Origin of the sequence: Nocardiopsis endophytica (genome assembly GCF_027706725.1) — a bacterium.
GTDB lineage: Bacteria > Actinomycetota > Actinomycetes > Streptosporangiales > Streptosporangiaceae > Nocardiopsis_A > Nocardiopsis_A endophytica.
The window spans coordinates 1-98,778 of record NZ_JAQFWQ010000010.1; the positions used below are offsets into that span (position 1 = coordinate 1).

At 73.7% G+C, this 98,778-nt stretch carries 81 protein-coding genes and 2 CRISPR repeat arrays; of the genes, 38 read left to right on the top strand and 43 right to left on the bottom strand.

Annotation, left to right across the window (positions count from 1 at the left end):
- Positions 1 to 426 precede the first annotated feature (426 nt).
- Positions 427 to 999: an isopentenyl-diphosphate Delta-isomerase gene (idi, locus tag O4J56_RS05435; RefSeq protein WP_270684021.1), complete on the bottom strand. Its 573-nt coding sequence runs from the start codon at positions 997 to 999 to the stop codon at positions 427 to 429.
- A gap of 346 nt (positions 1,000 to 1,345) precedes the next feature.
- Between idi and O4J56_RS05440 the strand changes: the two genes are divergently transcribed.
- From O4J56_RS05440 to O4J56_RS05485, 10 genes are all read left to right on the top strand, one after another.
- Positions 1,346 to 2,944: an ABC transporter substrate-binding protein gene (locus tag O4J56_RS05440; RefSeq protein WP_270684022.1), complete on the top strand. Its 1,599-nt coding sequence runs from the start codon at positions 1,346 to 1,348 to the stop codon at positions 2,942 to 2,944.
- Complete coding sequence (locus O4J56_RS05445) at positions 2,944 to 3,903, top strand: ABC transporter permease (RefSeq protein ID WP_270684023.1); 960 nt, start codon at positions 2,944 to 2,946, stop codon at positions 3,901 to 3,903. Before O4J56_RS05440 ends, O4J56_RS05445 begins: the two co-directional genes overlap by 1 nt.
- Positions 3,900 to 4,823: an ABC transporter permease gene (locus O4J56_RS05450; RefSeq protein WP_270684025.1), complete on the top strand. Its 924-nt coding sequence runs from the start codon at positions 3,900 to 3,902 to the stop codon at positions 4,821 to 4,823. The genes O4J56_RS05445 and O4J56_RS05450 overlap by 4 nt, the downstream gene beginning before the upstream one ends.
- The gene (locus tag O4J56_RS05455) at positions 4,820 to 6,703 is read left to right on the top strand and encodes a dipeptide ABC transporter ATP-binding protein (protein WP_270684027.1); all 1,884 of its coding nucleotides are present in this window, start codon (positions 4,820 to 4,822) and stop codon (positions 6,701 to 6,703) included. Before O4J56_RS05450 ends, O4J56_RS05455 begins: the two co-directional genes overlap by 4 nt.
- A gap of 157 nt (positions 6,704 to 6,860) precedes the next feature.
- Positions 6,861 to 8,867 carry a CocE/NonD family hydrolase gene (locus tag O4J56_RS05460; protein WP_270684029.1) on the top strand — a complete coding sequence of 669 codons (2,007 nt, stop codon included), beginning with the start codon at positions 6,861 to 6,863 and terminating at the stop codon, positions 8,865 to 8,867.
- The gene (locus O4J56_RS05465; RefSeq protein ID WP_270684031.1) at positions 8,864 to 9,601 is read left to right on the top strand and encodes a TetR/AcrR family transcriptional regulator; all 738 of its coding nucleotides are present in this window, start codon (positions 8,864 to 8,866) and stop codon (positions 9,599 to 9,601) included. Before O4J56_RS05460 ends, O4J56_RS05465 begins: the two co-directional genes overlap by 4 nt.
- A 545-nt stretch (positions 9,602 to 10,146) precedes the next feature.
- Positions 10,147 to 11,820 (top strand): serine/threonine-protein kinase, encoded by a 1,674-nt coding sequence (locus O4J56_RS05470; protein ID WP_270684032.1) that lies wholly within the window; start codon positions 10,147 to 10,149, stop codon positions 11,818 to 11,820.
- 585 nt (positions 11,821 to 12,405) lie between these two features.
- Complete coding sequence (locus O4J56_RS05475; protein ID WP_270684033.1) at positions 12,406 to 13,047, top strand: LuxR C-terminal-related transcriptional regulator; 642 nt, start codon at positions 12,406 to 12,408, stop codon at positions 13,045 to 13,047.
- 600 nt (positions 13,048 to 13,647) lie between these two features.
- Positions 13,648 to 14,955, top strand: a complete 1,308-nt coding sequence (locus O4J56_RS05480) for an outer membrane protein assembly factor BamB family protein (RefSeq protein WP_270684034.1) — start codon at positions 13,648 to 13,650, stop codon at positions 14,953 to 14,955.
- A gap of 246 nt (positions 14,956 to 15,201) precedes the next feature.
- Entirely contained in the window at positions 15,202 to 16,221 is a 1,020-nt protein-coding gene (locus O4J56_RS05485) for an exonuclease domain-containing protein (protein WP_270684036.1), read from the top strand.
- 125 nt (positions 16,222 to 16,346) lie between these two features.
- Here O4J56_RS05485 and O4J56_RS05490 read toward each other — a convergent pair whose 3' ends face one another.
- The 5 genes from O4J56_RS05490 to O4J56_RS05510 all read right to left on the bottom strand — a co-directional run bounded on the left by O4J56_RS05490 (position 16,347) and on the right by O4J56_RS05510 (position 24,161).
- Positions 16,347 to 18,074 (bottom strand): ABC transporter family substrate-binding protein, encoded by a 1,728-nt coding sequence (locus O4J56_RS05490; protein WP_270684037.1) that lies wholly within the window; start codon positions 18,072 to 18,074, stop codon positions 16,347 to 16,349.
- Between the two features lie 56 nt (positions 18,075 to 18,130).
- Positions 18,131 to 20,266 (bottom strand): dipeptide ABC transporter ATP-binding protein, encoded by a 2,136-nt coding sequence (locus tag O4J56_RS05495; RefSeq protein ID WP_270684038.1) that lies wholly within the window; start codon positions 20,264 to 20,266, stop codon positions 18,131 to 18,133.
- A gap of 13 nt (positions 20,267 to 20,279) precedes the next feature.
- The gene (locus O4J56_RS05500; protein ID WP_270684040.1) at positions 20,280 to 21,197 is read right to left on the bottom strand and encodes an ABC transporter permease; all 918 of its coding nucleotides are present in this window, start codon (positions 21,195 to 21,197) and stop codon (positions 20,280 to 20,282) included.
- A 67-nt stretch (positions 21,198 to 21,264) separates the two neighbouring features.
- Positions 21,265 to 22,248 (bottom strand): ABC transporter permease, encoded by a 984-nt coding sequence (locus O4J56_RS05505; protein WP_270684041.1) that lies wholly within the window; start codon positions 22,246 to 22,248, stop codon positions 21,265 to 21,267.
- A gap of 767 nt (positions 22,249 to 23,015) precedes the next feature.
- Complete coding sequence (locus O4J56_RS05510; protein ID WP_270684042.1) at positions 23,016 to 24,161, bottom strand: NDMA-dependent alcohol dehydrogenase; 1,146 nt, start codon at positions 24,159 to 24,161, stop codon at positions 23,016 to 23,018.
- 528 nt (positions 24,162 to 24,689) lie between these two features.
- Between O4J56_RS05510 and O4J56_RS05515 the strand changes: the two genes are divergently transcribed.
- Positions 24,690 to 26,204 carry a sodium/proline symporter gene (locus tag O4J56_RS05515; RefSeq protein ID WP_270684044.1) on the top strand — a complete coding sequence of 505 codons (1,515 nt, stop codon included), beginning with the start codon at positions 24,690 to 24,692 and terminating at the stop codon, positions 26,202 to 26,204.
- Between the two features lie 175 nt (positions 26,205 to 26,379).
- On the opposite strand, the gene O4J56_RS05520 is transcribed toward O4J56_RS05515, so the two are convergent.
- From O4J56_RS05520 to O4J56_RS05530, 3 genes are all read right to left on the bottom strand, one after another.
- Positions 26,380 to 26,898, bottom strand: coding sequence for a GNAT family N-acetyltransferase (locus tag O4J56_RS05520; RefSeq protein ID WP_270684045.1), 519 nt, complete (start codon positions 26,896 to 26,898; stop codon positions 26,380 to 26,382).
- Positions 26,899 to 27,002: 104 nt separating this feature from the next.
- Entirely contained in the window at positions 27,003 to 28,085 is a 1,083-nt protein-coding gene (mgrA, locus tag O4J56_RS05525; protein WP_270684046.1) for an L-glyceraldehyde 3-phosphate reductase, read from the bottom strand.
- Positions 28,086 to 28,173: 88 nt separating this feature from the next.
- Complete coding sequence (locus O4J56_RS05530; RefSeq protein WP_270684047.1) at positions 28,174 to 30,240, bottom strand: PhoX family protein; 2,067 nt, start codon at positions 30,238 to 30,240, stop codon at positions 28,174 to 28,176.
- 581 nt (positions 30,241 to 30,821) lie between these two features.
- On the opposite strand from O4J56_RS05530, the gene O4J56_RS05535 reads away from it, so the two are divergent.
- On the top strand, positions 30,822 to 31,391 hold the full coding sequence (locus O4J56_RS05535; protein ID WP_270684048.1) for an ATP-binding protein: 570 nt from the start codon (positions 30,822 to 30,824) through the stop codon (positions 31,389 to 31,391).
- 112 nt (positions 31,392 to 31,503) lie between these two features.
- On the opposite strand, the gene O4J56_RS05540 is transcribed toward O4J56_RS05535, so the two are convergent.
- The 3 genes from O4J56_RS05540 to cmtR form a co-directional block, all read right to left on the bottom strand.
- A complete protein-coding gene (locus tag O4J56_RS05540; protein WP_270684049.1) occupies positions 31,504 to 31,698 on the bottom strand; it encodes a hypothetical protein in 195 nt (64 codons plus the stop codon).
- 221 nt (positions 31,699 to 31,919) lie between these two features.
- The gene (locus O4J56_RS05545) at positions 31,920 to 35,192 is read right to left on the bottom strand and encodes an efflux RND transporter permease subunit (protein WP_270684051.1); all 3,273 of its coding nucleotides are present in this window, start codon (positions 35,190 to 35,192) and stop codon (positions 31,920 to 31,922) included.
- 393 nt (positions 35,193 to 35,585) lie between these two features.
- A complete protein-coding gene (gene cmtR / locus O4J56_RS05550; protein ID WP_270684052.1) occupies positions 35,586 to 35,933 on the bottom strand; it encodes a Cd(II)/Pb(II)-sensing metalloregulatory transcriptional regulator CmtR in 348 nt (115 codons plus the stop codon).
- A gap of 96 nt (positions 35,934 to 36,029) precedes the next feature.
- On the opposite strand from cmtR, the gene O4J56_RS05555 reads away from it, so the two are divergent.
- The 6 genes from O4J56_RS05555 to O4J56_RS05580 all read left to right on the top strand — a co-directional run bounded on the left by O4J56_RS05555 (position 36,030) and on the right by O4J56_RS05580 (position 42,346).
- A complete protein-coding gene (locus O4J56_RS05555; RefSeq protein ID WP_270684053.1) occupies positions 36,030 to 36,947 on the top strand; it encodes a cation diffusion facilitator family transporter in 918 nt (305 codons plus the stop codon).
- Positions 36,948 to 37,233: 286 nt separating this feature from the next.
- Positions 37,234 to 38,505, top strand: a complete 1,272-nt coding sequence (nhaA, locus tag O4J56_RS05560; RefSeq protein ID WP_270684054.1) for a Na+/H+ antiporter NhaA — start codon at positions 37,234 to 37,236, stop codon at positions 38,503 to 38,505.
- 145 nt (positions 38,506 to 38,650) lie between these two features.
- Positions 38,651 to 40,051 (top strand): TrkH family potassium uptake protein, encoded by a 1,401-nt coding sequence (locus O4J56_RS05565; protein WP_270684055.1) that lies wholly within the window; start codon positions 38,651 to 38,653, stop codon positions 40,049 to 40,051.
- Positions 40,052 to 40,071: 20 nt separating this feature from the next.
- The gene (locus tag O4J56_RS05570) at positions 40,072 to 40,740 is read left to right on the top strand and encodes a potassium channel family protein (protein WP_017622458.1); all 669 of its coding nucleotides are present in this window, start codon (positions 40,072 to 40,074) and stop codon (positions 40,738 to 40,740) included.
- Between the two features lie 86 nt (positions 40,741 to 40,826).
- Positions 40,827 to 41,864, top strand: a complete 1,038-nt coding sequence (locus O4J56_RS05575; protein ID WP_270684056.1) for a metal ABC transporter solute-binding protein, Zn/Mn family — start codon at positions 40,827 to 40,829, stop codon at positions 41,862 to 41,864.
- Between the two features lie 248 nt (positions 41,865 to 42,112).
- Positions 42,113 to 42,346, top strand: a complete 234-nt coding sequence (locus O4J56_RS05580) for a DUF397 domain-containing protein (protein WP_270684057.1) — start codon at positions 42,113 to 42,115, stop codon at positions 42,344 to 42,346.
- A 514-nt stretch (positions 42,347 to 42,860) separates the two neighbouring features.
- Here the strand turns inward: O4J56_RS05580 and O4J56_RS05585 are convergent.
- The 4 genes from O4J56_RS05585 to O4J56_RS05600 form a co-directional block, all read right to left on the bottom strand.
- Positions 42,861 to 43,730: a helix-turn-helix domain-containing protein gene (locus O4J56_RS05585; RefSeq protein WP_270684058.1), complete on the bottom strand. Its 870-nt coding sequence runs from the start codon at positions 43,728 to 43,730 to the stop codon at positions 42,861 to 42,863.
- A 207-nt stretch (positions 43,731 to 43,937) separates the two neighbouring features.
- Positions 43,938 to 44,417, bottom strand: a complete 480-nt coding sequence (locus O4J56_RS05590; RefSeq protein WP_270684059.1) for an ATP-binding protein — start codon at positions 44,415 to 44,417, stop codon at positions 43,938 to 43,940.
- 342 nt (positions 44,418 to 44,759) lie between these two features.
- Entirely contained in the window at positions 44,760 to 45,521 is a 762-nt protein-coding gene (locus O4J56_RS05595; protein ID WP_270684060.1) for a glycerophosphodiester phosphodiesterase, read from the bottom strand.
- Between the two features lie 352 nt (positions 45,522 to 45,873).
- Positions 45,874 to 46,638 (bottom strand): amidohydrolase family protein, encoded by a 765-nt coding sequence (locus tag O4J56_RS05600; protein WP_270684061.1) that lies wholly within the window; start codon positions 46,636 to 46,638, stop codon positions 45,874 to 45,876.
- 327 nt (positions 46,639 to 46,965) lie between these two features.
- Here O4J56_RS05600 and fabG point away from each other — a divergent pair, with 327 nt between their 5' ends.
- From fabG to O4J56_RS05615, 3 genes are read left to right on the top strand one after another with little or no spacing between them, the layout of a single operon-like run.
- Positions 46,966 to 47,727 carry a 3-oxoacyl-ACP reductase FabG gene (gene fabG / locus O4J56_RS05605; protein WP_270684063.1) on the top strand — a complete coding sequence of 254 codons (762 nt, stop codon included), beginning with the start codon at positions 46,966 to 46,968 and terminating at the stop codon, positions 47,725 to 47,727.
- Between the two features lie 37 nt (positions 47,728 to 47,764).
- Positions 47,765 to 48,970: an acyl-CoA dehydrogenase family protein gene (locus O4J56_RS05610; RefSeq protein WP_270684064.1), complete on the top strand. Its 1,206-nt coding sequence runs from the start codon at positions 47,765 to 47,767 to the stop codon at positions 48,968 to 48,970.
- Positions 48,967 to 50,163, top strand: coding sequence for an acyl-CoA dehydrogenase family protein (locus O4J56_RS05615; RefSeq protein WP_270684065.1), 1,197 nt, complete (start codon positions 48,967 to 48,969; stop codon positions 50,161 to 50,163). Before O4J56_RS05610 ends, O4J56_RS05615 begins: the two co-directional genes overlap by 4 nt.
- Before the next feature lie 211 nt (positions 50,164 to 50,374).
- Positions 50,375 to 50,647: direct repeats of the CRISPR family, unit length 29 nt; unit sequence GTGCTCCCCGCAGACGCGGGGATGGACCG.
- A gap of 166 nt (positions 50,648 to 50,813) precedes the next feature.
- Here the strand turns inward: O4J56_RS05615 and O4J56_RS05620 are convergent.
- The 6 genes from O4J56_RS05620 to O4J56_RS05645 form a co-directional block, all read right to left on the bottom strand.
- Entirely contained in the window at positions 50,814 to 51,848 is a 1,035-nt protein-coding gene (locus tag O4J56_RS05620) for a threonine aldolase family protein (protein ID WP_270684066.1), read from the bottom strand.
- Between the two features lie 44 nt (positions 51,849 to 51,892).
- A complete protein-coding gene (locus O4J56_RS05625) occupies positions 51,893 to 52,828 on the bottom strand; it encodes a serine hydrolase (RefSeq protein ID WP_270684068.1) in 936 nt (311 codons plus the stop codon).
- 331 nt (positions 52,829 to 53,159) lie between these two features.
- Positions 53,160 to 53,771 (bottom strand): CbiQ family ECF transporter T component, encoded by a 612-nt coding sequence (locus O4J56_RS05630; RefSeq protein ID WP_270684069.1) that lies wholly within the window; start codon positions 53,769 to 53,771, stop codon positions 53,160 to 53,162.
- Complete coding sequence (locus tag O4J56_RS05635; RefSeq protein ID WP_270684070.1) at positions 53,768 to 54,499, bottom strand: energy-coupling factor ABC transporter ATP-binding protein; 732 nt, start codon at positions 54,497 to 54,499, stop codon at positions 53,768 to 53,770. The genes O4J56_RS05630 and O4J56_RS05635 overlap by 4 nt, the downstream gene beginning before the upstream one ends.
- Positions 54,496 to 55,026, bottom strand: a complete 531-nt coding sequence (locus O4J56_RS05640) for a biotin transporter BioY (RefSeq protein WP_270684128.1) — start codon at positions 55,024 to 55,026, stop codon at positions 54,496 to 54,498. The genes O4J56_RS05635 and O4J56_RS05640 overlap by 4 nt, the downstream gene beginning before the upstream one ends.
- Positions 55,027 to 55,988: 962 nt before the next feature.
- Positions 55,989 to 56,261: a CRISPR direct-repeat array (repeat unit 29 nt; unit sequence CGGTCCATCCCCGCGGGTGCGGGGCGCAC).
- Between the two features lie 154 nt (positions 56,262 to 56,415).
- Positions 56,416 to 57,477, bottom strand: a complete 1,062-nt coding sequence (locus O4J56_RS05645; RefSeq protein ID WP_270684071.1) for a lactonase family protein — start codon at positions 57,475 to 57,477, stop codon at positions 56,416 to 56,418.
- Between the two features lie 209 nt (positions 57,478 to 57,686).
- Between O4J56_RS05645 and O4J56_RS05650 the strand changes: the two genes are divergently transcribed.
- Both O4J56_RS05650 and O4J56_RS05655 read left to right on the top strand, forming a co-directional pair.
- A complete protein-coding gene (locus O4J56_RS05650) occupies positions 57,687 to 59,144 on the top strand; it encodes a sensor histidine kinase (RefSeq protein ID WP_270684073.1) in 1,458 nt (485 codons plus the stop codon).
- Positions 59,141 to 59,860: a response regulator gene (locus O4J56_RS05655; RefSeq protein WP_270684074.1), complete on the top strand. Its 720-nt coding sequence runs from the start codon at positions 59,141 to 59,143 to the stop codon at positions 59,858 to 59,860. The genes O4J56_RS05650 and O4J56_RS05655 overlap by 4 nt, the downstream gene beginning before the upstream one ends.
- Positions 59,861 to 60,025: 165 nt before the next feature.
- Here O4J56_RS05655 and O4J56_RS05660 read toward each other — a convergent pair whose 3' ends face one another.
- Together O4J56_RS05660 and O4J56_RS05665 are read right to left on the bottom strand one after the other, a co-directional pair.
- Entirely contained in the window at positions 60,026 to 60,316 is a 291-nt protein-coding gene (locus tag O4J56_RS05660) for a LapA family protein (RefSeq protein WP_270684075.1), read from the bottom strand.
- Between the two features lie 151 nt (positions 60,317 to 60,467).
- Positions 60,468 to 61,040 carry a TetR/AcrR family transcriptional regulator gene (locus tag O4J56_RS05665; RefSeq protein ID WP_270684076.1) on the bottom strand — a complete coding sequence of 191 codons (573 nt, stop codon included), beginning with the start codon at positions 61,038 to 61,040 and terminating at the stop codon, positions 60,468 to 60,470.
- 89 nt (positions 61,041 to 61,129) lie between these two features.
- Here O4J56_RS05665 and O4J56_RS05670 point away from each other — a divergent pair, with 89 nt between their 5' ends.
- Entirely contained in the window at positions 61,130 to 61,591 is a 462-nt protein-coding gene (locus tag O4J56_RS05670; RefSeq protein WP_270684077.1) for a nuclear transport factor 2 family protein, read from the top strand.
- Between the two features lie 214 nt (positions 61,592 to 61,805).
- On the opposite strand, the gene O4J56_RS05675 is transcribed toward O4J56_RS05670, so the two are convergent.
- Both O4J56_RS05675 and O4J56_RS05680 read right to left on the bottom strand, forming a co-directional pair.
- On the bottom strand, positions 61,806 to 64,313 hold the full coding sequence (locus tag O4J56_RS05675; protein ID WP_270684078.1) for an ABC transporter permease: 2,508 nt from the start codon (positions 64,311 to 64,313) through the stop codon (positions 61,806 to 61,808).
- Positions 64,313 to 65,095: an ABC transporter ATP-binding protein gene (locus O4J56_RS05680; RefSeq protein ID WP_270684079.1), complete on the bottom strand. Its 783-nt coding sequence runs from the start codon at positions 65,093 to 65,095 to the stop codon at positions 64,313 to 64,315. The genes O4J56_RS05675 and O4J56_RS05680 overlap by 1 nt, the downstream gene beginning before the upstream one ends.
- Positions 65,096 to 65,347: 252 nt before the next feature.
- Here O4J56_RS05680 and O4J56_RS05685 point away from each other — a divergent pair, with 252 nt between their 5' ends.
- Positions 65,348 to 66,319: a WD40 repeat domain-containing protein gene (locus O4J56_RS05685; protein ID WP_270684080.1), complete on the top strand. Its 972-nt coding sequence runs from the start codon at positions 65,348 to 65,350 to the stop codon at positions 66,317 to 66,319.
- 105 nt (positions 66,320 to 66,424) lie between these two features.
- On the opposite strand, the gene O4J56_RS05690 is transcribed toward O4J56_RS05685, so the two are convergent.
- Both O4J56_RS05690 and O4J56_RS05695 read right to left on the bottom strand, forming a co-directional pair.
- A complete protein-coding gene (locus tag O4J56_RS05690) occupies positions 66,425 to 67,081 on the bottom strand; it encodes a LysE family translocator (RefSeq protein ID WP_270684081.1) in 657 nt (218 codons plus the stop codon).
- A gap of 133 nt (positions 67,082 to 67,214) precedes the next feature.
- On the bottom strand, positions 67,215 to 68,414 hold the full coding sequence (locus O4J56_RS05695; protein ID WP_270684082.1) for an MFS transporter: 1,200 nt from the start codon (positions 68,412 to 68,414) through the stop codon (positions 67,215 to 67,217).
- A gap of 299 nt (positions 68,415 to 68,713) precedes the next feature.
- On the opposite strand from O4J56_RS05695, the gene O4J56_RS05700 reads away from it, so the two are divergent.
- A complete protein-coding gene (locus O4J56_RS05700; protein WP_270684083.1) occupies positions 68,714 to 69,316 on the top strand; it encodes a TetR family transcriptional regulator in 603 nt (200 codons plus the stop codon).
- 70 nt (positions 69,317 to 69,386) lie between these two features.
- Here O4J56_RS05700 and O4J56_RS05705 read toward each other — a convergent pair whose 3' ends face one another.
- Positions 69,387 to 69,917 (bottom strand): hypothetical protein, encoded by a 531-nt coding sequence (locus O4J56_RS05705; RefSeq protein WP_270684085.1) that lies wholly within the window; start codon positions 69,915 to 69,917, stop codon positions 69,387 to 69,389.
- Positions 69,918 to 70,126: 209 nt separating this feature from the next.
- On the opposite strand from O4J56_RS05705, the gene O4J56_RS05710 reads away from it, so the two are divergent.
- Positions 70,127 to 70,915: a hypothetical protein gene (locus O4J56_RS05710; RefSeq protein ID WP_270684087.1), complete on the top strand. Its 789-nt coding sequence runs from the start codon at positions 70,127 to 70,129 to the stop codon at positions 70,913 to 70,915.
- Here the strand turns inward: O4J56_RS05710 and O4J56_RS05715 are convergent.
- Entirely contained in the window at positions 70,887 to 71,912 is a 1,026-nt protein-coding gene (locus O4J56_RS05715; protein ID WP_270684130.1) for an Lrp/AsnC family transcriptional regulator, read from the bottom strand. The two genes, O4J56_RS05710 and O4J56_RS05715, sit on opposite strands and share 29 nt — an antisense overlap.
- 186 nt (positions 71,913 to 72,098) lie before the next feature.
- On the opposite strand from O4J56_RS05715, the gene O4J56_RS05720 reads away from it, so the two are divergent.
- Both O4J56_RS05720 and O4J56_RS05725 read left to right on the top strand, forming a co-directional pair.
- On the top strand, positions 72,099 to 73,643 hold the full coding sequence (locus O4J56_RS05720; RefSeq protein ID WP_270684088.1) for an AbgT family transporter: 1,545 nt from the start codon (positions 72,099 to 72,101) through the stop codon (positions 73,641 to 73,643).
- Between the two features lie 61 nt (positions 73,644 to 73,704).
- Positions 73,705 to 74,910 carry a M20 family metallopeptidase gene (locus O4J56_RS05725; RefSeq protein WP_270684090.1) on the top strand — a complete coding sequence of 402 codons (1,206 nt, stop codon included), beginning with the start codon at positions 73,705 to 73,707 and terminating at the stop codon, positions 74,908 to 74,910.
- Between the two features lie 612 nt (positions 74,911 to 75,522).
- On the opposite strand, the gene O4J56_RS05730 is transcribed toward O4J56_RS05725, so the two are convergent.
- From O4J56_RS05730 to O4J56_RS05740, 3 genes are all read right to left on the bottom strand, one after another.
- Positions 75,523 to 75,939, bottom strand: coding sequence for a Dabb family protein (locus tag O4J56_RS05730; RefSeq protein ID WP_270684092.1), 417 nt, complete (start codon positions 75,937 to 75,939; stop codon positions 75,523 to 75,525).
- 38 nt (positions 75,940 to 75,977) lie between these two features.
- Entirely contained in the window at positions 75,978 to 77,285 is a 1,308-nt protein-coding gene (locus O4J56_RS05735; RefSeq protein ID WP_270684094.1) for an MFS transporter, read from the bottom strand.
- A gap of 351 nt (positions 77,286 to 77,636) precedes the next feature.
- On the bottom strand, positions 77,637 to 78,206 hold the full coding sequence (locus O4J56_RS05740) for a TetR/AcrR family transcriptional regulator (protein WP_270684096.1): 570 nt from the start codon (positions 78,204 to 78,206) through the stop codon (positions 77,637 to 77,639).
- Between the two features lie 180 nt (positions 78,207 to 78,386).
- Here O4J56_RS05740 and O4J56_RS05745 point away from each other — a divergent pair, with 180 nt between their 5' ends.
- Together O4J56_RS05745 and O4J56_RS05750 are read left to right on the top strand one after the other, a co-directional pair.
- Positions 78,387 to 79,115 (top strand): glucose 1-dehydrogenase, encoded by a 729-nt coding sequence (locus O4J56_RS05745; protein ID WP_270684097.1) that lies wholly within the window; start codon positions 78,387 to 78,389, stop codon positions 79,113 to 79,115.
- Between the two features lie 493 nt (positions 79,116 to 79,608).
- Complete coding sequence (locus tag O4J56_RS05750; RefSeq protein ID WP_270684099.1) at positions 79,609 to 79,884, top strand: hypothetical protein; 276 nt, start codon at positions 79,609 to 79,611, stop codon at positions 79,882 to 79,884.
- Between the two features lie 68 nt (positions 79,885 to 79,952).
- Here the strand turns inward: O4J56_RS05750 and O4J56_RS05755 are convergent, their stop codons facing one another.
- Positions 79,953 to 80,957, bottom strand: a complete 1,005-nt coding sequence (locus O4J56_RS05755) for an alpha/beta hydrolase (protein WP_270684101.1) — start codon at positions 80,955 to 80,957, stop codon at positions 79,953 to 79,955.
- A gap of 63 nt (positions 80,958 to 81,020) precedes the next feature.
- Positions 81,021 to 82,109 (bottom strand): alpha/beta hydrolase fold domain-containing protein, encoded by a 1,089-nt coding sequence (locus O4J56_RS05760; protein ID WP_270684102.1) that lies wholly within the window; start codon positions 82,107 to 82,109, stop codon positions 81,021 to 81,023.
- A 205-nt stretch (positions 82,110 to 82,314) separates the two neighbouring features.
- Between O4J56_RS05760 and O4J56_RS05765 the strand changes: the two genes are divergently transcribed.
- On the top strand, positions 82,315 to 82,959 hold the full coding sequence (locus tag O4J56_RS05765) for a maleylpyruvate isomerase family mycothiol-dependent enzyme (RefSeq protein WP_270684104.1): 645 nt from the start codon (positions 82,315 to 82,317) through the stop codon (positions 82,957 to 82,959).
- 73 nt (positions 82,960 to 83,032) lie between these two features.
- Here the strand turns inward: O4J56_RS05765 and O4J56_RS05770 are convergent, their stop codons facing one another.
- From O4J56_RS05770 to O4J56_RS05780, 3 genes are read right to left on the bottom strand one after another with little or no spacing between them, the layout of a single operon-like run.
- A complete protein-coding gene (locus tag O4J56_RS05770) occupies positions 83,033 to 83,881 on the bottom strand; it encodes an ATP-binding cassette domain-containing protein (RefSeq protein WP_270684106.1) in 849 nt (282 codons plus the stop codon).
- Positions 83,878 to 84,933, bottom strand: a complete 1,056-nt coding sequence (locus tag O4J56_RS05775) for an ABC transporter permease (protein ID WP_270684108.1) — start codon at positions 84,931 to 84,933, stop codon at positions 83,878 to 83,880. The genes O4J56_RS05770 and O4J56_RS05775 overlap by 4 nt, the downstream gene beginning before the upstream one ends.
- A 44-nt stretch (positions 84,934 to 84,977) precedes the next feature.
- The gene (locus tag O4J56_RS05780; protein ID WP_270684110.1) at positions 84,978 to 86,030 is read right to left on the bottom strand and encodes a sugar ABC transporter substrate-binding protein; all 1,053 of its coding nucleotides are present in this window, start codon (positions 86,028 to 86,030) and stop codon (positions 84,978 to 84,980) included.
- A gap of 337 nt (positions 86,031 to 86,367) precedes the next feature.
- Here O4J56_RS05780 and O4J56_RS05785 point away from each other — a divergent pair, with 337 nt between their 5' ends.
- Positions 86,368 to 88,485, top strand: a complete 2,118-nt coding sequence (locus O4J56_RS05785; RefSeq protein ID WP_270684111.1) for a glycoside hydrolase family 32 protein — start codon at positions 86,368 to 86,370, stop codon at positions 88,483 to 88,485.
- A 108-nt stretch (positions 88,486 to 88,593) separates the two neighbouring features.
- On the top strand, positions 88,594 to 89,667 hold the full coding sequence (locus O4J56_RS05790) for a LacI family DNA-binding transcriptional regulator (protein ID WP_270684112.1): 1,074 nt from the start codon (positions 88,594 to 88,596) through the stop codon (positions 89,665 to 89,667).
- 131 nt (positions 89,668 to 89,798) lie between these two features.
- Here the strand turns inward: O4J56_RS05790 and O4J56_RS05795 are convergent, their stop codons facing one another.
- The 5 genes from O4J56_RS05795 to O4J56_RS05815 all read right to left on the bottom strand — a co-directional run bounded on the left by O4J56_RS05795 (position 89,799) and on the right by O4J56_RS05815 (position 94,594).
- Positions 89,799 to 90,590, bottom strand: a complete 792-nt coding sequence (locus tag O4J56_RS05795; protein ID WP_270684113.1) for a sulfite exporter TauE/SafE family protein — start codon at positions 90,588 to 90,590, stop codon at positions 89,799 to 89,801.
- A gap of 34 nt (positions 90,591 to 90,624) precedes the next feature.
- Positions 90,625 to 91,248 (bottom strand): rhodanese-like domain-containing protein, encoded by a 624-nt coding sequence (locus tag O4J56_RS05800; protein ID WP_270684115.1) that lies wholly within the window; start codon positions 91,246 to 91,248, stop codon positions 90,625 to 90,627.
- Positions 91,249 to 91,734: 486 nt separating this feature from the next.
- Complete coding sequence (locus tag O4J56_RS05805; RefSeq protein WP_270684116.1) at positions 91,735 to 93,129, bottom strand: MBL fold metallo-hydrolase; 1,395 nt, start codon at positions 93,127 to 93,129, stop codon at positions 91,735 to 91,737.
- A 185-nt stretch (positions 93,130 to 93,314) separates the two neighbouring features.
- Positions 93,315 to 93,584 carry a metal-sensitive transcriptional regulator gene (locus tag O4J56_RS05810; protein WP_017624790.1) on the bottom strand — a complete coding sequence of 90 codons (270 nt, stop codon included), beginning with the start codon at positions 93,582 to 93,584 and terminating at the stop codon, positions 93,315 to 93,317.
- 260 nt (positions 93,585 to 93,844) lie between these two features.
- A complete protein-coding gene (locus tag O4J56_RS05815) occupies positions 93,845 to 94,594 on the bottom strand; it encodes an NUDIX hydrolase (protein WP_270684119.1) in 750 nt (249 codons plus the stop codon).
- Between the two features lie 95 nt (positions 94,595 to 94,689).
- Between O4J56_RS05815 and O4J56_RS05820 the strand changes: the two genes are divergently transcribed.
- From O4J56_RS05820 to O4J56_RS05835, 4 genes are all read left to right on the top strand, one after another.
- Complete coding sequence (locus O4J56_RS05820) at positions 94,690 to 95,742, top strand: SPFH domain-containing protein (protein WP_270684121.1); 1,053 nt, start codon at positions 94,690 to 94,692, stop codon at positions 95,740 to 95,742.
- Positions 95,739 to 96,635 (top strand): hypothetical protein, encoded by an 897-nt coding sequence (locus O4J56_RS05825; protein WP_270684122.1) that lies wholly within the window; start codon positions 95,739 to 95,741, stop codon positions 96,633 to 96,635. The genes O4J56_RS05820 and O4J56_RS05825 overlap by 4 nt, the downstream gene beginning before the upstream one ends.
- A gap of 329 nt (positions 96,636 to 96,964) precedes the next feature.
- Complete coding sequence (locus O4J56_RS05830; RefSeq protein ID WP_270684124.1) at positions 96,965 to 97,543, top strand: dihydrofolate reductase family protein; 579 nt, start codon at positions 96,965 to 96,967, stop codon at positions 97,541 to 97,543.
- A gap of 250 nt (positions 97,544 to 97,793) precedes the next feature.
- A complete protein-coding gene (locus O4J56_RS05835) occupies positions 97,794 to 98,687 on the top strand; it encodes an NAD(P)-dependent oxidoreductase (RefSeq protein ID WP_270684126.1) in 894 nt (297 codons plus the stop codon).
- Positions 98,688 to 98,778: the final 91 nt, after the last annotated feature.

Sequence of the window (98,778 nt, forward strand, 5' to 3'; positions counted from 1 at the left end):
GGGAGAAACGACGCTAAAACCGGCCCGGTAGGGGCGCTTTCCCCGAGATCAACGAAGAGGCGCACCGGGCCCACGGCCGCCACGAGCGCGGGCGACCACGCACCCACCCGGCCGCGCCGCCGCCCGGACCGCGAGGAACCTGATGGACGGCAGGCAGGGCCTGGGAACCGCCCCGCTCTCGCCGTCGCCGCCCTCCACGGTGACCGCGCACACGCGCCGCGCCCGACAGCGCTGCGGCGCGGGCCGCCGACCTTCGTCGTCGCCGCCCTCTCGCTCACGCTCCGACGGCCCAACGCCCGGCCGGGGCCCTGAAACGGGGTACCTGCTCAGCCGCCCGGCGGCCTGGACCGTGAGGACCGGGGTCTGGGCCGCGAGGGCCTGGGGCCGGCCCCGGCGACAGGTGCTCAGTGCTTCACGGCCGGGACGTTACCAGCCCGCCTCGGGGAAGCGCCTGCGGATTTCGGGCAGGGACGCCTCCAGCACCGTGGTGAACCAGACGGAGAAGACCGAGCGCTCGCGCAGCGCGGCCAGCTCGACCGGGGAGGCGAACGCGGTCTCGGCGACCTCGTCGGGGTCGGGGCGCAGCCGCTCGGGAGCCTCCCCCACGAACAGGTGGTTGTACTCGCGCTCGACCAGCCCGGAGTCGGGGTCCTGCAGCTCGTAGACGACCGTCCCGGCCTCGGCCAGCATCACGGGCGCCGCCCCCAGCTCCTCGGCGGTGCGGCGGGCGGCCGCCAGGAACGGGGCCTCGCCCGGGTGGGGGTGGCCGCAGCAGGTGTTGGACCACACCAGTGGTGAGTGGTACTTGCCGCCCGCGCGCCGCTGCAGCAGCAGGCGGCCCCGGGCGTCGAAGAGGAAGACGGAGAAGGCGCGGTGGAGCCGGCCGGGCGCCAGGTGCGCGTCAAGCTTCCCCTCGGTGCCCACCGTCGTCCCGTCGCGGTCCACCAGCTCCACCCGGATCGCGGTCTCCGACGGCTTCTCCCCCACCTGGCCCGCCACGCGGCCTCCCTGTTCGCTCGCGGAACGGCGCGCCCACGCGCACCGCACCTCCACCGTCGCACACGGGGCCCCGGCGGCGGGGCGGAAGCCGCGAACCCGCCGCGGCGCCCGCGGAACGCCCCGCGCGCCCACGGGGCCGCACCCGCCGCGGCGCCGCCGGTTCACCGGCCTGAGCTGCACAAAGAGCGGAACGGACCCAGGGGGTCTACCCGTTTTGTCATGGGTTGAACCAAATTTTTCCGTCACCTATCGTTCATGACTCACATCAATCGTTCAGTGAACGAATCAGCCGTTCGCCGAACGATCCGTCCATCCCCCACCCCCGACCACGAGGTGACAAGTCCCCATGCCGCGTTCACGCCAGGGCGACGGCGGGCCCCCGGCCATCGCGCGCCGCACCGCCCTGCTGGGCGGCCTGGGCGCCGTCGGCGCCGCCGCCCTGCTCTCCGGCTGCTCCCCGGGCGGCCGCACCGCCGCACCCGTGCTGTCCCGGGAGGCCGCCTCGGGCACCCCCGCGGCCGGGGGCGTGCTGCGCATCGCCCGCCCTCCGGCGTCCCAGGCCGAGACCCTGGACCCGGCGAGCTCCCTGTCGGCCTACGAGTACCTGGGCGCGCTGTACAACCGGCTGGTCCGGATGGACGCCGACGGGGAGACCGCCCCCGACCTCGCCGAGTCCTGGGAGTCCGACGACGAGGGCGTGCGCTGGACCTTCCGCCTGCGCGACGGCGTCCGGTTCCACGACGGGTCCCGGCTCACCTCCGCCGACGCCGCCTACACCCTGCGCCGCATCGTCGACCCCGACCTGGCCTCCCCCCAGGGCACGGTGCTCGCGCCGCTGGTCGACCCGGCCAAGGTCACCACGCCCGAGCCGGGCGTGCTGGTGGTGGAGCTCAAGGAGCCCAACTTCGAGTTCCCGGCGCTGCTGACCAACTACAACTGCTACGTCGTCCCCGAGGACTCGGGCGACTCCATCGGGAGCACCGGCGTGGGCACCGGGCCGTTCCGGCTGGAGTCGTTCGCCCCCGGCGGGCGCGGGCGCATCGTCGCCTACGACGACCACTGGGAGGGGCCGCCCGTCCTGGACGCCATCGAGATGTACTCGATGACCGACATCCAGGCGCGCACCAACGCCCTGCTGGCCGGGCAGATCGACCTGATCTCCCAGACCAACCTGGACTTCGCCACCGCCCGCGTCGTGGAGGCCTCCGATCGCGCCACCATCGCGCGCTCGGTGAACGCCCAGTGGTACGTCCTGCCGATGCTCACCACCGCCGAGCCCTTCACCGACCCCAAGGTGCGCAAGGCGATGAAGCTGGCCTACGACCCCGGGCACGTGGTTGACGTGGCCCTCCAGGGCACCGGGGTCCCCGGGAACGACAACCCCGTACCGCCGGGCACGCCGTACCACACCGACTACTCCGTGGAGCGCGACCCCGAGCGGGCCCGCGCGCTGCTCAAGGAGGCGGGCGCCGAAGGCCTGGAGGTGGACCTGTACACCTCCTCCTACGACCCGGTGTTCACGCCCATGGCTCTGGCCTACCGGGACTCGGCGGCCGAGGCCGGGATCGGGGTGACCGTGCGCAACGCCTCCGCGGACTCCTACTACACGCAGATCTGGATGAACAAGCCGCTGATGGCGACCTACTGGTACACCGGCCGCCCCGCCGACCAGCTCCTCAACCAGGTCTTCCGCAGCGGCTCGTCCTACAACGAGACCGCGTGGTCGAACGAGGACTTCGACGGCCTGCTCGACCAGGCCCGCCGCACCCGCGACCCGGAGCGGCGCATGGGCCTCTACCAGGACGCCCAGCGCCTGGTGGTGGACGAGGGCGGCGCCATGACGCCCATGTTCGCCGACCGCCTGGTCGGCCTGTCCCGGGACGTCCTCAACTACCGCGAGACCGGATTCGAGTTCGACTACCGCTCGATCGGACTGAGGCCCTGATGCTCACCTTCCTCACCCGGCGCCTGCTCTCGGCCGCCGGAACGGTCCTCCTGGCGTCGGTGCTCGTCTTCGCCTCGGTGCAGCTGCTGCCCGGCGACGTCGCCACCCAGGTGCTCGGCCAGGACGCCACCCCCGAGGCGGTGTCGGCCCTGCGCGACCAGCTCGACCTGAACCGCCCCGCCGTGCTCCGCTTCGCCGAGTGGCTGGCCGGGGCCGTCCGCGGCGACTTCGGCACCTCGCTGGTGTCGGGCGAGCCGGTCGCCGGTGCGCTCTGGCTCCACCTGCGCAACACCCTGCTCATCGCCGCCGCCACCGTCGCGGTGGCGGTGACCTCCTCCATCGTGCTGGGCGTGGTCGCCGGGCTGTACCGCGACCGCTGGCCCGACACGCTGATCTCCTCGCTCACCCTGGCCGGTATGAGCGTGCCCGAGTTCGTCGTGGCGACGCTGCTGGTCATGGCGCTGTCGATCAGCGTGCCGGTGCTCCCGGCCGTGGTGCTGGACGGGGCGTCGGCGCCGGTGGCCGACCTGCTCCCGTCGGTGGTGCTGCCCACGATCGCGCTGTCGGTGGTGATGACCGCCTACATCGTGCGGATGACCCGCACCAGCGTCATCGACGTGATGGCGAGCGAGTTCGTCACCACCGCCCGCCTCAAGGGGCTGGGCGCCTGGCGGGTGGTGGTGCGCCACGCCCTGCCCAGCGCGCTGCTGCCCACCCTGAACGTGATCGCGATGAACGTCGCCTGGCTGGTCGGCGGCGTGGTCGTGGTCGAGAACGTCTTCAACTACCCCGGCATCGGAAAACTCATGCTGGAGTCGGTGCACAGCCGCGACCTGCCGGTGCTGCAGGCCGTCGCGGTGGTGGGCGCGGCCGTGTACGTGCTGTGCAACCTCGCCGCCGACCTGGCCGCGATGGCGCTCAACCCGCGCCTGCGCACCGGTGAGAGGAGCGCCCGATGAGCGAGCCGAACCCCGTGGACGAGACCGCGCCCGAGAGCGCGCAGGCGGCTCCGGCCGAGGGCGCCGCCCCGGCCGGGATGGTCCGCACGACGCTGCGCTCCCTGCTGCGGTCCGGCCCGGCGACCGCGGGCCTGGTACTGGTGGCGGTGCACGTGCTCGTCGCCGTGCTGGCCCCGCTGCTCACCTCGTACGCGCCGACCGCCAACGCCCCCGACAGCGCCCTGCTCGGGCCGAGCGCCGCCCACTGGGCGGGCACCGACGCGCTCGGGCGGGACGTGCTGGCGCGCGTCCTGTACGGCGGCCGCTACGCCCTGATGGTGTCGTTCGCCGCCACGGCGTGCGCGGTGGCCCTGGGCACCGTGGTGGGATGCGCCGCCGCGCTCAAGGGCGGGTGGCTCGACGACCTGGTCATGCGGGTCCTCGACGCGGTCCTGGCGATCCCGCCGATCCTGGCGCTGCTGGTGGTCGTCACCGTGCTGGGCGCCGGTCCGGCCGTCATCGTGCTGGCGGTGACCGTCGTCTACGCCCCGCAGGTGGTGCGGGTGGTGCGCGCCGCCGCCATGGGCGTCGCCCCGCTGGACTACGTGACGGCGGCCCGCGCGCGCGGCGAGCGGACCCTGTCCATCCTCGTGCGCGAGGTACTGCCCAACATCGCCGACGTGGTGTCCGTGGAGTTCGCCATGCGCGCCTCCTGGGTGGTGCTGCTGATCAGCTCGCTGTCGTTCCTGGGCTTCGGGGCCAACCCGCCCACGCCCGACTGGGGGCTGATGATCGCGGAGAACCGCACCGCCATGACGGTGGTGCCGTGGGCGTCCCTGGCGCCGATCATCGCCCTGGCCACGCTGGTCCTCGGGCTGAACCTGTCCGCCGACGGCCTCGCCAAGGCGTGGGGCGTCGACCGCGTGAAGGAGGCCCGATGAGCACCGGGCAGGCGCCGCACACCGGCGCGGAGTCGGAGGCCGGGGCGGGCGCGCAGGCGCGGACCCCGGGCACGGGCGCCCGGCAGGGGGACGAAGGGCTGTACCTGCGCGAGGTCCCCGCCAGGGTGAAGGACCTGTCGGTGGCCTACCGCTCGAACGGGCGCGACATCACGGTCGCCGAGAACGTGTCCTTCGAGGTGGCGGCCGGGCGGACGCTGGCCGTGGTCGGCGAGTCCGGCAGCGGCAAGTCGACCGTCGCCGGCGCGCTCCTGGGCCACCTGCGCCACGGCTCGCGCATCACCTCCGGATCGGTGGAGGTCGCCGGGCGCGACGTCTTCTCCCTGGGCGGCCGGGACCTGCGCGCGCTGCGGGCCCACGACATCGCGATGGTGGGACAGAACGCGGGCAACGCGCTGACCCCGTCGATGCGCGTCGGCACGCAGCTCGAAGAGGCGCTGATGGCGCGCGTGCCGGCCCGCGCCGAGCGGCGCGCCGAGGCGCGCGCCCTGCTGGAGAAGGTCGGGCTCCCCGGCCCGGACCGCATCGGGCGCCGCTACCCGCACCAGCTCTCGGGCGGGCAGCAGCAGCGGGTGGCGATCGCGATGGCACTGGCCGCGCGCCCGCGCGTGCTGGTGCTGGACGAGCCTACGACCGCGCTGGACGTGGTCACCCAGGCCCGCATCCTGGACCTGGTGGCGGACCTGAGCGCCGAGCTGGGTCTGGCCACGGTCCTGGTCAGCCACGACCTGGGCGTGGTGGCGCGGATGGCCGACGAGGTCGTGGTCATGCGCGAGGGCGCGGTGGTGGAGGCGGCCCCGGCCGCCGAGCTGTTCGCCGCGCCGCGGCACCCCTACACGCGCCGCCTGCTGGCGAGCGTCCCGCGGGTGTCCGACGCGGGCCTGGCCGAGGTGGGCGAGGACGGGACGCGGACCGTCCGCGACCGCGCTCCGGTGCCCGAGGACGCCCCCGAGGTGGTGTCCCTGGAGGACGTCGTGGTCCGGTACGGGCGCAGCCGCGCGGTGGACGGGGTCTCCCTGGGGCTGCGCCGGGGCGAGGTGCTCGCCCTGGTCGGCGAGTCCGGCAGCGGCAAGTCCACGCTGGCGTGGTCCCTGGCGGGGCTGCGCGCCCCGGCGTCGGGGCGGATGCGCCTGCACGGGGAGCAGGAGGGCGACCTGGCGGCGGGGGCGCGCAAGCGGCCGCTCGCGCTGCGGCGGCGCATCCAGCTCGCGTTCCAGAACGCCGACACGTCGCTGAACCCGCGCAGGATCGCCCGTGAGGCGGTGCGGCGGCCGCTGCGCTTCTTCGGGCTTGCCTCCCGTTCCGACGCCGACGCCCGCGCGCGCGGGCTGATCGAGGACGTCGCCCTGGACCCGGCCCTGTCGGACCGGCTGCCCCAGCAGCTGTCGGGTGGGCAGCGGCAGCGGGTCGGCATCGCCCGCGCACTGGCCGGAGGGCCGGACGTGGTCGTTGCCGACGAGGTCACCACGGCGCTGGACGTGTCCGTGCAGGCGTCGGTTCTGGCGCTGCTGGACGACCTGCGCACCGAGCGCGACCTGGCGTTCGTGTTCATCAGCCACGACCTGGCGGTGGTGCGGGGCATCGCCGACCGGGTGGCGGTGATGAAGGACGGACGCGTGGTCGAGGAGGGGCCGGTCGGGGCGGTGTTCGCCGGGCCGAACCACCCCTATACGCGCCGCCTGATGGAGGCGGTGCTGGAGCCGGACACCGCAGGGGGCGCGGGGTCCGACGCCGCCGGGGGCGCGGCCGGTGCCGCCCCTGACGCCTCTGAAGGGCCCGACGGGGCCGCCACCCAAGGCACCGCCGAGGGCGAATGGATCGACCTCGGCGGGGGCCACCGGATCCGGCGCGGCGGAGAGTGAGGGGCTCCGCCGCGCCGGGCCCGGGGCCCATCGGGTCCCGGGCCCACCCTTCGGGTCGGGCCGGCCGCACGGCTCTGCCGACCGACGCCGACCGACCGACCGCACCGAGCACACCGAACGACCGCACCGAAGACGAGGACACGGAGAGACGGGGGAGATGAAGTACCGCGAGGAGTTCCCGCGCGACGTCGAGATGCGCGAGATGTGGATCCCGATGCGCGACGGCACCCGCCTGCACGCGCGCGTGTGGCTGCCGACCGACGCCGTTGAGGAGCCGGTTCCGGCCCTGCTGGAGTACCTGCCCTACCGCAAGGGCGACTGGACGGCCCCGCGCGACGCCGAGCGCCACCCCTATTACGCGGGCCACGGGTACGCGTCGGTGCGGGTGGACCTGCGGGGCGCGGGCAACTCCGAGGGGGTGATGCTCGACGAGTACTCCCCGCAGGAGCTCGAGGACGGCGTCGCCGTCATCGAGTGGCTGGCCGCCCAGCCCTGGTGCACCGGGAGCGTCGGCATGTTCGGCATCTCCTGGGGCGGGTTCAACTCCCTGCAGATCGCGGCGCTGCGCCCTGAGGCGCTCAAGGCCGTGGTCACCGTGTGCTCCACCGACGACCGCTACGACAACGACGTCCATTACACGGGCGGTTCGGTGCTGGGCATCGACATGGCCGGGTGGTCGGGCACGATGCTGGCGTTCACCTCGCGCCCGCCGGACCCCGCGGCGGTGGGCGAGGACTGGCTGCCGATGTGGAAGCAGCGCCTGGACGCCCTGGAGCCGTTCGTCCACACGTGGCTGGACCACCAGGCGCGCGACGGGTACTGGCGGCACGGGAGCGTCTGCGAGGACTACTCGGCCGTGCAGGCCGCCGTGTTGGCCGTGGGCGGCTGGGCCGACCCGTACCGGGACACCGTGCTGCGGCTCGCCGAGAACCTGCCCGGCCCGGTGCGGGGCATCCTCGGCCCCTGGGCGCACCAGTACCCGGACCGGCCCCTGGAGCCGGGCCCGCAGATCGGGTTCCTGCAGGAGACGCTGCGCTGGTGGGACCACTGGCTCAAGGGCGCCGACAACGGCGCGATGGACACGCCCCTGCTGCGCTCCTACATCCAGGAGCCGGTCCCGCCGGCGACCGCCTATGCGGTGCGGGAGGGGCGGTGGGTCTCCGACGACGCCTGGCCGTCCCCGTCCACCGAATGGACCGAGCGCGCGCTGGGCCGCGGGGACGACGCGGGCCCGGTCGTCGTGCGCAGCCCGCAGCACACGGGGGTGGACGCCGGGCGGTTCTTCCCCTACGGCAACGCCACCGACCTCCCGCCGGACCAGCGCGAGGAGGACGGGCGTTCGACCTGCTTCGATTCGGCTCCCCTGGAGCGCCGTACCGAGATCCTCGGGCGCGCGCGGGTCCGCCTGCGCCTGGACTGCGACCGGCCGAAGGGGACGGTGGTGGTGCGCGTGTGCGACGTGGCGCCCGACGGGTCGTCGACGCTCGTCACGCGCGGGGTACTGAACCTGTCGTCGCGCCAGGGGCGGGACCGGGTCGTGCCCTGGGATCCGGGGACGCCGGAGGACGTGGAGGTCGAGCTGACCGGTACCGGGTACGCGTTCCCGGAGGGGCACCGCATCCGGGTCGCGGTATCGACCGCGTACTGGCCGTGGGTGTGGCCGCAACCGGACGGTGAGGCGCTGACGGTGTGGCCGGCGCGGAGCGCGCTGCTGCTGCCGGAGCGGCGGGGCGGCTTCGACGAGGGGCGCGCCGCGGTGGAGTTCGACGAGCCGGAGCAGGCGGCGCCGCTCCCGGTCGTGCTGGGCGAGGGCGAGCGCCGCCCGGAGCGTCTGGTCACGCACGACGTGGGGACCGGCGAGTGGGTGCTGGACGTGGACCCCAACTACGGGGGTTCGCGGACCTATCCGGACGGGCTCGTGTACACCGAGAAGGCCCGCGAGTACTACCGGATCCGGGTCGACGACCCTCTTTCGGCCGTGGCAGGCTCCCGGTGGGAGATCCGTATGCAGCGGGAGGGATGGGACATCACGGTGCGCACGTCGAGCGAGCTCACCGCCACCGCGGAGCACTTCATCGTGCAGAGCGCCGTGGAGGCCGTCTCGGGCGGGGACACCGTCGCGACGCGGGAGTGGCGCCGCGAGATCCCGAGGACGGCCGGATGAGCACGGACCTCGACACAACCGGGGACCCCGTGACCGCCGGGGACCGGTCAGCGGACGGGGACGGGGACGCGGGCCGCCGTACCGGTCCCAAGCGGCGGGCGGTGGCGCCGGGCCGCCGCACCCGCCAGCCGACCGAGGTCCGGCGGCGGCTGATCCTGGAGGCGGCCGTACCCCTGGTGGCCGAGAAGGGCGCCGGGCGCGTCGGCCTGCGCGACATCGCGCGCGCGGCCGGGGTGTCGGTCGGCACGGTGACGTACCACTTCGGCGGCGTGCAGGAGATCCTCACCGAGGCGGTCTCCATGGAGATCGACGGGTACTACCGGCCCCTGGGCGAGCGGATGCTGTCCCGGCCGACCGCCGCCGAAGGGCTGGAGGTGCTGGTGGAGGGGGTGTTCAGCCCCGAGACCGACCGGCACTGGCGGCTGTGGTTCGACAACTGGGCGGCCAGCGACGACGCGGCGCCCGACGACCGGCAGCGCCGCCGGTACGAGGAGTGGGCCGACCGGGTGGCCGAGCTGATCCGGCGCGGCTGCGCGGAGGGGTCGTTCGCGTGCGCGGACGTCACCGAGACGACGACGCGGTTCAACGCCCTGGTGGACGGCCTGGCCCTGCGCCGCCTGCGCGGGGCCCCTCCCCTGGACCTCGACCAGGCGAGGGCGCATCTGCGCCGCTTCCTCCGCTCCGAGCTGGGGCTGGAGGAGCCCGAGGCGAACGGGGTGGGACCAGGGCACTGACCTCCGTGCCCGCCCCCGCCACGCACGAACCGGCCGGTTCCTCCGCCGCCTCGCGGAAGGCGGTGACGGAACCGGCCGCCGTCGTTCCGGTTCCCCTCCTGTTCCCCCGTCGTGGCCGTTCCGTCACAACCGATCGGGACGGTACGGCGTCGAAGTGTCCGTGAGACCTCCCCGCGCCGGGGCCCACAGCGTCCACGGCGGCACGGGCGACGGAGATGGAGACGGAGACGGAGGACGCAGGTGGAGACCCCGACGGCGCCCCGCACGCCTCCGGTTTGGGCCGTCCGCCGCCCGCCCCGATACGGTGGACCCCGCACCGCGGAACCCGGAACGGGCGGGGATTCCCCTTCCGCCCTCCTGGGCCGCCACCCCGCCGGAGCCGACGGGACCGGCGGGGCCCACACCCGGAGCCGGAGGGCGGCTCTGTGGGCGGAAGCGGCTACCGTTTCCTCGGCGAGGACCACGCGGCCGTCGACGGCGGACCCGAGGGACCCCACCCCCACCGTCCAGGACGCCGCCCCAGAATCCGTGAGAACAAGCGAGCCATGAGCGATACCACCCCCCTCACCCCTTCGCGCTTCGCGCCGCTGCGCAGGGAGGACCCGCGAAGGATCGGCCCGTACACCCTGGACGGGCGTATCGGCATCGGGGGCATCGGCGCCGTGTACGCCGCGCACCAGCCGGGCATGCCCGGCCACGCCGCAGTCAAGACCGTCCGCGAGGAGCTGGCGGGCAACGCCGAGTTCCGCGCGCGCTTCGCCCGCGAGACCGTGCTCGCCAAGCGCGCGTCGGGGATGTGCCTGCCGTGCTACTACGACGGGGACACCGAAGCGAAGATGCCCTGGCTGGCGACCGAGTACATCCCCGGGCCGTCGCTGCGCACCTACGTCCAGAAGCGCGGCCCCCTGACCGGCGACCACCTGACCGCCCTCGGCGTCGGCCTGGCCGACGCCCTGACGCGCATCCACGCCCAGGGCGTCGTCCACCAGGACCTCAAGCCCGGCAACATCATCCTCGGCCCGGACGCGCCCAAGCTGGTCGACTTCGGCATCGCGCGCGCCGTCGACCAGACCGTCCTCGCCCGGAGCGGCGGCGCCCCGGGCACCGCCGGGTGGATGAGCCCGGAGGCCTGTGCGGGCGGCGAGCTCACCGGCCGCTCCGACGTGTTCTCCTGGGGTTCGCTGATGGCCTTCGCGGCCACGGGGCGCGAGCCGTTCGGCGCCGGGCCCGTGGACACCCTCGCCGACCGGGTGATGGAGGACGAGCCCGACATCGACGGGGTGCCGGAGCCCCTCCTGCCGCTGGTCCGGGCCGCGCTGTCCAAGGCCCCGCGGGAGCGGCCGGACGCGGTGGGGCTGGTGCCCGCGCTGGTCGAGCAGTGGTCCGGGAGGACGCCGGCCACGGCGCTGGCGGGCGTCCGGGCGATGCTGACCGAGGTCTGGACCGGGATGGCGGCCCCGATCCCGGCCCCCGCCCGGAGCGTGCGGCGCTTCGGGCGCGGCCTGGCGGCCGGTGTCGCCGCCGTCGCCGTGCTCGCCCTGGCGGGCACGGCTGCCGTGGGCGCTCCGTCCGCCCTCAAGGCGCTGGCCGGGGCCGGCGGCGGTGAACAGGGCGGACAGGACGCGAGCGGCGGCGAAAACGGGGGCGCCGACAGCGGCGAGGGCGGCGACACCGGGAACGCGGGCGCCGGAGGCGGCGGGGACGAAGGCGGCGACTCCGGGAGACCGGACGGCGGCGAGACGCCCTCCGGTCCTCCGCCCGAGGCCGTCGAACGGGCCACCGACCAGGGTGTGGGCGCCAACGCGGCGGTGGGCTCGGCCGACGGCACCACCGGGCTGTTCTCCGCCGACGGTGCGGCCACTCTGCACGCCAACGTCTACGGCGCCGTGTCCGGCCCCGAGGGCGTGCGGATCACGGTCAACGGGCAGTCGATGGGCGTCCGCGAGCAGGTCCCCTCGTTCGACCAGTCGAGCTTCTACATCCTCGCCGACGGCGAGCGGATCGAGCCCTCCCAGCCCTTCACCTACACACCGCAGCTCGAGTACCCGATGGAGCAGGAGCCCAACGAGAACACCCTGGTGTTCCCCGGTGCCCCCGAGACGGGCCTGCTCGTCTTCCAGACCCCGGAGATCGGCGGAGCACGGCCCGGCCCCGTGGGTCTGTGCTATTCGACCGGCCAAGGCGCCCGCTTCACGACGGACTACACCCGGTGCACGTGAGTGCCCCCACCGCTCCCGCCCCCGAACGGCGGGGAAGGCGGGCCTCCCCATTCGGCCCTCCCCCGCGTGTTCCGGAATTCGCCTGATCCGGGCCCCGCCCGCTGGAGCGGTGTCATTTCCGTCCCCCATGCCGACCCGCCCTCTGTGCCCTGACCGGCGACACGCCCTTCGGCGAAAGGCGGCCGCGGCCGGCGAAAGCGGCACCGCTCCGGCGAGTACCGTCCGCGGTGGCATTTTCCGCCGACGAACCGGCGATTTCCGCCGCTTGTGAATGCGCCTCCGCTCCTGCCGTTCCGGCCTTTTCCGCACAGGGGCCCAGGCGACGGCCGCATGCGGCCCCGCCAGGCCCGCTCCGCACCCGGGAACGCGCGGGCGCGGCCACTTCCGGTCATACGGCGGCGCGGCATACCCCCGGACAATCCGGGGCACAAGTACCGCAACACCGGCAACCCCCGCGACAGACCCCCCACAACCCCACAAACGTCGCCCGCGCGGACGGTCGGGTCCCGAACCGTGGGACCTCGCCGTCCGGTCCGACTGCGGAGAGTAGCGACGCTGCACCCGAGCGACGATCCAGGAGCCCCCATGACCCACTCGTCTCCCCTCACCGTCCTCATCGCCGACGACGATCTCGTCTTGCGCGCAGGACTCGCCAGCACCCTTCAGCGCGGGTCCGGACTCACCGTCGTGGAGACGGCGAGCGGCGCCGAGGCCGTCAAGATCGCGGAGGAGACCGGCCCCGACGCCGCGCTGGTCGGCGCCCGCATCCCCGCACTCGGCACCTCCGGGGCCGTCAAGGACCTGTCGGCGGTGGCACCGGTGGTCCTTCTCGCGTTCCCCGGCGACGGGGAGGCCGTCCGCGAGGCGGTGGCCCAGGGCGCCGCCGCCTCCCTGGTCTACGGATCGTTCACCCCGCCGGAGCTGGCCGAGGCACTGCGGGCGGTGGCCCGCTCCGGGGCCGGGCAGGACGAGGTGGACGCGATCACCGGTGTGCGCGGCCCGGCGGCGGCCGCGGCGCTGCGCGCCGACAGCGGCCTGACCGAGCGCGAGGCCCAGGTGCTGCGCCTGGTGGCGGGCGGCATGTCGAACGCGATGATCGCCGACCACCTGGTGGTGTCGGAGAAGACCGTCAAGAACCACATCAACCACATCTACGCCAAGCTGCACGTGCGCAACCGCACGCAGGCGATCGAGCGCTGGCGCGCGGCGGAGACCGTCGGCGTCTGAGCGGCCGGTGCGGCCCCGGACCGCCCCTGAGCGGCACCGGGGCCGATGGGCCCGAGGCACACCCCGCCGGACCCGGGGGCGGTCCGCGGGGTGTCGCCCGCCGAGAGGCGACCGGGCCATGTCCCCGGGGGCCGGTGCCCCGTTCCGCATCAGGCGCGCCCGGGCTCGCGCCGCCGGACCGCGCGGCCCGTAAAGGCCGCCCCCGTTGGGGTGTGGCCGAGGCGGCATCGAGGGTGGCGGATCCACCGCACGATCACCCCTGAGGCGGTCCGAACGGCCGCCTGCCACCGATGGTGTCCGCTGGAGCGGTGTGCCTGTCGTCGGCCGCGCCCGCCCGTCGGGGCCGACGAAGGCCGGAGTCCGGGCGGGAGCCGGTGGGACAGGCGTCGTGGTCGTGGCCCGACCGGACGGGGACGTGCCGGGGGCGGGGCCGCCTGCCGGGTGTTCGCCGCCGCCGGATCCTCACGCTGCGGCTCCTGCACGGCTCCGCGCACCCGGTTCGCGACGGATCGCGGAGAATTCTCTAGAGTTGGGGCACTCCTGCCCCCGCGCCGCCGGAGCCGTCGGCGCCTCCCCGTCCCCTCCGTCCGAAGGTGTTCCGTGCAGACCGGAGAGCCCCCGCGCCAGCCGACCCGCCGGTTCGCTCCCCTGTTGGCCGCCCTCGCCGTCCTCGCCGCCCCCGCCTGCACCGGCCCCGCGGCGGACGGCCCCGGCGGGACCGCCGAGCAGCAGGGGGCGGAGCACCGGGTGTTCGACCCGCCGACGGAGTTCGACACCGGCCGGGGCTTCGAGGTCGACCTCGGGGCGGACTCCCGCGACCAGGGACGCGCCCTGCGCCCGGCCATGGACGGCGGCACCGTCTACTACGGCGACGAGGACGGCCTGCACGCCGTGGACGCCGAGGGCGGACGCGAGCTCTGGTCGGTGCCCACCCGCCAGCCGGTCGTGGACACGCGGGCCGACAGCGCCGTGCTCGCCGAGATCGACGGCCGCGCCGTCGTCGTGGGCGCCTTCGAGACGCGCAACCCCGGCCGGAGCGGCGCCGTGCGGCAGGAGCGGCTGGAGGTCCTGGTCGCCGACGCCCGCAACGGCGCGCTGCTCTGGCAGGCCGAGCACATCCCCGACGGCCCGCCGCCCGACCCGGCGGACGTGTTCGCGGTGGGGGCCGACGACGACGCCGTCGTGGTGTCCTACGGGACGGCCGTCGCCTTCTCCCCCGGCGACGGCGGGCTGCTGTGGACCGACCCGGGCATGCGCCCTGAGGCCCTCACCGAGGGCGCGGTCGTCGGCTGGTCGGTCCCCGGGGCGGCGGGGGACGCCGGGACCGACGGGGCCGCCGGAGTGCTCACTGCGGCAGGGTCGGCCGACGGCGCCCACCGGTGGAGCCTGTGGGAGGCGGAGAGCGGCCAGGGCGCCACCGCGCCCCGCCCCCTGCGGATCTCCCCCATGGACGGCTCCCGGCTCCTCGTGGGCCGCGAGACGCCTCCGGAGACGGGTGCGGAGCCCGCCCCCGAGTGGGCGGTGGTCGACGCCGCGGCGGGCGAGGTCGCCTACTGGACCGAGCGCCTGCGCGACCAGGTGTGCCGCTACGACCAGCAGTCGATGCTGGTGTGCTGGAACGGCGGGCGCACCTCCCCCGAAGTGGACGTGTACACCGCCGAGGGCGGTGACCGCCTGTGGAACGACCCCGGATTCGGCGGCGGCGTCCCGACCGGCATCCGGGGCGTGTGGCACGGGGTCGTCTACACCGACAAGGGCCTGAACGGCGGCTCCCCCGGGATCTACAGCCTGGACTTCCAGAACGACCTGGAGCTGGACCCCGGGACCGCGCCGGACCTGACCGACGGCGTGGTGGGGCTGCGCTTCGCCGAGGACGGGACGGCCACCGCCTACCCCGCCGTGGCCTGAGCGGCGCCGCGCGCCCGGCCCGGTGCGGCCTGGTCCGCATTCGGTTCCGGAGGCACCGGAGGCGGCCATCTCCCGGTATCGGAGCGCATATCGTCGTCACCGCATATCGTCGCCTCGGAAGGGTCCCCCGCCCCGGCCCGAGACGTCACCGGTGTGCGGGACGATCCGTGGGTGCCGCAGGCTCCGTGGCCGCCGCAGGCGGGGGCCGCGCGGCTTCGGAAGGTGTGCGGCTGTGGAGGTGCGCTGATGGTTGACGGGATCCCCGAACCGCTCCCCCTGGAGGGGCTGGGGCCCGCGGTGGGCGGGTCGCCCGGGGTCGACGCGGCCGATACCTGGGTCGCGCTCGACTTCGAGACGGCCAACGAGGACAACGGCAGCGTCTGCCGCGTCGGCATGGTCCGCGTGCGCGGCGGCCGCGTCGCCGAGCGCCACCTGGAGTACGTCCGGCCGCCCGCGCCCGCCGACTGGTTCGACCCGGCGCTGGCGCCCTACAACGGCGGCGTCACCGCCGAGGACGTGCGCGACGCCCCCGAGTGGCCCGAGGCGCTCAAGCGCATCACCGCCTTCGCCGGGGAGGACCCCGTGGTGGCCCACTGGGCCCGCATGGAGATGGACGTCATCGAACGCGCCTGCGCCCACACCTCGGTCGACCTGCCGGAACTGCGCTTCTGCTGCTCGTATGTGCTCGCCGGCGCGGTGTGGCCGGACAGCCGCAACCACAAGTTGCCCACGCTGTGCGAGCGGATCGGCTTCCCGCTGGACCACCACAACCCGCTCTCCGACGCCGAGGGCAGCGCGGAGATCGTGCTGGCGCTCATGCGCGAGCGCGGCGCCCGCACCCTCCACGAGCTGTACACGGGCGAGAACGTCCTGCTGGGCCGCACATCCCCGGGGCAGCGCCCGCTGTGGTGCCGAAGGCGCGACCGCTCGCAGCGGCCCGACGGCCGCTTCGCGCGCTGGAGCGAGCACAGCAGGGCCGAGCCGCCCGAGCCCGATCTGGACGCCGACCCCGACGGCCCGCTGTACGGCGCGGTGGTCTGCCTGAGCGATACCCGGCGCGACAAGATCGAGCTGTGGGGCGAGATCGCCGCCGTCGGCGGCGCCATCGCCAAGAACGTCACCAAGAAGGTCACCGTGCTGGTGGTGGGCGACCACGCGCAGGCCACCAGCAAGCGCCGCAAGGCCGAGGAGTACCGCGCCAAGGGCCAGGCCATCAGCATCATCGACGAGGCCGAGCTGGAGCAGATCCTGCGCGAGGGGGCGTAGCCGCCGCCCGCGGTCCGGAGTACGCGAAACGGTGCGGCCCCGCTCCGAGGGTCGCTCGGGGCGGGGCCGCACCGCTGTGTCATGACCGGTGCGTCAGGCCGGGCGCCCTGCGCCCGGCCCACGGGCTACCGCTGGGGCAGCTCGGTCCAGCCGATGTCCTCGTAGTACCAACTGGACTGCAGGCCGGGCGCGCCGACGTTGGCCAGGCCGTCGGCCACGCCGTAGGTGCCGGTGCGCTGGAAGAACGGAATGCCCTGGCCGTTCTGCCACAGCAGCGCGTCGATCTCGTTGGCGAGCTTGCCGTACTCCTCCGGGTCGACGGTCTGGCGGAGCTGGTCGAACTTCTCGTTGATCTCGTCGGTGGAGGTCCGGGCGTTGTTGTTGCCCCAGTCCTCGCCCTTGTCGTCGAACGGTCCGGTGAAGTTCTCGAAGCTCTCCCCGACGTAGGGGGTGGTGCCGACCTGGACGAAGGAGGCCAGCTCGAAGTCGCCGGTGTAGATGTGGTCGTTGAAGAACGCCTCGGTGGGGATCGAGTCGGTGGTGACCTTGATGCCGATCTCGCCCAGCATCTCCTTGGTGACCTCGGCCTCGGACTCGCACGCCTTCACACCGGCCGGGCAGAAGTAGCGCATCTCCAGCTCTTCGCCGTCCTCGTTGGTGCGCACCTTGGCGTCCTCGCCGTCGAGGGTCCAGCCCGCCCCGTCCAGGAGCTCGCGCGCCCGGTCCTGGTCCTGCTCGCCCAGGTCACCGGAATTGTCCTGAAAGGCGGGGTCGGAGGAGCGCAGCAGGCGGTTGGCGGTGGGGTCGCTGGGCCAGTTGATGCCTTCCAGGGAGAGTTTGGCCAGCGCGCTGCGGTCGACGCCGAGCATGACGGCGTGCCGCACATCGACGTCGGACAGCACCGGGCTGTCGGCGTTCATCTCGATGTAGCGGTAGCCGTTGTCGATGGCCTGCGTGACGTGGCCGTCCTCGCGGGAGGCCGCCGTCTCGTAGGTCGCGGCCGTGTAGCCGACGTAGAAGGCGTCGATCTCGCCGTTGGCGAAGGCCTGCGCCTGGCCCTCGGGGTCGCCCGGCTGGAAGTGGATCTCGTCCAGCAGCGCCTTCTCGCCCCACCAGTCCTCGTTGCGCTCGACGATGGTGGTGTCGGACTTCTTGTCGATCTCCTTGAAGGAGAACGGCCCCGCGGTGATGGGGATGTCGTCCAGGTAGTCCTCGTTGAACTTGTCGGCGTCCTCCATCACCTCCTTCGGGTAGAGGTTCTCGAACAGCATCCCGTACTCGGCGAAGGGCTCGGAGAAGGTGACGGTGAACTCGTACTCGTTCTCGCCCTCTTCGATGTCCTCGACGCTCTGGTAGGCGTACACCTCGCCCGGCGCGCCGAAGTCGCCGTCCTCCTGCCCGGACAGCGTCTTCCACTGCTGCTCGTAGTCCTCCCAGGTGATCGGCTCACCGTTGGACCACTCGGCGTCCTTGTTGAGCACGAAGGTCATCTCCGTGCCCTCGTCGTTCTGCTCGAACGACTCGACGTAGGCCGGATTGGGCTCGGCCTCGCCCTTGTCGGTGAAGCGGAAGGCGCTCGGCATGACCGCCTTGATGATCTCGGCGACGGCCCCCAGGTTGCCGTCGGTGTGGTGCATGTTGTACTGGCTGACCGGCTGGGAGCTGCCGTAGATGAAGATGCCGCCCTCTTCGAGCTCCTCGCGCGGCTGCGGGTTGAGGTCGGAGGCCGCGATGTCGTCGAGCGACGGTGCGTCTCCCTCACCGCCGTCGTCGCCTCCGCCGCCGCACGCGGTGGCGGCCAGCGCCAGCGCCAGGACCGGAGCGGCGTAGGCCGCTGTCCGTCTCGTACGCATAACTGCTCATTCCTCCTTGATAAGCCGGCCGCGGCCGGAGCGGGGGATACGGGGGGTCAGACGACGGTGCGCCCCTGCGCGTAGTGGCAGGCGGCGGTGTGGTCGTCCTCGCCGGTGGGCTCCAGGTCCGGGGAGACCTCGATGCACGGGACGCGCTCGGCCTCGGAGAGCCCGGCGAACTTGGGGCAGCGGGGCCGGAACCGGCAGCCCGAAGGGGGGTTGGCCGGACTGGGCAGGTCGCCCTCCAGCACGATGTGCGTGCGGGCGCGCTCCTTCTCCGGGTCCGGCACCGGGATCGCCGACAGCAGCGCCTGCGTGTAGGGGTGGGCCGGGCTGCCGAAGATCCTCCCGACCTCGCCGATCTCCACGATCCGCCCCAGGTACATCACGGCGACCCGGTCGGCGATGTGCCGCACCACCGACAGGTCGTGCGCGACGAACAGGTAGGACAGGCCCAGCCGCACCTTCAGCTCTTCGAGCAGGTTGATGACCCCGGCCTGGATCGACACGTCGAGCGCCGAGACCGGCTCGTCCAGAATCAGCAGGCGCGGCTCCAGCGCGAGGGCGCGGGCGATGCCGATGCGCTGGCGCTGCCCGCCGGAGAACTCCTGGGGATAGCGCCCGGCGTGCGCCGGGTCCAGCCCGACCAGGTCCAGCAGCTCGTTCACCCGCGCGCGCAGCTTGTCCTTGGGGTAGCCGTGCGTGCGCAAGGGCTCGGCCACGACGTCGAAGACGAGCATGCGCGGGTCCAGGGAGCTCATCGGGTCCTGGAAGACGACCTGCACGTCGCGGCGGACGGCGAAGCGCTCGCGCGCGCTCATCGTGCCCGAGCGCCGCCCCAGCAGGTCGACCGTCCCGCTCTGCGGGCGCTCCAGGCTGAGGATCTCCATGAGGGTGCTGGACTTGCCGCAGCCGGACTCGCCGACCAGGCCCAGCGTCTCGCCCTCGGCGATGTCGAAGCTGACCCCGTCGACGGCGTAGACGGTGCCCACGCGGCGCTTGAACACCGCTCCCTTCATCAGCGGGTGGTGCTTGACCAGCCCGTCGACCTGGAGCACGGTCTCCCGGTCGGCCCGGCGGGTGCGGGCCGCGGGGGCCTCGCCGATCGCGGGCACCGGGTAGACGTCGGCGGCGGTCCAGCCCTCGCGTTCGATCTCGGGGGCGCGGATGCACGCGGCCGTGTGCCCGTCGCCGTGCCCGCCGCCGACCTCCAGCAGCTCCGGCTCCTCGGCGCGGCACTCGTCGGTGGCGATCGGGCAGCGCGGGGCGAAGGGGCACCCGGGCGGCAGGGCGCTCAGCGAGGGCGGGTTGCCCTCGATGGGCACCAGCGGGGCGTGCTCCTCGGTGTCCAGCCGGGGCACCGACCCGAGCAGTCCCATGGTGTAGGGCATGCGCGTGCGGTAGTAGACGTCGTCGACGGCGCCGACCTCGACCGGGCGCCCGGCGTACATGACCAGCACGCGGTCCACGAGCCCGGCGACCACGCCCAGGTCGTGGGTGATCATCACGATGGCGGCGCCGGTCTCGCGCTGCGCGGTCTTGAGCACCTCCAGGATCTGGGCCTGGATGGTGACGTCGAGCGCGGTGGTGGGCTCGTCGCAGATGATGACGTCGGGGTCGTTGGCGATCGCGATGGCGATCATGACGCGCTGGCGCATGCCGCCGGAGAACTCGTGCGGGAACGCCTTGGCCCGCTGGGCGGGGTTGGGGATGCCCACGAGGTCGAGCAGCTCCACCGCGCGCTCGGCGGCCCTCTCCTTGCCCATCTTGGGGTTGTGGACCCGGACCGCCTCGATGATCTGGTCGCCGACGGTGTACACGGGGGTGAGCCCGGACAGGGGGTCCTGGAACACCATGGCGATGCGGGAGCCGCGCTTGGCGGACATGGCCTTGTCGTCCAGGCCCAGCAGCTCCTCGCCGTGGAGCCGGATGGAGCCGGTGACGCGCGCGTTGTCGGGCAGCAGCCCCATGGCGGCCATGGAGGACACCGACTTGCCCGACCCGGACTCGCCGACGATCCCCAGGATCTCGCCGCGCCGCACGCTGTAGCCGACGCCGCGGACCGCCTTGACGTCGGGCTCCTTGCCCCGGCCGGGGAAGGTGACGTGCAGGTCCTCGATCTCCAGGACGGGCGCGCCGGTCTCGGCCGCCTCCGGGCCGCCGGCGCCGTTCGCGGTGATGGTCTCGGTCATGTCTTCCTCTCCCCTAGGCACGGCGCTTCGACTGCGGGTCGAGGGCGTCGCGCAGCCCGTCCCCGATCAGGTTGACGGCCAGGACCAGCAGCACGAGCAGGCCCGTGCTGAACACGAAGGTCCACGGATGGGTGACGGCCTGGCCGGCCCCGTCGGAGATGAGGGAGCCGAGCGAGACGTCGGGCGGCTGCACGCCGAACCCGAAGTAGGAGAGGCTGGTCTCGACGATGATGGCCGAGCTGACGTTGATCGTGGCGTCCACGATCAGCAGCGAGGACATGTTCGGGATGATGTGCCGGAAGATGATCTTCCAGGCGGGCACGCCCATGTACCGGGCGGCCAGCACGTACTCGCGCTCCTTGAGGGAGATGGTCATGCCGCGCACCATCTTGGCGGTGACCATCCACAGGAACGCCGCCAGCAGCGCGACGAACACCACCCAGCCCTGGTCGCGCAGGACCGGGTAGAGGATCGCCAGGATCAGGAAGCTCGGGAGCACCAGCAGCAGGTCGGTGATCCACATCAGGACCCGGTCGGTGACGCCGAGGAAGTACCCGGCGAAGGCTCCGACGACGGCGGCCACCATGGTGGACAGCACCGCCACCAGCAGGCCGATGATGACCGACTTCTGCAGTCCGACCATGGTGCTGACGAAGACGTCGCGGCCGGTGTTGTCGGTCCCCCACCAGTGGTCGGGCGAGGGCGGCTGCAGGAAGGCGGCGTAGTCGCGCTCGCCGAACTCCCAGGGGCTCAGCAGCGGCCCCACCCAGGCGATGACGACCATCAGCACGATGGTCACGACGCCGAACACGACGCGGCGCGTCTGAAGCATCTGGCGCAGCACGGAGGACCAGCGGCCCGGGGTGCGGGCCGGCGCCGGTCCCTCGCCGGGCGCGTCCGGCGCGGCGGTGCGCTCTGCGGACATGCTCATCGGATGGGCTCCTGGGCGGGGGTCGGGGGCGCGGTGCGCCCGGGCGGTGCGCTGTTCTGCCGGGCCATCAGCCCACCCTCACCCTCGGGTCGAGCCAGGCGTAGAGCAGGTCCGACAGGAACGCCGCCGCCATCACGCACACCGCCATGAAGCAGGAGACCGCGGCGACGGCGTGCACGTCGTTGGTGGCGATGGAGTCGATCAGCCAGGACCCCATGCCCTTCCAGTTGTAGACCTTCTCGGTGAAGGTGGTGCCGGCCATCATCACGCCGAAGGTGAAGGTGAAGTAGGTGACCGTGGGGATCAGCGCGGTGCGCAGGGCGTGCTTGAGCAGGGCCGCGCGCCGGGTCAGCCCCTTGGCGCGGGCGGTGCGCACGAAGTCCGATCCCAGGACGTCGAGCATCATGTTGCGCTGGTAGCGGCTGAACACGGCGAACTGGCCGAGCGCGAGGGCCACCGTCGGCAGGAACATGTGTTTGAGCCGGTCCCAGACGGTGCCGAAGAACCCGGCGTCCAGGCTGGGCGTGGCCTCCCCGTTGAACACCAGGAGCGTCTGCCCGGCGGCGCCGTTCAGCCAGATCGCGATCACCTGCAGGGTGATCGCCACCACCACGGCGGGCACGGCCAGCACGGTGAAGGCCGCGCCGGTCGACAGCTGGTCGAACAGCCCGTACTGCTTGACCGCGGCGTAGGCGCCGATGGCGACACCGGCGGTGGCGCCCAGGACGGTCCCCGCGACGATCAGGCGCAGCGAGACCAGGACGCGGATCTCCATCTGGTCGTTGACCGAGCTGCCGGTGACGGTCTTGCCGAAGTCACCGGTGACGACGTCGCCCGCCCAGACCATCCACCGCTCGGCCAGCGGTGTCTTGTCGTTGAGGTTGAGCTCGTCCAGGCGTGCGTCGACGGCCGCCTCGCTGGGGCGGGGGCTCTGGTTCTCGTAGTTGACGCGGGGGCTCAGCGCGGAGGCGGCCAGCAGGTAGGCGCAGGTCGTGGCCACGACGATCAGGACCAGATAGTTCACCAGTCGTCTGACCAGGAACAACCACAAAGCGGGCCTCCTACCCTGCGCGGGGCGGCACGTATGGGCGTGCCGGTGCGTCGGAGGCCGCGGGACGCGCGGGGGGCCGGAGCCGCGGGGAGCTCCCCCGTGACCGCGGGCGGTCAGGGTGGGGTGGGGATCCCGTGCGCCACCGGCGAGGTTCGCTCCCGACGACCACCGAAACGTGCGTTTTCTTCCGATTCACGGTCCGTGCCCGGAATTTCAACGAGTGTGCTGGGTCACTGGACACCGACCGGTCACCGTGACATCAAGAAAGCACAACGAGGGTCAGATCGTCCAATTTCAAAGCACCGCGGACGCCCTTCCGTCTCGCGGCGTCCCTGCGCACGGCCCCGTGTCCGAAATTGCGGCGCCATGCGCCGAATCGCGAGCGGCGGGCCGCGCCTTTCATGATCATCCCGCCGCACGTCGGCGCGGGGCGCGCCGGCCCTGCCGGGATCGGGGTGCGGCCTCTTCCACAGAAGAGGCCGCACCCCGATCCGGCGCTCCGATATCGGCCCTTTCCCATGACCGTTTTTCGCCGTTGTTAACGCGCGCTTACCCGTCGCCCCGCACATTCCGGCGGTCCGGCCCCCGGCCGCAGGCGGGGCCGGGCCCTGTACGGCGGGGCCCGGGCGGACCCGGCGCTCCTCCTATGGCCCCACCGGTCCGGATCCCCGTTGGTCTCGGGGGGATCGACGCTGAAAGCGCACTCGTAGGGGCGGTTTCCCCGAGATCAACGACGGTGGGGCGGGCGGGAGGACTCCGGACGGGACCTAGGACGCCGCGCCCTCGTCGCCGTGCAGGACCACTCCGCGGATGATCCGCCCCGCGTGCAGGTCCTCGTAGGCCGCGGCGATCTCGTCGAGCTTGTACCGGCGCGTGATCAGCTCGTCGAGCTTCAACCGCCCCGCCTTGTACATCTCCAGCAGGCGCGGGATGCCGTCGCCCGGGGTGTGCGTGCCGTACAGGGTCCCCTGGATGCGCTTCTCGGTCATCGCCAGCTCCCAGAGGCTGATCGGCAGCCCCACCTCGGCGGCGTCGCCGATCCCGGTGACGACGACCGTCGACCCGCGCCCGATCGCGGCGACCGCCTCGGCCACGTGCCCGGGGTCCAGGTTCCCCACGCACACGATGGCCGAATCGGCCCCCTGCCCGCCGGTGGCCAGCCGCGCGTGGTCGGCGGCCTCGGCCATGGTGGCGAAGGAGGCGGTGGCGCCGAACTCGCGCGCCGCCTCGCGCTTGAACGGGACCGGGTCGACGGCGATCACGTGCGCGGCGCCGCGCGCGGCCGCCCCCTGCAGGGCGTTCATGCCCACGCCGCCGGTGCCCATGACGATGACCGTGTCCCCGGCGCCCACTCCGGCGGCGTTGACCGCCGAGCCCCACCCCGTGAGCACGCCGCAGCTCACCAGCGCGGCCGCTTCGAAGGAGACGCCGTCGGGGATGGGCACCAGGGAGTACTGCGGCACCACGGCCCGCTCGGCGAAGGTGCCGAGCATCGTCATCTGGCCGGCCTCCCGCCCGTCGACGCGGGCCCGGTAGGTGCCGTCGGCCATGGACCCCGCCAGGCCCAGCATCGCCAGGTCGCACATGTTCATCCGGCCGCGGCGGCAGTTGGGGCAGCGCCCGCAGCTCGGCACGAACTGGGCCGCCACCCGGTCGCCCGGGGCCAGCCGGTCCACCCCGGGGCCGACCTCCTCCACCACCCCGGCGCCCTCGTGCCCGCCGATCAGCGGCAGCTTCGACACGGGCATCGCCCCGGAGGCGGCGTGGGCGTCGGAGTGGCACAGCCCCGCGGCCCTGAAGCGCACCAGGACCTCGCCGGTCCGCGGCTCGCCCGGTTCGACGTCGACGATCCGCCAGGATCCGGGCTGCTCCATGATCGCGGCGGCGCGCGCCGTCATCGGGGTGTTCGGCATCGTGGCGTCCGGCCTTCCGTGAGGGGGGTGGAAACGTCGCGCCGAGCGAGTGCTTGGTTGGCAGGCGGTACGCCGCCAGTGGACCACCGGGGCCCCGGGGTGTCAATACCCGCCTCCCCCGCCCCCACCCCGAACGCGTCAGAGGTCCGACGACACCACCACGGGCCATTTACCGCATCCGGCCGGGTGCCCGTGCCGACCGACCAAGGGGTATGGGTCACGAATCCGCGACCCTTCCGTCACGCCGCGGTCACCGCTCCTGGCGATCTTCGGAACCGGGCGCCGCGTATGTCACCCGGGATCACTCTTGGCCTCAGACGTCCCTCTTCGGCGCGGTCGTGTTTCAGAGTCCGGACCACTACCTTGCGTGACGGCCGGAGCGGCCACCCCGCCCCCGCCGGCCGCCCTTCCCCACCGAACCGGAGGACCCCCCATGAACTTCGCCCTGTTCGTGTTACCGCTCCTGGTGCTGGTCGCCGCCGTCCTGGGCTACGCGGCCACGGCCACGAAGGACCAGGGGGTGGAACGGTGAGCGACACCGCCGTCTCCGTGGACGCGAACTGGGCGGTCATCGCCTCCTTCGCGGTCTACCTCCTGCTCCTGGTCGGCATCGCCCTGTACGCGGCGGGCTCGCGCTCCGGCTCGATGACCGACTTCTTCCTCGGCGGCCGCGCGATGAAGCACTTCGTCGTGGCGATGAGCGCGGTGACCTCGGGCCGCAGCGGGTGGCTGGTGCTCGGCGTGACCGGCCTGGCCTTCGTCGACGGCGCCGCCGCCGTGTGGTCGGTGGTCGGCTACACCACGGTCGAACTGTTCCTGTTCCTGTTCGCCGCGCCCCGGCTGCGCCGCTTCACCGGCCGGATGAAGGACATCACCCTGCCCGACTTCTTCGCCAGCCGCCTGGGCGGTGGGCCGGGCCTGCGGGTGCTGATCGTGACGGTCGTCGTGCTGTTCATGACCGCCTACGTCTCCTCCCAGTTCGCCGCCGGGGGCAAGGCCTTCGCCGGCACGTTCGGCGTCGCCGACACCACCGGCGTGTGGATCACCGCCGGGGTCGTCCTGGTCTACACCCTGCTGGGCGGGTACGTGGCCGTGGCGCTGAGCGACGCCGTGCAGGCCATCTTCATGATCGTCGGCCTGGTGGTCCTTCCGCTGGTGGTGGTGGCCTCGCTGGGCTGGGGGCCGATGTTCGACACCCTGCGCGCCCTGGACCCCGCGCTGCTCGACCCCTACGCCATCGGCTTCGGCGGGATCATCGCCGCCGTGGGCATCGGCCTGGGCTCGCCCGGACAGCCGCACATCGTCGTGCGCTACATGTCCATCGACGACCCCGCCAGCCTGCGCCCGGCCGCCCTGTGGGGCACGGTCTGGAACGTGCTCATGGGCTGGGGCGCGGTGTTCATCGGCCTGTCCGGCCGCGCCGTCTACGGCGACGTGGAGGCCCTGCCCGGCGCCGACAGCGAGCAGCTGTTCCCGTTCCTGGCCAACGCCTACCTGCCGGGCATCATCGCCGGGCTGCTGATCGCGGCGGTCTTCGCGGCGATCATGTCCTCGGCCGACTCCCAGCTGCTCGTGGCGACCTCCGGCGTGGTCCGCGACATCTACCAGCGGCTCATCAAGAAGGACGCCGAGGACCTCAACCCGCGCCACCTGGTGATGGTCAGCCGCGTGGTGGTGCTGGTCATCTGCCTGCTGGCGGTGGGGCTGCTCTACGTCCCCGGCGTGGAGAGCCTGGTGTTCTGGCTGGTGCTGTTCGCCTGGGCCGGGCTGGGCGCGGCCTTCGGCCCGCCCCTGCTGCTGGCCCTGTTCTGGCGCGGCACCACCGCCGCCGGGGCCGCCGCGGGCATCATCGCCGGGGCGCTGGTGACCATCGCCTGGTACTACACCCTGTCCGACGTCCTCTACGAGCTGGTGCCCGGCGCCATCGCCTCCACCGTCGCGGTGGTGGCCGTCAGCGCCATGACCCGGCGGCCCGAGGGCGTCGACCGCATGATGGGCCTGCTCAAGGGCGGCTCGGGCGAGCGGGAGGACGTGCACGGCTGACCCGGCCGCCTCCGTCCGCGTCCCCGGGGACGCGGACGGGCCGGACCGTCGTGGGGGCGGGCGCCGCGCGCCCGCCCCCACGCGCGTCCGAACCCGCGATGATCTCGACAGAAGTGCTGCCAAAACCGCAGGAATGACAGCACCTTCGTCGAGATCATCGCCGAAGGGCGGGGCGTCACAGGTCGAGGGCGTAGCGCAGCTCGGTGAAGGTGATCCCGTTGCGCGTCTTGGAGCGGCGGCCGCCGTCGGGCTCCCAGCCCTCCCGGCGGTAGAAGGCGCGCGGGCGGTGGTTGGGCTCGGCCGTCCACAGGGTGGCCCGGCGCCGCCCCTCGGACCGCATCGACCTCAGCACCGCGTCCATCAGCACACGCGCCGTCCCGTCGCCCCAGTGGCCGGGGTGCACGTAGAACAGGTGCAGCTCGGCCTCGTCGCACGGGGCGGCCGGGTCGGTCGGAGGGCGCCACAGGGCGAACCCGGCGACCCGGTCCGAGGACGGGTCCTCGGCGACGAACACCCGCGTCTCCGGCGCACTGATCCCCGCGGCGTACACGGCGGGGCGCAGCGGCTCGGCCCGCAGCTCCTCCTCCGGCAGGAAGTGGGCCCAGCCCGCGGCCCCGGCCTCGCGGAACACCTCCGCCATCGCCTCGGCGTCCTCCGGCCGCGCACAGCGCACCGCGATCGTCATGCCGCCCATCGGCTCCCTTCCCTCCGTCCCGCCCCAAGCCCGTTGATCTCGGGAAAAGGGACGCTAAAACCGCGCCTGTAGGGGCGTTTCTCCCGAGATCAACGCGGACGCGGTCAGCCGTCGCTGGAGCGCTTCCAGATGTTGACGCCCAGCTCCTTGGAATGGGCGTCGATCGCGGACAGCTCATCGGCGGTCAGCTCGGGGCCGTGCACCGCCTGCAGGCTGTCCTCCAGCTGCTCCACGCTGCTGGCGCCGATCAGCACCGAGGTCACGCGCGGGTCGCGCATCGCCCACTGGAGGGCGAGCTGGGCCAGCGTCTGCCCGCGGTCGGCGGCGATGCCGTTCAGGGCGCGGACCGTCGCCAGGCTGTCGTCGTTGAGCCACTCGGGGCGGAAGGACTTCTTCCCGGACGCCGCCCGCGAGCCCTCGGGAACGCCGTCGAGGTACTTGCCGGTGAGCATGCCCTGGGCCAGCGGGGAGAAGGCGATGCAGCCCATCCCCTCGGCCTCCAGGGTGTCCAGCAGCCCGGTGTCCTCGATCCACCGGTTCACCATCGAGTAGGAGGGCTGGTGGATGAGCAGCGGGGTGCCCAGCCCCCGCATGATCGCGGCGGCCTCGGCGGTGCGCTCCGGGGAGTAGGAGGAGATCCCCGCGTAGAGCGCCTTGCCCGAGCGCACGGCGGCGTCCAGGGCGCCCATCGTCTCTTCCAGCGGGGTGTCGGGGTCGAACCGGTGGCTGTAGAAGATGTCGACGTGGTCCAGGCCCATCCGGGCCAGCGACTGGTCGAGGCTGGCCAGCAGGTACTTGCGCGATCCCCCGCCGCTGCCGTAGGGGCCGGGCCACATCTCGTACCCCGCCTTGGTGGAGACGACCAGCTCGTCCCGGTAGGCGCGGAAGTCCTCGCGCAGCACGCGGCCGAAGTTCAGCTCGGCCGAGCCGGGCGGCGGGCCGTAGTTGTTGGCCAGGTCGAAGTGGGTGACGCCGAGGTCGAAGGCCCGGCGCAGCACCGCCCGCTGGTCGGCCAGCGCCCGGTCGTCGCCGAAGTTGTGCCACAGCCCCAGCGAGATCGCCGGCAGGTCGAGCCCGCTGCGCCCCGTGCGCCGGTAGGGCATGCGCCCGTCGTAGCGGTCGGAGTCGGCGCGGTGGACCCCCGCGCTCGGAACGTCCAGTCGCGGAATGTCTGCTTCTCGCACCATGGGTCCCATCATTCCATCTCGGAACAGTGGGACGTGCACCGATGGGCGCCCCGCTGCCACCCCCCGCCCCCCTGGTCCGGCTACCGGGTCAGCAGCCGATGTCCTTGCCCTTGGAGTGCCAGATGGCCACCACCGAGGGGCGCGGGAAGTCCCCGAAGGGCCACGTGCTCTGCGGCTCCTCCGCGGTGCCGTCCTCACCGGGGTGCTGCGGCGCGATGAACACCGTCTTCTGGTCCTCGGTGATGAGCGGGCCGCAGCACTCGGCGCCCAGCGGCACGGTGGCGAAGGTCTTCAGCTCGCCCTTGTACTTGCCGTGCATGGGGACCGCGTGCAGGGCGTCGTTGATCTCCAGCTTGCCCTGGCCGTCGGTGGAGATCCACAGGTTGCCGTGCTCGTCGAAGGTGAGGTTGTCCGGCGACGAGATCGGCGCCACCTTCGACTTGTCGTACCCGGCGAAGTAGGTGCTCTCGTCCTCGGGGTCGCCGCAGACGATGGGCACGTCCCAGGTGAACTCCGTGGCCCCGGCGTCGTTCCCGGCCTCGGTGATCTCCAGGATGTGGCCGTGCTTGTTGGGCCCGCGCGGGTTGGGCTCGTCCGCCTGGCCGGGCTCGCGCGAGCTGTTGTTGGTCAGCGCGCAGTAGACCTTGCCGGTGACCGGGTTGGGCTCGAAGTCCTCGGGCCGGTCCATCTTGGTGGCGCCCGCCTTGTCGGCGGCGATGCGGGTGTAGACCAGCACCTCGGCCACGCTCATGCCCTCGACGAAGCTCTCGGTGTCGGTGCACAGCGCGACCCACTCGCCGACGCCGTCGAAGGCGCCGTCGGAGGGCAGCGCGCCGGAGCCGTCGATCTCCTCGGCCGGGCTGTTGCCGCTCAGCTTGGCGACGTAGAGCGTCCCGGTGTCGAGCAGGGTGGCGTTGTGCCGGGCCGAGCCCTCCCGGAACCTCTTGGCGCTGACGAACTTGTACATGTAGTCGAAGCGCTCGTCGTCGCCCAGGTAGACCGCCACGCGCCCGTCGTCGGTGATGCGCGGGTTGGCGCCCTCGTGCTTGAACCGGCCCAGCATGGTGCGCTTGCGCGGCTTGGCCTCGGGGTCGGTCGGGTCGATCTCGACGATCCAGCCGAAGCGGTTGGCCTCGTTGGGGTGCTTGGACAGGTCGAACCGCTCGTCGACGCGGTTCCAGCGCCGCCCCTCCTCGCCGCCGGTCATGCCGTAGCGGGCCAGCTTCTCCCGGACGTCCTCGGGGGCGCTGTCGGCGTTGACGAAGTACTGGTTGAAGTTCTCCTCGCCGGAGAGGAACGTGCCCCACGGGGTGGTGCCGCCGGAGCAGTTGTTCAGCATGCCGAGCACCTCGGTGCCCGACGGGTCGGCCTCGGTGCGCAGCAGCTCGTCCCCGGCGGCCGGGCCGGTGATCTCGAAGGGCGTGGTGCCGGTGATGCGCCGGTTGAAGGGCCGCTCGCCCCCGGCGGGCTTCCACTGCCCGGTGCGGCCCACCCGCTCGATCTCCACGACCGAGCCGCCGTGCGCCTCCATGGCGGTGCGGATCTGCTCCTCGGTGGCGGTGTCGTCGGAGTACCCGCGGAACATCAGCCCCTCGTTGGTGTACTCGTGGTTGACGTACAGCAGCGCGCGCTGCGGCCGGTGCCTGCCGCCCTTGCCGTAGCCGTTGCCGCGGTCCAGCGGGACGAAGCCGACGTAGTCGCAGTTGTAGCCGAACTGCTTGGCCTGGGCCTCGGCGGTCTGGTTCTCGAAGTCGAACTCGGGGGCGTCCGGCAGCACGGGGTCGCCCCAGCTGATGACGACCTCCTGCTCGTAGCCCTTGGGCACCTCGACGGCGTCCGAGTCGCCCGGCGGCAGGCCCTCGAAGCGCAGGCGCGGGTTGCCCCTGCCGTTCTTCGGGTCGGCCATGGCGGGCGCGGCCAGCCCGCCGAGGGCGGCGAACCCGGCGGCGGCCCCGGTGCCCACGGCCCCGGCGCGCAAGGCGTTCCGGCGCGAGACCATGGCGCTGAAGATGTCGCCGAAATAGGGGTTCGCGCTGGTGTTGGGGGCCTCGTGGAAGCAGGCGTCGCCGCAGCGGAGGCGGCAGGTGACCCTGGATCTCCCGCCGCCCGCCTGGCCGATGATCGGCAGGGAGCGTCGGGGCGCGGAATCGGGCACGGAACTCCTCCTGGAGGTCAACGGGGTGATGCGTGCGGGCCCCGTCGGCCGTGCGAGCCGTGGCCGGCGGCGCCCGGACCGTCCCGACACTGGCGAAGGCGCTGCTCGCGGCGGTGAAGACGCGGTGAATGCACCGCCAACACACCGGCACGCATTGCCCTCCCCTTGTGTCCGGGCCCACATCTGAGACGCACCGTAGCCGAAACACCTCTCGCCGTGGAGGCCCCTTCACCGGCCTGTCACCCGGCCCCTACCCGCGCGCGGCCCCGTGTCCACCCGGGCGTGCGTGCCGCATCCCCTGCCGCACGGGGGTTCCGTGCCGCACACCACCCCCCGTGCGACTCACCGGACGTCAGCGGGCGTATCCTGTCCGTTGGATTCGTCTCCCCTGACCGCGGACGGTGCCCCACCCCCTCCGGCGCCGACCGCCCGACAAGTCCACACCGTCCCCCAGACGAGCGGTCCTCGGCCGATTCCTCCAGCGCCGTGACCCGCGCGGGCATCGGACGCCGCCCGGCGAGGACCCGCTCGGACGCGCCCCGCGCCCGGGCACGATCCATCCGTCCATCGATCGTCCGGCGATGACCATGACAGAGCACCCCGCAGAGCCCGACGCCCCGGGGCCCCCGGCCCGCCGCCGGTTCCCGGGCCTGGCCCACCAGATCAAGCACGCGCGCCGCTTCGTGGAGCGGGCGCTGGCGCACAGCCCCGAGGCCGCGACCGCGACCCTGCTCACCAGCGAGCTGGCCACCAACGCCATCACCCACAGCGCCTCGGGGACCTCCGGGGGCAAGTTCGAGGTCACCGTGCGCACCGCCCCGGGGTGGACCCGGGTGGAGGTGCGCGACCTGGGCAGCCCCGAGCACCCGCGGGCCCAGCACCGCGACCCCTACGACACCGCCGAGCACGGGCGGGGGCTGGACCTGGTGGAGGCGCTGGCCGCCAAGTGGGGGACCGAGCACCGCCCCGGCGGGCTGGGCCGGACCGTCTGGTACGAGCTGGTCTGGGAGGAGGCCGACGAGGCCGCCCCGCACCCCGGACCGCTCGGCGAGGCCCCCGGGGAGCACCCCGAGAACCCACACGACCAACTCCCCGAAGGGGCCGCGGAGGACGCCGCCGGCCCCGGGGCCGCCGCCCGCCGCACCGCCTGAGGGGCCCACCCGAAGGGCCCCGGACACGACGAAGGGTCTCCCCCGCGGGGGAGACCCCGTCCGTCGGTACGTCGTCGCCGTGGTCGGCTGTGGCTGGGCCCAGGCCCGAGCACTACTCGCTCCTTTCGGCCCCGTCGGTCCGCGCGTCCTGCACGCCCTGCCCCTCCTGCTCGTCCGCGTCGGCGCCGAACACCTTGGCGCGGTACTTCTCGTAGAGTTCGCGGGCGTAGTCCTTGGCCTCCTGTGACGGTTCCTCCCCCAGTTCCTGGCGGACGAGGTCGTCGAGGTCCCTGTCCCTGCTATCCATAAAGGGCAGCTTGCCTGGGATAACAGCCGATCGCAAAACGGCGCGGCGGAGTCGGGGGACACCGCCGCGGGGGCTGCGGGCCAGGTCGGGGGGCCTACGGGGGCGCCGCCCCAGCGCACAGGCGCGCGGGGGCGGCGGGCGGTGTCCACCGCCCGCCGCCCCCGCGGGGGAATCCGGCTCCCCGCTCACGCGGGTTCCGGTCCGGCCGCGGCCGGACCGGGTCAGCCGGCCTCCGGCCCCTCGCCCGGGGCCGCGGCGGCCCCGGCGCGCTCGCGCTCCCGCTCGGCGCGGACCTCGGCCAGCGCGGCCTCGCGCTTGGCGGCCCGGCGCTTGGCGCGGCGCTCCTTGCGGCCCTCGGCCATGGTGTAGAGCACCGGCACGAGCACCAGGGTGAGCAGCGTCGAGGTGAACAGGCCGCCGATGACCACCAGGGCCAGCGGCTGGGAGATGAACGCCCCGCCGCCGGTGATGCCCAGCGCCATCGGGGTGAGCGCCCCCATGGTGGCCAGCGCCGTCATCAGGATCGGACGCAGCCGGTGCCGGGAGCCCTCCACGACCGCCTCGCGCAGCTCCATGCCCTGCGACCGGTACTGGTTGATCAGGTCGATCAGCACGATGGCGTTGGTGACCACCACGCCGATCAGCATCAGCAGGCCGATCATGGCCGGCAGCCCCAGCGGCTGGCCGGTGAGCATCAGCAGGCCCAGCGACCCGGTGGCGGCGAAGGGGATCGACACCAGCAGGATGAAGGGCTGCATGAGGCTCTTGAAGGTGGCGACCATGATCAGGTAGACGATCACCACCGCGGCCAGCATGGCGATGCCGAGCTGGGCGAAGGCCTCGCTCTGGTCGGAGCTGACGCCCCCGATCTCGGCCGAGGCGCCCTCGGGCAGGTCCAGCCCGTCCAGCGCCTGCGCCAGCTCGGCGCTGACCCTGCCCAGGTCGTCGGCGGTCGGCGAGGCCGACACCGTGGCGCTGGTGACGCCGTCGGCGCGGTTGAGCTCCGGCGCCTGCACGACCTCCTCGACGTCGGCGACGTCCTTGAGCTCGACCGTGCCGCCCGCGGGCGCGGCCAGCTCCAGCTGCTCCAGGTCCTCCACCGACTCGGGGGCGGCCTGGACGTGCACGACCACGTCGTGGCGGCGGTCGTCGACGGTGGCGCTGCCGACCGTCTCGCCCTGGAAGGCCCGGGAGACGGCCTGGCCGACCTGGGCCTCGCTCAGCCCCTCCTCGGCGGCCTCCTCCTTGTCGACCCGCACCTCCAGCATGGGCAGGGCGGCGGAGATGCTGTTCTCCACGTCGGCGGCGCCGTCGATGCCGCGCACGGCCTCCTCGACCTCGTCGGCGGCCTCCTCCAGCGTCTCCGGGTCGTCCGCGGTGACCTGGACCTCCAGCGCCGAGCCCATCCCGCCGGCGTCGGCGAGCACGACCTCGTTGTCGGTGTCCACGTCGGCGAAGGCCTGGCGCAGCTTCTCCTTGTAGACCGCCTGGTCGCCGTCGGGGTCGGTGGTGATGGTGAAGCTGGTGGAGCCGGCCCCGCCGCCGCCGGCCATCGCGGCCATCGGGTCGCCGCCGCCGATGGCGGCCTGGTAGGAGTCGACCCAGGCGAGCCCGTCCAGCTTCTCCTCGACCTTCTCGGCCTCGGCGTCGGCCTCCTCGACGGAGGTGCCGGGCGGCAGCTCCTGGGTGGCCTGGTAGGTGTTCTGCCCCTCGTCGCCGAGGAAGTTGGTCTTCAGGGCGGGGCTGAAGGCCAGCGCGAACGTGCCGATCAGCAGCGCGACGCAGGCGGTCAGGGACAGCACCCGGTGGCGGGTGGTCCACCGGATGACCGGCAGGTAGGCGCGCTGCAGCGGGGAGCGCAGCTCCTTGGCGCGCTCCTCGGCCATGATCCGCTCGGCCTCCTCCGGCGGGACCGGCCGCGGCTTCATGAACCAGTAGGCCAGCACCGGGATGATGGTCAGCGCCACCAGCAGGGAGGCGGCCAGGGCGATGCTGACGGTGACCGCGAAGGGCCGGAACAGCTCGCCGACCATGCCGCCGACGAAGCCGATCGGCAGGAACACGGCGATGGTGGTCAGCGTGGAGGAGGTGATCGCGGTGGCGACCTCGCGGGTGCCGGTGGCGACCGCCTCCATCTTCTCCTTGCCGTAGCCCAGGTGGCGGCGGATGTTCTCCAGCACCACGATGGAGTCGTCGACCACGCGGCCGATGGAGACGGTGATGGCGCCCAGGGTGAGGATGTTCAGGCTGTAGCCGAAGACCTCCATGCCGATCATCGACACCAGCAGCGACACCGGGATGGACACCGCCGCCACCAGCGTCGAGCGCACCGAGAGCAGGAACGCCAGGATGATGGCGATGGCGAAGGCCAGGCCGAGCACGCCCTCCTCGAACATCGCGACGATGGACTCGTCGATGTAGGGCGCCTGGTCGAAGACGACGCTGACATCGGCGTCGCCGCCCAGCGCCTGCTCGATGTCGCCCATGCGGTCCTGGACCGCCTCGGAGATCTCGACGGTGTTGCCCTCGGGGGTCTTCAGGATCATCAGGCCCAGGCTGGGCTTGCCGTCGGTGCGGGTGACCGAGCCGCTGTCCTCGGTCTCCATCGCGACGTCCGCGACCTCGCCCAGGCGCACCGGCTCGGGTGCGGCCTGCGGGGCCCCGGCCGCGCCGGCCGCCCCGGCCGCGCCCCCGGCACCTGCGGCACCCGCGGCGCCCTGGCCCCCGGCGGCGGCCCCGCCGCCCCCGGCACCGGGCACCACCTGGACGTCCTCGATGTCCTCCAGGGACTCAAGGCGCGATCCGGTGGTCACCGTCAGGGTGCGGTCGTCCTCGGTGATGTCGCCGCCGGGCGAGAGCACGCCGCTGGACTGCAGGGCGGCGGTGACGTCGGCCTCGCTGAGCCCGGCGTCCTCCAGCTCGTCCTCGTCGGGGGTGACCGCGACGGAGGACTCCTCGACACCGGTCACCGTCGCGGCGCGCACGCCGTCGATGGACTCGATCTCGGGGACCACGGTCTCCCGCAGCGGCTCGGCCAGCGCCTGGGCGTCGTCGTCGCCCGCGCCGACCGCCAGCATGACCACCGGCATGTCGTCCAGGCCGAAGGACTGGACGCTGGGGTCCACGTCGTCGGGCAGCTGCCCCTCGACCTGGTCGACGGCGCGCTGGACGTCGCGCACCACGTCGTCGGTGCTGTCGCCGTAGTCGAACTCGGCGACCACCTGCGCGCTCCCGTTGGAGGAGGTGGAGGTGTAGGAGGAGATGCCGGACACGCCCTTGACGGCCTGCTCCAGCGGCAGCGTGACCTCGTTCTCCACCACCTCGGGCGAGGCGCCCTGGTACTGGGCGCCGACCATCACCATGGGCAGGTCCATGGAGGGCATCAGCTCGCGCTTGGCCGAGCCTGCGGCGAGCACGCCGAAGACCACGGCCGACAGCGTGACCAGCAGGATCAGCGCGCGGTTGCCCAGGGACGTCGTGACCAGTCGGTTCATCGCGCGCCTCCGCTCAGCGGCGCGCCCGGGGACGGGCGGCCGGTCGCGGGGTCGCCAAGAGCGTTCTCGGCAAATGGGGACATGAGAGTCGGTGCTCCTCGACGGAAGTTCTGATCGTGCGGTCGCCGCCGCGCCGGACCGCGCGCCTGTGCGCGGTGCCGCGCCGGGCGGTCGGGAATCACCCGCGGGCGGGAACGGGGCCGCCGGGTGTGCCGGGCACGCGAATCACACGATACTTCGCGTCTCGGAGCAGGGTGGGGCGGGTGGGGCCGGATTCAGGGGTCTCTCAGGGGCGTGTCAGCCCCGTGTCAGGGTCGGCGTTACCGGCTCGTGTCCGGGGCCGGAACGGGACGGTCCGGGAGCGGCCGCGCGGGAACTCCGCGCGGTGGGGGGTCAGCCCGCGGGCACGGGGGTGCTCTCCCCCGGCGGGGTGTGCTCCTCGGCCACGCCCCAGACCACGTCCAGCAGGTCCTCCAGGGCGTGCGCGAGGGAGGCGTCGACCAGCTCGTAGGTGACCTGGCGGCCCTGCTGGCGGCCCTGCACCAGGCCGCATTCGCGCAGGCAGGCGAGGTGGTTCGAGACGTTCTGCCGGGTAAGACCCAGCGTGTCGGCGAGCCCGGCGGGGTGGCTGGGCCCCTCCAGCAGGGCGAGCAGCATGCGGCAGCGCGTCGGGTCGGCCAGGGCGCGGCCGAGGCGGTGGATCGCGGTCAGGCGCTGCTCGGAGGTCAACATGAAAACCATTTTACAGTATTTGCTGTATAGACAGCCGAGGCTGTATAAACAGTGACGGCTGAACCGTTTGGCGGCGCACCGCCGCCCGTACCGACAGGAGGCGCCATGGGAGCCGGCCACGGCCATGGACACGGGCACGCCACCGCCGGGGGCGCCCACCGCGGCCGCCTGGCCCTGGTCCTGGGGCTGATGCTGTCCGTCGCCGTCGTCCAGGTCGCCGGCGCCGCGTTCTCGGGCAGCCTGGCGCTCCTCGCCGACGCCGGGCACACCGTCACCGACTCGGCCGGGGTGATGCTGGCGCTGTTCGCGGTGTGGATCGCCGCGCGGCCGCCGGACAGCAGCCGCACCTTCGGCCTCCAGCGGGCCGAGGTGCTGGCCGCCGCCATCAACGCGGTGCTCCTCTTCCTGCTGTGCGCGTTCATCGCCTACGAGGCCATCGAGCGGATCAGCGAGCCCCGGGAGGTCGCCGGGCCCTGGGTGGTCGCCGTCGCCGCGTTCGGGCTGGCGGTCAACATCGTCGCGCTGCTGGTGCTGCGCTCGGGCCAGCAGGAGAGCCTGAACGTGCGCGGCGCCTACCTGGAGGTCATGGGCGACGCCATGGCCTCGGTCGGCGTCATCGTCGGCGGCGCCGTCATCTGGGCCACCGGCTGGTCGGCGGTGGACACCGCCATCTCGCTCATCATCGCCGCGATCATCGTGCCGCGCGCCTGGTCGCTGCTGCGCGAGTCGGTGCACGTGCTGCTGGAGGCGGTGCCCCGCGGGGTGGACCTGGAGGAGGTCCGCACCCACATGCTGCGCCAGCCCGGCGTGATCGACGTGCACGACCTGCACGCCTGGACCATCACCTCGGGGGTGCCGGTGCTGTCGGCCCACGTCGTGGTCGCCGACGACCACCTGGCCGACGCCGGGCGCATGCTGGACGAGCTGCACGCCTGCCTGGACGGCCACTTCGACGTGGAGCACTCCACACTCCAGCTCGAACCCGCCGGGCACGCCGAGCACGAGGGCGCCCGGCACCGCTAGGGCGGGGCCGCCGGGTGGAGGCGCGACACTCCCGGGTCCGCCTCCCCCGGACCTGGTGGTCCGATCCGGGACGCCCCATGAGTATCCTCGACGGGGTCGGGTCGACGGCGCCCCGTCCACGGCAGGCCCATGCGGCCCGGCGCATCCGCGCGGCGCGCCGCGCGGCGTTCCGGGGGCGCGGCTCTTCTCGTCCGCGGCCGCGAAGCCCCCCGCACGGCCGGTTCCGGGACGACGTCGGCACACGCCGCAGCAGGACAGCCGAGCCGGTTCGGGGGGAGCGCAACGCATGGCCTCACAACGCCGCGGCCTCAAAGGGGTCGCCGACCTTCTGCGCGAGGACGTGGTCGCGGGGTTCCTGCTGATCTTCGGCGCGGCGGCGGCGCTGATATGGGCCAACTCCCCCGCCGGCGGCTCCTACGAGGCCATCCGCACCTTCGCCTTCGGCCCCTCCGGGCTGCACCTGGACCTGTCGGTGGAGGCCTGGGCCTCCGACGCCCTGCTGGCGGTCTTCTTCTTCATCGTCGGGAACGAGCTCAAGCAGGAGTTCGTCCACGGCGAGCTGCGCAACCCGCGCCGGGCGGTGCTGCCCATCGTGGCCGCGGTGTGCGGCATGGCCGTGCCCGCGCTCATCTACGCCGGGATCAACCTGGGCCGCCCCGAGGCGCTGGGCGGCTGGGGCATCCCGATGGCCACCGACATCGCCTTCGCGGTGGCGGTGCTCGCCGTGATCGGGCGCTACCTGCCCCCGGCGCTGCGCACCTTCCTGCTGACCCTGGCGATCGTCGACGACCTGGGCGCGATCATCGTCATCGCGGTCTTCTACACCGACCACGTCTCCTTCGGCCCGCTGCTGGGCGCCATCGCCCTGCTGGCCGTCTTCGGCTACCTGCAGCGCGGCAAGGGCCTGGCGGCCCGCCTCAACGCCTCGCGGCTGCCCAACTGGACCGTCTACGTGCCGCTGGCCGCGGCCATCTGGGTGCTGGTGCACGGCAGCGGCGTGCACGCCACCATCGCCGGCGTCGCCATGGGCATGCTCATGCGCACGGTGGCCCACTCCGGGGAGTTCGAGGCGCCCTCGCACCGCGCCGAGCACCTGCTGCGGCCCTGGGCCCACGGGCTGGTGCTGCCGGTCTTCGCGCTGATGTCGGCCGGGGTGGTCTTCACCGGCTTCGGCACCATCTTCACCGACACCGCGGCGCTGGGCGTCATCCTGGGCCTGGTCGCCGGCAAGCTGATCGGCATCCTCGGCGGCTCCTGGGTGACCACCAAGCTCACCTCCGCCGAGCTGAACCCGACCCTGAGCTGGATCGACATCGCCGGGATGGCGATGCTCGCCGGGATCGGGTTCACCGTCTCCCTGCTCATCACCGAGCTGTCCTTCCCCGGCGACCTGCACATGATGGAGGACGCCAAGTCCGGCGTGCTCATCGCCTCCCTCATCGCGACCGTGCTCGCCACCTGCGTGCTGGCCGTCCGCAGCGCCCACTACCGGCGCCTGGGGGCGCGGACCGCCGACTCCGGCGGCGGCGGGGACGAGGCGGCCCGCGCGGAGGGCTGAACGGCGCGCCCGGAGCCGCCGACACGCCGGGCGGGCGGGGAACCCCGCCGTGCCCCGGACAGTTTCCAGGGACACTGACCCTCGAAGCCTTCCCGGCCCCTTCGGCGGCCCGGGCGCGGTACCAGGACGGAGCGGCTGAGCACGGATGGGACGAAGAACCGTCGCCCCGGGACACACCGACGCGGCGCGCGGGACGGGTCGGCGCGACGACCCCCTGCGCGGCCTGTGGAAGCGGCCCGCCAGCATCTTCGTGCTCTGCTTCGTGGCGGTGGACCTGGCCGGCGCCGGCCTGCTCATGCTGCCGGCCGCGCACGCCGGCGGTGAGGGCCTGACCTTCGTCGAGGCGCTGTTCACCTCGACGACCGCGCTGGCGGTGTGCGGCCTGTCCGTCATCGACCTGGGCGCCCGGCTCACCCACTTCGGCGAGATCACCGTGATGGTGCTGATCCAGATCGGCGGGATCGGCATCATGACGCTGGCCTCGGTGCTGGGCGTGGTGGTGATCCACCGCTTCGGGCTGCGCATGCAGCTCAGCGTGCAGGCCGAGACGCGCGCCCTGCAGGTGGGAGACCTGCGCGGGGTGGTGGGCCGGGTGGTGGTGGCCAGCCTGGCCTGCGAGGCCGCGGTCGCCGCCGTGCTCGTCCCCCGCTTCTGGCTGGAGCACGGCATGGCGCCGCTCTCGGCGGTGTACCGGGGCGTGTTCCACTCGGTGTCGGCGTTCAACAACGCGGGGCTGTCGCTGTACCCCGACAGCCTCACCCGTTTCGCCGCCGACCCGCTGGTGGTGCTGCCCGCGGCGCTGGCCACGGTCCTGGGCGGGCTGGGCTTCCCGGTGCTGCTGGAGCTGCGGCGCCACCTGGCGCGCCCGCGCCGCTGGACGCTGCACACCAAGCTCACGGTGGTCACCACGGTGCTGCTGTTCGCGGGCGGCGCCGCCGCGGTCACCGCCCTGGAGTGGAACAACCCGGCGACGCTGGGGCACATGGCCTGGTGGCAGCGGGTGCTGGACGGCACCTTCCACGGGATCATGCCGCGCAGCGGCGGGTTCAACGTGGTCGACGTCGGCGCGATGAACGACTCCACGCTGATGGTGGTCATGATGCTGATGTTCGTCGGCGGGGGCAGCGCCGGGACCGCCGGGGGCATCAAGGTGGCCACCCTGGCGGTGATCCTCCTCGTGGTGTGGGCGGAGATCCGCGGCAACCCGCACGTCCACGTGTTCGGGCGCAAGCTGTCCCCGGGCGTGGTCCGCCAGTCGCTCAGCCTGCTGTTCCTGTCGATGACGGTGGTGGTGGTCTCCACCGTCGCCGTCGTCGCCGCCACCCCCTTCGAACTCGTGCCGGTGCTGTTCGAGGTGATCTCGGCCTCCGGCGTGGTCGGCCTGTCCATGGGCATCACCGCCGACCTGCCCCCGGGCGCGCATATCCTGCTGGTCGTGCTCATGGTCGCCGGGCGCATCGGCCCGGTGACCTTCGCGGCGGCCCTGGCCCTGCGGGAGCGGGCCAAGCGCTATGACCTGCCGGAGTCGCGCCCGATCATCGGATAGTCGAACAAGGAGATACGCCAGTGCCGCGCAGCAAGACCAACGACAAGCGCGTCCTCGTCATCGGGCTGGGCCGGTTCGGCAGCTCGCTGGCCCTGGAGCTGGTGGCGCACAACTGGGAGGTCCTGGGCATGGACTCCAGCCCGCGGCTGGTCCAGGCCTACGCCGAGTCGCTCACCCACACCGTGGTCGCCGACGCCACCGACGAGGAGGCCCTGCGCCAGATCGGCGCCCAGGAGTTCACCCGCGCGGTGGTGGCGATCGGCACCCACCTGGAGGAGAGCATCCTGGCCGCCTCGCTGCTGGTGGACATGGGGGTGCCGCACATCTGGGCCAAGGCGGTCAGCCGCCGCCACGGGCGCATCCTGCAGCAGGTGGGCGTGCACCACGTGGTGCTGCCCGAGCACGACATGGGTGAGCGGGTGGCGCACCTGGTCTCCGGCCGGATGCTCGACTACGTCGAGATCGAGGAGGGGTTCGCGCTGGGCAAGACGCGGGCCCCGCGCGAGGTCATCGGCCGCCGCCTGGGCGACACCGGGATCCGCGCCAAGTACGGGATCACCGTGGTCAGCATCAAGCACCACGGGGAGCAGTTCACCTACGCCACCGAGAACACCGTGCCGCAGAAGGGCGATGTGATCGTGGTCGCAGGAAAGACCGACGACGTGGAGCGGTTCGCCGAGATCAACTGAGCCGCCGGGGGTGCGCGCCCACCCGTCGGGGGACCGGACGAATCGGGCGAATTGACAACCATTTTCATTTTCCCGATCATCGTCCTATGAGAACCAGGACGACGGTCAAGGTGATGGCGGCCGGAGCGGCCGCCGCGGTCGCGCTCACCGGGTGCGGGAACGCCAGCGGGGGCGGCGGGGGCGAAGGCGGCGCCGAGGTCACCGTCGTCACCGGTGTCTATCCCCTGCAGTGGCTGGCCGAACAGGTCGGCGGGGACCGCGTCGCGGTCTCCAACCTCACCGAGCCCGGGACCGAGCCGCACGACCTGGAGCTGACCGGGCGGCAGACCGGCGAGGTCGCCGACGCCGACGTGGTCTTCTACGTGAACGGGCTGCAGCCGGCCGTGGACGACGCCGTCGCCGAGGTCGCCGCCGAGGGCACCGCGCTCGACGTGGCCGACCTGGTCGAGCTGCGCCCGAACGACCCCGGCGAGGACGGGCACGACGAGGGCGGTCACGACGAGGAGGCGCACGGGGACGAGGGCCACGCCGAGGAGGGCCACGGCGACGAGCACGCCGAGGAGGAGGGCGAACACTCCGAGGGCGACGGCCACGAGCACGGCGAGCTGGACCCGCACATGTGGCTGGACACCGGGCGGATGGCCGAGACCGCCGACGGCCTCGCCGACCGCCTGGCCGAGGCCGACCCCGACGGCGCGGACGCCTACCGGGCCAACGCCGAGAAGATCCGCGGCGAGCTGGAGGAGATCGGCGGGGAGTACGACGACGGGCTGGCCGAGTGCGACAGCCGCGAGCTGGTGGTCAACCACTCCGCCTTCGGCTACCTGGCCGACGCCCACGACCTGGAGCAGATCGGCATCTCGGGCCTGGACCCCGAGACCGAGCCCTCCCCCGCCCGCATCGCCGAGGTGGCCGACCTGGTCAAGGAGCACGACGTGACCACGGTGTTCACCGAGACCCTGGTGAGCCCGGCGGTCGCGGAGACCATCGCCGACGAGGCCGGGGCCCAGACCGCGGTGCTCGACCCGATCGAGGGCATCACCGACGACTCCCCCGGCGACGACTACCCCTCGGTCATGCGCGCCAACCTGGAGACCCTGCGCGAGGGGCTCGGCTGCTCCTGACCCCCGACGACCCCGCCGCGCGCCCCGGGCGCGCCGCCCCCCACGGGCCCCGCCGTACGGCGGGGCCCGTTCTCATGCAATCCCGAAGCGAGGGATTGCACGTGCTTACAAGCCGCCTACATCCGGAGAAAAGCACCCCACGCGCCCGATGCACGTGCGCTATCCTGATCAAAGTACGGTGCTAATGCACGTGCATCGACACTTGCACAGCGCCGCGACACACAAGGATGAAGGAGGAACGCAGCATCATGAGCGCGTACAACGGCATCCCGGCGACCGAGCTCACGGACGCCGCCTGGCAGAAGAGCCGGCGGAGCAACTCCCGCGGCTCGTGCGTGGAGATGGCCAAGCTCCCCGACGGCTCGATCGCGGTGCGCAACTCCCGGTTCCCGGGTGGGCCGGCGCTGGTCTACACCCAGGCCGAGATCGACGCCCTGATCCTGGGCGCCAAGGACGGGGACTTCGACAACTTCCTCAGCTGACCTCTGACCGACCCCTCGCGACGACCCGCGGTGAGCCCGCGGAGGGAGTTCCGGACGACCAGAGCGGGGGACGGAGCTCTCGCTCCCCTCGGCCCCGCCCCGACGCACACCGGGGCGGGGTGTGTACCGTGCTCGGCCCTCCGGCCCCCGGGGCCGAGCCGTCCCGGCGAAGACGACGGTGCCGCCGGCCCCACCGGGTCGGCGGCACCGCCCGTCTGCAGAGGGGCCGCACGGGCAACACATACCGGACACACCGGGCGGTCGACGTGGGGGCGGGCGTCGTGGAATCGACGCTTCTCAGCGGATCGGATGTCGATTCCACCACTCAGGATGCCCCGGCACCCGACGGCGGAGGCAGCGGGAGCGCGCTCCGCGTTGATCTCGGGAGAAACGACGCTACCGGGCCGCTTTTAGGGGCGCATTCCCCGAGATCAACGACGCAGGGGCAGCGCTCGGGGGGCGGAGTCGGCGGGAGCCGGACCCCTGCGGTCCGCCCGCCTACGCGCGCCGGCTCTTAGAACTCGTCGACCATGTCCTTGAGGATCTCCTGCGTCTCGTTGGGAGGGCAGGCGATCACGCTGAGCTTCTCCATGGCCATCGTGTAGGCGTCGACCTCGGCGCGCTTGTCCAGGCACAGCGAGCCGGTCAGGTGCTCGACGTAGACGATGTCGGACAGCTCGAAGTCCGGGTAGCGCAGGATGGAGAAGGACCCGGCCTCGGCCGCGTGCACACCGGCGCTGAAGGGCACGATCTGCAGCGTGATGTGCGGGTGGTCGCACAGCTCCACCAGCCGCTGCATCTGCCGGCGCATCAGCTCGGGCCCGCCGACGGGGCGCCGCACGGCGGCCTCGTCGAGGATGGCCCACAGCTTCACGTTGGGCTCGTCGAGCCGCCGCTGGCGCCGCATGCGCACCTTGACGCGGTCCTCGGTGGCCTGGTCGGGCAGGCCGACGCCGCCGTTGATGACCGCGCGGGCGTACTCCTCGGTCTGCAGCAGGCCGTGGATGAACTGGGCCTCGTAGACGCGGATGCGGCTGGCCGCCTCCTCCAGGCCGACGTAGACCTGGAACCAGTTGGGCAGCGCCTCACCGTACTGCTGCCACCAGCCGGGCTTGTTGGTGTCCCGGGCCATCTGGCCCATGGTGCGGATGAGGTCGCGGTCGGTGACGCCGTAGAGCAGGAGCAGGTCCTCCACGTCGCGGGCCTTGAACCCGACGCGGCCCAGCTCCATGCGGCTGATCTTGGACTCCGAGCCGCGGATGTGGTGGCCCGCCTCGCCGCGCGAGATCCCGGCCTTCTCCCGGTACTTGCGCAGCTCCGACCCGAGCAGCATCCGGCGCACGGTGGGGCCGGCGCCCTGCTTGATGCGCGCGATGCCGCTCATGACCGCTGCCTCCCCAGACGTGGCCGTCCGGCGCCGCCCTGTGCTCGGCCTCGGAGCGGCCGGGCGCCGTGGAACTCACTCCTGCATCCCCCCACGATAGCGCCGACGCGGACGCGTGTTCGGTCGGCGGCGGGTGGGACCGCTCTCACCTGAGGGACGGGGCAGGGGTCGGCGCACCTCGGCGCGGGGCCGTCAGGGAGGGTGCGCTCAGTCGAACAGCGCCCAGACGTACTTTCCGCGGGGCGGGACGGGCAGCACGCCCCACTCCCGCGAAAAGCACCCGACCAGGTGCAATCCCCTCCCCGTCTCCAGCAGCAGGTCGGGCTCGCGGGGTGCGGGGACCAGGACGGAGGCGTCCTGGACGGCGCAGACCGCCTGGCGGCCGCGGCGCAGGAAGCGGATGCGGATAACGTTCCCATATCCGTACGAGGCGGCCTCCCCCGGCGTGCCGTGCCGGACGGCGTTGGTGACCAGTTCGGACAGCACCAGCTCGGCGTCGCCGACGAACCCGCCCATCCCCCAGACCCCGAGGACCCGGGCGCCGATCTCGCGCGCCGCGCCGGGCGCCCCGGGCGCGGCGGGGAGGTCGAAGGCGACGTCCCCGCGCCCGCGGGCGGCCTCCACCGCGATGCTCGCGGGGGGCTCCCCCGACCGGAGCGCCTCCGGCCACCAGGGGGCCGCGCCCACCCCTCCCGCCGGGGCCGTCTCCGTCCCCCCGCCCGGCACTGCCCCTTCCCGTGACGGTCCGCTCACCGCGATCCCCTCGCAGTCGTGTCGAGTCCCGAGCTCCAGGGCCGGTTCCGGCCGCGTGCACCGGCTTCCGGCGGCCGAGGCGCTCCGCGCACGGCCCATATGCACGTGCATCTTCCTCATGCACGCATCCTAGGACACCGGACGCGCGCCGTTCAGGGGATTCCGATAGTTCATCCCCGTACTTTCTGCGGCCCCCGGGAAGCCCCAGGCAGGGGGCCTGCAACGGCGGCCCTGCCGGGCGCGGGGCGGGCGCGGGCGGGCCGCCGGGCCGCCGGTTCAGGCGGCGAGGAGCGCCTCCCCGGCCACCCGGTCGGGGTAGTCGGTGATGATGCCGTCCACGCCGTCGCGCACCAGCCGCCGGATGGCTCCGGGGTGGTTGACGGTCCAGCCGAACATGCCCATCCCCTGGTCGTGGACCTGGCGCACGTAGGGGGCGGTGACCCGGAGGTGGTGCGGGTGGACCTGGCGGGCGTAGCGGGCCAGGCGGCGCAGCCCGATCCGCCCGTAGGGGCGGCCGAGGGCGGCCGTGCACAGGCCGGGGAGCGACTCGGTCAGCGCGCGCAGCACGACCCAGTCGAAGCTCTGCAGCATGAGGGTGCCGTCGCGGCGCGCGCTGCGCCAGTAGGGGTCGCGGGCGAGGAACTCCAGCATGCGCGAGCACAGCAGCGGGTCGCGCCGCTGCACCTTCAGCTCGACGAGGGCGCCGCAGCCGTGCTGCCGCAGCACGTCCAGGGCCTCGCCCAGGGTGGGGACGCGCTGCCCGGCGTAGCGGTCGGAGAACCAGAACCCGGCGTCGAGGGTGCGGATCTCGGCGAGGGTGAAGTCCTGGACGCGCCAGGGGCGCCGCCCGGGGTAGCGCAGGGCGGCGTCGGTGGTGCGGGCCAGCGTGGGGTCGTGCACGACGACGAGCTCCCCGTCGGCGGTGCGGCGCACGTCGATCTCGGCCATGTGCGCGCCGAGCCGCGGCGCGGCCTCCAGGGCGGCGAGGGTGTTCTCCGGCGCGTAGGCGGAGGCGCCCCGGTGTGCGACGACGATCACCGTCCACCCACCCCCGACCTTCTGCGCGGAACCGACCGATCGAACTCGTAGCGTTACGATACCCGGATTTCCGGCCGAATTTCGTCACTGAACGTAGTCGCCAGTGGCCTCTACCGCCCCGGTGGTGCCACCCCTACGAGGGCGGTGGGGGACGCCCCTCCGTGCGGCCGGACCGGGTGGGCGGGCGCCATCATACTGCTACCGAACGTAATCGGAGGCGAACGCCCGGTTTCGGGCGCGGGACGCCCGGGCGATCCTCCGGAAGGCCGGGAGCGGGCCGGCGCGGGCGCCCGTCACGTTGTGTGACCCGCAGGGGGCCGGGCGGCCGGTACCGGCCGTGCCGCGGCGCCCGTCAGGCCACGTGGGCGCGGGAGGCGACGCCGTAGAACTCGCGGGCGTTGGTGGACAGGGCCCGCTCGGCCAGGTCGGGGCCGAGGGCCTCGGCGACCAGCTCGGCGTCGGAGTCGCGGAAGGGGCGGTCGGCCCGCGTCGAGGGCAGGTCGGTGCCGAACATCAGGGCCCCGGGGTTCACCCCGGCGATGGCGCGCAGCGCCTCGGGCACGTCCAGGTCGACGCGGCCGAATCCGGTCGCCTTGACCCGGGCGCCGGAGGCGACCAGGTCGAGCAGGGCGGGCAGCCCCTCGGCGGACAGGCCCAGATGGTCCACGGCGACCCGCGGCAGCGGGGAGATCAGCGAGGAGATCTCCGGCAGCCTGCGGGCGTCGACGTAGAACTCCGAGGGCCAGCCGAGCAGGTCGGCGGCGCGCCGCCCGAGCTGCACCTGGGCGTCCAGGTCCCGGGCCACGCCCCGGTGCAGGTTGAAGCGGAGCGCCCGCACGCCGGCCGCGTGCAGGTCGCGCAGCTGGGAGTCGGAGGTGTCCGGCGGGAGCTGGGCGACGCCGACGAAGGCGGGGCCCAGCTCCCGCAGCGCGGCCAGCAGGTGCTCCTGGTCGGTGCCCTGGAAGGACCCGGCGACCACGGCGCCGCCGGTGACGCCCAGCGGCGCGGTGCGCTCCCGGTAGTCCTGGACGGTGAACGGCTCAGGGGTGAATCCGTCGTTGGCCACCGTCGGGAAGCGGGGGTCGATGATGTGCAGGTGGGCGTCGAACAACGCCATCGCCTTTCAGCCGGGGATGCGGTGCGGGCGGCACGGGGGTGGCTGACCGCCCTGGCGCGGCCCGTCGGCGCGCGGGTCCGCCGCCTCCACCGTAGCGTCCGCCGTGTGCGCCACGCCGCACGAGCGGGGAGGGCCGGCCCCCGGCGCCGCCGGAACGGGGGCGGAAACCGGCCCTGCCTCCGCTGATCCGGACGAGGGGGAACACCTCCGCGCGATCTCGGTCACGCCCGGCCCCACCCCCACATACCGCTCGGTCGGTCGCGCTCGGTAGGATCGCCCCGGATGTGTCCTGGACCACTCGACACCCGTTCCCACAAGGAGGTTCCCATGGCCGAGACCCCCCGCCGCGTCGCCCTGGTCACCGGCGGCGCCCGCGGCATCGGCGCCGCCACCGCCCGGCGCCTGGCCGCCGAGGGGCGCGCCGTCGGCGTGCTCGACCTGAACGAGTCGGACGCGCAGCGCACCGTCGACGCCATCACCGCCGACGGCGGCGAGGCCGTGGCGGTCGGCGCCGACGTGTCCGACGCCGAGCAGGTGGACCAGGCGGTGGCGGCCGTCGCCGAGCGGCTGGGGCCGCCCGTCATCCTGGTGAACAACGCCGGCGTCATCCGCGACAACCTCATCTTCAAGATGAGCGAGGACGACTGGGACACGGTCATGAACGTGCACCTGCGCGGCGCGTTCCTGATGACCCGCGCCGCCCAGGCGCACATGACCGAGGCCGGGTTCGGGCGCATCGTCAACCTGTCCAGCAGCTCCGCCCAGGGCAACAGGGGGCAGGTCAACTACTCGGCCGCCAAGGCCGGGATGCAGGGCTTCACCAAGACCCTCGCGATCGAGCTGGGCAAGTTCGGTGTCACCGCCAACGCCGTGGCCCCCGGGTTCATCGAGACCGACATGACGGCGGCCACCGCCGCGCGCGTCGGGATGGACTTCGAGGACTTCAAGAAGGCGGCGGCGGGCAACATCCCGGTCCGCCGCACCGGGCGCCCCGAGGACATCGCCAACACCATCGCCTTCCTGACGGGTGAGGAGGCCGGGTTCGTCTCGGGCCAGGTCATCTACGTGGCCGGTGGGCCCCTGGACTGACGCGCCGTCCCCACCCCAGCGGTCCCACGGAGGTTCCATGTCAACGGTCACCGAAGGGGCGGCGCTCGACGCCGCCGAACTGCGGCGGCGGGTCGCCGAATTCGTCGCCGCGCACGACCCCGCGACCACCGGGCAAAAGGAGTTCCTGGCCGCGCGCTTCGACGCCGGTCTCGCCTGGGTCCACTTCCCCGAGGGCGCGGGCGGCCTGGGCGCGCCGCGCGCGCTGCAGTCCGTCGTCGACGACGAGTTCGCCCGCCTGGGCGCCGCCCCCGAGGGCCGCGAAGGGCTGGTCATCGGCCTGGGGATGGCGGCGCCCACCATCCTCGCGTTCGGCACGCCCGAGCAGCGCGAGCGCTTCCTGAAGCCGCTGTACACCGGCGAGGAGGTGTGGTGCCAGCTGTTCAGCGAGCCGGGCGCCGGGTCGGACCTGGCGGCGCTGGGCACCCGTGCGGTGCGCGACGGCGACGGGTGGACGGTCAACGGGCAGAAGGTGTGGACGTCGCTGGCCCACCAGGCGCGGTGGGCCATCCTGGTCGCCCGCACCGACCCGGACGTGCCCAAGCACGCCGGGATGACCTACTTCGTCTGCGACATGCGGGCCGAAGGGGTCGAGGTGCGGCCGCTGCGGCAGATCACCGGCGAGGCCGAGTTCAACGAGGTGTACCTGACCGACGTGCACCTGCCGGACGACCTGCGGCTCGGCGAGGTCGGCCAGGGGTGGAAGGTCGCCCAGACCACCCTGATGAACGAGCGGGTGGCCATCGGCGGGCAGCCCGACCCGCGCGAGGGCGGGCTCATCGGGATCGTCTCCGGCATCTGGCGCGAGCGGCCCGAGCTGCGCACCTCCGGCACGCACGACGCGCTCATGCGGCTGTGGGTGGAGGCCGAGGCGGCGCGGCTGACCAAGGAGCGCCTGCGCCAGCAGCTCGCCGTCGGGCAGCCCGGGCCGGAGGGGTCGGCCGCCAAGTACGCCTTCTCCCGGCTGAACCAGGAGATCTCCGGCCTGGAGCTGGAGCTGCTGGGACAGGAGGGGCTGCTCTACGACGACTGGACCTTCCGCCGACCCGAGGGGGTCGCCTTCACCAAGCGCGGCGCGGGCTTCCACTACCTGCGCAGCAAGGGCAACTCCATCGAGGGCGGGACCACGGAGATCCTGCGCAACATCATCGCCGAGCGCATCCTCGGGCTGCCCGGCGAGCCCCGGGTGGACAAGGACGTCGCGTGGAAGGACCTGCCGAAATGAGCGCCGAAGGGAAGGCCGGAGCCGGCGCCGGAGAGAACGGGGCCGCGGTGGACCTGCTCTACGGCGAGGTCGAGGAGGAGCTGCGCGCCAGCGTGCGGGCGCTGCTGGCGGACAAGTCGCCCGCCGAGGCGGTGCTCGCCCGGGTGGAGGCCGACCAGGTCGCCGACGGCGCGCTGGCCAAGGAGCTGGCGGGGCTGGGCGCGGTCGGGCTGCCGGTCCCCGAGGAGCTCGGCGGGGCCGGGGCCACCTGGCGGGAGGCGTCGGTGGTCGCCGAGGAGCTGGGGCGGGCGGTGGCGCCGGTGCCGTTCCTGGGCAGCGCGGTGCTGGCGACGTCGGCGCTGATGGAGGTCGTCGCACTGGCGGAGAAGGGCAGCACCGGGGTGGAGGCCGACACGGCGGCCGCTCCGGAGGCGCTGCGCTCCCTGGCCTCCGGTGACGCGTGGGGCGCCCTCGCGGTGCCGCTGGCCACGGCTCCCCCGTCGGGGGCGGCGTTCCCGGCGGTGGTGCGCGCGGAGGGCGGCCGCCTGACCGGGACGGTGGGGGGCGTGGTGGACGCGCTCCCGGCCGACGTGCTGCTGGTGCCCGCGCTCGGGCCCGGCGGGTCGGAGCTGTACCTGGTGGAGGCCTCGGACGCGGACGTCACGGCGCTGACCACCCTCGACCTGACCCGCCCGCTGGCGGACGTGGGGCTGGACGGGACGCCGGGGCGGCTGCTGGCCTCGGGCGAGGCGGCCGAGCGCGCGGTGGCCCGGGCGCTGCGGACGGGCGCGGCCCTGCTGGCGGCCGAGCAGCTGGGCGCGGCGGAGTGGGCGCTGGAGACGACGGTGGCCTACCTGAAGACGCGCACGCAGTTCGGGCGGCCGGTGGGGTCGTTCCAGGCGCTGAAGCACCGGCTGGCCGACCTGTGGGTGTCGATCACCCAGGCGAGGGCGGTGGTGCGCGCGGCGGCCGACACGGCGGGCGAGGAGAGCGAGGAGGCGCGGATCAACGCGTCGATGGCGCAGGCGTTCGTGTCGGGCGTGGCGGTGAAGGCGGCGGAGGAGGCGGTGCAGCTGCACGGTGGCATCGGCTTCACGTGGGAACACCCGGCGCATTTGTATTTGAAGCGGACGAAGAGCGCCGCGATCGCGTTGGGGTCGGCGGATAGGCACAGGGCACTGCTGGCGGAGCTGGTGGAGCTGCCGTCGGCGTAGGGGAGCCAGTGTTCCTGCGCCGGGCAGCGGTGAGAGCCGCGCTGAGAGGGGGTCGGGCCAGTGGAGAGGCATTCGAAGGCCGTTCCATGGCCCGGCTCCCTCGTGCCTCATGGTCCATCAGGGCATGCCTGATGAGGACAGAACCGGTCCACAAGGGGTGCGCATCGGGTCGCTTTTCGATAACGTCCCACAAGGCCGCAGGTCAGTAAGAGTGCTCCCCGCAGACGCGGGGATGGACCGCGGGCGCCCCCGGCTGTGCTCGGCGGCGAGGAGTGCTCCCCGCAGACGCGGGGATGGACCGGGGCGCGGCCGCGGTGTTCGGGGCCTCCCACAGTGCTCCCCGCAGACGCGGGGATGGACCGACGGACAGGCTGGGCTGGGCGTCAAGGTTCATGTGCTCCCCGCAGACGCGGGGATGGACCGCAGCTCTGTCTCGGTGGTGCCGCCGTAGACCAGCGCTCCCCGCAGACGCGGGGATGGACCTGGGGAGGTTCCGGAGCACGGAGGCGAGTACCGGAACGCCCCGCAGGTGCGGGGATGGACTGATCGCTGCTGTGGTCTCGTCATGGCACGCCAGGCCTCGGAACCGGCCCGCGCCGTACACACGAATGGGGGGCCGCCCTACGGCGGTCCCCCATCGTCGTTCCCTGTCAGGCGGCCAGGGCCTCCGCCGCCTTCGTGATCCTCGCTGCCGCTTCTGCGATGTCGGCTTCGCTCACATCCAGGTGCACGACCATCCGGACCGTGTCCTCGGCGATGGCGATGCAGCCCACCCCGTGCGCCCCCGCCAGCTCCGCCAGCTTCGGGGCCTCGCCCGGCTCGGTCTTGGCGATCACCATGTTCGTCAGGGCCTCCGCCGACAGCCCCGGGGCCGCGCTCAGGGACGCCGCCAGGCGCTCCGCCCTCGCGTGGTCGTCGGCCAGTCGCTCCAAGTGGTGGTCGAGCGCGTACAGCGCCCCCGCCGCGATGATGCCCGCCTGGCGCATCCCTCCCCCCAGCAGCTTCCGCGCCCGGCGCGCGCGGCGGATGGTGTCTCGGTCAGACACCAGCGCGGCGCCCACCGGGGCTCCCAGCCCCTTCGAGAAGCAGACGGTCACCGTGTCCGGCCCCGCCGCCGCCTCCGCGAGGCTCACGCCCAACGCCGTCGCCGCGTTCCACAGCCGCGAACCGTCCAGGTGCGCCTTCAACCCGTGCTCACGGGCGAACGCGGACACCCGCGCCTGCCCCTCCAGGGCCATGACACGGCCCGTGAAGGTGTTCTCCATGCAGACCAGCGCCGGCTGGGCGCGGTGCACATCGTCCGTCCCCTTGATGAGGCGCTCCAGCCACTCCTGAGGCGGCGTGCTGTCCGGCCCCGAGAAGGTCCGGGGCAGCAGGCGGGACAGCACCGAAGTGCCGCCCTGCTCGTTGCCCAGGATGTGCGCCAGCTCGTGCGCCCAGATCTCGTCGCCGCTGCGGCCGGCCAGGTAGGCCGCGATCTGGTTGGCCATGTGCGCCGAGGGGGTGTACAGCGCGGCCTCCCGCCCCAGCAGCTCGGCGGTGCGCTCCTCAAGGGCGCGGACGGTGGGGTCCTCCTCGAACACGTCGTCGCCGACCTCGGCGTCGGCCATGGCGCGGCGCATCTCGGGGGTGGGCCGGGTCATGGTGTCCGAACGCAGGTCGATCTCAAGCGTGGTTGCGGGCATGGGCGGCTCCCGTTCCTTCACGTCGGATACCCGGTCAACCCTAGTCAGGCGCTTCCGACGGGTCCGCGCGGGGCCTGGCGGGCGATGTCGGCGGCCATCGCGTCCACGACGGCCTCCGCCACGTGCTCGGTGCACTCGACGCCCGACCCGTAGCCGGGGTGGCCGGAGGAGAGCACGGCGACGAGGTAGGTCCGCCCGTCGTCGGCGACGATGCGGCCGGTGCTGTTGACCGCCCAGCGGCCGCCGTCGGACTCGACCGGCACCCACCCGTTCTTGAGCTCGGCGCCGCCTCCCCGGTCGGCGGCGGAGACGCCCCAGGCCTGTTCCGGGGCGACGCCGGAGAGGAACCCGCGTGCGGTCTCCCGGTATTCGGGGGCCAGGGGCCCTTCGTCGGTGTAGAGGATGCTGAGCAGGGTGAGGCGTTCGCGCGCGGTGGTGGAGGCGAGGCCCCACCGCCCGCCGAACCGTTCCCCGGCGTCGGCCAGGCCGAGCCGGCCGCGGCCCTCCTGGAACCCGGCGTAGGTGCCGATGCGTTCGAAGAGGCCGTCGGCGGCGTCGTTGTCGCTGAAGCCGATCGCCGCCCTCGCCAGGGCGCGCTCCGCCTCATCGAGGGGGCGCCCGTCGGACTGGGCCTTGAGGAGGAGGATGGTGAGGATGTCGAGCTTGACGACGCTTCCCGGGGTGAAGGGCTCATCGGCGCGGTAGCCGAACGCCGTACCGCTGTCGAGTTCGACGGCGGCGACGGAGAAGTCCCCGGTGATCTCGGCGCGGTAGGCCTCCAGCTCCCGGGCGAGGTCGCGTTCGGTGTCGGAGGCGAGGGCGGCCGGTCCGCCTTCGGGACCTCCGTGGCCTGCAGTGCCGGAGGAAGCCGGATCATGCCACGGGGGCGCGAACACCGACGGCGTGGTGGACGGCGCCGCACCCGTCTCCGCGCGCGCCGCCGGAGGATCGAGCGCGGCGGCCATGGGGGCCGCGAGCACGGCCGCAGCCGCGACGGCGGCCCATCTCCAGGCCGTTTCGCGACCGGGTAAAAGGCGGGCGATACCCCGCGTCAGCACATGATCCATGGCTTAGTGGTGCCAATGCTGGCACGTCCGACAGTTGCCGATTAATACCCGCTCATATCGATTGCGCTAACTTCGGCGGCAGAAACGCCCGCCCCGCAGGCGGTCCGGGCCTCGCCCCTGCCTTCCGCCCGGAGCCCCCGCCCGGCCCCTACGTCGTTGATCTCGGGGAACCCGGGCTTATGACGGCTCTCTTAAGCCCGGGTTCCCCGAGATCAACGAGATTCCGGACCGGCCCGGACAGGATCTAGTCGACCCCGCGGGCGGTCATCGCCTCCCCCATCGCCTCGGCCGTGCGGATCATGCCGACGATGACCGGGACGACGGTGAGGTGGGGCCAGGCGGGCAGGCCGCGCGCGGCGCAGGCGTCCCGCGACTCCTGCCAGGCCGCGGCGACCATGGGCACCGAGCGGACCGTCAGGGCGAGGACGAGCGCGACGCGGTCGGGTCGCACACCGGCCGGGGCGAGCGGGCGGGCGAGGCGCTCAAAGAGGTCGAGCATCGCGCTGACGCGGGTGGTGAAGGTGACCAGGCCCGCCGCGAGGACGGCGGCGACGAGGAGCAGGCAGACGCGCAGCGCGGCCCAGGGGTCGCCGGTGAGGGTCTGGAAGAGCGCGATGACGGCGAGGAACGGCAGCAGGGGCAGGAGGAGGCGCAGCGGGCGCCGCAGGCCGAGGCCGGTGGCGGGGTAGGCGCACAGGCAGGCGAGGGCGGCGGCGGGGGTCGCGATGAGCCCGGCGCGGTGGTCGTCGAGTGCGACGAGGACGGTGACGAGGGCGAGGAGCCCGAGGAGCTTGGCCCCGGCCGGGAGGCGGTGCAGCACCGACCGGCCGGGGACGAAGAGGCCGAGGACGTTCACGACCGCTCCCCCGGGCCCTCCCGCAGGCCGGACGGCTCCGTGCTCGGCGCCCGGGCGTCCATCAGTGCGGTGTAGTGGGCGATGGCCGCGTCCGGGGCGCCGTCGAAGACGACCCGTCCGGCGTCGATGACCAGGACGCGGTCGAAGCCCTGCAGCATGTCGAGCTGGTGGGTGAGCAGGACGAGCCGCTGCGGCAGCGCGCGCAGGGTGCGCTCGATGACGCGCGCGTTGTGCATGTCGAGCAGCGTGGTGGGCTCGTCGCACACCAGCACATCGGGCTCGGTGACCAGCACCGAGGCGAGCGCGAGCATCTGCTTCTGGCCGCCGGAGAGCAGGTGGGCCGGGTGATCGCGGTGGTCGAGCAGGCCGTGCCGGTCCAGCACGGCGTCGACCCGGCTCCGCGTCTCGTCGGCGGTCAGGCCCACGCGGCGCAGGCCGAGGGCGACGTCCTCGGCCACGGTCGGCATGAGGATCTGGGTGGAGGCGTCGGAGAAGACGAAGCCCACCCGGCGGCGGGCGGCGCGCGGGTCGCGGCGGGTGTCCCGGCCGTCGACCCGCACGGTGCCCGAGTCGGGGACGACGAGTCCGTTGAGGGTGCGGGCGAGCGTGGACTTGCCCGAGCCGTTGGCGCCGATGATCCCGATGCGGTGCTCGGCGAGATCGAGGCTGATGCCGCGGAGGACGGGGCGGTCGCCGTAGGCGTGGGAGACGTCGCGCAGCTCGATCATGCGCGCGGGCGCTCGGACTCGGCGTCGGGCTGTTCCTTCACGACCCGTCGGCCGGCCGGGGGCACCGGGTAGGCGCGGTGCACGGCCGCGGCGATGGCGGCGGCGAGGACGGCCTTGAGGAGGTCGCCGGGGAGGAAGACGCCCGCGCCGATGAAGCCGGCGAGGAGGGTGTCGCCGAGGTAGAGGGCGCTCCAGGGGACGCCGACGAGGTAGATGGCGCCGATGCCGCCGACGATGTTGATCAGGAAGCCGCCCCAGAAGCGGTAGCGGCGCATGAGGGTCTGGGTGAGCACGCCGATGACGAGGGCGCCGACGACCCAGCCGAGGAGGTAGCCGCCGGTGGGGCCGAGGAAGGGCTCGATGCCGCCGCGCCCGCCGGGGAGGAGGGGGAGCCCGGCGAGGGTGAGGGCAAGGAAGGTGAGGATGGAGAGGGTGCCGCGCTTGGCACCGAGGATGGCGGGGGCGAGCATGACGCCGAGGGTCTGGAGGGTGATCGGCACCGGGCCGACGGGGATGGCGAAGGGCATGCTCAGCGCGGCGAGGAGTGCGGCGAAGACGGCGACGAGCGCGAGGTCGCGGGCGGTGAGTCCGCGGTAGCGAACAGCCTGAGCAGGGGATTCGGCCATGGATGGGTCCTCGGGTCAGAGGGCGCCCGGGGAGGGCGCCGCGTTGATGGGGACGCCACCCATTGTCCGGTTTGTCACCTTGAGGGACCTATGTGCCGCCCCACAGGGTTTGGGCCAGGGGGTTTGTCGGCTCCCTCTCTAGAACCGAAGGCAGTGAGGGGCGGACCCGGGCTATGGGTCCGCCCCTCACAAGCAACCGGAAGATCACCACATCCCCGCACGTGCGGGGAGTACGCCTTCGTGATCAAGGCCGTCATTTTCGACGCCGGTCCATCCCCGCGCGTGCGGGTAGCCATTCAGCAAGATCGCGGTGTCCGTGTACTCCGGAGGCCATCCCCGACTGTGCGAGGGCGGGCACCTGCAGATCGAGATGACGCGTACATACTCCTGGTAGAGGCTCACGACCGCGATCCGGTTCCGGCCGGAGTGCAGCACCCCGTGGTAGAGCATCGGCCCGGAAGCATCCGGCATGCAGAGCCATCAGCGCGGGGCTCGAACGTGATCGGACGCGGCACCGGGGGTCGGAGGGCCCAAGTGGTCGTTGAGCTGCCGCAGCAGATCCTCGGCGCTGTCAGCATGAAACGTCACGGATCCGGGGGGTGGTGGGGCGCCACGCATCATGCGCCCGTATGAGGCGTACGCGGCCTCGATGGTCTCGGGATCGGTGTCATGGTAGGGCCTGCGGGCGTCGCTCACAGTCGGTCTCCTCGAAAAGGGCTGGCCTCCAGAGTGGGTGCAATCGCCCATCGTCGTCCATCTGTGCAACTGCAAAACGGACCTGTGCCTTCGTGGCGAGGGCCCGGGGATGCATCGCGGCGGATCCGGGAACACGAATCGGACGTACGAAGTGCTGTCCACGCCCTGGGCCCATCCCCGCGTCTGCGGGGCGCACAGCCGACCGGCCGCCTCCCGCTCGTCGGCGAGCGGTCCATCCCCGCGGGTGCGGGGCGCACCTCAGCGTGGACGTGCTGGCCTCCGATCCGGACGGTCCATCCCCGCGGGTGCGGGGCGCACGGATGACACCCATACGACCCCGGCCTCCGGGCCGGTCCATCCCCGCGGGTGCGGGGCGCACGCGCCCGCCAGGACGCCGACGACGCACAGCGGCGGCCCATCCCCGCGGGTGCGGGGCGCACAGCGACCCGGGCGCCTACGACAGGATCAAGAAGGGCCCATCCCGCGGCTGCGGGGCGCACTCTTACTGACCTGCATCATTGTGGGGCGTTATCAAAAAGCGATTCTTCTCGGCCTCTTCGCGGACAGGGACGGTCCTCGTCCCGCTTCCGCTCCTCATTCTCCTACGGGAAGTACGCACGCCGGGTCGGGGATCGACAGCCGGTCCACCGCCTCGCCGGCCACGCCCTCCTCGTCGATCGGCATGCTCGTCACCGTTCCGCTGACCTGGTTCGCCACCACGACATGGCCGCTCATCACCGCGAAGTGGCGCGGCCACTTGCCCCCGGTCGGGTACTCCGCCAGGAAGCGCAGCGCCGATCCGCCCTCCTCCACCGCGAAGGTCGACACCGTGTCCGCCCCCCGGTTCGCCACGTACAACCGGTCCCCGGACGCCGACAGTGCGATCTCGCTCGGGTAGACGGCCTCCACCTCGCCGCCGTACTGGGACGCCTCGTAGGCCCCCAGCGACCACGCCGACGCCTTGTCCTGGTCCCACTGCAGCACGTGCACCCGCGCGTCCAGCTCCCCCGACACGTACAGGAACCCCGCCGGGTGCATCGCGATGTGCCTCGGCCCCGTCCCCGGCGGCAGGCGCACGGGCTCCAGCGCCGCGCCCACCGGCTCCGGTGCGTCCGCATTGAACGGGTGCACCCGCAGCACATCGGCCCCCAGGTCGGCGATGAGCAGGTGCCGCCCACCGGGGGCGACCGCCGTGCAGTGCGCGCGCGGCCCCTCCTGGCGGCCGGCCACCGGTCCCGACCCCTCCCCCTCCAGAAGCGCGATCGCCGGGCCCGGGGCCGAGTCGCCCTCGATCGGGTGCACGCTCACCGACCCGCTGAAGTAGTTCGCGGCGATCACGTGCTTGCCCGCCGGGTGCACCAGCACATGGCACGGCGCCTTGCCGTGGGTCGGGGTCTCCCCCAGCGTCACCGACGCCCAGCCCTCCCCGGCCGCGAACCAGGACAGGGCCCCGTCCATGCGCTCGGACACCGCGTACACCTTGCCGCCGTCCGGGTGCATCGCCAGGAACGACGGCCCCGCCGCCTCCACGGCCGCGCCCCCGCCGCCCAGCCGCCCGCTCTCGGTGTCCATCCACGCGAGGTACACGCCGACGCCGGTCCCCGTCGGCTCGGAGTCGCGCGTGTAGGTCCCGACCCAAAGCAGCCTCTCGCCCATCCGCGGCGCCTTCCTTCCCATCGGCGGTCCCCGTGCACGACCGAGGATCGCACGGCGCTCCGGAGCCCCGGCCGGTACGGGTCGGGAATGGCGGGAAGGCCCACTCCGGCGGGGCGGCGCACCGCCGCGGTCCCCGTCGCCGCCCGCGGGCAACGGTCCTTACTTTCGACAGGTGACGGCGGTGATCACGACTGGCTAGCGTCCAGGGCATGCTCCTTTCCCGCCTCCGCGTCCCTCCCGGCCGCGCCGCGCTCGCCTGCGCCGCCCTGGCCGGGCTCGCGGCATGGTGGTGGCCGCCGTCGCTGTTCGCCCTGCCCGTCGCCTCGCTCCTCACCGGCCGCCTCTCCCCCGACCCGCGCCCGGCGGCCGTACTGTACGGCGTCGGCACGGCCGCCTGGGCGCTGCGCTTCGCCCTCGCCGGGGAACCGGTCGGCATGTGGGTGGTGGGCGGCGGGCTGGCCCTGCTCACCCTCCTGCTCCCCTGGCTGGTCGGCCTGTACCTGCGCAGCGCCGCCGCCCTGGAGCGGGCGGGCTGGGAGCGCGCCCGGCGCCTGGAGCGCGAGGCGCGCCTCGTCGCCGAGCGGGCGCGCATGCGCGAGCGGTCCCGCATCGCCCAGGACCTGCACGACGCGGTCGGCCATGAACTGAGCCTGCTGGCCCTGCGCGCGGGCGGCCTGGAGATGGCGTCCGACCTCTCCGAGGAGCGGCGGGGCCAGGCGGCCGAGTTGCGGGAGGCGGCCGGACGGGCCGCCGACCGCCTCGTCGAGGCGGTCGGGGTCCTGCGCGACGACGCCGCCCCTGAGGCGCCGCCGCTCGGCCCGATCGGTGACGGGGACGCCGCGCTCGGGGACCTCGCCGAGCGCGCGCGGGCGTCGGGGATGGACGTGGAACTCACCGACGACGGCGCCCTGCACGACGTTCCGGTCCTCGTCGAGCGCGCCGCGTTCCGCGTCGTCCAGGAGGCGCTCACCAACGCCGCGAAGCACGCACCGGGCGCGGCCGTGCGCATCCTGGTCGAGGGCGCGCCCGGCGAGGTGTCGGTGCAGGTGCGCGACTCCGGCCCGGCGGCCGACGCGTCCGCCCCCGAAGCGCCCGGCGGCGGGACCGGCCTTGTCGGACTGCGGGAGCGCGTGCGGTTGGCCGGCGGCTCCCTGGACGCCGGCCCCGGCCGCGACGAGCGCGGGTGGACGGTGGCGGCGCGCCTTCCGCTCCAGGCACGGGAGGCCGCCTCTCCGTCCGAGGCACGGCTGGGCCGACCGGAGGATTCCGGGAGCGGCGTGGAAGCGGCCGATGCCCACCTCCGGCGCGCCCGGCGCCGCGCGGGGTGGGCGGTCGCGGCGGCCGTCGGGCTGCCGGCCGCCATGGTCGCCGCGGGCTACGCCGCCTCGATCGCCTTCACCGTGTACCAGGCGGAGACCGCTTCCCTGGCCCCGTCGGTGTTCGCGGCCCTGGAGCCCGGTCAGACGCGCGCCGAAGTGGAGGGGTCCCTGCCCCGGAGGGACCTCTACGAAGGCCCCCTGGCAAGCGGCGGGCGGCCCGCCAGCCCGGACGGCCTGGAGTGCAGGTACTACCGCTCCGACGGGGACGTGTTCGGCGGAGGCGGAGAGCGCTACCGGCTGTGCTTCGATGAGGAGAAGCTGGTGTCGGCGGAGACGGTGGGGCGGTGACCAGGGGCGTGGACGGCCCGGTGGACGAGCCGGTGGGCAGGCCGGGAGCGATCCGGGTCCTGCTGGTGGACGACGAGGCGATGATCCGCGCCGGCGTGCGCTCAATCCTCGACGCGGACGCCGGCGTGCAGGTGGTGGCGGAGGCCTCCGACGGGCGCCAGGGCGTGGACCTGGCGCTGTCGCACCGCCCCGACGTCGTTCTCCTCGACATCCGGATGCCGGGGATGAACGGCCTGGACGCGGCGGCCGAGATCAAGCGCGCTGCGCCGGGGGTCGGGGTGGCCGTCCTGACGACCTTCGGCGAGGAGGAGTACGTCGCCCGCGCCCTGTCCGAGGGCGCGGACGGGTTCCTGCTCAAGACCGGCGACCCGCGGGAGCTGCTGCTGGGCGTGCGGGCGGTGGCCGACGGCGGCGCCTACCTGTCCCCGAAGGTGGCGCGGCGCGTGCTGAACCGGATGGACCACGACCGCTCGATGGGCCGTCTGAAGGCGCGGGAGCGGCTGTCCCGGCTCACGGAGCGCGAACGCGAGGTCCTGGCGCTCCTGGCGGCGGGGATGTCGAACAGCGAGATCGCCCGGCGCCTGTTCCTGGTGGAGGGGACGGTGAAGGGGCACGTGAGCACGATCCTGACCCGGCTCGGAGCGCGGAACAGGGTCGAGGCGGCGGTCCTGGCCCACGAGGCGGGTGCGGTGGGCGCGACCAGGGAGCCCGAGTAGCGGGCGTCGACGGCGACCCGCGCCGCGCGGGAGCGCGCAGCGGCGCAGTGCCGCCGGGCCGGACGGAGTGCCCCGTCATCTGGGGATGGACCGGCCTCGGGGCTGAGACTCCGTCCGGTGCCCCTATGGTCCCGCATTTGCGGGAATGCCACACTCCGCCCCGGGTCAGCGCCGCTTCTCGGCCTTCTTCCGGCCCGACGGCCTGAGCAGGAACCCGACCACGACGCCCACCACCACGGCTCCGGTCAGCGTCGCCCACAGTGGGGCCGCCACGGAGACGAACAGCACCTGGATCTGCGTCGTGTCCCGGTTCTGCAGGACGAACAGCACCGCCAGCACCAACAGGGCCAGCGCCACCCACACCCGCGGCGGAACCGACTGCAGGACGCTCCGCCCCTCTTCGCGCCCCTCTCCGGCCCCCGCCGCCGCGCCGCCCTGCAGGCTTCCCTCGGCCATCGCACGCCTCCCGCCCCTGTGCTCGTCCCTTGTCCCTCGTCCCCGGACGGACTCGTTCCGGTCCCTTTCACCTGCCCGGGGAAGGATCAGGAGTTGGGCAGGGGGCGGCCAAATCTCCGTAGGCTCCCCGGTCTCCCCGGCCTTCCCTCCGTCAGCACCGCTCCAGGAGCCGTTCGGCGGCCGCGCGCGCTCGGCGGGCGGGGGCCGGGTCGCCGCCGATGCCCGCCGTGACGATCGCCCCCTCGGCCAGGAGGAAGACCGCCTCGGCCTCCTCCGCCCCGCCTCCGGCGTCGCGCACCCATTCCTCCACCTGGGACCGGAACGCCTCCTTGTGCCCGCGCACCTCCGCCAGGACCGCCTCGGACGCCGTGCCCATCTCCCCGAACGCGTTGATCCACGCGCACCCCCGGAAGCCGGGCCGGGAGAACCATTCGGCCAGCCAGTCGAACATCGCCGGCACCCGCCCCCGCGGATCCTCCGCACGCGCCACGTACGCGGCCAGGTCGCCCCGCCACCGCCGGTCGCGCCGCCGCAGCACCTCCACGACCAGGTCCTCCTTGGCGGGGAAGAACCGGTAGATCCGCTTCAGCGGCAGCCCCGACCCGGCCCGGACGGCGTCCATGCCGACCGCCCGGATGCCGTGCCCGTAGAAGAGCCCTTCCGCCGTGTCGAGGAGGGCCTCGCGGTCACGGCGGTTCTGTTCGTCGCTGATCGGGGCGGGCATCGGAGGGCTCCTTGACGTTGAGAACGGTCGTTCCCTAGATTAAGTCCGCACCGATGGAGAACGCACGTTCTCAACGACGGGAGACCGCAGTGACCGAGCGACGACCGCCCTTCCCGCCCTTCACCGAGGAGACGGCCCTGCAGAAGGTCCAGGCCGCCGAGGACGCCTGGAACACCCGCGACCCCGAGCGCGTGGCGCTCGCCTACACACCGGACTCCGTCTGGCGGAACCGCGACACGTTCCTGCGGGGCCGCGAGGAGATCGCCGCGTTCCTGGCCCGCAAGTGGGAGCGCGAACTGGACTACGCGCTCCGCAAGAGCCTCTGGGCGTTCCACGGCGACCGGATCGCGGTCCGCTTCCAGTACGAGTGCCGCGACACCTCAGGGCAGTGGTGGCGCAGCCACGGCAACGAGCAGTGGGAGTTCGACGAGAACGGCCTCATGCGCCGCCGCGAGGCCAGCATCAACGACGTGCCCATCGCCGAGTCCGACCGCCGCATCTTCGGCACCCGCCCCAAGGAGGAGTACGGGGTCGAGATCCCGGTGCGGTGACCGGCCGCCGTCCAGGGCGTTCACTCCGCCGCCCTGGGCGACAGGCGGTGACGACGGCGCATGGCCTCACGCACGGCACGCTCATCGCCGCCCGACTGCGTGATCGCCATTGCCTCTGCCTCCTCCGGCCGGGGGCGGGGGCGGCCGCGGGGGGGCGGGCCGTGCGGCCCCCGGGTGCGGGGCGCCCCACGGCCCCTGTTCCACCCGGTCCCGGTCAGTCGTCGGACAGGCCCTCGGCCGGGGCGATGCGGGCCGCCCGGCGCGCCGGGACCACCGATGCCGCGACCCCGATCAGCGACGCCGCCGCCACGACCAGCCCCAGCGAGGACCACGGCACGGAGATGACGAGCGGCGCCTGGTCTCCCACGATCGCGCCGACGCCGACGATCCCGAACGGGAGACCGATCACGATCCCCAGAACCGCGCCGACCAGGCCGATCACCACCGCCTCCACCGCAAGCGTCCCCCGCAGGCCCGACCGGGTCAGCCCCAGCGCCCGCAGCAGGGCCGACTCCCGGGTCCGCTCCAGCACCGACAGGCCGAGGGTGTTCGCCACCCCCACCGCCGCGATCACCACGGTCACCAGCAGCATGGCCAGGGACAGGTTCACCATGACGTCCAGCGCCTCGGTGATGTCGGCGCGCTCGCTCAGCGCACCGCCGACCAGGAGGGCGGGGTCGTCGGCGGCGATGCCCGCCATCCGGTCCGCGATCGCGTCGCGGTCGGCGCCGTCCCCGGCCACGCCCCACACCATGGAGCGGTCGGCGTCCGCGTCCCCCGGCGCGCCCCGGCCCTCCAGCTCGTCCAGCACGTCCTCACGGACCACGGGCGCCACCGTTCCCGCCACCTCGGCGAGCCCGGAGGAGTAGAGCGTGAAGTCGCGCTCCACCTCCGCTCCCCCGGTTCCCCCGACTCCAACGGCCAGGCGCACGCGCTCCCCCTCCTCGGCGCCCAGGGCTGCCAGCTGCCGGTCGCCGACGAGCATGACCGGCGCCGCCCCGGCGCCACCGCCTGAGGGCTCCTCCCGGAGCCGCTCGGCTCCGGCCGCCTCAGCCATCTTCGGCGAGATGCCGACGAGCGTCGTCTCGCCCATCTCCCCGATGCTCACGTCGGCCGTGCGGACGGCTTCCACCGTCTCCAAGGAGTCGATGTCCTCGATCGCCCGCACCGTCTCGCGCGCGACCGAACCCTCCGCCACGCGCGCGCCCACGTCCACCGGGTAGCGGTCGCGCAGGTCGGCGTCGATCGTCGCCTGCCCCGTCGACGCCGCCGTGGCCAGCGAGGTGATCAGTCCCAGCCCGAGGACCAGCGCGAGCGCCGCCGTCGCCGCCCTGCCGGAGTTGCGCGCAAGGTTCGCCCCGGCCAGGCCCGCCGTGCCGCCCATTCGGCGCAGCACCGTCTGCACCGCCCCGAACGAGCGGGCGATGGGGTAGCGCAGGGCTGCCAGGAGTCCGAGCGCCGCCGCGAACCCGCCGACCACCGTCACCAGGGGCGCACCCGCGGCCGACCCGGCGCCCGCGCCCGCCGCCCCGGCGACGGCCAGGACCGCGCCGACCGCATGCACCGCGCCGAACCGGACCCCGCCGCTCATGTCCGCCGCGCGCAGCGCCTCCACCGGAGCCGTCGCCGCCGCCCGCCGGGCCGGCAGCCAGGCCGAGCCCACCGCCGTCCCCAGTCCGATGAGGAACGCCCCGGCCAGCGCCATGGGGGACACGTGCATGCCGTCGCCGGTCAGCCCCATGGCAGCGGCGAACGCGTAGCCGAGGCCCACGCCCGCGGCCGTGCCCGCGAGCGCCCCCGCGGCCCCGGCGATCGCGGCCTCCAGGGCGACCATCCGCCGCACCTGGCGGCGGTCGGCGCCCACCAGGCGCAACAGGGCGGTGTCGCGGCGGCGCTGCGCCAGCAGCACGGTGAAGGTGTTGGCGATGACCATGGCCGAGGCGAGCAGCGCCACCAGCGCGAACGCCAGCAGCACGGTCTCAAGCTGCCGGGAGCCGCCGGCGAACCGGTCGGCCGCCTCGTCCATCTGCCGCTCCGCGGTGGCGGCGGTGAACCCGGACGGCAGCGCCGCGTCGAGCCGGTCGGCGGCCTCCTGCGGCGTCGTTCCGGGCTCGACCAGCGCCAGCGCCGTGGCCGGGGTGTCGCCGTCGAAGGCGGACTCGGGGGCGTAGAGCCGGTACTGCACGCCGGCCAGCGGCCGGAAGTCCAGGTCGGCGACGCCCACCAGGGTCGCCGTCGTCTCCGCGCCCTCCGCGTCGACCAGGCGCACCTCCCCGCCCACGGCGGCCCCGGCGGCCTCGGCGGTCGCCGGGTCGGCCACGACCTCGTCGGGCGCCTCGGGCCACCGCCCCTCGGCCAGGTCGAACCAGCGCAGGCCGGTCCGGTCGGCGACGCTGTAGACGTTGGCGGTGCCGCGCCGGTCGCCGGTGGAGAGCTGGACGGTGCGGGCGTGCACGGGGGCCGTGGCGGCGATGCCGGGCTCCTCGGCGAGCCGGTCGGCCCAGTCGGGGTCGGGGTCGCCGCCGGCGGCCTCCGGGTCGCGGTCGACCACCACGTCCGCCCCGGCCAGCGGGGCGGCGGCGACCATCCGCAGACCGGCGGCCGAGGTGGAGGTGAACACGGCGGTCGCGGCGAGGAACGCGGTGCCCAGCGCGACGGCGAGCAGGACGGCGGCCAGGCGGGCGGGACGGGCGCGCACGTGCGCCCAGGCGTGGCCGAGCATCAGCGCTCACCGTCCGCGCCCGCCATGGCGGCCAGCACGCCGTCGGCGGTGGGGGCGTCCAGCGTGCCGTGCAGGGCGCCGTCGGACATCAGCACGGCCCGGTCGGCGTAGGTGGCGGCGGCCGGGTCGTGGGTGACCATGACGACGGTGCGGCCGAGGCGGTCGCAGGCCTGCCGCAGGTGGCCCAGGAGTTCGCGGCCGGTGGCGACGTCGAGGGCGCCGGTCGGCTCGTCGGCGAACACCACGGCCGGGCGGGTGAGGAGCGCGCGGGCGACGGCGACCCGCTGCTGCTGCCCGCCGGACAGCCGGCCGGGCCGGTGGGCGAGGCGGTCGCCGAGGCCGAGGGACTCGACGACCTCGTCGAAGTGCGCCCGTTCGGGGCGGCGGCCGGAGAGGCGGAGGGGCAGGAGGATGTTCTCCTCCGCGGTGAGCGCGGGCAGGAGGTTGAAGGCCTGGAAGACGAAGCCGATGCGCTCGCGCCGGAAGCGGGTCAGCTCGCGGTCGCCGAGGGAGGCGAGGTCGCGCCCCTCCACGGTGACGCGCCCGGCGGTGGGGGTGTCGAGCCCGGCGAGCAGGTGCATGAGCGTGGACTTGCCGGAGCCGGAGGGGCCCATGACGGCGGTGAACTCGCCGCGGGAGAAGGCCAGGTCGACCCCGGCCACGGCGGTGACGGCGGCGGGGCCGTCGCCGTAGCGCTTGACCAGGCCGGTGGCGCGCAGCGCGGGCTCGTCCAGGGCCTTGGGGCGGGGCGCGGGGGCCGCGGGTTCTGTCTGTCGGTGCATGTCGCCGTTTCCGTGTCGGTGCGTGCCGGTCCGCGTCGTCCGCAGGGCGCGTCCGACGGTGACCGGAACGCTACGGAGACGGTGACCTGCACCGACAGAACCGATCGACGGGAGAGGCCCCCTGACTTTCGTCAGGGACGGGGGCGGGCGCGTCCTCGGACTCGCCTGTCCGGGTGCGGACGGGCGGTCATCCTGGCCGCGCGGTGCGCCGTCCTGTGGGGTCCGAAGTTCAGGACGCCTTGTGGAGGACCAGTGACGCGCTCCCCCGACCACACCCCCGACCACCCCCCTGCCCACCACCGCTCTCTCCTCCGGACCGCCGCCGTGCTCGGCACCGCCGTCCTCGCCGCCGCGGGCGCCCCGACGGCCGCCGGTGCCGATGCCGGTGGACCGCCCCCGAACGCCCTGATCGCCTACACCCTGTTCGGGCTACCCGACGAGGACCTGATGGACATGGGCCTCGTCCGGCCCGACGGCTCCTCCCTCGACACCGGCTCCGTGCGGGGTGCGGCGTCGCAGGTGCTCTGGGGCGCCGGGGACGACCTCCTGACCATCGGCATCTTCGAGGACTCCGACGCCGCCGGGGCGCCGCCCCTGCGGATCCTGGACGTGGAGACCATGGAGCTCGGCGAGGAGTACCGGCCGAGCGCGTTCGCGCACAACGTGCTCGCGTGGTCGCCCGACGGCGGGGAGCTCCTCTACGCCGACTTCGTTCCCAAGAGGAGCCTGTACCTGAAGGTCTGGGACCGCGCGGCGGACGAGCGCCGCGACCTCGATAGCGCGGGCGGCAGCGCTTGGAACTGGGAGTGGGACGAGGGCGCGTGGGACCCCGAGGGCCAGGGGTACTTCCTGATCCACGCCTCCGACCCCGAGGCGGGGCGGCTGACCCTGATGAGCCCCGGCGGAGAGCGGGAAGCGGAGATCCGCGCCTTCGACCGCCCCGTCCACGACCTGGTCGTCACGGACGACGGGGAGCGGCTCCTGCTCACCATGGAGGACGGCGGGGACACCGTCGGCATCTCCATGGACCGCGACGGCGGCTCCGTGGACGAGGTCTTCCGGTACGGAGGGGTCGTGGACGAGCTCGACTGGTCCTCGGACGGGCGGTGGGTCGTCTTCTCCGAGGGGCCCAACGTGTACACGGCGCGGGTGGAGCCCGAGCTGGTACCTGAGGAGGTCACGACCGCCCCGAGGGACATCGACCACCTCGACTGGGCCGCGTGAGGGCGGCGGTGGGGGCACCGGAGCGGCGCCGCTGACCGGCCCTCTCCGCCCCGCCGCCCCTTGCGCTCCCCCCGCCTTCGCCGCCCGCGACCGCCCAGGACGGCCTCAGCGCACGTCGAAGACCAGGCGGGCGGCGAGGGCCCCGAAGATCGCCGCGGAGGCGCGGTCGATCCACCGGCGGACCGGGCCCCGGCGCAGCAGGCGGTCGGACAGCAGCCCGGCCGCCACCCCGATGGTGCCGTCCACCAGCAGCCCGATCACGATGAACAGGCCGCCGAGCAGCAGCATCTGGGCCGTCACTGGCAGGGCGCCCCCGCCCGTGGTCAGGAACTGCGGGAAGAACGCCAGGTAGAACAGGACCACCTTGGGGTTGGCGAGGTTGGTCAGGGTCGCCATGGTGTAGACCCGGCGCAGCGATCGCGCCGCCGGGGCGGCCGGGGCCTCCTCTGCGGCGGCAGCGGCCTCCACGCGGCTGCGGCGGCCGTCCCTGAGGGTGGTGTAGGCGAGGTACACCAGGAACACCGCGCCGGCCAGGCGGATCGCGTCGAGGAGCTGGGGTGCGGCGCTGATGAGCATCCCCAGGCCGAAGGCGGCGGCCAGGGTGTGCCCGAAGAGCCCGGTGGACATCCCCAGGGCGGCGACCAGCCCGGCGCGTCGGCCGCCGGCGGCGGCGTTGGCGACGATGAAGAGCATGTCGGGCCCGGGGGCGAGGCTGAGCAGGAGGACGGCCAGGGAGAAGGCGGCGATCAGCGCAGGATCCATGGCGGGATTGTGCCATGCGGGGTTCGTGCGGTTCGCCCCATTTTCACCTCCCCCACGTTGTTGATCTCGGGAGAAGTGACCCTACGAGCGCGCTTTTAGCGTCGTTTCTCCCGAGATCAACGAGGGAAGGCCGTCAGCGCACGGGGCGCCGGGCCAGGGCGGCGAGGACCGCCCCGAGGCCGAGCACCCCGGCGACCGCGGTGGTGATCCCCGAGAACCCGAGCCCCGCCGCGCCCGCCGCGAGCTGGGGGCCGATCCCCGCGCCGACGAACATGGAGAAGGCGTAGAGCGCCGTCCCCATGCCCCGGCGTTCCGGCCCCGCGTGGTCACCGATGCTCTGCACCAATGCGGGCGCCGCCACCAGGATGGCGGCGGTGAACACCAGCAGCACGGTCCCGAGGCCGAGGGCGCCGCCGCCCACGACGGCGGTCGCCAGGACGGACAGCGCCGCGAGGGAGAGCCCCGCGACGGCGCGCGCCCCCGCGCTCCAGCGCCCGAGGAGCCCCGCGACGAAGGGGACGGCCACCATCGCGGGCAGGGCGGAGGCCCGGAGGACGAGCAGGGCGCCGTCGTCGCCCGCGATCTCCGGCGGCCCGGCGATGGTGACGGCGGTGTAGACGGCGACGAAGCCGCCGAGGAGCGTCGCGGTCGCGGCGAACAGCGCCGCCAGGCGTGGCTGGACGAACAGCCCCGGCATCGCGGCGAACGCGCCGAGCAGCGGGCGCCCGGCGTGCCGGGGCCCGCGCAGGACGGCCCGGGCGACGGGGGCCGCCGCCAGGAGTGCGACCGCGCTGACCAGGAATACCGCGCGCCAGCCCGTGACGGCCGCGATGCCCTGCGCGGCGATCTGCATGAGGGGCGCGGAGGCGAGGGCGGCACCGCTGACGGCGGTCATGGCGGCCGGCCGGTGGGCGGGGCGGATGTGCTCGCCGACGTAGGCGAAGGCGGCCGGGGCGAGGGTGGCGGTGGTCAGCCCTTGCAGGGCGCGCAGGGCGATGGCCGTCTCCGGGGTGTGCGCGGCGGCGACGAGCGCGGTGGTGGCGGCTGTCGCGACCAGCCCCCAGGTGATGGTGGCGCGGGACCCGAACCGCTCGCACAGGGCGCCCGCCGCCAGGAACCCGACGGCATAGGCGATGGCGAAGGCCGTGGAGACCCAGGTGAGGGCGTGGGGCGTGGACCCCAGGTCCTCGGCCATGGGCCCGAGGAGGGCCAGGACGGAGTACATCTGGCCGACCATCGGAATGCATGCGGCGGCGAGCAGGGCGATGGCCGGCCCGGTCCGCGCCCATGCGGGGGCGGCTTCAGAGGTGCCCGAGGGGGCGGGTGATGTCATGCCCGCGACCGTATCCAACCAACCTTTCGGTTGGCAACGCCGCACCCCGCGCTCCCAGCCGCCCGCCGCTACCCGGCGGCCGGGCGGCGCGGAGGAGTCTTGAGTGGTGGAATCGACACCTGATCTGCATAAAAGCGTCGTTTTCACGACACTGGATGCCCGCCCCCCGAACCGCTGCCCGGTATGCGCCGCCCGCCCGCCCGGACCGTGAGGGGCCCGCCGGACGGCAGGCAGGAGCGCGACATCGCCCCGCCCTACGGCTTCCAACGAACCGGTCGGTGGGCGCTACCCTGGGCGCCATGCCTCGTGATGCCGCCGCCACTCGCGCCCGCCTGTTGGCCGCCGCCCGTGACGAGTTCGCGGAGCACGGCATCGGGGGTGCGCGCGTCGAGCGCATCGCCCAGCGCGCCGGGGTCAACAAGGAGCGCATCTACGGGCACTTCGGCAACAAGGACGCCCTGTTCGAGGCGGTCATGGTGGACGCCCTCAGCGAGCACACCGAGGGCATCGGGCTGCCGTCCGGGGACGTCGCCGAGTACGCGGGGCGGCTCTACGACTACCACCGGCGCAACCCCCAGCTGCTGCGCCTGCTGATGTGGGAGTCGCTGCACTACGGCGAGGAGGCCGAGCTCCCGGGGCGCGAGGACCGCAAGGCGCACTACGCGACGAAGGTGGACGCGCTGGCGAAGCTCCTGGGCACCGGCGCCGACCGGCGCACGACGTCGATGCTGATGGTGGTGATCGGACTCGCGGCCTGGCCCTCGATCCTGCCGCAGCTCAACCGCCTGATCTCGGACGTCTCCGAGGACGACCTCCCCGAGGAGGACGTGGACGCGGCGATGAGGGAGACCATCGTCGACGTGGTCCGCAAGGCGACGGAGGACCGGGGCGGCGCCGACTGAGTGCCCGGCCGGGCACCGACTGAGCACCTACTGAGCCCCGGCCGGCCTACGCGCCCCCGCCGACCGCCGGTCAGGCCGTGCGCCAGGCCTCCGGATAGGACGGCATCGGGCGCCGCGCCTCCAGGCCCGCGCTGAGCCACCATGGGGCCGCGCACAGGACAGCGGCCACCACCGTCGAGGCGAGGCTCCACGGCACGAACACGCCGAGGATCAGGACGACCGGGTAGACCAGCGAGAAGAGCCACCGGGGCCACACGTGGCGCCGCTGCCCCAGGAACGGGGCCACGGTCGCGGCGGTCTGGCGCTTCCACACTGGCCCGAGGATCACCGGCGCGAGCACGAACGGCAGCACCGCGAAGGGGAAGCCGTCCCCCGCCTGCCAGACCAGTCCGAGCTGGGTCACCGCGATGGCGGCCGCTCCCGCGGAGAACAGCCCCAGCCCCAGGCAGAAGAGCACGTACTTCCGGCGCAGCCGCGCCACCAGGCCCCAGTGCTCGTTCCAGGCCTGCTCGCCGAGGGGCGTGCCGATGAGGGTCTCCATCCGGGACCACGACTCCACGGCCTGCTGCACGAGGGGCCGTTGCTGTTCAGGTGCGGACACGCGGTCTCCGTTCCAGGGGATGTGCGGCCGGGGCCGATCGGAGCACGGATCACTCTATACACCGGTATCCACCGGCACCCCTCCATCCCATCGGCACCCGCCGACCCACCGGCACCCCAAGCGCTACGATCGGCATTCCGCCCAGGACGCCCCCAAGCCCACCAAGCCCCCCAAGGCCCCAGGCCCCCCGAAGACCCCGAGGACCCCGAATGTCCGACCAGTCCGAACTCGCCCGCACCCGTGCCGAGCTCCTCTCGGACATCCTCTTTCCCCGCGACCGCACCTCCGGCCTCGACGGCACCCCCATCACGACCTCCGAGGAGGGCATCGACGACGCGGTCGAGCGGGCCCAGATCCTGGTCGACGCGCAGGGCGACGACCCCTGGCCGCACTACCTTCTGGGCCTGGCGCTGGGCACGCGCTACCTGGGCCACGGCACCGACGCCGACGGCGAGCGCGCCAACGGGCACATGCGCGAGGCGATCCGCCTGGGCGGGCGCGAGGACCCCGACGCCGCGATGTTCCGCCAGCAGCTCGCAGGGGCCCTGAGCGCCATGTGGGCGAACGCCTTCGCACGCGACCCCGGGGGCACCGACCCCGCCGGGCTCGGCGAGCCCCTGCGCCTGGCGCGCGAGGCCGTGGAGCTGACCCCCGAGGACGGCCCGCAGTACCCCGTACGGCTCATCCAGGTGGCTGAGCTCCTCGGCCAGGGCGCCGACGGGCCGGACCGGCTCGCCGAGGCGGTGGAACTCGCCGAGCGCGCCCTCGCCGCCGCCCACCCCGACGACCCGCGCCTGTCGCAGTACCAGCACTCCCATGCACTGCTGCTGGTCCACCTCGCCACCAAGGAAGGAAAGGCGGAGACCGGCGTGGCGGCGGAGGTGTCGGCCATCCGGGCGGGCCACCTCGTCCACCCCTACGACCCCGCGCAGATGAGGATCATCGGCACGATGCAGCGCGCCCGGATGCTCAGCGCCCCGGGCGGTCCCTCCTCGTGAACGGCAGCCTGGCCTCGCCCAGGAGGCCGTCGGCGCGGTCGATCCAGTAGCGGCGCATGACCTCCAGCAGCACCGACGACCGCACGTCGGCCACACCGGGCAGCGCCGCCAGGTCCTCGGTGATGAAGCGGCCCAGGGCCGTCTCGTCGCGGAACGCGCCGTGGTGGATCAGCGACACCTCCCCCGCAACCACCGACACGTAGCGCGCCGAGGGGTGGGAGGACAGCTTCTCGGCCACGTGCGCGATGGCCCCCGGGTGCACCGTCAGGGACAGGATGACCTCCAGGTGCATGCCGAGGCGTTCCGGCTCGACCTCCACCCGGGGGCGCACGACCCCGCGCTCCAGGAGCGACTGCACCAGGCGATAGGCCGTGGACTGGCTGACCCCGAGCTCCCGCGCCACGTCCCCTGAGCCGGTGCGCGCATCGGCGTGCAGGAGCCCCGCGACCTCGATCTCGTCGCCGGTCAGGGGTCCCGACGCCGCGGCGCCGCCGTCCCGCTCCGGCACGTGCGTCCGGTACGGCCGCAGGGTTTCGAGGCGCTCGGGCGCCAGCCGGTCGAGTGTCCAGGCGTCGGCGCGGGTGACCGGCCTGAGCACCAGGTCCGACTGCCCGGCGCGCACGCCCTCCACCGACGGGATCTCGGTGGTCAGCAGCTCCGTGGCGCGCGAGCGCTGCGACGGGTGGACCACGCAGTAGATGTCGGCGCGTCCGCTGCTCAGGGCGACGAGCTGCACTTCGGGCATGCGCGCGAGTCGGCGCGCCACCTCCACCGCACGGCCGGATTCGGCGTGCAGCCACACGTGCCGCGGGTGGGCGTCGGAGACGAGCGACCAGTCGAGCTGCCCGACGACCCGAAGCTGCCCGGACGTCTGGAGCCTCTGCAGGCGCCGCCCCACCGTGCTCGGGGAGCTGTCGAGCACCTCGGCGAGCGCGCTGCTGGGCGCGCGGGGGGCGTACTGCAGGGCGGCCACCAGGTCCAGGTCGAGTCCGTCCATCTCCTGTGCACCCACACTCGGATCATAGCCACTACAGGGCCACCCTCGGCTGACTTAATCCACCATTTTCCGGCCCGATATTGACAAGACTCACCACCAGGATGGAATCTGGCTCGTCATGGGGCGCCGTGACGCAGGTCATGCGGCGTGGGCCCCACCCCAGCCCTCCGACCCGAGGAGTCGACGGTGGCCACTGCCGACGTCCGCAGCACCGGCCGCGCCATGGCGGTGCTCATGCGGTTCCTCCAGTTCATCGAGCGCGCGGGCAACAAGCTCCCGCACCCGTTCTGGCTGTTCATCCTGATGGGCGTCCTGGTCGTACTGCTCAGCGCGGTGCTGGAGGCCCTGGGCGTCTACGCGGTCTCCCCCGCCGACGGCGAGCGCATCGCCGTCAAGAGCCTGCTCAGCGCCGAAGGCGTGCAGGTGGTCTTCGGGGACGCGGTCGCCAACTTCGCCGAGTTCCCGCCCATGGCGCTGATCGTGGTCGTCATGCTCGGCGTCGCCGTGGCCGAGCGCGCGGGCCTGCTCAACGCGGTGCTGCGCGGAAGCGTCACCCGGGTGCCGGACAAGCTGCTCACGTTCGCGCTGGCCCTGGTGGGCGTGTCCGCCAGCGTGGCCTCCGACGCCGCCTACGTCGTCCTCGTCCCGCTGGGCGCGATGATCTTCAAGGCGGCGGGGCGCAGCCCCATCCTGGGCCTGGTGACGGCCTTCGGGTCGATCTCGGCCGGGTACAACGCCTCGATCGCGCTCACCCCCGGCGACGCCCTGTTCGCCGGCCTCACCACCGGCGCCGCGCAGATCATCGACCCCCAGTACACGGTCACGCCGGTGGCCAACTACTTCTTCACCGCGGTCAGCGCGGTGCTGCTGGCGCTGATCATCACCGCGGTCGCCGAGCTCGTCCTGGCCCCCGCCACCGCCCGGATGGAGGTCGACGGCGACGGGGCCGACGCCGAGCTGGGCGACATGCGGCTGACCGCGGACGAGCGCCGGGGGCTGCGCAATGCGCTGCTGGTGGTGGTCGTCGTCGCGGCGCTGATCGCGGCCGCGCTCATCCCGTCCGGCTCGCCGTTCCGCGGCGAGGACGGGGGCGTGCTCAGCTCGCCGCTGATCACCGGCATCGCCTTCATCATGGGGCTGCTGTTCCTGGTGTCCGGCGCGGTGTTCGGCCGCACTACCGGGAGCCTGTCCCGGGCGCGCGAGATCCCCGAGGCGATGGCCCAGGGCGTGCGCGACCTGGCGCCGGTCCTGGTGCTGTTCTTCGCCGCCGCCCAGTTCCTCGCCTACTTCAAGTGGACCGGGCTGGGCGAGGTGCTGGCGGTGCGCGGCGCCGGGCTGCTCGACTCGGCGGGCGTGCCCACGCCGGTGATGCTCGTCGGGATGGTGCTGGTGTGCACCGTCATGAACATCATGATCACCAGCGGCTCGGCGCAGTGGGCGCTGGTGGCACCGGTGTTCGTGCCGATGTTCATGCTGCTGAGCATCCCGCCGGAGACGACCCAGGCGGTGTTCCGGGTCGCGGACTCCCCGACCAACGTGATCAGCCCGATGAGCCCGTACTTCGCCATGGCGCTGGGCTTCCTGCAGCGGTACCGGCGCGACGCGGGCATCGGCACCCTGCTGTCGATGACGCTGCCGATCTCGGTGGCCATGCTGGTGGGGTGGACGCTGATCCTGCTGGCCTGGTGGGGCCTGGGCATCCCGCTCGGCCCCGGCGCCCCGGTGCGCTGACGGCGCCCCCCGACGCCTTCCCCCCACGATCCCCACACCCGAGCGAAGAGAAGGTGACGACGTGACGGATGCGTCCCTGCCCGGCCCACCCGGCCCGACCGACCTGGCCGGCCTGGCCGAGGCGGCCCGGCGCGACCTGCCGGACATCCTCGACGACCTGCGGCGCCTCGTGGAGAAGGAGACGCCGAGCAACGACAAGCGCCTCCTGGACGCCGGACTGGACGATCTGGAGGCGTGGCTGACCGGGCGCTTGGGCGACCCGGCCGAACGCGTCCGCCGCGACGGGGGCGCCAACGGCGACGTGCTGGAGCTGCTCTACCCGGGCGACGGCGGCGGCGAGGTGCTGCTGCTGTGCCACTACGACACGGTGTGGCCCGAGGGGACCCTCGCCGAGTGGCCGGTGGCCATCGACGGCGACCGGTTCAGCGGGCCGGGGTGCTTCGACATGAAGGCCGGGATCGTCCAAGGCGTGTGGGCCGTCAAGCACCTGCGCGCGCTGGGGCTGCCCGTGCCGTCGGTCCGCTTCCTCCTCAACGGGGACGAGGAGGTCGGCAGCCCGGCGTCGCGCCCGCACATCGAGCGGGCGGGGCGGGCGGCGGACGTGACGCTGGTGCTGGAGCCCAGCCGCGAGGGCCGGGTCAAGACCGGGCGCAAGGGCATGGGGCTGTTCAACGTCACGGCCACCGGGATCGAGTCGCACGCCGGGCTCGACCCGGAGGCGGGGGCGAGCGCCGTGCACGCCCTGGCCGAGCTGGTGCCGCAGATGGCGGCGCTGGCCGCCCCCGAGCGCGGGACCACGGTGAACGTGGGCGTGTTCAATGGCGGGACCGCGCGCAACGTCGTGGCGGGGTCGGCGTCCTGCCAGGTGGACGTGCGCATCCAGGACCCGGCGGAGACGGAGCGCGTCGACGCGGGGCTGGCGGCGCTGGCCCCCTCGGACGGCCGGGTGAAGGTGGAGGTCTCCGGCGGGTGGAACCGCCCGCCGATGAACCCCGGCCCATCGACCGACCGCGCGTTCGCGGTCGCGCGGGAGGTGGCGCGCGGGCTCGGCGAGGACCTGGGGCAGATCTCGGTCGGCGGCGCGAGCGACGGCAACCTGGTCGCGGCGCTCGGGCGCCCGGTGCTCGACGGCCTGGGGGCCGCCGGGGCGGGGCCGCACTCGCGGGACGAGCACGTCAGCGTCGGCCGCACGCCGCACCAGGTGGCCCTGCTGGCGGGCCTGCTGACCCGCCTGGCCGGGGACGGACGACCGGTGCTGGACGGCTGAGGGCCCGGGTCCGAAGACCGGGGAGGCGTTCCGCCCCTTCCACCAGGGTCCCGTCTCGGGGCGCCTCCCCTCCGCTCACCCTCCACTCCCGGCCCCGGCAGCGCCGGGGCCGCCGGCGGCCCCCCTCCCGCCGAACGCACCACGGACACCCTCCGGCGGGCCGGTCGCCTGCCGCACCGGCCCTATACCGCCTCACCGGGAATCCCGGGAAGGCATGGCCGAAACCGGTCCAGTCCGAGCGGATTGATCCGCTATTCGCCCGCTATGCGCCTAGGCTTTGGCCCTCGCCGCGCCCGAGGGCGGCGCGGCGGCCCCGCGACCGGGGCGCGCACCCCCTCGACGCGTGCCACGCGCGGGGCGGTCCACGGCCTTCCCCTGGGAAGGCCCACGCCCTCGGCGGCGGCCCGGCCTTCCTCCTCTGGGGTCGGAGGCGCCGCACGGCCCGGGACCGCCCTTACGCGGAGCGGCGGTCCCGGGTCCCCTGGTGCGGGGACGCGCCCGGCACGCCGGACCGCCTCGCCCGCAGAGGGGACGCGGGGCTGCTCCGGGCGGCCGTGGCCGTGGTGGACCAGCTGCCCGCGTCCGGGACCCGTGCGGGGCAGGGTGCGGCGGTCAGTCGCCGTGGGGCCCCGGGGCGGCGCTGCCCTTGTACTCGCCCAGGCCGGACACCAGCTCCGTGATGTCGGGAATGCTGTCGTACCGGCGCTGGTGCAGGGCCGCGATCCTCTCACCGAAGTCCGGGGACAGGTCGTCGGTGATGTCGAACGACGCGAACCTGTCGACCAGCGGCAGGCCGATCCGGTCGGTGTGCAGGTGGGCGGGGTGGATGAGGTACTCCCAGTAGCCGTCCAGGTCCTCGATCTGGAAGGTGGCCCCCCACTCGTACTCGCCGCCGTAGTCGGGGCCGACGACGAAGGAGGTCACGGACGGGATGACCCGCCCCTGTTCGCGCAGGCTCTCCAGGGCCGCCTCCCGCTGCTCCTGCGTGACGCCGGGCTTGAGGGTGAAGCGGATGCCGTGCTGGATCATCGTTCTTTCCTTCTCTCTCTTCGGTGCGGTGGAGTGCCTCAGTGCGAGGCACCGCGGTTCCGGCCCATGCGGGCCGCCCACGGCCCGATCACGGCGATCGCGGCGACGGCGGCGCCTGCCGCCATCACGGCACCGGTCCAGGTGAACGCGGCGGCCAGGCCGGTGGTCCGGATGAGGGGGTCGGCGGCGAGCGGCGAGAGGAACTGCCCGAGGAAGATCGCCGTGACCAGGCCGCTGAGGACCCGGCCGCGCCGGTCGGGGCGGGCGAGCTCGCTGAGCCGCAGGTTGAGGTCGGGGACGGTGACCCCGACGCCGGCGCCGCCGATGAGCAGCCCGGCCGCGATCGGGCCGACGGCGCCGGCCGTGCCGACCAGCAGCCAGCCCGCGCCGAGCAGGGCGACGCCGAGGGCGGTGATCACGGCGGGCGCCAGGCGGCGGCGCAGGACCGGGAAGGCGAGCGCACCGACCGCGCCGGTCAGGGTGCTCCCGGCGATCACCGCGCCGGTGGTGGCGGGCCCGACGCCGTGGCCGCCGAGCAGGAAGGGCAGCTGAGTGGGCGCCATGTAGAAGGCCAGCGTCGCGACCAGGGCCAGGGCGTAGATGCCCGGGACGCGGCCGGTCGCGGCCGGGTGGTGCGGACGGGGCGGGCCGTCGGGTGCCGCGGCCGGTGCGGTGGCCTCGGTGTACTCAGCGTGCTCGGTGCGCTCATGGCCCCCGCTGCGCTCCGCCCGCTGCGGCTCCCCGCGCAGGGCGCCGATGGCGAACACGGCGACGGCGGCGGAGACCGCATAGAGCCAGAACGGTGCGCGCCAGTCGGCCGCGGCCAGCACCCCGGCCAGCGGCAGGAACACGACACCTCCCAGGCTCGCGAAGGCCTGCTGCAGCCCGAGGTAGGAGGCGCGCCGCGGCCCGTCGAACCAGTCGGTGATCATGGCGCCGACCGCCGTCATGACCGCGCCCACCGCCACGCCGAGCAGGACTCGGGTGGCCAGCAGCGCGTACAGGTCGGTGACGAGGAGTCCGGCGGTGCCGCCGACCGCGGAGAGCAGCAGGCCTCCCACGAGCACCGGGCGGCGGCCCACGCGGTCGGCGACCAGCCCGGAGGCGGGGGCGCTGACGGCGATCGCGAGGGAGGTGACGGTCAGCGCGAAGCGGACGAGGAGGTCCGCGCCGGGGGTGCCGGCGAAGGCCTCGCGCATCGCGGGCAGGCTGGGCGCGATGATCGCCGCCGCCATCAGCGTCATCATGGCCGAGGCCAGGACGGCGGCGCGTGCCGGGCGCGAGGGCTCCCGGCGCGGCCGGGTTTCCCGGGTTCCCCAGGTGGACCGGGTCGGTGCGAGCGGCATGGGGTTCGCTCCTCTCTGGGATGTCCGGTCGGAGCACCGGCCGGTTCGATCACCACTGCGGCCAGGGAGTGTGTGGTTGACCACTCACTCTTTCGGCCGAAAAAACGGCGCCCATTTGTCGGTCCGGGGGAACGCGACCTGAAGAGCCCGCGCGGACAGGCGCGCGGACCGCGGCGTCCGCGTCGTTGATCTCGGGAAAAGCGCCCCTAAGAGCGGCCCGGTAGCGTCGTTCCTCCCGAGATCAACGAGGGGACGGCGGTACGGGGGCGCGCTGGTGTTGATCTCGGGGAAGTCGGGCTTATCGTGTCCGTTTCAACCCCGACTTTCCCGAGATCAACGAGAGGGTGGGCGTCAGAAGTGGCGGAGGCCGTCGGACAGCGTCTTCGCCCATGGGGCGTCGACCCGGTCGGCGCCGAGGGCGGCCACGAGGTGGCACAGCATGCCCGTGGCGAAGAAGCGCTGGACGTCACCCTCCTCCGCACCGGAGACCCCGCGGACGTATTCGACCAGCCGGGCGTATCCGGCCCGCACCACCTCGCCGATCTCGGGCTCCGAGGCCGCCGCGCACTGCGCGTGCAGCTGGAGCAGTAGCAGGTCCCGGTCGGCGATGAGCCGCGCGTAGGCGCCGCCCATCGCGTCCAGCACCGCCTCCGGCGAGCTCCCCTCGGCCGCCGCGGCCCCGTCGCCCAGGCTTTCGCGGATCAGGGCGAAGCAGTGCTCCACCACCGCCGAGAACAGCGCCTCCTTGCCCGGGAACAGCCGGTAGACGTAGGCCTGCGAGATGCCCGCCCGCCGGGCCACGTCCGAGGTCGTGGTGCCGAAGTAGCCCCGCTCGGCGAACGCGCTGATCGCGGTGCGCAGGACCGTCCTCCTGCGCTCGTCGGCGGTCGAGAGCTGTCGGCGGGACCCTGGTGTCGTCATGTGAGTAATAAACCACTCACACCTCCTCCCGTCAAGCCGCCCCCGGTTCGGACCCCCATACCCCCAACGGGACCCCATGACTTCCTAATAGGAATACTCGACGGTCCTCCCCCGTTGTCCCTCATGGTCGGGCGACGACACTGGGGCCGCCGCCCGTTCGACAGGACGTGGAGGTCCACCATGGGCAGGGTCGAGGGCAAGGTCGCGATCGTCACCGGCGGCGCGCGGGGGCTGGGTGCCGCGCAGGTGCGGGCGCTGGCGCGCGAGGGCGCACGGGTCGTCATCGCCGACGTCCTGGACGAGGAGGGCGTGGCGCTCTCCGCCGAGCTGGGCGACGCCGCCGGGTTCGTCCACCTCGACGTGACCGACGCCGAGGGCTGGCAGGACGCGATCGCGGCGGCCGAGCGGCTCTTCGGTCCGGTGAGCGTGCTGGTCAACAACGCCGGCATCGTGCACAACCAGCCGCTGGAGGAGATGTCCGAGGCGGACTTCCGCAAGGACATCGACGTCAACCAGGTCGGGGTGTTCCTCGGCATGAAGGCGGTCATCGGCTCGATGCGCAAGGCCGGCGGCGGATCGATCGTCAACATCTCCTCGATCGGCGGCATCATCGCCTTCTCGGGGATCATGGGCTACACCGCCACGAAGTGGGCGGTGCGCGGAATGACGAAGGGCGCCGCCCAGGAGCTCGGCCCGGAGGGCATCCGGGTGAACTCGGTGCACCCGGGCTTCGTGACCACACCGATGACCGAGGGGTCGGGCGTCGACGACCTGGCGAGGATCCAGCCCCTGCGCCGCACCGGCGAGCCGGAGGAGCTGGCGAACCTGGTGCTGTTCCTGGCCTCCGACGAGTCGAGCTACTCGACCGGCTCGGAGTTCGTCGCCGACGGCGGCTACACGTCCATGTGACGGTCTCCCACCGCGGAATACGTGCGGCCGGGGCGCCCTTCGCGGGCGCCCCGGCCGCACGCGTTCCACCCCCTGGAAACCGAGACGTCCGTCACGGAACCGCGCGCCGACGACGCCCCGCACCCGGCCGCCCAGGGCGTTTCCACCAGAATCGAAAACCGCAGAGAAAAATCCGCGCCCACGAAAACCCATGGCACCGAACACGCAGGTCACGACGCTGACCATCCATTCACCCCCACCCGGCGAATCAGATACTCCGACATTGCGGGCCACATAGGACTCCGCTAGCATCCGAATCCGCCCGCAACGGAGGAATGAACCGCACACAGGGCTCCCGCATCCGAAGGACGGACACGAAGCCTCAGGGAGACGCCTTTCTGAACCGTGCGCCGGCGCCGCATCCCCACAGGAATCCCGAACGGCAATTCCCGCGGCGCCCCTTCCTCCACGGGTTTCGACCATCGGCTTTCTCCACCGAAGAAAGGGTTCGCACATGTTCGGAATCAAGAAGGGTGCGGCGACGCTGCTGGTCGGCGCGGCCGCGGTGTCCGGAGCCCTCCTCACCGCGGCCCCGGCCGGAGCCGACGCGGTGAGCGCCTACGGGCCGCCCAACGACGCCCGTATCGAGCGGAGGAACATCTCGGAAGCGGAATGCAAGGGCCTGGCCTTCACCTACAACAGCAGCGTGGCCGGCACCTTCCGCAGGTACTACTGCGTCACGAGCAATCCCCCCAAGATGCACCTGATGAGCATCAGCCGGAAGTACTGACCCGTGAGGAGCCCGGCGGGTCCGCGCCCCGGTCCCGGCCGGGCTCCATCCGCCCCCACTCCCCCGCCTCACCTGAACAGGCGGCGCAGCCAGCTCATCCGGGCGGCGCGGGCCGCGCGGGAGATCTCGGCCTCCGGGGCCGTCCAGTCGTAGCCGTGGAACCCGCCCTCCCACACGTGCAGCTCGGCGCGGCCCCCCGCAGCCCACAGGCGGGAGGCATAGGCCGCCACCTCGTCGCGGAACCCCTCCGCGGACCCCACGTCGAGGAACGCGGGCGGCAGGCCGGACAGGTCCTCGGCCCGCATCGGCGCCGCGTACGGGGAGACGTCGGGTCCCCCGCGCGCCTCACCGAGGAGGGCCGCCCACCCCACGTCGTTGGCCGGACGGTCCCACATGCCCAGGCCGTCCATCTGGCGCATGGAGAGGCTGTCGTTGCGGTCGTCCAGCATGGGGCACAGCAGCATCTGCCCGAAGAGGCTGGGCCCCTTGCGGTCGCGGGCGAGCAGGGCCAGGGCCGCGGCCAGCCCTCCCCCGGCGCTGCCTCCGCCGACGGCGATCCGTTCCGGGTCGATCCCGAGCTCCGACGCGTTCTCGGCGGTCCACAGCAGCCCCGCGTAGCCGTCCTCGACGGGGGCGGGGTGCGGGTGCTCCGGCGCCAGCCGGTAATCCACGGACACGACCGCGAACCCCACCTCCTCGGCCCACGACAGCACCTCGGGCATGCCGAGGCGGTGGTCACCGACCACCATCCCGCCGCCGTGCGTGTAGTAGAGCGCGGGGACGGGGCCGGAGGCGGAAGTCGGACGGCAGACGAGGAGGCGGACGTCCGGTGCCGACGCGGGTCCCGGTACCGTCCGCTCCTCGACGTCGAAGGCGCCGTCGCGCCGCAGGACCTCGTCGGACACCATCGCGTCGAACGCGCCCTGCGCGGCGCGGAACGCGGGAACATCGGCGAGGGTTTCGAGCGGCGGCGTCGCGGCGCGGGCCTCGCGCAGTGGGCCCACGATCTCGGGGTCGAAGGGGACGGGAGCCGGGACCTGGGATTCGGGGACGGGGGCGCGAGAGTCGGACACGGGGGCCTCCTCGGGGGGGGATGGACAGGGGGTCGATCCCCCCGGATCCTATACCCCCTCCCCCTATTGTGTCGCCCCGCTCTCCTTCCCGCCGCCGTCACCGCCTCGGCGGCCGACGCGGTCGCGGACGAAGGCCACCGTCGCCTCCCAGCACCCCCGGAGCGCCTCCTCCGACAAGCCCTCCCACCGGTGGTCGGCGCCGTCGACCAGGCGCAGGTCCGCCTGGGCCCCGGCCGCGCGCAGGGCGTCGGCCAGCCGCTCCGCCTGCTTCGGCGCCACCGACGTGTCCTCGCGCCCGTGGAGGATGAGGAACGGCGGCGCGTCCGGGGACGCCAGCGCGGCCGGGCTGTTGGCCCGCGCGCGCTTGGTGTCGTCGGCGGGCGCGACCCCGAGCATCCGCGCCTCGGAGCTCTGCGGGTCGCGCGGGTCGAAGCGGCTCAGCGGGTGGTCGGTGCCGAAGTGCCGGAGGTCGGTGGGCGCGTACCAGGTCACGCAGCCGGTGACGGTCACCCCGGTCGGCTCCTCGGGTTCGAGCGGCATCAGGCGGTGGTGGTACGCCGGGGCGAGGACGGCCATCGCGGCGAGGTGGCCGCCGGCCGACTCGCCCCACAGCACAGCACGGCCGGGGTCCACGCCGATCTCGCCGGACCGGGCGCCCAGCCAGGCCAGCGCCTCGGTCACGTCCTCGACCTGGGCGGGCGCGACCGCCTCGCCGCTGAGCCGGTACTCGGGGCAGGCCACCGCCACCCCCTCCTGCGCCAGGCGCGCGAACGGCCCCGGATCCCACGACCGGAACCGCTGCCCGAGGTCGTCGCGCCGCCCGGCGCGCCACCCGCCGCCGTGCACGAAGACCACCAGGGGGACGGGCGCCGTCCGGTCCTCGGGCAGCCACAGGTCCATGGCCAGGGGCCGGAGCCTGGGGCGGAAGGCGAAGTGCACGCCGCGCAGCAGCTCCACTCCGGGGGCGGGGCGGGCGGCCGGCGGGAGCGGGAGCGCGAGGGCGTCCTCGGGGGCGAGCGGGTCGGGCGGCACCGCGGCGCGCGCGGCGGTGCCGGGCCGGGCGCGGTCATCGGGGGCCGGTGAGGGACCGGGGACGGTCGGCGCGGCCGAGGCGGTGGAGTCGGAGGGCGTGGACGGCGTGGACGGAGTCATCGGAGACCTCTCCGCTCGATCGGTCGTCTCCCGATTGTCCTCCGGGGCGATGCGCTGTGGAAGGCACGGTGACGTGCGTGCATTCTGTCGTTGGCGGTCGCCAGAATGGCGGCGACCGCCCTCACCTCGATGGCGGGACGACCACCGCATCCGAGGAGCGCCCGATGCCGTCACCTACACCGACCCCAACGCACGGAGTCCGCCGATGAGCGGCCGCGCGGACCTGTGGCCGCTGATCCACCGGGAGCGGGAGGCGCTCGCCGCCGACCTGGCCGAACTGACCGAGGAGCAATGGGAGACGCCCTCGCTGTGCGAGGGGCTGACCGTGCGCCAGGTCCTCGCGCACCTGACGGCGGCCGCCTCGCTGAACGGCCTCCGGTGGTTCGCGGGCGTCGTCCGGTGCCGCTTCGACTTCGACGCCCAGGTCGTCATGCGCCTCACCGAGCAGATGGGCGACTCCGCCGCCGAGACCTTCGCCCGGTTCCAGGCGGTCACGACGAGCACGACGACACCTCCCCTGCCCAAGCCCGCCATCCTCGGCGAGGTGATCGTGCACGGCGAGGACATCCGGCGCCCGCTGGGCATCGCGAGCGACCGCCCGATCGACACACTCACCGCGGTGGCCGAGTACTACAAGGGCTCCGACCAGGTCGTCGTCGCCAAGAGCCGGGTCGAGGGCCTGCGGCTGAAGGCGACCGACGGCCCACTCGACACCGGCACCGGGCCGGAGGTCTCCGGGCCGACGCTGGCGCTGATCATGGCGATGACCGGCCGCTCCGCCCATCTCGACGACCTCACCGGCGACGGTGTGGCGGCCCTCCGCGAACGCATGGGGGACCGACCCGGGTAGGGGCGGCCCGCCTCCGCGCCGCCCTCCCCCGCGGAGGGCGGCGCCACGGGCACCCCGCCGCACAGCGCGGTCGTCAGAGCGCCCCCGGGGCCAGGGCCTCCTCGGGCAGCTCGGCCGGGTCGAGGGCGCCCGTCATCACCGCGACGGCGTCGGACATGCTGCAGCCCGACGGGGCGAGCGTGGCGATCCGCCGCCCCAGGCGCTGGACGTGCACCCGGTCGGCGACCTCGAACACGTGCGGCATGTTGTGGCTGATGAGGATGACCGGCAGCCCGCTGTCGCGGACCTTGAGGATCAGGTCCAGCACGGCGCGGGACTCGCGCACGCCCAGCGCGGCCGTGGGCTCGTCCATGATGACGACCTTGTTGCCGAACGCCGCCGCGCGCGCCACCGCCACCGCCTGGCGCTGGCCGCCCGAGAGGGTCTCCACCGCCTGGTTGGGGTTCTGGATGGTCGTGATGCCGAGCTCGCTGAGGTGGCGGGCGGCCTCCGACCGCATCCTCGCCCGGTCCAGCATGCGGAACACCGAGCCGAGGACGCCCGGCCGGCGCAGTTCCCGCCCCAGGAACAGGTTGGTGGCGATGTCCAGGGACGGTGAGACCGCCAGGCTCTGGTGCACGGTCTCGATGCCCGCCTCGCGGGCGGCGATCGGGGTGGGCAGCCGCACCGGGCGGCCTTCCACGAGGATCTGCCCCGCGTCCGGGACGACCGCCCCGGACAGGGCCTTGATGAGGCTGGACTTGCCCGCCCCGTTGTCGCCGATGACGGCGAGGATCTCGCCGGGGTAGAGCTCCAGGTCGGCTCCGGCCAGGGCGGTCACGCTGCCGTAGCGCTTGACCAGGCCGACCGCCTGCAGGATCGGCTCGGCCGGCCCGGTCGGACCGGTGGGGCGGGCCGCCGCGTCGGTGGAGGGCTGGTTCATCGTCGGGCCTTCCTGATCCACTGGTCGAGGGACACGGCGAGGATCACCAGGACGCCGACGGCGAAGTTCTGCCACAGCACGTCCACCCCCGCCACCGAGAGCCCGTTGCGGCACACGCCCACGATGAGCGCGCCCACCACGGTGCCGATGATCAGGCCCCGGCCGCCGAAGAGGCTGGTGCCGCCGAGCACCACGGCGGTGATGCTGTCGAGGTTGTCCATGACGCCCGCCTGCGGGCTGGCCGAGGCGATCCGGCCGATGAGGATCCACGCGCCCACCGCGTAGACCAGGCCCGCGACCGCGTAGACGCTCAGCAGGACCCGGTTGACGCGCACCCCGGACAGGCGGGCCGCCTCCTTGTCGTCACCGGTGGCGTAGACGTGGCGGCCCCACCGCGTGCGGTGCAGGGCATAGGCGAGCACCGCGCAGATGAGCAGCATGAGCAGGGACCCGTAGGTCAGGCGCGTGCCGCCGACGGTGACGACCTGGCCGGTCCACAGCAGCACCTCGTCCATGTCCGCGCCGCGGATGGTCTCGCTCTTGGAGATCCACAGGTTCAGCGCGAAGAAGATGTTGAGCGAGCCCAGGGTGACGATGAAGGGCGGCAGCTTCACCCGGGTCACCAGCAGGCCGTTGACCAGCCCGCACGCCATGCCGCAGGCCAGCCCCACGAGAAGCGCGACCGGCCCGGACACCCCGGCGTCGGCGGACAGGCGCCCCATGACGATGGAGCACAGCACCATGATCGAGCCGACCGACAGGTCGATGCCCATGGTGAGGATGATCAGGGTCTGGCCCAGGGCCAGGGTGCCGATCACCGCGGTCTGCTGCAGGATCAGCGAGATGTTGGCCGGGTTCAGGAAGTTCGGCGCGACGAGGGAGAACGCCACGACGGTGATGAGCAGGACGGCGGCCGGGCCCAGGGTGGCCTGGGCGTGCAGGAGCCTCTGGGCCCGGTCCACCAGTGCGGGCGGGCGCGCCTCCTCGGCCAAGGGGACCGGCGGCGGCTCGGGGCCGGTGGTCGGTACGCGCGGTGTGTTCGATGTGGTCACGGTGGTTCAGCGCTTCCTTCGTGTCGTGGCGTGCGGGCGGCCGGTCATCCCCAGCAGTTCTCCAGGCCCCAGGCGCTGTCCCGGCTCTCCACGCCCTCCACGGCCTCGTCGGTGATCAGCTCGACCCCGGTGTCGACGAAGTCCAGTCCCTCGCTGGGGGTGGGCGTCGCGCCGGAGTCGGCGTGCTCGGCGACCGCCTCCACGCCCTGCGCGGCCATCTCCATGGGGAACTGCATGGAGGTGGCCCCCAGCACGCCGCTCTCGACGTTCTCCACTCCCGGGCAGCCGCCGTCGACCGACACGATCGTCACGTCGTCCTCCACGCCCGCGGCCTCCAGCGCCTCGTAGGCCCCGGCGGCGGCCGGCTCGTTGATCGTGTAGACGAGGTTGAGGTCGGGGTCGCGCTGCAGGAGGTTCTCCATCGCGGTGCGGCCGCCCTCCTCGGCGCCCTCGGTGACGTCGTGGCCGACGATGCGCTCGTCGTCCTCGTCCCCGATCTGGCCGGGGTCGGCGATGTCCACGCCCAGGCCCTGGAGGAAGCCCTGGTCGCGGTCCACGTCCACGGCGATCTGGTTGGGGTTGAGGTCGAGCATCGCCACGCGCGGCTCCTCGCCCTCGGCCTCGAAGCGCGCGGCGGCCCACCGGCCGATGTACTCGCCGGCGAGGAAGTTGTCGGTGGCGAAGGTGGCGTCGACCGCGTCGGCGGGCTCGGTCGGCGTGTCCAGCGCGATCACCATGATCCCGGCGGCGCGGGCCCGGTCCAGGGCGGGCACGATCGCCTCGGAGTCGTTGGGGGTGATGAGGATGCCGTCGGCCCCGGCGGCGATGAGGTTCTCCACCGCCTGGACCTGGCCCTCGTTGTCGCCGTCGTACTCCCCGGAGAAGCTCTGCACGCGCACGCCGTGCTCCTCGGCGGCCTCCTCGGCGCCCCCCTTCATCTTGACGAAGAACGGGTTGGTCTCGGTCTTGGTGATCAGGCCGACGAGGACCTCGCCGTCGTCGGCCGCGCCGTCGGATGAGCAGGCGGTGAGCGAGGCCGCGAGCCCGGCTGCGGCGGCGGCCGCCAGCGCCCGGCGGGTCCACGGTGCATGCGACATGGGGGGACTCCTTCATCGGCGCCCCGCCGTCGGCGGGACGCGGGGGGTGCGCCTCGTGACTCAGGTCACCGAGACAACGATGACTCGAAAGCTTCAATGAGACTCCGCGTGTATGTCAACCCCCGCCCCCAAAGGCGTTCAACGCCTCGAAGAGGTCGGTGTCCACCCGTTGACAACGTTGACTCCTGGAGGCAGGGTGATCCACGCCACCGCCCTCCCGACCCCGCCCACCGGCACCCCTCGAAGACGCCCCGGACGGGTCAGCGCCGACTCCCCCGGGGCGTGGTTCGCGGTGGGCACACCGCACAGACGCGGAGGGCGAGATCGGAGATCCCTCATGCACCGACGGTCACGCCCCGGCCCCCGGCCCGGGTCCCCGCCCCCGTCCCGGCCCACCGCCCTGGCGGCCACGGCCGCCCTGGCCACCGGCGCCGCCCTCGCCCTCACCGGCACGGTCGCGCCGGCGGCCGGAGCCGACCACCCCCACCGGCCCGCGATCCACTTCACCCCGGCGCAGAACTGGATGAACGACCCCAACGGGCTCATCTACCACGACGGCGTCTACCACCTGTACTTCCAGTACAACCCCGAGGGCGACCGCTGGGGCAACATGTCCTGGGGCCACGCCACCAGCACCGACCTGATGACCTGGGAGGAGCAGCCGCTGGCGCTCCCCTACACCGACGAGGAGCACGTCTTCTCCGGCGGCATCGTCTTCGACGAGCACAACACCAGCGGCCTGGGCACCGCGGAGGACCCGCCCCTGGTCGCGCTGTACACCAGCGCCTACACCGACTCCTCCGAGCGGCCCGGGATCCAGGCGCAGTCCCTGGCCTACAGCCTCGACGGCGGCTACACCTGGGAGCGCTACGAGGGCAACCCCGTCCTGGACATCGGCTCGGGCGAGTTCCGCGACCCCAAGGTGTTCTGGTACGAGGAGGGCGGCTACTGGGTCATGTCCGCCGTCGTGGCCACCGAGCGCAAGGTGCACTTCTACCGCTCGGACGACCTGGTCGAGTGGGAGTTCCTCAGCGACTTCGGCCCCGCCCACGCCGTCGGCGGCGTCTGGGAGGTCCCCGACCTGTTCGAACTGCCCGTCGACGGCGACCCCTCCGACACCCGCTGGGTCCTGGTCGTCAACCTCAACCCCGGATCCGTCGCCGGCGGATCGGGCGCCCAGTACTTCGTCGGCGACTTCGACGGCACCCGGTTCACCCCCGAGCACCTGCTGGAGCCCGGCCCACCCGACGGCGAGGTCCTCGCCGACTTCGAGGACGGCTACGGCGACTGGGAGGTCGTCAACGACCTGGACGGCACCGGCGGCGACGGCCCATTCGGCACCGCGCCCGCCTCCGGGACCCTGCCCGGCCAGCAGGAGGTCGTCGGCTACGAGGGCGACCGCCTGGTCAACACCTTCGTCGGCGGCGACGCCCCGCGCGGGCACGCCACCTCACCCGAGTTCACCATCGACCGCGACTTCGTGAACCTGCTCGTGGGCGGCGGCAACAAGCCCAGGACCGGCGAGGGCGGCCATGCCACGGTCGACCTGGTCGTGGACGGAGAGGTCGTGCGCAGCGCCACCGGCGGCGACACCGAGCACCTGGACTGGGTGTCCTGGGACGTCTCCGACCTCGCCGGCCGGACCGCGCGGCTGCGCGTGGAGGACGACGCCACCGGCGGGTGGGGGCACGTCCTGCTCGACCACGTGGTCCTCTCCGACGGCCCGGCGGCGGGCCTGGCCGACTACGACTGGCTCGACTGGGGCCGCGACTACTACGCCGCCGTCTCCTACAACGACACCCCCGACGACGCCCGCGTCACCATGGCGTGGATGAACAACTGGCAGTACGCGCAGGACACCCCCACATCCCCCTGGCGCGGCGCCATGGCACTGCCCCGGCAACTGGAGCTGGAGACCGTCGACGGCCGGCCCCGCCTGGTCCAGAACCCCGTCGACCAGCTGGAGTCGCTCTACGGCGAGCCCGTCTACGAGCGCGACCGCACCCAGGTGCCCGCGAGCGGGCTCGACCTGCCGCCCGCCGAGCCCGGACGGCCCTACCAGGTCGAACTGACCCTGCGGCCCGGCGGGGCCGGGGAGATCGGCCTGCGCGTGCACGAAGGCGCCGACCAGGCCACGGTGGTCGGCTACAACACCGCCGCCCAGGAGCTGTTCCTGGACCGCTCCGCCTCCGGCGACACCGGCTTCCACCACGCCTTCACCAGCCGCAGCGCGGTCCCGATGGCCCTGGAGGACGGGGGAGTCCGGCTGCGCGTGGTCGTGGACACCTCCTCGGTCGAGGTGTTCGCGGCCGGCGGCCGGGCCACGCTCACCGACCTCGTCTTCCCCGACCCCGGCGCCACCGGGATCTCCGTCCGCGCCGACGGCGGGGGCGGCTCGGTCGAGGACGTCACCGTCCGACCGCTGGGTCCCGATCCGAGCGGTGCGGCAGAATGAGCCCATCCCCCCGCGGACCCGAGCGGTGATGGGCCCCGGGGCGGCACCTTCGCGGTGCCGCCCCGGGGCCATACGCCCGGGCGCGCTGCCAGAGTGTCCGGAGAGTAGATGCAGGTGTCGGTGAGCCAGAGCGAGAGGGACCGGCGGGCCGCGGCCGCAGAACCGGTGCGCCGGGCGACCATGCGCGACGTCGCGGCGTTGGCCGGGGTGAGCATCAAGACGGTCTCGCGGGTCATCAACGGTGTCTCCACCGTGTCCGACGACCTGCGCGACCGTGTCACCCGCGCCATCGCCCAGCTCGACTTCCAGCCCAACCTCGCCGCCTCCAGCCTGCGCCGCACGGACGGCGCCACCCGGCAGATCGCCCTGCTGCTGGAGGACGTGGCCAACCCCTTCTCCGCCACCCTGAGCCGTGCGGTGGAGAACGTGGCCCGCGAGCACGGCACCCTGGTGTTCACGGGCAGCCTGGACGAGGAGCCCCAGCGCGAGCTGGAGCTGGTGCGCGCCGCCACCCTGCACCGGGTCGACGGGATCATCATCGCCCCGGCCGCCCAGGACCACGGCTACCTGCACCGCGAGATCCGCACCGGCACGCCGGTGGTGTTCGTGGACCGGCCGCCGCGGGGCCTGGTCGCCGACTCGGTGCTGGCCACCAACGCCGAGGGGGCCAGGGAGGCGGTCCTGCACCTGGCCGACCACGGGCACACCGAGATCGCCTTCCTGGGCGACGAGACCTCCATCGCCACGGCCGGCGAGCGGCTGGCGGGCTACCGGCGCGCACTGGCCGAGCGCGGCCTGCCCGAGCGCCCCGGTCGGGTGGCCATGGACCTGCCCGACCCCGAGACCGCGGCCCGGGCGCTGGCCGCCATGCTCGACTCCGACCACCCGCCCCAGGCCCTGTTCACCGCACAGAACCTCGTGACCATCGGCGCCATCCAGACCCTGCAGGAGCGGGGCCTGCACCAGGATGTGGCCGTGGTCGGCTTCGACGACTTCCCCATGGCCGACCTGCTGGTGCCCCGGGTGAGCGTGGTCGCCCAGGACGTGATGCGCATCGGGACGCTGGCGGTCCAGCGCCTCTTCAAGCGCATCGCGGGCGACGACGGCCCGTGCCGGGAGGAGCGGGTGCCGACCACGCTCATCCCGCGCGGCTCCGGGGAGATCCCGCCGCCGGGACGCTGATGGCCGGTGTCGGCCGCGTTCCGACGCTCGCCCACCGGATCGTGAGGCGCTTCGCCGAGCGGATGGGGGCTTCGGCACCGCTTGGACCACCGGTCCCCCCGTCGGCGGCCGGGCACCGTCGGCGCGGGCGCTCACCCCGCCAGGAGGCCGGGCGCCCACAGCGCGGCCGCCGCGGTGCCCGCCGCCACGGCGAGGACGGCGGCGCCGAACGCCTTCTGCAACCGGTCGGCCGCGATCCGGCGGGACAGCCTCCCGGCCGCGAGGGAGGTCGCCACCGCGGCCGCCGCGAACCCGGCGATGACGCCCGCGTCCGCCCCGTCGACGGGTGCCGCCCCCAGGTGTGCGCTGAGCCCGGACGCGGAGTTGAGCGCCACCACGACGAGCGACGTCGCCACGGCCTCGGCGGCGTCGAGCCCCAGGAGGAGGGTGAGCGCGGGCACGACCGCGAACCCGCCGCCCACCCCGAACAGGCCCGTGAGCAGGCCCACCGCCGCACCGGCGAGCGCCGCCTTCGGGAGGCACCTGCGGATGTCGACCCCGCCCGCGCCGGTTCGGCACACACCGCCCGCGTCGGAGGACGAGGCGAGCATGCGCACGGCCACCACGGCCATGACGGCGGCGAAGCCGAGCATGAGCCAGCGCTCGGGGAGCTGCCGCCCGATCGCCGTCCCCGCGTAGGCCGCCGGGAGGCCCGGTACGGCGAACGCGAGCGCGACGCCCCAGCGGATCCGGCGCTGCCGCAGGCGGGGGAGGATCCCGGAGACGGCGGAGGCCCCGACGACGGCGAGCGAGGCCGGGATGGCGGCGTGGACGGACATGCCGACGCCGAACACCAGGGCGGGTACCGCGAGGACCGATCCGCCCGCGCCGAGCAGCCCCATCAGGATGCCGACGGCCACGCCGGAGGCGATCGCCGCTAACACGCCCGGCTCCGGAGCGCGCGACAGCCGTCGGGGCTCACCGGCCCTCCCCGGTGGCCTCGGCGGAGCCGGACGCGGCCGGGCCGGTCAGGGCGGAGAGCGTCGCCCCCGAGTCGCCGGAGGCGGCGCGGTTCCACGGCAGGAGTCCCAGGACGCGGGCCATGGCGCAGGTGTCGCTGACCGCCGCGAACACCAGGCCCGCGCCGATGAACGCGGCGACCCAGGTCAGCGGCGGGTAGGCGAGCCCGGCCAGGACCGAGACGAGGACGATGGACCCGGCGGTGAAGCGGACCTGCCGCTCCATGGCCCAGGTCCCGCGCCCCTTCTCGACCGGCGCCCCGGCGGCCTGCCAGGCGGTGATACCGCCCTGGAGGACCCCGACCCCGGTGAGCCCTGCCGCGTCGATGAGCTTTCGGGCCTCTTCGGCGCGCATGCCCGAGCGGCAGACCAGAACGACGGGGTCGGAGTGGTCGGCGGCGAGGTCGGCCCGGCGCTCGCGAAGCAGGTCGAGGGGAACGTTGGAGGAGCCGGGGATGTGGAGCGAGGCGAACTCGCCGGGGGTGCGGACGTCGATCAGGCGGGTGCGGGGGTCGTCCCGCTTCAGCGCACGCGCCTCATCGACGGTGAGAGCGGCGGGGGTGGAGGGAGTGTGGTCGGTCATGGTTCCTCGATCTCGTTGAAGGGGATACGGGGTCGGGTCGGCAGGCCGCCGGAGTGCGGCGGAGAGCGCGGCGACGACGAAAGTCGGCGGCCGTAGAAGGCGCGCGGATAGGCGGGTGTGCCCCGCGTTGATCTCGGGAGAACCGCCCCTAAAACCGCGCCGGTAGCGTCGTTTTCCCCGAGATCAACGACGCAGGAGCGGCGCTCGGCAGCGGAGTAGGAGAGGCTGGGCGCCCTGCGGTCCGACCGCCCATCCGCGCAGCGGTAGCGCTGTCGGGTGCGGGTGTCCGGGGGTCGCCGTAAAGGGCGGCGACGGGGACACCAGGGCGGTTCCCCGAGCCTGCTCGTCGGCCGCCGGAGTGCACGGCAGGGGCGAGAACGACGCGGGCGGCCGGGGCCCGGGAGCGGGGGCCATCAAGGGCGGTGGAATCGCCGCCTCTCCGCGGCGGAGGCTGCCCTTTCACCACCCCGAAGGCCCGACGCCCCGTCAGGCCGCGACCATCGGCACGCCCTCGGGCTCCGCGTGGGCGAAGGCGTCGTCCACGAGGACCACCCGCCGCCCCGCGCGGGACAGCAGCGACGCCGCCGCCGTCGCCCGGTAGCCGCTGCCGCAGTGCACCCACACCGCCCCGGCCGGGACCTCGTCGAGGCGCGCCGCCAGTTCCGGCAGCGGGATGTGCACCGCGCCCCGCACGTGCGAGGCGTCCCACTCGTTCTTCAGTCGCACGTCGAGCACGACGTCCGGGCCGGGCAGCCCATCGGGCACCGACCCGCTGAGCGCGTCGGCGAGCCCGCCGAAGGTGGCCGTGGGCAGCGAGGCGAGCTGCTCGGGCGAGGCGGCCAGCTCCTCCGGCTCACCGGTGGCAGCGGCGGCGACGCGGTCGATGCCGATGCGCACCAGCTCCCGGCGGGCCTGCGCCACCTGGTCGGGCGTCTCGCCGAGCAGCGTCAGCGGCGCGCCCCACTCGATCATCCAGCCCAGCCAGGTCGCCATCGGCCCGTCGAGCCCCAGGCTCACCGTCCCCGCCAGGTGGGACCCGACGTAGGCCTTGCGGTTGCGCAGGTCCACCACCCATTCGCCGCGCTCCAGCCGGTCGCGCAGCTCCTCCGGGTCGGCCTGGGCCGGGGCGCGCAGGTCGACGGGCTCGGGCCCGGCGAGGTTGGCCACGCCCATGTGCGCGTAGTACGCGGGGTAGGCGTCGAGCCCGGCCAGGGTCTCCCGGACGAAGTCGTCGGCGGCCAGGCGCAGCGCCGGGTTGTGCTCCTTCTCCCGCCCGAGCGTGGAGTCGTCGCCGGAGGCCTGGGTGGCCGAGCAGAAGCTCCCGAAGCCGTGGGTCGGCCAGACGCGTGCGCCGTCGGGCAGCAGCTCGGCGAGGCGGCGGGCGGAGGCGTGCTGGTGGCGGGCCAGGTCCTCGGCGTGGTGGTGGCCGAGCAGGTCGGTGCGGCCGGTGGTGCCGAAGAGCAGGGAGCCGCCGGTGAACACGCCTTCGACGCCGTCCGGCCCTTCGAGCGCGTAGGAGAGGTGGTGGAAGGTGTGGCCCGGGGTGGCGAGCACCTTGACGCGCATGGCGGGCGAGATGTCGAGGACGTCGCCGTCGGAGAGCGGGACGCGCTCGAAGGGGACCTCGTCGGCGGCGGCGACCCCGTAGGCGGCGCCGGTCAGGCGGGAGAGTTCGAGGCCGCCGGAGACGTAGTCGTTGTGGATGTGGGTCTCCAGGACGTGGGTGATGCGCACGTCCAGGCGCCCGGCCAGGGCGAGGACCCGGTCGACGTCGCGCTGCGGGTCGACGACGAGCGCCGTGGAGCCGTCGGTGGCGAGGTAGCTGCGGTCCCCCAGGGACGAGGTGCTGATGACGTGGACGTCGATGGCCGAGGTGGTCATGTGGGCCTCCGTTTCGGGTGCGGGCGGGGTCGGCGGGGATCGGGGCGGGGCGGGGCAGGGCGGGTGAGCGGGGCGGCAGGCGAGCGCGGATACTCTCCGCGCGCGTTGACTACTGCTGGTCACACACCCCGGGGGGGTATGCGCGGGGCAAAAAAGGACGGCGCGCGAGCGCGCCGGATCCTCGGTCAGGCCAGGGCCAGGAAGAGTTTCTCCAGCTCCTCCTCGGTCATGGGCGGCTCCTCGCCGTCCTCGCGGGCCTGTCGGCAGTGCCGCATACCGCTCGCGACGATCTTGAAACCGGCCCGGTCCAGCGCCCGGGAGACCGCGGCGAGCTGGGTGAGGGTCGCCTTGCAGTCGGCGCCCTCCTCCATCATCGCGATCACCCCGGCGAGCTGGCCCTGGGCACGGCGCAGCCGCGTCAGGGCATCGCCCACGAGTTCAGGGGTCATCTCCATCGTCCACCGCCCTTCGTCACGATCACGGTACCCCATACCCCTACCCGTATGACAAAGGGTCGGAGCGAGGCGCCCCTCACGCCGGGCCGCCGCGCCGCGAACGGCACGACCCCGTCCACGGCCCCGATTCGACCACACGGGCCGGGGACGGTGGCCGCACCCGAGGCCCTCGTGGCGTTCCTCGCGTTGTCGGCGCTGGTGATCATGGCGTCCGACCCGCCCCTGCCCACCCGGGGCCGCACCTTTGCACCTGCCACCTGTCATGGACGGCGGGGACGCAGCAGGGGCGGATGGAGGACGGCGGCCGACGGCCGCGCGCCCGGGGCGAGCCGGTACAGCTCGGCGGGGCGGCCGGGGCCGGAGGCGTCGGTCCGGCCGGTCGGTTCGAGGAACCCCGGGGTGTCCGTGGCCTTGCGGTGGAAGTTGCGGGCGTCGAGCCGGGTGCCCCACACCGCCTCGTAGACCGCGCGCAGCTCGGCGATGGTGAACTCCTCCCGGCAGAACGACGTCGCCAGCGGCGAGTACTCGAGCTTGGCGCGGGCGCGTTCGACGCCGTCGGCCAGGATGCGGTCGTGGTCGAAGGCGAGCACCGGCCCGCCGCCGTCGGCCGGGGCGGCCTCCTCGACCGGGACCCAGGTCGCGTCCGCCGTGTCGCCGCCGGCCTGCGGCAGTCCGGAGGATGGGGCGAGCAGCAGGTAGGCGACCGTGAGCACCGGGCCGCGCGGATCGCGGCCGTAGGGACCGTAGCTGCGCAACTGCTCCATGTGGCCGGGCGGCACGATGCCGGTCTCCTCCGCGAGTTCGCGGGCGGCGGCGGTCTCGAGCGTCTCACCGGGGAGGACGAACCCGCCGGGCAGTGCGGACCGCCCGGCGAACGGCGGGATGCCGCGCTCGACCACCAGCACCTGCAGGCGCCCCGACCGCACGGTGAGCGCGACGATGTCGACCGTCACCGGCAGGGTCGCGGCGGTGGCGGGGACGGACCCGGTGTCCTCGGAGCGCTTCTGCATGAGGGCCATCCTATGGCCGGTCGACGGATTCTCGTCGGATTGACGAAAAAACGCCGGAGGGCTTATCGTCGCACTGACGATAAAAGGAGGCCGTCATGGGCACCATCCGCACCTACCCCGGGCTGCGCCACTACCTCGGCACGGCGACGGACCACGTCGTGCACCTGAGCCGCGGCGAGGTCCGCCGCCAGGGGGTCGGGCGGTCGTTCTGGTTCCGGCCGAACACCGTGCTCAGCGAGGTGCCGGCCACCGACCAGGAGCTGCCGGTCCTCTTCCACGCCATCACCCGGGACCAGCAGGACGTGACCGTCCAGGCGAACATCACCTACCGGTTCGCCGACCCGGTGCTGGCCTCCCGGCGGCTCGACTTCGGGATCTTCCCCGTCGCGGACGACGGCGGGCAGGCGAAGGGGCGCGAGCAGGCCGGGGTGATCGTCGGGCAGCTCGCGCAGTCCGCCGCCGTCGACGCCGTCACCGCGCTGGAGCTCGCCGAGGCGCTGGAGACCGGCGTCGCCCGGGTCCGCGAGGCGCTCACCGCGGGCCTGCGGGACGACACGCGGCTGAGCGCCACCGGCATCGAAGTGCTCGGCGTGCGGGTGCTCGCGGTCCGGCCCGAGGCCGATGTGGAGAAGGCGCTGCAGACCCCCGTGCGCGAGCGGCTCCAGGCCGAGGCCGACCGCGCCACCTACGAGCGGCGGGCGGTGGCCGTCGAGCGCGAGCGGGCCATCTCGGAGAACGAGCTCGCCAGCCAGATCGAACTCGCCACCCGGCGCGAGCGCCTCGTCGCCCAGGAGGGCGCGAACAAGCAGCGCGAGGCCAGCGAGGCCGCCGCGGCGGCGCTCATCTCCTCGCGGGCGTGGGCCGAGCGCCGCGGGATCGAGACGGACGCCAAGGCGGCCGAAACGCGCGAGCTGGGCGCGGCCGAAGCGGCCAAGGAGGCCGAGATCATGCAGGTCTACGCAAGCCTCGGGCGCGACGTGCTCACCGCGCTCGCGTTGCGCGACGCGGCCGGCGCGCTGCCGGCGGTCGGCAGCATCACCATCACGCCCGACCTGGTCTCCGGGCTCCTGGGCGCCCTCGCCGACCGCGGCGCGGCCCCGCCCGAGGACGACGGCACCGCCCCCGCGTCCGGCCGGGACGCCCGGTGAGCCTGCGGCCGCGCGCCGTCGTCGTGCACCGGCGCACCGAGCTCGACGAGCTGCTGGACCGGCACGCGACCCGGGGCCAGGCGGAGTTCTTCCTGCGCACCCGGGGCCGCACCCTGGCCGAGGTGCAGGCCCGGCACGACGCCGCGCACCAGGCGCGGAGCGCGGTGGTCGGGGCGCTGCCGACCGAGTGGGCGGTGGCCCAGGTCGAGCGGGACGACCTGAGCCGGGTGCTGTTCGCACCCGAGGACGTCGTCCTCGTCGTCGGGCAGGACGGCCTCGTCGCCAACGCGGCCAAGTACCTCGGCGACCAGCTCGTGATCGGCGTCGATCCGGAGCCCGGCGCCAACCCCGGTGTCCTCGCCCGGCACGACACGGGGTCGGCGGTGCGGCTGCTGCGCGCGCTCGGCCCCGACGCGGGCGGCGCCGTCGAGTGGGAGGGCCTGACGATGGTCGAGGGCCGGCTCGACGACGGGCAGCGCATCCGGGCGCTCAACGAGCTGTACCTCGGGCACCAGGGCCACCAGTCGGCGCGCTACCTGCTCACGGCGGGAGGGCGCTCGGAGCGGCAGTCCTCGTCGGGGCTGGTGGTCGGCACCGGCACCGGCGCCACCGGGTGGTGCGCCTCGATCGCGCACGACCGGGGCGGACGCGCCCTGCCCGGCCCCACCGATCCGGCGCTCGCCTGGTTCGTCCGCGAGGCATGGCCGTCCCCCGTCACGGGGGTCGACCTGATCGAGGGCCGGATCGCACCGGGAGAGGAGCTGACTCTGACCGTCCAGTCGGACCGCCTCGTGGTCTTCGGTGACGGCATCGAGTCCGACCGCCTCACCATGTCCTGGGGCCAGGACCTGACCGTCGGCGTCGCGGACCACCGGCTCCGACTCGCGGCGTGACCACGGACGCACCACGGGACGCGGTGACCGGCGCGCCGCCCCCGCCGCCGCGCCGCCCCGCCCACCGTCGCCTCCCAGGCCGTCGTCGTCCCCAGGCCGCCGCCTCCCAGGCCGATTCCTCCAGCAGGGCGCGGAACGCCCGCCGCCCCTCGGACGTGATGACCTGCGCCCCCCTGGGCGGCCTCACCCTCCCCCGCCCGGCGACGAGCGATCAGCGGACGCGGAGCGACGTCTCCCCCCGCGTGCGCGGGGGCGGGCGGCGATGAATCCCGCCTCCGGCCGCGGTCCAACCTCATGACCGGGAAACGAACACGCTTACGGAGTGCGCCATGACCGCCACGTACACCTTCGACGTCTTCACCTCGCTCGACGGGTTCGGCGCCGCCGGCGGGGATTGGACCGGCTACTGGGGCAAGCAGGGGCCCGAGCTGCTCGAACACCGGCTCGCCCAGTACAGCGGGGACCAGCGGATGGTCTTCGGGGCCAACACATATCGGATGTTCGCGCGGATGGTGGCCGAGAGCACCGAGGAGTCCGAGATGTTCGACCCGTGGGTCGTCCGGATGCGGCACCTGCCTGCGACGGTCGTGTCGACCACGTTGCACGAGCCGCTCGACTGGCCGGACGCGACCGTCGCACGCGGGGACGCCGTCGACGTGGTCGCGCGGCTCAAGAAGGAGTCCGACGTCCCCCTTCGCTCGCACGGCAGCCTGGCGATGAACCGAGCGCTGATGGCCGCGGGCCTGGTCGACCGCGTCCAGGTGACGCTCTATCCGGTGGTCACCGGGCGGACGGGCGAGGCCCCGATCTTCGCGGGCGCGGCCGACTTCGATCTGGAGCTGATCGAGCAGCGGACCCTCGACGGCCGCACGCTGGAGCTCGTCTACCGTCCCACTCTGCACGGCTGAGCCCGGCTGAGCCCGGCCGACCGGGGCGGTCCGGCGGCCGATCCTGTGGCCGGGCCGCCGACCGCCCCGCCGACCGATCCCCCGGCCGATCCAGCGTTGACTTCTACTTAACTCGAAGTTCTAGGTTCTCTCCCGTGAAGTCGGAAGGCCCACCGCGCAGGGCATCCGGACGCGGTCCGTGGTGTGCCGTGCGCCGGCTGGGCCCCGGGTTTCCGCCGTCGCGCCGGCGACGGCAGCAGAGAGGATCACCATGACCACCACGACCGCCTCCCACTCCCCCACCCCCGTCACCGTGCTGGGCCTCGGTGCGATGGGGTCCGCCATCGCCCGGACCTTCCTCGACCGGGGCCACCCCGTGACGGTCTGGAACCGCACCGCCGAGAAGGCCGCCCCCTTGGCCGAGGCCGGTGCCGCGACGGCCGAAACGGCGGCCGAGGCCGCCGCGGCGAGCCCGCTCGTCGTGGTCTGCCTGCTGGACCACGAGGCGGTCGACGCCGTTCTGGCCGACGTAGGCGGCGCCGTCGGGGGCAAGGTGCTCGTGAACCTCACCAGCGACTCCCCCGCCCAGGCGCGCACGACCGAGCGGTGGGCGGCCGAGCACGGCGCCGAGTACATCGACGGCGGGATCATGGCCGACCCGCCCGACCTGGGCACCTCGCACGCCCACTTCTCCTTCAGCGGGTCCCGCGCGGCCTTCGAGGCCCACGAGCCGACCCTGATGGAGCTGGGCAACGGCACCTACTACGGCGAGGATGCCGGACTGGCGTCCGTCGAGTTCATGGCGCAGGTCGGTACCGCCTACGAGCTGCTCCTCGGCTTCCTGCACACGCTCCGCCTGGTGAAGCTGGAGGGCGCCGACCCCGCCGAGTTCGCCGACCGGGTCGCGGACTCCATCGCCGCGAGCTATCCGCCGCTGCTGCGGGGCATCGGCAAGGCGGTGCGCGACGGCGAGTTCCCGCCGGACATGGGCCCGCTGTCGGTCCAGGCGGCCCTGATGGACGACCTGATCGACCACCGCCGCGCGAACGGCGTCGACGCCGCGCGCATGGTGGAGGTCAAGCGGCTGATGGACCGCCGGATCGCCGACGGGCACGGGGACGAGGGCTTCTCGGGGCTGTTCCCGCTACTCGGCGAGGGCTCGTGAACAGACGGCGCCCCTCGGTCCCGTCGTAACCCGCGTTGATCTCGGGGAACTCGGGGTCAAAACGGACACGATAAGCCCGACTTCCCCGAGA

Coding starts and splice junctions, on each gene's coding strand:
- O4J56_RS05440 (WP_270684022.1), top strand. CDS start 1,346: ATGCCGCGTTCACGCCAGGGCGACGGCGGGCCCCCGGCCATCGCGCGC.
- O4J56_RS05445 (WP_270684023.1), top strand. CDS start 2,944: ATGCTCACCTTCCTCACCCGGCGCCTGCTCTCGGCCGCCGGAACGGTC.
- O4J56_RS05450 (WP_270684025.1), top strand. CDS start 3,900: ATGAGCGAGCCGAACCCCGTGGACGAGACCGCGCCCGAGAGCGCGCAG.
- O4J56_RS05455 (WP_270684027.1), top strand. CDS start 4,820: ATGAGCACCGGGCAGGCGCCGCACACCGGCGCGGAGTCGGAGGCCGGG.
- O4J56_RS05460 (WP_270684029.1), top strand. CDS start 6,861: ATGAAGTACCGCGAGGAGTTCCCGCGCGACGTCGAGATGCGCGAGATG.
- O4J56_RS05465 (WP_270684031.1), top strand. CDS start 8,864: ATGAGCACGGACCTCGACACAACCGGGGACCCCGTGACCGCCGGGGAC.
- O4J56_RS05470 (WP_270684032.1), top strand. CDS start 10,147: ATGAGCGATACCACCCCCCTCACCCCTTCGCGCTTCGCGCCGCTGCGC.
- O4J56_RS05475 (WP_270684033.1), top strand. CDS start 12,406: ATGACCCACTCGTCTCCCCTCACCGTCCTCATCGCCGACGACGATCTC.
- O4J56_RS05485 (WP_270684036.1), top strand. CDS start 15,202: ATGGTTGACGGGATCCCCGAACCGCTCCCCCTGGAGGGGCTGGGGCCC.
- O4J56_RS05490 (WP_270684037.1), bottom strand. CDS start 18,074: ATGCGTACGAGACGGACAGCGGCCTACGCCGCTCCGGTCCTGGCGCTG.
- O4J56_RS05495 (WP_270684038.1), bottom strand. CDS start 20,266: ATGACCGAGACCATCACCGCGAACGGCGCCGGCGGCCCGGAGGCGGCC.
- O4J56_RS05500 (WP_270684040.1), bottom strand. CDS start 21,197: ATGAGCATGTCCGCAGAGCGCACCGCCGCGCCGGACGCGCCCGGCGAG.
- O4J56_RS05510 (WP_270684042.1), bottom strand. CDS start 24,161: ATGCCGAACACCCCGATGACGGCGCGCGCCGCCGCGATCATGGAGCAG.
- O4J56_RS05520 (WP_270684045.1), bottom strand. CDS start 26,898: ATGGGCGGCATGACGATCGCGGTGCGCTGTGCGCGGCCGGAGGACGCC.
- mgrA (WP_270684046.1), bottom strand. CDS start 28,085: ATGGTGCGAGAAGCAGACATTCCGCGACTGGACGTTCCGAGCGCGGGG.
- O4J56_RS05535 (WP_270684048.1), top strand. CDS start 30,822: ATGACCATGACAGAGCACCCCGCAGAGCCCGACGCCCCGGGGCCCCCG.
- O4J56_RS05540 (WP_270684049.1), bottom strand. CDS start 31,698: ATGGATAGCAGGGACAGGGACCTCGACGACCTCGTCCGCCAGGAACTG.
- O4J56_RS05545 (WP_270684051.1), bottom strand. CDS start 35,192: ATGAACCGACTGGTCACGACGTCCCTGGGCAACCGCGCGCTGATCCTG.
- cmtR (WP_270684052.1), bottom strand. CDS start 35,933: ATGGTTTTCATGTTGACCTCCGAGCAGCGCCTGACCGCGATCCACCGC.
- O4J56_RS05555 (WP_270684053.1), top strand. CDS start 36,030: ATGGGAGCCGGCCACGGCCATGGACACGGGCACGCCACCGCCGGGGGC.
- nhaA (WP_270684054.1), top strand. CDS start 37,234: ATGGCCTCACAACGCCGCGGCCTCAAAGGGGTCGCCGACCTTCTGCGC.
- O4J56_RS05565 (WP_270684055.1), top strand. CDS start 38,651: ATGGGACGAAGAACCGTCGCCCCGGGACACACCGACGCGGCGCGCGGG.
- O4J56_RS05575 (WP_270684056.1), top strand. CDS start 40,827: ATGAGAACCAGGACGACGGTCAAGGTGATGGCGGCCGGAGCGGCCGCC.
- O4J56_RS05580 (WP_270684057.1), top strand. CDS start 42,113: ATGAGCGCGTACAACGGCATCCCGGCGACCGAGCTCACGGACGCCGCC.
- O4J56_RS05585 (WP_270684058.1), bottom strand. CDS start 43,730: ATGAGCGGCATCGCGCGCATCAAGCAGGGCGCCGGCCCCACCGTGCGC.
- O4J56_RS05600 (WP_270684061.1), bottom strand. CDS start 46,638: ATGGCGTTGTTCGACGCCCACCTGCACATCATCGACCCCCGCTTCCCG.
- fabG (WP_270684063.1), top strand. CDS start 46,966: ATGGCCGAGACCCCCCGCCGCGTCGCCCTGGTCACCGGCGGCGCCCGC.
- O4J56_RS05610 (WP_270684064.1), top strand. CDS start 47,765: ATGTCAACGGTCACCGAAGGGGCGGCGCTCGACGCCGCCGAACTGCGG.
- O4J56_RS05615 (WP_270684065.1), top strand. CDS start 48,967: ATGAGCGCCGAAGGGAAGGCCGGAGCCGGCGCCGGAGAGAACGGGGCC.
- O4J56_RS05620 (WP_270684066.1), bottom strand. CDS start 51,848: ATGCCCGCAACCACGCTTGAGATCGACCTGCGTTCGGACACCATGACC.
- O4J56_RS05635 (WP_270684070.1), bottom strand. CDS start 54,499: ATGATCGAGCTGCGCGACGTCTCCCACGCCTACGGCGACCGCCCCGTC.
- O4J56_RS05640 (WP_270684128.1), bottom strand. CDS start 55,026: ATGCCCTTCGCCATCCCCGTCGGCCCGGTGCCGATCACCCTCCAGACC.
- O4J56_RS05645 (WP_270684071.1), bottom strand. CDS start 57,477: ATGGGCGAGAGGCTGCTTTGGGTCGGGACCTACACGCGCGACTCCGAG.
- O4J56_RS05650 (WP_270684073.1), top strand. CDS start 57,687: ATGCTCCTTTCCCGCCTCCGCGTCCCTCCCGGCCGCGCCGCGCTCGCC.
- O4J56_RS05660 (WP_270684075.1), bottom strand. CDS start 60,316: ATGGCCGAGGGAAGCCTGCAGGGCGGCGCGGCGGCGGGGGCCGGAGAG.
- O4J56_RS05665 (WP_270684076.1), bottom strand. CDS start 61,040: ATGCCCGCCCCGATCAGCGACGAACAGAACCGCCGTGACCGCGAGGCC.
- O4J56_RS05675 (WP_270684078.1), bottom strand. CDS start 64,313: ATGCTCGGCCACGCCTGGGCGCACGTGCGCGCCCGTCCCGCCCGCCTG.
- O4J56_RS05680 (WP_270684079.1), bottom strand. CDS start 65,095: ATGCACCGACAGACAGAACCCGCGGCCCCCGCGCCCCGCCCCAAGGCC.
- O4J56_RS05690 (WP_270684081.1), bottom strand. CDS start 67,081: ATGGATCCTGCGCTGATCGCCGCCTTCTCCCTGGCCGTCCTCCTGCTC.
- O4J56_RS05695 (WP_270684082.1), bottom strand. CDS start 68,414: ATGACATCACCCGCCCCCTCGGGCACCTCTGAAGCCGCCCCCGCATGG.
- O4J56_RS05700 (WP_270684083.1), top strand. CDS start 68,714: ATGCCTCGTGATGCCGCCGCCACTCGCGCCCGCCTGTTGGCCGCCGCC.
- O4J56_RS05710 (WP_270684087.1), top strand. CDS start 70,127: ATGTCCGACCAGTCCGAACTCGCCCGCACCCGTGCCGAGCTCCTCTCG.
- O4J56_RS05715 (WP_270684130.1), bottom strand. CDS start 71,912: ATGGACGGACTCGACCTGGACCTGGTGGCCGCCCTGCAGTACGCCCCC.
- O4J56_RS05730 (WP_270684092.1), bottom strand. CDS start 75,939: ATGATCCAGCACGGCATCCGCTTCACCCTCAAGCCCGGCGTCACGCAG.
- O4J56_RS05735 (WP_270684094.1), bottom strand. CDS start 77,285: ATGCCGCTCGCACCGACCCGGTCCACCTGGGGAACCCGGGAAACCCGG.
- O4J56_RS05740 (WP_270684096.1), bottom strand. CDS start 78,206: ATGACGACACCAGGGTCCCGCCGACAGCTCTCGACCGCCGACGAGCGC.
- O4J56_RS05745 (WP_270684097.1), top strand. CDS start 78,387: ATGGGCAGGGTCGAGGGCAAGGTCGCGATCGTCACCGGCGGCGCGCGG.
- O4J56_RS05750 (WP_270684099.1), top strand. CDS start 79,609: ATGTTCGGAATCAAGAAGGGTGCGGCGACGCTGCTGGTCGGCGCGGCC.
- O4J56_RS05760 (WP_270684102.1), bottom strand. CDS start 82,109: ATGACTCCGTCCACGCCGTCCACGCCCTCCGACTCCACCGCCTCGGCC.
- O4J56_RS05765 (WP_270684104.1), top strand. CDS start 82,315: ATGAGCGGCCGCGCGGACCTGTGGCCGCTGATCCACCGGGAGCGGGAG.
- O4J56_RS05770 (WP_270684106.1), bottom strand. CDS start 83,881: ATGAACCAGCCCTCCACCGACGCGGCGGCCCGCCCCACCGGTCCGACC.
- O4J56_RS05780 (WP_270684110.1), bottom strand. CDS start 86,030: ATGTCGCATGCACCGTGGACCCGCCGGGCGCTGGCGGCCGCCGCCGCA.
- O4J56_RS05785 (WP_270684111.1), top strand. CDS start 86,368: ATGCACCGACGGTCACGCCCCGGCCCCCGGCCCGGGTCCCCGCCCCCG.
- O4J56_RS05790 (WP_270684112.1), top strand. CDS start 88,594: ATGCAGGTGTCGGTGAGCCAGAGCGAGAGGGACCGGCGGGCCGCGGCC.
- O4J56_RS05800 (WP_270684115.1), bottom strand. CDS start 91,248: ATGACCGACCACACTCCCTCCACCCCCGCCGCTCTCACCGTCGATGAG.
- O4J56_RS05805 (WP_270684116.1), bottom strand. CDS start 93,129: ATGACCACCTCGGCCATCGACGTCCACGTCATCAGCACCTCGTCCCTG.
- O4J56_RS05810 (WP_017624790.1), bottom strand. CDS start 93,584: ATGGAGATGACCCCTGAACTCGTGGGCGATGCCCTGACGCGGCTGCGC.
- O4J56_RS05815 (WP_270684119.1), bottom strand. CDS start 94,594: ATGCAGAAGCGCTCCGAGGACACCGGGTCCGTCCCCGCCACCGCCGCG.
- O4J56_RS05820 (WP_270684121.1), top strand. CDS start 94,690: ATGGGCACCATCCGCACCTACCCCGGGCTGCGCCACTACCTCGGCACG.
- O4J56_RS05830 (WP_270684124.1), top strand. CDS start 96,965: ATGACCGCCACGTACACCTTCGACGTCTTCACCTCGCTCGACGGGTTC.
- O4J56_RS05835 (WP_270684126.1), top strand. CDS start 97,794: ATGACCACCACGACCGCCTCCCACTCCCCCACCCCCGTCACCGTGCTG.